We start from the raw sequence: 115,343 nt of genomic DNA on the forward strand, positions 1-115,343 counted from the left end.
ATTTGAAGGAAATCATAATCTGGCAAACTATCACGAAACGTACTCTCGATTTAATTGGGAAGATGCAAAACAGGGATTGAGCTTCAGCAAAACAGGTAAATGGAATGCAGCGTATGAATGCATCGACCGCCACATAGATGATGGCTATGGGGACCGAACAGCGCTTTATTATGTCAACGGTGAAGTCGACGAATCGCTTACTTTTAAAGAGGTGCAAGAGAAAGTAGATTTGTATGCCGGTATTTTAAAAAAGCACGGAGTCAAAAAGGGAGACCGCGTATTTGTCTTTCTCCCAAAGACACCAGAATGTTATATCGCAATTTTATCGGTGATTAAAATCGGAGCGATTGCCGGTCCTTTATTCGAGGCATTCATGGAGGATGCAGTAAAAGACCGAATCAATGATTGTGAAGGAACTGTGTTAATCACCGATAAAGAACTGCGAAAAAGAGTTCCAGAAAATGAAATCCCTTCGCTTTCAACGATATTGCTTGTGGAGGAAATGGAATCTGAGCCAGAACCTGTTTTGTCTTCAGAATTGACTGAATGGGTTGACCCGGAAGACGGCATGATCATTCATTATACAAGCGGTTCGACAGGCAAGCCAAAGGGAGTTCTCCATGCACACAGGACGGTAACCCACCATCTCGTTACAGGAAAATGGGTGCTGGACATAAAAGACACAGATGTTTATTGGTGTACTTCGCATCCGGGCTGGGTAACTGGCAGCGTCTATGGCCTGTTTGCCCCATGGTTAAACAGGGCGACGATTGTTATTCACGGCGGCCGATTCAAGGCAGAGGAGTGGTACCAGATCATCCAGGATAAGCGGGTTAGTATCTGGTACAGCGCACCGACAGCATTCCGCATGCTTATGTCTAACTCTGATATCGCCCAGGATTATGACTTAACGTCTCTCAGACATGTTCTAAGTGTTGGAGAACCGCTGAATCCAGAGGTTATCCACTGGGCTTTCGAACGATTTAATCTGCGAATCCACGATACTTGGTGGATGACGGAAACTGGGGGACACCTTATCGTAAACCTTCCGTCAGCAAAAATTAAACCAGGCTCAATGGGCAGGCCGTTCCCGGGAATTGAAGCGGGAATTCTTGACGAAGAAGGTAACGAGCTTCCGAGGGGAACAGTGGGACAGCTGGCTGTCAGGGCACCGTGGCCGGGACTTATGAAGGAAATCTGGGGGAATAAAGATAAGTTTGATGCTTATTTCAAATATAAAGGCTGGTACGTTTCTGGAGATCTTGCCCTAATGGATGAGGAGGGCTATATCTTCTTCCAGGGCAGAGATGATGACATGATCAAGTCTTCTGGAGAGCGGATCGGCCCGTTTGAAGTAGAAAGCAAGCTGATCGAGCACCCTGCTGTTTCCGAGGCAGGCGTAATCGGCAAACCGGACCCCGTTCGCGGAGAAATCGTTAAAGCGTTCATCACATTGCGGAACGGTTATGAAGAGAGCACAGCACTTGTGGATGACATCAGAAGCTTTGTGAAACTAAAGCTAGCTGCCCACGCTGCCCCAAGAGAGATCGAGGTTGTAGGGGAACTGCCAAAAACAAAAATCAGCGGAAAGATTTTGAGGAGAAAGCTCAAAGAATGGGAGTTGCAAAAACAAAATAAGGCTAACGAACAGGAGGGGAAATATGTCAAAGCTTAAAGTTGCACTTCTTGGTTTCGGTACGGTCGGAAGCGGCGTCTATGAGGCGGTCAAGACCCACCAGCAACGCCTGGAAACTCTTCTTGGCAAGCCTGTCGAAGTTGCCGCTGTTTTAATAAAAGATGAACAGAAGAAAAGAAACGTTGATTCTAATGTACTGTTTACTTCAAATATCGAAAAAGTCCTGGAAACTCCAGGGCTTAATGTTGTGATGGAAGCAATTGTAGGTGTAGAACCAGGTTACACCTACCTCTCAAAGGCAATGGAAAAGGGATGCCATATTGTGACAGCAAACAAGGAATTGTTCGCCCACAAAGGAATCGAACTGAAGAAAAAAGCCAGGGAAAACAATGTGAATATCTTATTTGAAGCTGCAGTTGCTGGCGGTATCCCGATTATAGGAACATTAAGGAAGTTGCTTCAGGTGAATGATGTTTCAAAGGTAACGGGTATTTTAAACGGAACATCGAACTATATTTTATCAGATATCAGGACGAGGCAAATTCCTTTTTCCAGGGCACTTGAAGCTGCCCAGCAAAAAGGCTATGCCGAAGCGGACCCTGTAAACGATGTGGAAGGATGGGATGCCTTTTACAAACTGATGATTCTTTCAGAACTGTTATACGGCGTTCAGCCAGAATGGACAGAAACAACTAGAAAAGGAATACGAGATGTATCGTTCGGTGACATCTGTATAGCAGAAGCGTTTGGGCTCAGGATTAAGCACATTGCAACGGTGGAAAGAAGTCTGGAAGGTTTGAAAGCACGTGTAGAACCTGTGATGATGGCTCCGTCGCATCCGCTTTATTCCATAGAAGGCGTAGACAACGCTGTTACAGTAACCGGTGATCTTGTAGGCGAAGTGACATTAACGGGTCCGGGGGCCGGGGCGAAGCCGACAGCAAGTGCCATGGTGGAAGATCTTCTTCATGTTCAAGACTCAAACCATCCTTTCGTACATGAGAAAATAAAGGGGGAAAATCAGGAGAGCACCTTAAAAGATGATAACAGATTACAAGATTGGCTCCTTGTCGTCCCTTCTATTAATCTGCCAGATGATGTCGTTGTCCATGAAGCGAAGACACTCACAGTAAACGGAAAATCTGTCACAGGATATTACGTCAGCGGATCAGTGGCAACGGTCAACCGCCTTTTAAAACAATATTCTACCCTTGTTGTTTATCCCGTGGAAGGGGAAGGATTACGCTTTGAGTCTAAAGAATTAGTTATAGTGAACACAAGATAAAAATATAGGTTAGTTGTTTGACTCCGGTTTTAAAAAATCGGGGTTGTTTTTTTGGGATTTTTTTATAGTCAATAAACGTCAATAGTGCGAAACGACGGTGAATACCGGTTCATTAAAATTTTTTTGAAAAAATCTAGTAAATCAAAATCCGCACCATTTAGCGAATGAAAGCGATTACAACAAATCAGATAAATTTGAATTATCTAAAAATTTTTAAATAGGGTGTTGACCTTACTGGAAAACGGGCGTATTATTGTCCTCAATCAAAGAAAAATTATCAAATAATTTCACCAATTGAACAGGAGGACAGTGTTTATCACTGGGCCTTTAGAATTTAATTATTAACTTTAATGCGTCTATGTATTAAAACGAAAGGAGTGAACAAGGTGAGTGAACAGTGGATCTACCTAAACGGCGAATTTGTTAAGAAGGAAGATGCTGTAGTATCCGTGTATGATCATGGATTCTTATATGGAGATGGGGTGTTTGAAGGCATTCGCATGTATGATGGCAATGTGTTTAGATTAAGCGAACATCTCCAGCGGCTTTATGATTCTGCCCATTCAATCATGCTTGAAATACCTTACACGATGGAGGAACTGACAGAAATTATTACCGAAACTCTTAGAAAGAACAAACTGACGGATGCTTATATTCGCGTGGTAGTTTCTAGAGGAGTTGGGAATCTTGGACTTGATCCTTTTACTTGCAAAAGGCCTCAGCTCATTGTCATCGCAGAAGCGCTGGCCTTGTTCCCGAAACATTTATATGAGTCAGGAATTGAAATTGCGACAGTGGCAAGCAGAAGAAACCGCTCAGATGTATTGAGCCCTAAAGTTAAATCTCTTAACTATTTAAATAATATTTTAGTGAAAATAGAAGCCAATCTGGCAGGTGTGAGCGAGGCACTGATGTTAAATGACCAGGGATATGTTGCAGAAGGATCAGCTGACAATGTATTCATCGTCAAAGGAAATGTCATTAAGACTCCTCCTGGTTATGTAGGAGCACTTGAAGGAATCACCAGGAACGCGATCATGGAACTTGCCAAAAAAGAAGGCTATGAAATGAGAGAGGAAACATTCACTAGACACGACGTTTACGTTGCAGATGAGGTGTTCTTGACAGGAACCGCTGCCGAAGTCATCGCTGTTGTCAAAGTGGATGGCAGGAAAATCGGAGACGGCAAGCCAGGAGCAACAACCAATAAACTTCTTAAAGCGTTTCGGGACATTGTAACGGTGGATGGAGAAAAGGTTTACCCTTCTAAAAGGGATGCCCAAGTAGGATAGGTCAGGAGAGATAACATGCGAAGCGATATGATCAAAAAAGGAATTGACAGAGCACCGCATCGTAGTCTGTTACATGCTGCGGGAGTGAAAACAGAGGATATTGGAAAGCCTTTTATCGGTGTCTGTAACTCCTATGTCGATATTATTCCGGGTCATATGCACCTGAATAAATTTGCAGAAGTGGTAAAGGAAGAGATTAGAAAAGCAGGAGGCATCCCGTTCGAATTCAACACGATCGGGGTTGATGACGGAATTGCGATGGGGCATATCGGAATGAGATATTCCCTTCCGAGCAGAGAGATCATTGCTGATTCAGCTGAGACAGTGATCAATGCGCACTGGTTCGATGGAGTCTTTTATATTCCGAACTGTGACAAAATCACTCCTGGGATGCTGATGGCAGCGGCAAGAACGAACGTCCCTTCCGTGTTTGTATCAGGCGGCCCGATGGAAGCGGGAAGATCAAGCTCTGGTGAATCGTTATCACTAGTGTCTGTGTTTGAAGGAGTCGGAGCCCACCAGTCTGGAAAAATGTCTACGCAGGAATTACTGGAGCTCGAACAAAGTGCATGCCCGACATGCGGTTCTTGTTCAGGAATGTTTACTGCGAACAGCATGAATTCCATGATGGAGATGCTCGGCATGGCGCTTCCGGGTAACGGTACCATTGTTGCCACCTCAGAAGAACGGCATCAGCTGATCAAGGATGCTGCACGCCATTTAATAAACCTGGTGGAAAAGGATATTCGGCCAAGGGACATCATCACAAAAGAAGCGATCGACGATTCGTTTGCACTCGATATGGCGATGGGCGGTTCGACGAACACGGTACTCCATGCCCTCGCGATTGCTAATGAGGCAGAGGTAGAATACGACTTGAAAAGGATTAATGAGGTTGCGGAACGAGTCCCGTACCTTTCAAAAATAAGCCCTGCTTCTGATTATTCCATGCAGGATGTACATGATGCAGGAGGAGTAAGTGCAATCATCAAAGAGCTCTGTCAGATAGAAGGAGCAGTTCATCGAGACCGGATCACGATTACCGGAAAATCAATATATGAAAACGTAAAAGACGCTGAAATCACAAACGATAAGGTGATTCACCGAAAAGATAATCCTTACAGTCCTGTCGGAGGGCTTTCGATCTTGCACGGCAATATCGCTCCTGACGGCGGGGTAATCAAAGTTGGGGCGGTTGATCCATCGATCAAAACGTTTGTCGGAGAAGCGATCGTCTTCGAGTCACAGGAAGATGCCCAGAAAGGAATCGATGACGGAACAGTAAAAGAAGGCCACGTTGTCGTAATCCGTTATGAAGGGCCAAAAGGCGGCCCGGGGATGCCTGAGATGCTTGCTCCTACTTCCGCAATCGCTGGAAGAGGGCTCGACAAAAAAGTTGCATTGATAACAGATGGAAGGTTTTCAGGCGCTTCGAGGGGAATTTCCATCGGACATATTTCTCCTGAAGCGGCAGAAGGCGGACCGATCGGGCTTATCCAGAACGGCGACCAGATAATTATCGACTTGCCGAACAGATCGATCAATGTTCTCCTAACAGATGAAGAGCTAAAAGAAAGAAGAAACGGCTGGACACAGCCTGAACCAAAAATTAAGCGTGGTTATCTTGCCCGCTATGCCAAACTGGTTACATCAGCAAGTACCGGCGGCATAATGAAAATATAAATCGATGAAGAGGTAAAAGTTGAAGGAACGGGTATTCACAGAGAGCCGGTAATGCTGGAAACCGGTAATGCTCCCTTCAGCGACATCCCCTCTGAGTGCTTATCTGAAAGATTACAGTAGGATGAGCCGGGTGCCGTGCACTCGTTATTAAAAGGACAATGATTATTGTCCATGAGGCTGCATTTGTAAAAATGCAGAAAAGTAGGGTGGTACCGTGAAATAGTCTTTTCACCCCTGCGTAGTGGTAAACACATGCGTAGGAGTGGAAAGGCTTTTTTTATACCTTTTATCAAAATAATCTGGAGCCTGACTACCGGCGGCAAAGAAAAATGAATTGGAGGGAGAAAGATTATGAGGGCAAAGGTAAGGGCAGAAGCAGAGCCCTTGAGGGAAACGATGAGCGGAGCTGATGTGCTTATTCAAGCTTTAAAGGAAGAAAATGTAGAGGTGTTGTTTGGTTATCCTGGAGGCGCAGTACTGCCGATCTATGATTCTCTTTACAAAAACCCGATCAAACATATTTTGACGAAGCATGAACAGGGTGCGATCCATGCGGCAGAAGGATATGCAAGAGTTTCGGGAAAGCCGGGGGTTGTCATTGCCACCTCAGGTCCAGGCGCTACCAATCTTGTAACAGGGATTGCAGACGCCATGATGGATTCCCTACCACTCGTTATTTTCACAGGGCAGGTTGCAACGAACGTGATCGGAACAGACGCTTTTCAGGAATCAGATGTGATGGGGATTACAACGCCGATCACAAAGCATAATTACCAGGTAAGAGATGCAGGAGACCTGCCCCGCATAGTAAAAGAAGCGTTCCATATTGCTACAACGGGAAGACCGGGACCGGTAGTAGTCGACATCCCAAAAGATATTTCAAACAGTTTCACTGATCCAAAGTTTGATGAGGAGGTTAACCTTCCTGGTTATCAGCCGACGACACAGCCGAACATTCTGCAAATCAAAAAGCTGAAAGAAGCGATATCAGAATCCAAAAAGCCAGTGATTCTTGCAGGAGCGGGTGTGTTGCACGGAAATGCATCACATGATCTCCTCACCTTTGCCGAAGAAATGAAAATACCGGTTACAAACACATTGCTCGGTCTTGGCAGCTTTCCAGGTGATCATCCGTTGTTTCTAGGAATGGCAGGGATGCATGGGACTTACGCTGCGAACATGGCTCTATATGAATGTGATTTATTGATAAGCATCGGAGCCCGGTTCGATGACAGGCTTACTGGAAACCTTAAGCACTTCGCACCGGAAGCTACCGTCGCGCATATCGATATCGACCCTGCGGAGATCGGAAAAAATGTGAAGACAGAAATACCGATCGTCTCTGATGCCGGTGAAGCAATCCGCAAACTTAGTGAACAAAACGGCACACCAGCAGAGTCGGAACAATGGAGAGCGCATCTATCTGGTTATAAAAAGGATTATCCTCTCTGGTACAAAGAAGAAAAAGAAAAACTGCTGCCACAGCGTCTTGTTGAATTGATTCATGAACATACAGAGGGAGAGGCAATCGTAACGACAGATGTTGGCCAGCATCAAATGTGGGCGGCACAGTATTATCAATTTAAAAATCCGAACCGGTGGGTGACATCAGGCGGACTTGGGACGATGGGCTTTGGGTTTCCGGCTGCTATCGGAGCGCAGCTGGCATTCCCAGATAAAACGGTAGTTGGTTTGGTTGGCGATGGAGGCTTCCAGATGACACTTCAAGAGCTTTCTGTTCTGCAAGAACTAAACCTTCCTGTAAAAGTGGTTATTTTAAACAATCAATCATTGGGAATGGTGAGGCAGTGGCAGGAGACCTTTTATGAAGAACGATACTCTCATTCGTTGATTCCGGTTCAGCCCGATTTTGTGAGATTAGCGGAAGCCTATGGCATAAAAGGCTATAAGGTTAGCTCGGAAAAGGAAGCTGCTGAGGTTTTCAAGGAAACAATGAACAACGAAGAGCCGGTCGTGATCGATTGCCGGGTATGCGGATTAGAGAACGTATTTCCGATGATAGCACCAGGAAAAGGACTCCATGAGATGATCGGGGTGAAACCATGAGAAGGATCGTTACAGCGACTGTAAATAACCAGAGTGGAGTGCTTAATAGGGTGACTGGCCTGTTGAGTAAGAGGCAGTTCAATATTGAGAGCATCACGGTAGGTTATACGGAAAAAGAAGGCATTTCGAAGATGACTTTTGTTGTTAATGTGGATGATGACCAGAAGATTGAACAGCTTATTAAGCAGTTGAATAAGCAGATTGATGTGTTGAAGGTTTCGGATATTACGGATCAGGCGATTGTCGCGAGGGAGCTTGCGTTGATTAAGGTGTTGAGTAATGGGCAGGTTCGAAATGAGATCGGTGGAATTGTGGAGCCTTTCCGGGCGTCGATTATAGACGTTAGCCGTGATAGTGTGACGGTCCAGGTGACAGGGGATTCAGCGAAGATCGAAGCGATTATTGATCTGCTTCGTCCATATGGGATCAAGGAGCTGGCGAGGACGGGTATTACGGCGTTCACGAGAGGATCGCAGAAGTCTGTGACGGAGCTGAAGCAGTATTCGTTGTTGAAATAAAGGGTGGAGAAGAGAGCAGTTTTGCTCCCCGGCGTCTCTTAGGGGTTTTGAGTTTCTTACAAGTGAGCTTGGCGACATCCTTAAACCCAACGAGACTTGTCGCTTATGCTCTTATAAAAAGATAGTTACTTAAGGGGATTGAAACCAGCTTAAAGAGATTTGCAATTTAGAGAATCCATGAGCGCCTGGAAAGCCAGGCTTGGGAATTATAGGACATTGAATCCTCTATTTGTGTAAAAACACAACTTTTAAAAAGAAATGAGGACATACGTTCCGCTATTTGCTCATAATCGGATTTAAACAGGCGTTTTCCAAATAAATAACGGAATAAATGTCCTATAACCTTTTAAAAAAGCCCCTTTTGTCACAAATAAAGGACCAGATGTCCTCAAATAAAGAAAAAGAATCAAGATATGTAGTGCTGAGGAGGCTCACCGCCCGCCCGCAGAAAGCGAGCAACCTGAAGTGGAAATCAACGACACCCTGACTAAAAGTAGTGAAAGTTTGCGTTAAATTTTCTCAAAAAATAAAAAATTATAAAAGAGAGGAAGATTTTAGATGGCGAAGGTTTATTATAACGGGGATATCAATGAAGAGGTTTTGAAAGGAAAGAAGGTTGCGGTTGTTGGTTATGGTTCACAGGGGCATGCTCACGCTAAGAATTTGAGGGACAGCGGTTATGATGTGGTAGTTGGGCTCCGTCCGGGGAATTCCTGGGACCGTGCGGAAGAAGATGGTTTTTCGGTTAAATCGGTAGCTGATGCGACTGCTGAAGCGGATGTCGTGATGGTTCTTCTTCCTGATGAAAGACAGCCTGAAGTGTACGAACAAGAAATTAAACCTAACTTACAGATGGGAAATGCGCTTGTATTCGCACACGGATTCAACGTTCATTTCAACCAGGTAGTTCCGCCGAAGGATGTTGACGTTTTCCTTGTCGCTCCAAAGGGACCCGGGCATCTTGTCCGCAGAACGTTTGAAGAAGATGCCGGCGTTCCAGCGCTGATCGGAGTTTACCAGGATGTAACAGGAAAAGCGAAGGAGACGGCGCTCGCGTATGCAAAAGGAATCGGTGGAGCAAGAGCTGGCGTACTGGAAACAACCTTTAAAGAAGAAACAGAAACAGACTTGTTTGGAGAACAGGCGGTTCTTTGCGGGGGTGTTACCTCTTTAGTAAAGGCAGGTTTTGAAACATTAACAGAAGCAGGCTACCAGCCAGAAGTTGCCTACTTTGAATGTTTGCACGAGATGAAGCTGATCGTTGACCTGATGTACGAGGAAGGACTTGCAGGAATGCGTTATTCCATTTCAGATACAGCCCAGTGGGGAGACTTTGTTTCAGGGCCAAGAGTAGTGAACGAAGATACGAAGCAACGCATGAAAGACATCCTGGATGATATCCAGACAGGTAAATTTGCGAAAGGATGGATCCTGGAAAATAAATTGAACCGTCCGGAATTCAGTGCGATCAACGAACGTGAGAAGCATCACCCGATTGAGGTAGTCGGTAAAGAGCTAAGAGCAATGATGCCATTTGTAAAAAGACAACCGAAAAAGGAAGTGGTCACAAGTGCGAAAAATTGATGTCTTTGATACTACCCTTCGAGACGGAGAGCAGACACCGGGAGTCAATTTAAATTCGATTGAAAAACTTGAAATAGCCAAACAACTGGAAAGACTCGGTGTCGATATCATGGAAGCAGGGTTTCCTGCTTCCTCAAAAGGAGATTTTGAAGCGGTAAAGAAGATTGCTCAAACGGTCAAAGGTTGTTCAGTAACCGGCCTGGCAAGAGCAAACGAAAAGGACATCGATTGGGCATGGGAAGCATTAAAAGATTCTGCAGAACCAAGGATTCATGTATTCCTGGCAACTTCACCGATCCATATGACATATAAGCTCAAAAAAACTCCTGATCAAGTAGTGGAAACAGCTGTAAATGCAGTAAAGTATGCGAAGCAACGGTTTCCTCAGGTGCAATGGTCAGCAGAGGATGCATGCCGCTCGGACAGAAAGTTTTTAGTTGAGATTGTAACTAAAGTGATCGATGCCGGGGCGACCGTTATCAATTTGCCTGATACGGTTGGCTATCGCAGTCCCGAGGAGATCGGCCACCTGTTCCGCTATATGATGGAAAATGTCCCGAACATCGACAAGGTTAAACTATCTACTCACTGCCATGATGATCTTGGCATGGCGGTTTCAAATTCACTGGCTGCAATCGAAAATGGCGCCTTGCAGATTGAAGGAACGATCAACGGAATCGGGGAAAGAGCGGGAAACGCCTCGATCGAAGAAGTTGCTGTGGCTCTAAAAATTCGGAATGACCATTACAAGGCTGAGACGGGTTTGAAGCTTGATGAAATAAAAAGAACCAGCAATCTTGTAAGCAAGCTTTCTGGTATGGCGGTACCGGCAAACAAAGCCGTTGTTGGCGCAAATGCATTTGCCCATGAATCAGGCATCCATCAGGATGGTGTGTTAAAGGAAAAAACCACTTACGAGATCATCACACCTGAACTGATCGGTGTCTACTCTAACAGACTTGTTTTAGGCAAGCTTTCCGGAAGGCATGCGTTTAAGCAAAAAGTTCAGGAGCTTGGATTCGATTTGTCGGACACAAAGTTAAACGAGGCCTTTCAATCGTTCAAAGATCTCGCTGACAAAAAGAAAGAAGTTACGGATGAGGACTTGTTTGTAATGTTAACAGATAAGCAGACAGAATCGGCTGAGGCAGAGAAATATGAACTGAAAAGCATTCAGGTTCAATACGGAACAGAAAATATTCCAACAGCAACAATCGTCGCTACTTCTCCAGACGGCTCTCGAATCCAGGAGGCTGCAACAGGATCAGGAAGCGTCGAAGCGATTTACAACACGCTTGAAAGAATGGTGGACGGCGATCTTCAGTTGCAAGATTACCGTTTAAGTTCAGTGGGGCGCGGACGTGACGCACTTGCTGAGGTGTTTGTGAAGGTAACGTATGAAGGTGTTGAGTCAAGCGGAAGAGGAACTGCCCAGGATGTTCTGGAGGCTTCTGCAAGAGCATACTTAAACGCGGTTAATCGCGTTTATATAAACGGATTCCAGAAAAAATTCAAAAGGACAGCTAACGTATAAAAAGGAGGAGAACATCATGAAAAAAAGAATCGCTGTTTTACCTGGAGACGGAATTGGAACTGAGGTTGCCGAAGGCGCGATGAAAGTGCTGGAAACAGTGGCATCAAGGTTTGGCCATCAATTTGAGTTTGCTTTTGGAAAGATCGGGGGTCAGGCGATCGACTCAAAAGGAACTCCGCTGCCAGACGAAACTATCAACCTCTGTAAAGAGAGCGATGCTGTTCTACTCGGAGCAGTAGGAGGGCCAAAATGGGATAAGATGCCTCCAGAACTTCGCCCGGAAAAAGGATTGCTTGGCATTCGAAAAGAGCTCGGATTGTTTGCAAACCTGAGACCGGTAACGGCTTTCGATAGTCTTATTTCTTCTTCGCCATTGAAAAAGGAGGTTGTCCAGGATGTCGACCTCTTGATCGTGAGGGAGCTTACAGGAGGAATATATTTCGGTAAGCCGAGCGGAAGAAAAGGCGAAAACAGGGAAACAGCGGTTGATACTCTTCAATACGAGAGGCACGAGATCGAACGTATCGTAGAGAAGGCTTTCACATTTGCGCGAATGAGAAACAAAAAGCTGACATCAGTAGATAAAGCTAATGTGCTTGAATCGAGCAGAATGTGGAGAGAAGTAGTGGATGAAGCGGCAGCTAAGAACCCGGATATCGAAGTGGAGCATATGCTTGTTGATGCTGCTGCCATGAAATTGATCAGCAATCCAAAAGCTTTCGATGTTATCGTGACGGAAAATATGTTTGGAGATATCTTGAGCGATGAAGCGTCGATGATCACCGGATCGCTTGGGATGCTGCCATCTGCCAGCATGAGAAGTGATGGGTATGGATTATATGAACCAGTTCACGGATCTGCTCCGGACATTGCGGGTAAAAACATGGCAAATCCGCTTGCAATGATTTTGTCTTCAGCCATGATGCTTAAATACTCATTCGGCATGAAAGAAGAGGCGGAAGCAGTGGAGAAAGCTGTAACAGAGGTTCTGGATGCAGGTTATAGGACAATGGATCTTGGTTCAAATAGTTCATGCACGTTATCAACAGAGAAGATGATCAAGCAAGTCGTTTATCAATTAGAAGAAGACGATGCTACAGCGGGCATTCTTGCAGCATACGCATAAGTCTTTGATAGGAAGAAAGGAGGATGAACGTGGCGCCTAAAACAATTATCGATAAGATATGGGAACAGCATAAAGTTCATGGAGAGGAAGGGAAACCTGACCTGATCTATATCGATCTGCACCTTATCCATGAAGTGACTTCTCCCCAGGCTTTCGAAGGCCTGCGGTTAAACGGCCGAAAGGTTCGCAGGCCGGACTTAACTTACGCAACAATGGATCATAACGTACCGACTGCAGATAAAAATAAAATCAACGATAAGATCGCTCATAAGCAAATGGCTACCCTGGAGAAAAACTGCCAGGAGTTTGGGATTGAACTTGCGGATATCCATCATCCAGACCAGGGTATCGTCCATGTGATCGGCCCGGAGCTTGGATTGACACAGCCTGGTAAAACTATTGTCTGTGGTGACAGCCATACATCTACACATGGTGCCTTCGGAGCGCTCGCTTTTGGAATCGGTACGAGTGAGGTGGAACATGTTCTTGCAACCCAAACGTTATGGCAAAGCAAGCCTAAGACAATGGAAGTGAAAGTGAACGGCAAGCTTGCTCCTGGTGTTGCAGCAAAAGACTTGATTCTGGCAGTGATCGAAAAGTTTGGGATCGGCGTTGGAACGGGATATGTGATGGAGTATACGGGCGAAGCGATCCGGTCCCTATCCATGGAAGAAAGAATGACGGTTTGCAATATGTCGATCGAAGCTGGTGCGAAGGCGGGATTGATTAGCCCGGATGACGTAACTATCTCTTACTTAAAAGGGAGAAGACATGTACCTTCAGGAGAAGCATTCGACCAGGTTGCCGCTCGCTGGCAAAGCCTTGCCTCAGATGAAGGAGCGAGTTATGACAAAACGATAGAAATCGATGCATCGGAAATCGAGCCGCAAGTAACATGGGGAACAAACCCTTCGATGGGAAGTTCGATCAATGGTAACGTGCCTTATCCAGATCAATTCGAATCGCAATCAGAACGCGAATCGATCCAGCGGGCACTTGATTATATGGGACTTGAGCCTGGAACTCCGATCAATGAAATTGAGGTTGATTATGTCTTTATAGGTTCGTGTACAAATTCACGCCTTTCTGATCTTCGGGCCGCTGCAGAAATTGTGAAAGGGAAAACAGTCCACTCTGGGGTTACTGCGATTGTCGTGCCGGGATCCCAGACGGTTAAGCTGCTTGCGGAACAAGAAGGTCTTAACACAATCTTTATAAATGCAGGTTTTGAGTGGCGGGAATCGGGCTGCAGCATGTGCCTTGCGATGAATGAAGATATCGTTCCTCCTGGAAAGCGATGTGCTTCCACTTCTAACCGGAACTTTGAAGGAAGACAGGGGAACGGTTCACGAACCCATCTTGTCAGTCCAGCGATGGCAGCTGGTGCTGCGATAGAAGGTAAATTTACCGATGTCCGAAACTTTCAGGCTGCTTTAGCATAAGGAGTGAAAAAACTTGGAACCAATTAAGCAATTTTCGGGTACGGTTTGTCCTCTTGATCGTTCAAACGTTGATACAGACCAGATCATCCCGAAACAGTTTCTAAAAAGAATAGAACGGACCGGCTTCGGGCAATTTCTTTTTTACCACTGGAGACTTGATGAGGAAGGAAAAGAAAATGAAGCTTTTGTTCTGAATAAAAAGCAATACAAGGATGCATCGATTCTGGTCGCAGGAAATAACTTTGGCTGTGGCTCTTCTCGGGAGCATGCTCCGTGGGCTCTTCTCGATTATGGGTTCCGGGTGGTCATTGCCCCGAGCTTTGCAGATATTTTTTATAACAACTGTTTAAAAAATGGAATTTTACCTATATCTCTAAGCGAGGAACAGGTTGGGGAACTGTTGCATACTGCAGAAGGAAAACAAACGGAACTTTTTGTTGACTTAGAACAACAGAAGGTTACAAACAATAATGGATTTTCGGCTGAATTTCAGATTGATCCATATTGGAAGCAGATGCTGTTAAATGGATGGGATGAAATTTCACTAACGCTCACACTGGATGAGCAAATTACAAAGTTTGAAAAATCAGCAATGGTGAAAGGGTGATTTGCTTTGGGAATTTTGGTGAACAGTTTAACATAATCGAAGCGATGGAAAGCTTGACTGGTGTTGTCCATAGGACTCCGTTAAAGCAATCGAGCACGCTTAACTCCTTAACTGGAGCTAAGGTGTATATGAAAATGGAAAACTTGCAACGGACAGGGTCGTTTAAGCTTCGGGGAGCTTATAACAAGATAGCATCGTTAAATGATCTTGAAGCCAAAAAAGGAATTGTTGCAGCTTCAGCTGGAAATCATGCGCAGGGCGTTGCATTTGCTGCCTCAAACAGAGGGATCCGCTCAAAAATCTTTATGCCGGAGCAAACGCCATTCAGCAAAATTGAAGCAACAAAAAGTTACGGTGCTGAAATCGTTCTCCATGGCGAATCTTATCAGGAGGCCTTTTTAGCAGCAAGGAAAGAACAGGAAAGAAACGGCTCTACTTTCGTTCATGCGTTTGATGACCCGCATGTGATCGCAGGACAGGGAACCGTGGCCCTGGAAATGCTTCAACAAAGTTCTGATCTTGAAGAAATTATTGTTCCGGTCGGAGGCGGCGGGCTGATTTCAGGTGTTGCGCTTGCGATCAAATCTTTCTATCCCGGTGTAAAGGTAACAGGAGTCCAGTCTGCCGGTGCAGCTGCTACCTATAACAGGTTTAACGGAAGTGGAGAGGACTCTCTTCGTACTGTCCGTTCCATTGCAGATGGAATAGCAGTAAAGGAACCGGGTAAAGTTACATTTCCTTTGATACACCAGCTTGTTGATGATATCGTCACCGTAACCGATGAAGAGATTGCATATAGCATTGTGTTTATGCTAGAAAGAGAAAAGACACTCGTTGAAGGAGCAGGCGCGGCGGCTCTTGCTGCGTTGTTTAGTAAAAAACAGCGCTACGAACAGAAACGAGTTGGTATCATTGTGAGCGGCGGTAATACAGACCTTGATAAATTAGCATTTTACAAAGAACTTTCCAAGAAAGTAAATCCTTTAAAAAAGATTAGCTGATGTTTGAAAATTAGGACTTTAATAAAACGATTGACACTTTTGCGAGTACCATGCTAGAATTCACATCAGCACTTAAACTTATTAAAGCGAAAAAAGGATATTTTCTCTTATCGAGAGAGGTGGAGGGACTGGCCCGACGAAGCCCGGCAACCGTCAAACAATCATGTTTGAAATGGTGCCAATTCCTGCGAAGCGTTTTGCTTTGGCAGATGAGAGAAAGGTGACTATAAACTTAACAGTGCCTTTCTGCTCATGCGGAAAGGTATTTTTTATAGCAATAAGCCATTCGTTCGCTTTTTAATAAAGGATGTGAAATCTTGATTACGTTAAAAGGCCTTCATAAAACATTTAATGCTAAATCCGGAGTGGTAAAGGCAGTAGATGATGTCAACATTGAGATCGAAAAAGGAGAAATATTTGGCATAATCGGCTATAGTGGCGCCGGAAAAAGCACATTGATCCGCATGTTGAACCTGCTTGAACGTCCAACTGATGGAACTGTTTCGATCGATGGTATGGACTTATCACGCCTCAAGGGGAAAGAGCTAAGGAAGGCAAGACAGGAAATCAGCATGGTTTTCCAGCACTTTAATCTACTCTGGTCCAGAACGGTTAAGGAAAACATTGCATTTCCGCTTGAAATCGCCGGAGTAAGCAGTACTGAACGGAAAAAGCGCGTTGATGAACTGGTTAAGCTTGTTGGTCTTGAGGGAAGGGAAAATGCTTATCCGTCTCAACTAAGCGGTGGGCAGAAACAGCGTGTAGGTATTGCAAGGGCACTAGCGAACAACCCGAAGGTATTGCTCTGTGATGAGGCAACTTCAGCGCTTGACCCGAAGACAACAGATTCAATTTTAGATTTGTTGGTAGATATCAATAAACAGTTAGGATTGACCATTGTGCTGATCACCCATGAGATGCACGTTATCCGTAAGATTTGCCATCGGGTTGCGGTGATGGAAAACGGACGGATCGTTGAGCAAGGCCATGTATTAGAAGTATTCCAGAATCCAAAAGAGGATATTACCAGGGACTTTGTTAATCAGCTTGCTGATCCAGGAGACATTCATAAAACGCTGGATCATTTGGCTGAAGAATATCCTGAAGGGAAAGTAGTTAACCTGACATTTGTCCAGGAAAGTGCAGAAAAACCGTTGATTTCTGATGTGTTGCGCAAATTCGCAGTAGACATCAATATTCTTCAGGGAAAAATTTCCCAAACTCAAGAAGGGGCATACGGTAAGCTATCCGTTCTCCTGCAGGGTGAGGAAAAAGACATCCAGGAAGCTATAGCATATATGGAATCTCATCATGTTGGAGTGGAGGTGATTCAAAATGCTTGAGCAGTGGTTCCCGAATGTTGATTGGGAAAAGATGTGGGAGGCAACCGTTCAAACGCTGTACATGACAGCTATATCCGTCGTAGCCACCTTTATCTTAGGCATCATTCTCGGATTGCTTTTGTTTTTAACAGCACCGGGAAATCGATGGGAAAACAAAGTGATCAATTTTATTATTGCATCATTCGTAAACGTCTTCCGGTCGATTCCGTTCATCATTTTAATCATTTTATTGATTCCTTTTACCGTTTGGCTGATGAAGTCAATGCTTGGTGCGAATGCAGCATTGCCTGCACTTATCGTTGGAGCGGCTCCATTCTATGCGAGGATGGTAGAGATCGCACTGCGTGAGGTGGACAAGGGAGTTATAGAGGCTTCACAATCAATGGGAGCAAACGATTGGGAAATCATATATAAAGTATTATTGCCTGAATCGATGCCAGCACTCGTCTCAGGTATTACCGTCACTGCTATTGCACTTGTCAGTTACACGGCGATGGCTGGAGTAGTTGGTGCCGGAGGGCTCGGTAACCTTGCTTACCTTGAAGGGTACCAGCGAAGCAATCCAGATGTAACACTGGTTGCAACAGTTATTATTCTGCTTATCGTGTTTATCCTTCAAATTATTGGCGATGTTATAACTCGCTCATTAGATAAAAGATAAATTAGAAATAAAGAGGAGAGAAAACCATGAAGAAAGTATTTCTTATTTTTGCAGTATTAACAATAGGACTTCTTGCTGCCTGCGGCGGTAACGAAGGAAACAATGAAGCCGGCGGAACAGACGCTGAGAAGAAAGAAGACAATAAGCTTGTTGTCGGTGCATCCAACGTACCTCATGCTGAAATTTTAGAAGAAGCAAAGCCGATGCTTGAAGAAAAAGGAATCGAGCTTGAAATCAAAACGTTCCAGGATTATGTTCTTCCTAACAAAACCCTTGCAAGCGGAGAGCTAGATGCAAACTACTTCCAGCATATCCCTTACATGAAGTCACAAATGGAAGAAAACGAAGATTATGATTTTGCAAACGCTGGCGGTATTCACATTGAGCCGATCGGTGTATATTCCCAAGATTACAAGAGCCTCGATGAGCTTCCTGAAGGTGCTTTGATCATCATGAGTAATTCCGTTGCAGACCACGGCCGTATGCTTTCTCTTTTAGAAGAAGAAGGATTGATCACGCTTAAAGAAGGCGTAGAAAAAACCGAAGCGACTGTAGATGACATCGCAGAAAACCCTAAAAACCTTGAGTTTAAAACAGACGTTGAAGCATCACTTCTTCCGCAGGTTTATAAGCAGGGTGAAGGAGATGCAGTACTAATCAACACAAACTATGCAATCGATGCTGGACTTAACCCTCAAGAAGACGCAATCGCGCTTGAAGGTGCAAACTCTCCGTATGTTAACATTATCGCTGTAAACAAAGGGGACGAGGACAAAGAAAGCATCAAGACATTAGTAGAAGTTCTACGTTCTAAAGAAATCCAGGACTTCATCCTAGAGAAATACAAAGGTGCGGTTGTACCAGTAAGTGAATAAATCTATTTATATTTAATATAATAAGGAAGAAACTCGGTTCAGCAGGTTGATGCTGGACCGTTTTTTTATACCTTTAAAAGGCATATTTTCTCTCCACCAGCTTTATTTTATGGTTAATTTTTATAAGTCATAGGATCTTTTATTTTGGCTGTTCAGAGTTTGGTCATCCCACCTTTCTTCAGATAAAGGAACTGCTATCCTTAGCTCTTAAACAATAGCTGCTTTGATTCTAATAGCGGAATGAAAGTCCTATAATTGTTGGATATATTCTTCTTAATTCAGTCATACTAACGGTGATTATATTGATAAGGAGTGGATTGCCGTGAACCATGACAACGAGATGAGTGGCTTTGCAGAAGCAGCGTTACAGGATTACAAAGAAGGCTTAGGAGCTTTTACTCAAAAAATGCCTGATATTGCTGAGGCATACAACCATTTTACAGAAGCTTGCTTTAAAGAAGGAAATCTCTCACAAAAGGAAAAACAACTGATCGCACTTGGAATCAGCATTTATTCCCAGGATGAGTACTGCATCATTTATCATACCAAGGGATGTATTGACCAGGGATGTTCAGAGGAAGAAATACTTGAGGCGGTAGGAGTAACTGCTGCATTTGGCGGTGGGGCGGCAATGAGCCAGGCGGTAACACTTGTCCAGGACTCTATCACGGAATTAAATCAATTGAAGCATTAAGATATTAGGTTGACTAGATTAGGAATAATATGCCGGTGATCTGAATTTGCTAAATTGCTTTTTCGGAAAAGCGGGCCGAATTCCTTTCAGTCAACCTTTTTCATTGGTCGATTATCCTGTTTATTTATCTAAGAAAAAAGAACAAGTGAATGCGCTCGGAAATGAAAGCGTTGCCATTCATGGACAAGGTTAAATATGGGGCAAAAAGGTAGCATTTGTAAGTAAATGATTTACTGAACTAGACTAAAGAGACCTCTAAACTGAAAATTAAGTGACAATGGAGATTACCGCGTTTGTTTAAAAGTTTTCTGAATGTTAAAGTAATTATTGTATTCAAAAAAGAAATTTGAAAGGATTGATTTATTATTAACCCCATACGCTTGAACCACACTGCTGAGATGGAAAAGGCCATGTATCAGTCTCACGGCATCGGATATGCCGAGTACGGGCAAAGCTTTGCAAAACGGATGGAAATTGAACAAGAAAGGGAAGCTGACCACCAAAAAAGCCTGAGTGTGGTAAATGAGCATGAGCGGAAGTTAAGCACGTAAATCGTTTCTGATATTAATTTTTACTAACAGGATATCAAACAATATAAGCAGGGGGAAAACCAGTGGAGCATCACTGGTTTTTTCTTTTTTTAGGTAGAAGGCAATAAACCTACCGCTTGGAAACTGGAGTTTGAGTTATAGGTCATTTATTCCTCTATTTAGGGAAAAAACATGACTTTCTAGATGAATGAGGCCATATGTTCCGCTATTTGCTCAAAATCTGATTAAAATAATCGCTTGCCCGGTGAATAGCGGAACAAATGACCTATAATTTTTAAATAATAGGTATTTGTCACAAATAAGGGATTAGATGACCTCAAAGAATGAGCTTTGGAGCTCACTGATCCACCTTGAAGTCTAACCGCCCTCCCGCCAAACCCAAAAGCAACCAGGGCAAAAATTAACCACTCCCTGGCAAACAAAATGAAGCTAGAAGCTGGCCTGTTGAAGGTAATCAATTAAAGTGATATGGTATACAAAGCAATGGTTATACTATTCCTCGATTTTCTCCATTAGAGTGGCATACTCTCATTACGTTCTTATCCATAAAACAGGCAGATATTGGACACGCTAAGTACAGGCTATGGCATCCTTTCCTTTTCTTGATAATAATTTTAATTTGTTATAAGATGATAATGAGAATAAATTGAGAATGAGAAATTCTATGTCCAAATTATGCCCTGTAAAAAGGGTTGGAATATAGAAAAAGTATAAAGGTTATTGGAGGTAACACTATGTCAGCATCTAATTTAAAGATCGAAAATCTTCATGTTTCTATTGAAGGAAAAGAAATTATCAAAGGGTTAGACCTGGAGATCAATGGCGGGGAAATACACGCTGTAATGGGTCCGAACGGAACAGGTAAGTCTACGCTTGCTTCTGCGATCATGGGTCACCCAAAATATGAGATTACTGAAGGCACAGTAACGATCGACGGAAAAGATCTTTTAGAGATGGAAGTCGATGAGCGTGCAAAAGCTGGTCTTTTCCTTGCGATGCAATACCCAAGTGAAGTGAGCGGTGTAACAAACGCTGATTTCTTGCGTACATCCATCAATGCTCGCCGTGAAGAAGGCGATGAAATTTCCCTTATGAAATTCATCAAGAAAATGGATGAAAAAATGGCTGCATTAGGTATGGGTGAGGAATTTTCACAGCGTTACTTAAATGAAGGTTTCTCCGGCGGGGAGAAAAAGCGTAACGAAATCCTTCAACTGATGATGCTTGAACCAAAGATCGCAATTCTTGATGAGATCGACTCTGGACTTGATATCGATGCATTAAAAGTTGTATCCCAGGGTGTTAACTCCATGCGTTCACCAGAGTTTGGCTGCTTGATCATCACACACTATCAGCGTCTTCTAAACTACATCACACCTGATAAAGTCCACGTAATTATGCAAGGGCGAATTGTAAAATCAGGTGGTGCAGAACTTGCACAGCGCCTTGAAGCAGAAGGTTATGACTGGATTAAAGAAGAGCTGGGAATCGAAGACGAAACAGTAGGTCAAGAAGCATAAGCAGTTAGGAGGATAAGTTATGTCTGTAGAAACGAAACTTGAATTTGATCAAGAGTACGTGCGTAAGTTTTCTCAGGATCGCCAGGAACCAGAGTGGCTGTTGAACCTTCGTTTAAAAGCTCTTGATGCGGCTTCTGAGTTACCGATGCCAAAACCGGAAAAAACAAAAATAGACAAATGGAATTTTAATTCATATAAACATGACGTTTCCGCGCAGGAAATCAAGTCTCTCGATGAGCTCCCTGAAGATATTAAAAGCCTGGTCGGAAAAGATGAACAGGCCGGAAACCTTGTTGTTCATCGCAATACTACATTAGCTTTTAAACAATTATCCGATGATTTAAGAGAAAAGGGAGTTATTTTCACCGATATTTTGACTGCTTCTAAAGAGTACAGTGACCTGTTGGAAAAATACTTCATGACAGAAGGAGTTAAAATCGACGAGCATCGTTTGACTGCACTGCATGCAGCATTGATGAACGGTGGAACATTCCTTTATGTTCCTAAAAATGTAGATGTTGAAGTTCCTTTACAAGCTTTATACTGGCAGGAAGATGCAGAAGCTGGCCTCTTTAACCATGTTATTATCGTGGCGGAAGATAACAGCCGGGTAACATATGTGGAGAACTATTTTTCTACTGGTGATGATAAAGAATCAGTAGCAAACATCATTGCTGAGGTGTTTGTCGGCCAAAATGCCAAAGTATCCTATGGTTCTGTTGATAACTTTGCTAAGGGTGTAACAACATTCATCAGCCGAAGAAGCCGTGTATCCAGAGATGGAAGAATCGAATGGTCTCTTGGGCAGATGAACGACGGCAACACGATTTCTGATAATATTACCCATTTAGACGGCAATGGCTCCACTGCTGAAACAAAAACAGTAACAGTAGGAAGAGGAGACCAGAAACAAAACTTTGTTAACCGCGTATTCCATCATGGCCAGAATTCTGAAAGTAACCTGTTAGTTCATGGCGTTATGAAAGATAGTGCAAGCTCAATCTTTAACGGGATTACGAAAATTGAACACGGTGCTAAGAAAGCCTTCGGTGACCAAACACAGCGTGTATTAATGATGAGCGAAAAAGCACGCGGAGATGCCAACCCTATTCTTCTGATCGATGAAGATGATGTAATGGCTGGCCACGCAGCTTCAGTAGGCAAGGTTGACCAGTTGCAATTGTTCTATATGATGAGCCGCGGTATTTCGAGAGCAGAAGCGGAACGCCTTATCATTCACGGGTTCCTTGCACCGGTTGTTAATGATCTTCCTATCGAGGGCGTACAAAAGCGTGCGACGGAAGTAATCGAAAGGAAAGTTCGATAATGAATGTCAATGAGATCCGCAAGATGTTTCCCATTCTTCATCAAGAGGTAAATGGGAATCCTCTTGTTTATCTAGATAGTGCCGCTACTTCTCAGAAACCGACACCGGTCATCGAAGCACTTGACAATTATTATCGCGAAATCAATTCCAACGTCCACCGCGGAGTCCACACTCTTGGAACAAAAGCGACCGATGCGTATGAAGGCACGCGTGAAAAGGTGAGAAGCTTCATTAATGCTCGTTCTACTGAAGAAATTATCTTTACAAGGGGAACGACGACTTCTATAAATACAGTTGCCTACAGCTATGCGAGGGCAAATCTTAAAGAAGGCGATGAAATCGTTATTACTCCAATGGAGCATCACAGCAATATTATCCCCTGGCAACAGGCTGCAAAAGCAACAGGTGCTACTTTAAAATACATTCCTCTTCAAGATGATGGTTCCATTTCACTTGAAGATGTAAAAAGCACTATAACCGAGAATACTAAGCTTGTAGCTGTTATGCAGGTTTCAAATGTACTTGGAACGATTAATCCGATTAAAGAAATTACTGCAATTGCCCATCAGCATGGTGCCGTTATGGTAGTTGATGGAGCCCAGAGCACACCGCATATGAAAGTAGACGTTCAAGATCTTGACTGTGATTTCTTTGCTTTTTCAGGGCACAAAATGTGTGGACCCACCGGAATAGGGGTACTGTATGGCAAGAAAGAACATCTTGAAAAAATGGACCCAGTTGAATTTGGCGGAGAAATGATTGACTTTGTTGGATTGCAAGACTCTACATGGAAAGAGCTTCCGTGGAAGTTTGAAGGCGGAACGCCTATTATAGGCGGAGCGATCGGCCTTGGTGCTGCAATTGACTTTCTAAATGAAGTGGGTCTCGATAACATCCATCAACATGAAGAAGAGCTTGCCCGGTATACGATTGAACGCCTGAAGGATGTCGACGGCGTTAAAGTATACGGTCCGGAAGAGCGTGCGGGTATTGTAACGTTTAACTGTGATGACGTTCATCCTCATGATGTGGCGACGGTCCTGGACTCAGAAGGAATAGCGGTTCGAGCAGGACACCATTGTGCCCAGCCGTTGATGAAGTGGCTTGATGTAACAGCGACAGCACGAGCAAGCTTCTACCTCTATAATACGAAAGAAGATGTAGATGCTTTTGTAGCTGGATTACAAAAAGCAAAGGAGTATTTCGGCGATGTCTTTTAATAACTTAGATCAGCTATACAGGCAGGTAATTATGGATCACTATAAAAATCCGCGAAACCGCGGAGAGCTTGCCGATGGCGACTTAACTGTTGATATGAACAATCCGACCTGCGGCGATTCCATCCAGCTTCAAATGAAGGTGGAAGACGGAAAGATTGCAGATGCAAAATTTATTGGCGAAGGCTGCTCGATCAGTATGGCGTCTGCATCGATGATGACCCAGGCTGTTAAGGGGCTGGAAGTAGAAAAAGCGATAGAGCTTTCAAAGCTGTTCTCTGATATGATGCAGGGAAAAGAGATTGATGAAGGTGACTTTGACCTTGGCGACATCGAAGCGCTTCAAGGGGTTTCCAAGTTCCCGGCACGTATCAAATGTGCTACCCTTTCCTGGAAAGCAATGGAAAAAGGGTTCAAAGAACAGCAGGATAAATAATCGGGGATTGTGTTTTCGCTAGCTGGCTCCGTTGTCAAATGACAGGATTCATACTACAATGGTAAAAAAGCGAGACCAATTCGGATGACATGAAAAATGTCTCTAGGAGGGATTCACACGATGGCTAAAAAAATGCCTGAGATCGGTGATTATAAATATGGATTTTCGGATAAAGACGTTTCGATATTTCGTTCAGGCCGCGGCTTAACAGAAGATATCGTTAGACAGATTTCCAAAATGAAGGAAGAGCCTCAATGGATGCTCGACTTCCGTCTAAAATCACTTGAGCAATTTTACAAAATGCCTATGCCTCAGTGGGGCGGCGACTTAAACGATCTTAACTTTGACGAGATCACATACTATGTAAAACCATCAGAAAAGTCAGAGCGTTCATGGGATGAAGTTCCTGAAGAAATCAAAACGACATTTGATAAGCTTGGAATTCCTGAAGCTGAGCAAAAATACCTTGCCGGTGTTTCTGCACAGTATGAATCTGAGGTTGTTTATCACAATATGCAGGAAGACCTTGAAAAGATGGGAATCATCTTTAAAGACACTGACACTGCGATAAAAGAAGACGAGGAAATTTTCAAAGAGCACTTTGGAAAAGTTATTCCTCCTTCTGACAACAAGTTTGCAGCATTGAACTCTGCAGTATGGTCAGGCGGATCTTTCATCTATGTTCCTAAAGGGATAAAAGTTGACACTCCACTTCAAGCGTATTTCCGTATTAACTCTGAAAATATGGGTCAGTTCGAACGTACGCTTATCATTGCGGATGAAGGCTCCCACGTACACTATGTTGAGGGTTGTACAGCACCTGTTTATACAACAAACTCCCTGCACAGTGCGGTAGTAGAGATCTATGTTAAAAAGGATGCTTATTGCCGTTATACGACGATTCAGAACTGGGCGAACAACGTTTATAACCTTGTTACAAAACGTGCCGTAGCAGATGAAAATGCAACGATGGAATGGATCGACGGAAACATCGGTTCTAAGCTGACAATGAAGTACCCAGCGATCATCCTTAAAGGACAGGGAGCGAGAGGTAACACACTGTCGATCGCCCTTGCCGGTAAAGGCCAGCACCAGGATGCAGGTGCAAAAATGATCCACCTTGCTCCTAACACATCTTCCACAATCGTTTCGAAATCTATTTCGAAGCAGGGCGGAAATGTTACGTACCGCGGAATCGTCCAATTCGGACGTAAAGCGGACGGAGCGCGTGCGAATGTTGAGTGTGATACACTGATCATGGATAACGAATCTAAATCAGATACGATCCCATACAACGAGATCATGAACGACAACATTTCTTTAGAGCACGAAGCAAAAGTATCTAAAGTCTCTGAAGAACAGCTTTTCTATCTGATGAGCCGTGGAGTCTCAGAAGAAGAAGCAACAGAAATGATCGTAATGGGCTTCATCGAGCCATTTACGAAAGAACTTCCAATGGAATATGCCGTAGAAATGAACCGTCTTATCAAGTTCGAGATGGAAGGTTCAATCGGTTAATATACTTTGTTGAAAGAGCGAATCCTTATGGTTTCGCTCTTTTTTTGTTGGAGTATGTCAGGTGGCCGGACGATTGAGATGCCTAGTTGAAAATAAAAATCAAAAAGTTGAAAGTAAAGGCCTGAATTCCCTTCCGATTAGCTTCAGCTCTCAAAAGGCCGCTCGAGTCCCAATAAAACCGCCATTCTTTTCAATTTTTCAAAAATAAAGATAGACTTTGGTAATAAATCCCCATACAATCAATCTTGGAGGTGTTTGGAATGTTAAAAATTCAAAACGGAACTACCACAACGATTAAAGTGAGAAAAAATAAGCGTTAGGCAGTATTCATCGCCCGGCAGGTTAATCATAAAAACTTGAATGGGATGTTGGGTCTGCCTGAAAGGTGGATCTTCGTTTGAAAAAGTTAACTGCGTCCCAGGTTTATCTGGTAATCGCCTGTTTGTCATCACTGGCAAATACCATCATGTTCACGACATATGCTGTTTACTATGTAATGGAATTAGGGCTAAACCCGTTTCAATTGGTGCTTGTTGGTACGATACTGGAAGTGACCATTCTTTTGCTTGAAAATGTGACCGGCGTCGTTGCGGATACCTATAGCCGCCGTTTATCCGTGATCATCGGAATGTTCGTTCTTGGCACTGCTTATCTGTTAGAAGGATCTATTCCGTTTGTATCGGAAACGCTACTAAGCAACGCGGTTCCCCTTGTTGCTGCGGTGATTCTTTCTGAAATGGTACGAGGGGTTGGGGAAACCTTTTTAAGCGGTGCTGAACAAGCCTGGATCACTGACGAAATAGGTGACAAAAGGGTCGGAAGTTTATTCATAAGAGCGAACCAGCTACGTCAGGCAAGCATGGTAGTTGGGGTCATCATCAGTGTTGGACTTGCAAGCATCTCTTTAAACCTGCCCTACCTTGCAGGAGGGATACTATTTCTCTTCTTAGGCATTTTTCTTGTGATCGCAATGCCGGAGACCGGTTTTAAACCGGAAAGTCCAGAAGGAAACTCAAATGCCCTTCAATCAATGTTTTTTACTTTTAAAAACGGCATAAATTCGGTTCGTGGCAGACCAATTCTAATGCTCGTCATCCTGGTGACAATCTTTTCAGGAGCGGCGTTTGAAGGCTTTGCACGTCTATGGGAAGCTCATTTTTTAAACACGTTTACCCTTCCAGAGCTCGGAGCGCTTGAACCGGTTGTTTGGTTTGGTATCATTAACATTGTTGCTAACCTATTAAGCATCGTTGCTGCAGAAATATTTAATCGGAAACTTGATACAAATAACAGCAGTGTCATCATACGCAGTTTATTGATTCTTACATGCCTGCAAGTAATAGGATTGGCAGTTTTCGGCCTTGCAGGAAACTTTGCGGTTGGCTTAATCAGCTATTGGGTTTTGGTCGTTATTGGCACATTAAGCGGCCCTATGTATCAGGCCTGGTTAAATCAGAACATCGACAGCCGGACAAGGGCAACAGTTCTTTCATTCATGAGCCAGTCGGATGCATTTGGCCAGAGTGCTGGGGGACCGGTAGTTGGTGCTGTGGGAACCCGTTTCTCTTTAAGGGCAGCCATGGTATTCTCGGCAATCCTGTTGATGCCGGCTGTAGTTGTATATATGCGGATATTAACACAAACAAAAACAAGTACAGTATCAGATGACAACGAAGAAGCTCTTAAACGATAAACAAACAATAAATTTCATCAAAAATAAAGGGAGAAGGGTCAGGCCGATCGGCTTGACCCTTCTCCTTTTAGTGGAGGAACTGAAGAGAAGATTTTATTTAAGGTTATGAATTTCCTGCTGTACTATTAATCATTTTGTTTGTTAAAGGTATTAATAGCCTTTTTTACAATCATTAGTTGTTCTTCCGATTCTTTAATTTTTCTTTCTTTGGATTTTAGTTCCCGTTCTTTTTCTTGAAGCTGTTTTTCGAGCTGGCGGATTCGTTCTTTGTTAGAACGGTGTCTTTTTTCATCCATTTGAATTCCTCCCTGCTACTTCTATGGTGGCATTACTCTTAAGAGAATGTACAAACATTATGCTTGTAAGAGATTGAAAACTCAACAAAACACCTTCCATATCACTTGCTATTTCCTTTATAAAATCTCACAATTAAAAGAAGAGAGTCTTAAAAAGAAAGGGAAAACTTATGATATATATAGGACTAACTGGCTGGGGAGATCATGACGATCTTTATCCTGACAAAATCAATAGCCGAGATAAGTTAAAAGCATATGCATCGCATTTTCCGATCGTGGAAATCGATTCATCTTTTTATGCGGTTCAGCCTGAAAAGAATTATCAAAAGTGGGCAAGTGAGACGCCAGAAGGTTTTCGTTTTATCGTAAAAGCATATCAGGGGATGACAGGGCACCAAAGAGGAGAAAATCCTTTTGATTCCAGGGAGGAAATGTTCGGGGCTTTTAAAAAATCACTAACCCCTATAAGGGAGGCAAACAAGCTGCAAATGGTCTTGTTTCAATTCCCGCCGTGGTTTGATTGCAAAAAAGAACATGTTGATATTCTAAGATATTGCAAAGAACATATGGAGGATATCCCGGTTGCCCTGGAGTTTAGGAATCAGACCTGGTATTTGCCGCAGTATTATGATAAAACCCTGGATTTTATGAGAAACGAAGGATGGATTCATACGGTTTGTGACGAACCCCAGGCTGGTATTGGCTCAGTTCCAATCGTAATGGAGGCGACTGATCCAGAAACAACTTTTGTTCGCCTGCATGGCAGAAATACGCAGGGATGGCTAAATCCCGGGGATAATAAAAAGTGGAGGGAAGTCAGATATCTCTATCATTACAATAAGCAAGAGCTGCAGGAATGGAAGGAACGGTTAAAAAGGCTTGAACAGATGTCTAAAAATATTTTTCTGGTCTTTAATAACAATTCCGGGGGAGACGCAGCTGAGAACGCAAAGGAATTGATAGAGATGCTCGAGATTGAGTATACAAAGCTGAATCCAAGGCAAATGGACTTATTCGAATAACTTTTATTGTAGTACTGGAGGAACTTATGGATTGGCTCATACTTATTTTTTTAGGATTAACAGCTGGAACAGTCGGGAGCCTTGTGGGTCTTGGGGGAGGAATTATCATTGTTCCGGGTTTGTTGATCTTCGGGAACTATACAAACTTACTACCGGCTTATTCGCCGCAAACCATTGTTGGGAGCTCGATCGTGATCCTTGTGGTTATCGGCCTTTCATCAACATTATCGTATATGAAGGAAAAAAGAGTTGATTATAAAAGTGGAGTTCTCTTTTTTGCCGGAAGCGGCCCGGGGGCTATAGCTGGTGCATGGCTTAACAAACTTGTATCAACCGATGGATTCTCGCTTTATTTTGGAATCTTCATGGTGATGATTTCTTTTTTATTGATGGTAAGAGACAGGATTAAACCGATAAAAACGATAAAAGGAATCGAGAGATCTTTTACGTATGAAACAGGAGAAATAGTAACATACCGTTATTCCCCTCTGATCGCCCTTTTGATTTCGTTTTTTGTTGGAGTTCTATCAGGTTTATTTGGTATTGGGGGAGGATCGTTAATGGTTCCGGCAATGATCATTTTGTTCGGCTTTCCTGCTCCCGTTGCGATTGCAACTTCTATGTTTATGATCTTTTTATCAAGTGTTACCGGAGCAGCTGCTCACTTGATCCTTGGAAATATTGAACTGTTTCTTATACTTGCTTTAATTCCGGGGGCCTGGATCGGGGCAAAGCTTGGTTCATATATAAATAAGAGATTAAAAGACCGGACCGTTATTACTCTATTGCGCTGGATGCTTGTTATTGTTGGAATAAGGTTAGTCTGGCAGGGAATGTTTGGCTAGGGAGGAAGATTGGAATGTCGATTAAAACACTTCATGTATACAGTACAAATGATTTGCACAGCCATTTTTCGAGCTGGCCTAAAGTTGCCTCTTTTTTGAAAAACGAACGCAAATTTCATGAACTTCAGGGTGACAGCGTCTTACTTTTTGATATTGGTGACCATGCCGATCGTGTCCACCCTATGACAGAAGGCACCGGAGGTAAAGGAAACGTTGTTTTGTTAAATGAATTAAACTACGATGACGTCACGATCGGCAACAACGAAGGCATTACTTTTTCAAAAGAAGAACTGGATCAAATGTATCAGGATGCCACGTTTTCTGTACTTGTTTCTAACCTTTACGATGAAAGTGGCAAACGGCCAGATTGGGTGAAACCATATAGGATCCATGAAATGAAAAACGGATTATCAGTTGGTGTCATCGGCATCACGGTACCTTATCATCTTTTTTATCAATTATTGGGCTGGAAGATCGTTGATCCGCTCAGTATTTTGCAAGATATCGTGAATGAAGTAAAAGAGAAGGCTGACATCGTGATCCTTCTTTCGCATATGGGGCTATTCAATGATGAAGAAATCGCTGATCAAGTCGAAGGAATCGATCTTATTCTGGGAGCTCATACCCATCACTTAATCCACCAGGGGAAAAATGTAAAAGGAACATTGATAGCCCAATCGGGAAAAGATTGTCAGTACGTAGGGCAGGTTAAAATCGCTTACGATTCAACTTCTGGAGAGGTTGTGGAGAAAGAAGCGTATAGCGTTTCTGTTGAGCGAATGAAACCGGATAGCCGTACAGTGCAGCTCATCAATGAACTGGAGACGAATGCGGCGAGCAATCTGGGAGAAGTGATCACAGAGCTTAAGGAAACTATGAAGATATCCTGGGACCAACCATCTCCGTTTTCCAAAGAACTGGCTTCTGCTTTAAAAGAATGGTGCAACGCTGAAATCGGAATGGTAAATGCAGGGTTGCTTTTAGAGGACCTACAAGCAGGAGAGGTGACAAGGCTTGACCTGCATCGTGTCTGTCCGCATCCGATTAATCCGTGCATGGTAAAGTTGAAAGGAAGAGAAATTAAGGAGATTGCCGCCCAGGCTGTTACAAGCAAGATGGTAAACCTTGAATTTAAAGGCCTGGGTTTTCGGGGGAAAGTAATGGGAGTAATGGTCTATGATGGGCTTGAAGTCGAAACAAGGGTTCTTGATGACGGGTTGATCCATGTGAAGGCGATCACAAGGAATGGCGAGCCTCTCGAGATGGACCGGGAATACACCGTAGCAACGGTAGATATGTTTACTTTCGGGCAATTTTATCCGGAGATAAAGCATGCACAGAAGGATTATTATTTGCCGGAAATGTTAAGGGATGTGCTCGCCTGGCATCTTAGACAGGAGTCCCTACTAAACAGAGATACCAACAACAAATAGTTGTTATTGCCTTGCTCCCGACATATAGATAGAGTGAGCCACAATTTGGATGATATCACTATAGGGAGCGTGAGCGGTGTGATAACGATGAAACCAATCTTAATAGAAGGCCATCCGTTTACTGCAATAAGTGTACAGCTTCCAAAGACAAACTTTCTCGCGGTAACTGGCGAGAATGGATATATTATGTGCGGTGCTCTTGATGTAGCCCTTTTGAACGAGAAGCTGAAAGACAGAAGAATACTTGCCGGCAGGGCGGTTGGAGTAAGGACAATCGAGCAATTGCTGGAGGCTCCGCTGGAATCGGTTACGTTAGAAGCTGAATCCAGAGGAATAGTTGCGGGTACGGTCGGAAAAGACGCACTGCTGAAAATGATGTAAGGTTAATTAAATAAGACGGGCAGAAAATTGTCCATAGTTCCCTCCTTTTTGCATATACATTAGCAAGAAGGGGGGTTTTTCCTTGTTAAACAAGCGAAGGAAGGTACGCGGAAGTGGTCCGCTTCCTTTTCGATATGTGTTTCTGATCTCTTTCATCATTTTTATCGTGTTAACAGTACAGGGTCTGTGGATTGTGGAAAAAGGATTAAAACCAACCTTAATGGAATATGCCAAAATAGAAACACAAAGGATCGCAACACTCGCAATTAATGATGCATTAACCCAGAAGATGACAGAGGAGTTTACGGAAGAAGAATTAGTAAAGCGAGTCACGAACCAGAATGGAGACGTGGCAAGTATAGAAGTTAACCAGGAGGCGGTACTTCGAATGCTTGCCGAGTCAACTATACGAGTTCAAAATTTCTTGAAAAGCGTAGAAGAAGGAACACTCGATTATTGGGCACAGCAAAATGATGTTGATCTAAAATTGCGTGACGGAGCAGGACAAAACGGGATTATTCACTACATTCCAATTGGGCAAGCATTTAACAATTCCCTCCTTGCTAACCTTGGACCGCAAATTCCAGTCCGGTTCACAGCGATCGGCGAAGTAAACACAGATATTGTCCGAACGGTGGAGAAGGTTGGAATCAACAGTTATTTACTCGATATAAGTGTTCAGGTTGTGGTCGATGTAAGAGTGGTTATCCCTTTTGCGACAGAAACAGAAAAGGTTAAAACAAGTATCCCGGTAGTCACAACAATCATAAATGGCGAGGTACCTAACTTTTATAATAACGGAGGAGGCAATCTTCCTAACCCATCAATAGATGTAGAAGATCTGGAAAATTAAACCGTTGCAGAGGCGAAACATTCGTATTATAATGGTCAGGACAACGATATAAACCTTATCGACACGATGAGGTAGAGGTGCATTGCTTATCAGTAAATGTTGTGAGGATGACAACTGTGATCAACATCGAAAGGGAGCTTTGCCGAAACAAAAATAAAGGTCAACTTTACTTTTGTTGGGGTGGCATTGAACAAGTGCCGCACTGTCATTATAAGAGATTTCTTATGATGGAGAACTACTGATCGGGACGGATACCGTTACATTGTTTAATGTTAAAAGCAATGATAGGTTGATGCCTATCATTGCTTTTTTATATGTCCCAATCAAAAAATTAAAGGAGGTTACTCATGGAAAACTCATTTCTTTCGGTTGTCCCGCCACTGGTTGCTCTGCTGATGGTGGTTATTACAAGAAGGGTCCTGGTGTCACTTGGCGTTGGGATTTTCTTAGGTTCGTTAATGGTAAACAGCTGGAACATAAAAGCTGCATTTATACAAATCTATGATATTGTTAAAGGCTTGATCGTGGATGTGGAAAACGGCGGCCTTAATACCTGGAATATGTACATCATTTTCTTTCTTTTCCTTCTGGGCATTATGACAGCATTCGTCTCTATTTCAGGGGGAAGCCGTGCGTTCGGTGAATGGGCGATGAAACGGGTCAAGTCTAGAGTCGGAGCACAGATTCTTACAGGTGTCTTTGGAATCATTATTTTTATTGATGACTATTTTAACAGTCTTGCAGTAGGGAATGTTTCCCGTCCAATCACAGACCGACAGAAGGTTTCAAGAGCAAAGCTGGCTTATATTATTGATTCCACTGCTGCTCCAATGTGTATTATTTCACCGATCTCCAGCTGGGGAGCATATATCATTTCCATTATCGGAGGTATTCTTGTTACTCATCAAGTAACAGATATCGGTGCGCTTGAAGCGTTTATGAAAATCATTCCGATGAATCTATATGCAATCTTTGCGCTCATCATGGTTTTTGTCGTAGCTTATTTCAATCTTGATTTTGGCGCGATGAAGGAACATGAAGAAAGAGCGATGAATACTGGAGAGGTTCTTGATCCGAAGCGAGGAGCCGTTCCGGGTGAAACAACTGGACTTCCAGAAAGCGATAAAGGAAAAGTGTGGGACCTTGCGCTTCCGATTATTTTGTTGATCGCCGGTACTGTTGCAGCGATGATCTATACTGGAATCGAGGCTGTTCAGGATGCTGGCGGTACAGTAACAGCACTTTCTGTATTTGAAAATACCGACGTTGCGACATCCCTTGTCTATGGTGCGATTGTTGGTGTCATCGCATCCCTTGTATCCTTCTTTTCGAAAAATATGGGTCTTAGCATATTCGGAAAGGGAGTACTCAGCGGTATCAAATCGATGCTTCCTGCGGTTTACATCCTGTTCGTTGCATGGACGTTGATAGAAATCATTTCTGCACTCGGCACAGGAAAGTATCTAGCGAGCCTTGTAGATGGCAATATTGCTGTGGGCTTGTTGCCGGCAATTTTGTTCATCCTTGCCGGAATAATGGCATTTGCAACCGGAACGTCGTGGGGAACGTTTGGAATCATGCTCCCGATCGCAGGTGAGATTGCTGCTGCTACAGACATTTCGCTAATTCTTCCGATGCTTGCAGCTGTTCTTGCAGGTTCTGTATTTGGAGACCATTGTTCACCGATTTCCGATACAACTATTCTTTCTTCTACAGGAGCTGGAAGCCATCATATTGACCATGTTATGACTCAGCTTCCTTACGCCCTGTTTGTAGCAGGAGTATCCTTAGTAGGATTTATAGTGCTTGGATTTACAAACAGCTTGCTGTTCGGTTTGGGCGTTACATTAATTGTGTTTGTCGCTGCAGTTTATTTCGCAAAGCCGAAACAAACTTATAAAAACGAAGAAGTTGTTAACTAGAAGAGAAGCAGAGGCACAGCCTCTGCTTCTCTTCTTTATAAGTTTATTTACCTTTAGACTAATACAGTTTTATTTTCCGTGAGAAAAAGGTCCTACTTTGGGAAATGATTCAGGATTTGGAAATAAATTTAGTCAAAAAGCAACAAAAAAATTTAAGAATGCTTTGACAGGCATCAGCGTACTAGATATACTATAAGCAGAATTATCTGAAAAGAAAAAAGATTTAAACCTTTATTTGGAAGGAGGACTACTGAAAAAAGGTTTAAACAAATAAGGGGGTAAAAACAATGGAAAATCGTGCGCAGTGGGGAACAAGGGCAGGCTTTATCTTAGCTGCTGTTGGTTCTGCAATCGGGCTTGGGAATATCTGGAGATTCCCGTATATCGCCTATGAAAATGGAGGAGGAGCATTCTTCCTGCCTTACCTGTTTGCACTTTTAACAGCGGGTATACCGATATTGATTTTAGAATTTACTCTGGGGCATAAGTTTCGCGGTTCAGCGCCGTTATCGCTATCACGCTTGAATAAAAAAGCAGAATGGCTTGGATGGTGGCAGGTCTTTATATCATTTGTTATTTCAACTTATTATGCGGTTATTATCGCATGGGCAATGTCTTATGCAGTCTTTTCTTTCAAGCTTTCATGGGGAGATGACACGGAAGGATTCCTTTTTGGAGATTATCTGAAAGTAGCGGATCCAGGACAGGTAGGTAGTCTTGTGCCGGGTGTTTTAATCCCATTAGTGTTAGTTTGGGTCATCACCCTTGGAATTTTATTTAAAGGTATCAAAAAGGGTATTGAAGTTGCCAACAAAATTTTTATTCCTGCACTTGTAGTATTATTCTTGATCATTGTTATCCGTGCTTTAACATTAGAAGGTGCTGCAACAGGCCTTGACGCCCTGTTTGCTCCAAACTGGAACCGTATTATGGATGGAGAAGTTTGGGTAGCGGCTTATAGCCAGATTTTCTTTAGTTTATCGATCGCTTTTGCTATTATGATCACTTATTCTAGCTACCTTCCAAAAAAATCTGATATTACGAACAATGCATTTATCACAGGGTTCAGTAACTCTGGATTCGAGCTTTTAGCAGGTATCGGGGTATTTAGTGCATTAGGTTTCATGGCTGCACAACAAGGTGTAGATGTTAGTGAAGTTGCCGGTGCTGGTATCGGTCTCGCTTTCGCAGTGTTCCCGGCCATTATCAACCAGATGCCGGTGATGAGTGAACTGTTTGGATTCTTGTTCTTTACATCACTTGTGTTAGCTGGTCTATCTTCACTAATTTCTATTTGTGAGACTTATATAGCTGGATTCCAGGAGAAATTTAATATTTCCAGAAACAAAGCAGTTCTATATGGAGGCGGATTGTCCGCGATTATCTCTTTATTGTTTGCGACTAGAGGCGGTATTAACTTCCTTGATGTTGTAGACCATTTTGTACTATCGATGGGTGTGGGTCTTTCTGGTCTTGTAGAAGTAATTCTTATTGCATGGGTGTTCAGAAAGCTTGGTGCAATGAAGGGCCATGCCAACGAGATTTCCGATATTAGACTTGGTTCATGGTGGACGATTTGCCTTGGAGTAGTCACGCCGATAATCCTTGGTTACATGATGATCCAGTCAATCTGGGTAGATATTAAAGAACCATATGGCGGCTATCCGGGTGACTTCTTGATTTACTCCGGCTGGTTGATCCTTGCACTGACACTTGTAGCTGGATTCCTGTTCTCTGCAAAGAAATGGGATAGCAAAGTTGAAGTTAATGACAGCAAGGAGGTAAGCTAATATGTCTGCTTCTGCAATCATTATGATGTTAATCGGTATGGGCGTTATCTGGGGAGGCCTTGCAGCAAGCATCATTCATGCTGTTAGAGTTTCTAAATAATAAGGAAAAGAACTGAGTCCAGCACTCAGTTCTTTTTTCTTATGCAACAAACACTTTCTACGATCAGCGGTTTTTCCTTAGTTCGATTCGTTCCTGCCTTTCCCATAAACGAAGGGAATAATAGGGATCGTAAGACCATTCCGTTACACCGTTATCTTTGTACATGCCATAATGGAGATGGGGTGGAAACTTACCTGAAGTTCCTTTTGGGCCATATCCAGAGCTGCCTACATATCCGATCACATCGCCAGGCTTCACTACGTCACCCAGCTTAATGTTTTTTTCAAACCCGTTTAAATGGGCATAATAATGGTAAGTTCCGTTTAGATCACGAAGTCCTATTCTCCAACCTCCATAACGGTTCCAGCCTTTTGTCTCGATTGTTCCATAAGAAGTGGCTCTTACAGGAACACCGTAATCGGCAAAAATATCCGTACCTTCATGCATCCTTAAACCTCCCCACCCGCGCCGATCGCCCCAGGTGCTTCGATAACTGTAATTTGACCGAAGAGGAACAGGGAAAGCGTGTTTATCCAACTTTAAGGTTCCGAATGTTTTATAAAGCTTTATATTACTTGTGATGATTCTTACAGCTTGATCTCTTTGATAATAGTCCCATAATCCAATTTTTATATCGTCTAAGTGAGATCCGTATTTTTGAAGGTGATTCGCAAACGTAAACAGAAGGTCCTCATCATTATTGATATCTGCTTTTCCATCGTTATTTCCATCAAGTCCGACGCCTCCGAACAATGAAACAGTTATCGGATTAGTGTCGGCTGGATTCGGATTCAAAGGCCCGGCCCATTTTTCAGGAGTAAAATAAATACCGATTGAACCCTTTGAATCAGGCCGGTCTTTTCTTGCGTTCCGGACCTGGTGTTCATATTGGTCGACTGCTGCATAAACATACCATGGAATTTGTGTCATCGTTTCCATTTTTACATATAAGCTTAAACGCTCATTTAAAGGGTGAGACTTTTGTTCGCCAGCTAACGTAATATCCGGTCTATAACAAACTAGAATCGTTAAAAATAATAAAATAACTTTTTTCATGGCAGTTCCTCCTTTCTATGGCCGTTTCTAAATATAGTATGGTTTGTTATTCTATAAACATAAGGAAAAAATGTTGGAAATCAATATAAAATGAATGTAATAGTTGGATTTATCACTGATTTTCTTATAGTATTAAAATGAAGTCTTTGTTACCCTGTTAATAGGCTAAAGTTATACTTTTAAAACTGGAGTGAGTAATTCATGGCAAAAAAGGAAGAACACCTTAGAAAGCCCGAATGGTTAAAAATAAAACTTAATACGAACAGTAATTATACTGGCCTGAAGAAAATGATGAGGGAGAAAAAGCTTCATACTGTATGTGAAGAAGCAAGATGTCCCAACATTCATGAATGCTGGGCTGAACGTAAAACGGCTACATTTATGATTCTTGGTGACATTTGTACTCGCGCTTGCCGTTTCTGTGCGGTTAAGACCGGTCTTCCAACCGAGCTAGATTGGCAAGAGCCTGAAAGGGTAGCTGAATCGGTAGAACAAATGGGACTAAAGCATGTCGTTATCACTGCTGTAGCGCGTGATGACTTAAAAGATGGCGGAGCTGCCGTTTTTGCGGAAACAGTACGAGCTATACGCCGGAAGAACCCATTCTGTTCAGTAGAGGTTTTACCGTCAGATATGGGAGGGAATTATGAGGCCCTTAAAACATTAATGGATGCAAAGCCTGATATTATGAACCATAATATCGAGACAGTAAAACGTTTGTCTCCAAGAGTTCGGGCAAGAGCTACATATGACCGTACAATGGAGTTTCTCCGCAGAGCAAAAGAAATGAATCCTGACATTCCAACGAAATCAAGTATCATGATCGGGCTTGGAGAAACAAAAGAAGAAATCATCGAAACGATGGATGATCTTCGGGCAAACAATGTTGACATCATGACGATCGGACAATATTTACAGCCAACGAAAAAACATTTAAAAGTCCAAAAATATTGGACACCGCAAGAATTCTTTGAGTTAAAGCAAATTGCGCTTGAAAAAGGCTTTAGCCACTGTGAGTCTGGCCCTATGGTTCGCTCCTCTTACCATGCTGATGAGCAAGTGAATGCTGCAAAAACAAATGCTTAATATAAAACCGAGTTTCAGGTTATGCCTGCAACTCGGTTTATTTGTTTCTTAATCACGAATATCGTTCTCGTCTTTTGGAGTGCCTTTACGGCTCTCATTGATCTCCTGGTCCATTTTGTCTTTGGAACCCTTCATTTCGTCATTCATCGTTTCACCATTGTACCACTTTTCGTCGCCTTTCATTTCGCCGTTTTCATTTTCTCCATTACTAATTTTTCTACCCTGAGGAGACTTTTTCATTGTTTTGATCAGTGCGTTTATTTGTTCGTCGATTCCATCCTGGACAGTACTTGCCTTTGAATAGCGTTCGATTTGGGGAATGATATCATTCTCGTCAGACACATACACATGATAATATCGCGGAACGACGGAAAGAGCGGATTTCTTTACCTGATCTGCCGTTTCGTTACGGTTATCCGAATTATGCTTATAACCAATCAGCACTTCTTCATCTGTGACCAGCACAGCAGAGTCATTTACATGTGGATTCATTAAAGAAAGCTTACTGATCATATCCGCCATCCGATCACGGTTCAAGTATGCAACATCCATTTTTGGAACAGGTGTATTGTCATTGTTTGTATTCCTGACGCTTCGAACGTAACCGAAGTCCCCATGCAATTCTTTTTCAAGCGCATCATTATTATTTATACCATATTCGTTTGGTTCGCTGTTGATCGGGTGCATGTCTGTGTGGTCCATCGGATGGTCCGCATTGTCACCCTGCCAGCAACCGGCAAGTCCCAGGAACATCGACATCCCAAGTAATACAGGTGTTTTTTTCATTATTTCACCTCCGTATAAGTATAGAATCTCCGCTTTAAGCTTCATTTTTACTAGCAAAAGTTGGACAATTTACAGATTCGATGTATCATTAAGGAAAGAGATATTTTAGAGGAGAGCGGACAGAAAATGATTAGTATAAATAACCAGAATTTCCAACTTCTAAAAGAAGAAAATGATGGTTGGAATGAAGAGGAGTTTAAATCCCGTTACAGTGAAGTTCTTGATAAATACGATTATATTTTAGGGGACTGGGGATATGGTCAATTGCGCTTGAAAGGTTTTTTTGAGGATAAGAACCAGAAAGCAACCTTCGACACAAAAATAAGCACCATTACGGAATATATTTTTGAATATTGCAATTTTGGCTGTCCTTATTTCGTATTGAAAAAGGAAAAGAAAGCAGATAAAGAAAAAAACTGACCCCTTGAAATACAGGGCCAGTCTTGGAAGATTATTGAGGGACATCGTGATACGGTGTCTCTTGTTCTGTTCGGGAATCATCATGGGTCGGATGTGATCCGGGATCCTGTCGAGGTAGATCTTGATGCAGGGTTTTATTTTCATAATTAAATGCACTATAGTTGCGCTGGTCTTCATCCCATGGAGTTGATTTGCCTAGCTTTCGATTAATTGGTGAACCATAAGGTCCCTCGGGTAAATCCTCAGGCAGCACATATTTGTGCATCGTTTCAACATTGGCAAAATCAGTATATTGATCCTGTGTAGAACCATATTTATTTCTCTCCATAAAAAAACCCCTTTCTGAGGAAAGCCTTACTGTTAGGCTTACCAGGTGCAAAGGGTTTTATAGGTAGGACTGTTTCCCATGTCATCCATTACTTAGGATAGCTTTGTAAAAGGAATATTAAGTTATGACTTCCTGTAAAAATGACCTTAGTTCTTCAGCATCTTCTTCATTAAGTTTGTATGCATGCTCCAGGTAACCAGGTTCGTTAAGGTCGTCATTTCCGATTATAGCAAACCTCCCTCCCTGTATATCAAAAACAAGGTATTTCCCATAATAGCGGTCCGTTTTTAAAATACCCAGGTCAAAACGATGGTTGCTTCCCATAAAACAGACGAAACGGGTTTCAGTCGATTCTTTATCGTCATATAAATAAATTCGTTCTTCACTCATTCACTTACCTCCTATTTCCTGTCCTTTGTACTAATATCATAACAAAAACATTACTAATCGAAAATTTTGTTTTTAAAGAAAAGCTCTTTTCACGTACTTCGTTGCTTAATACGATTCACATAGTCGACTGCTCTCCGCCCAAATCAATTGACGTTTTTCAAAGATGTGGAACGTCAAAGCACTGCGCATACCCGTGGAAAGCGTAGTGTATTTCCATAGCGACCAGTCATTTGCTAGGTCGCAGTTTATCGCTTTTGTGCAAAAGCAACAATCTTTTAGAAAAGCTCCTAAAGAAATTACTGAAAATTGGTAAATTGTGCTACACTATCCATATGATACACAGGCGAAAGGTCAGGAGTGAACTTATGAATCCGATAGTACCTGAATTTATAACGGATTATGTATTAAATTGGAGCAAGTTATTTTATCCAAGTCGGCATTTGAGGTTTTTTCCTCCTCAATTTATTATTAGAAATCCGATGGCAGAGTCGGTGAGCCGCTCTTTAAAGAGGGGAGAGCAAGTAGCTGTCATCGTTTTCGACTTGAACAGTTTGTCGAAATCAGAACCGATAAAAGAAAAAGAAATGAATATCATAAAAGAGACGTTTGAAAATGTAATTCGTCAAACCGTTGAGGATCGAAAAATTTTAACGCTTCAACAGTTTTATGGCAGGGATATGGCACTGTTTTTAAGAGTTGAACAATATCATCATGAACTTGCAGAGGTTGAACATTATATGTATCACCTGCAAGAAACAATTCAGTGCAAGCTCTCTGGTTATTTTATGGAACAGGTGGAGTTTAATACAGGCTATATGTTTATAGAAAAGAACGATTACTCCATCAACGAAGCGATTTATCTTGCTTATCAGCAGGCGCTGGCAATGGCTCAAAAACGGGTTGATTCTGAATTTAACTGTTTAAAGTATGAGGTAGGCCGAATAATTGACGAACAACAGATTTCTTTACTTTCACAACCGATCATCAATGTGTCAACAAAAAAGGTCGAAGCGTGGGAAATCTTAACGAGGGGACCGAAACGGACAAGTTATGAGAGCCCGCTCGCTTTGTTTGCAGTCGCCAGGCAAATAAATAAACTATATAAGCTAGAACTTCTCGTCCTGGAAAAAGCGCTGCAACTTGTCACGGAGAAACGGTGCAAGGATAAAATTTTTATTAATGTAACACCGATGACGCTTGGAAATGAGAACTTTGTAAACGATACAAAGTCGATTTTCTCAAAGTTTGCAGATATCGATGCAAAGCAGATTGTTTTTGAAATTACAGAAAGAGAATCGATAGAAAAATTCCAACACTTGCGTGGCAATCTTAAATCCTTAAGAAAAGAAGGCTGTATGATTGCTGTGGATGATACAGGGGCAGGCTATGCAAACTTACAAATGATTTCTGAAGTCATGCCTGATATTATTAAAATCGACAGGTCACTAATTGAAAAAATTGATCAAAATAAAGTGAAAGAAACGATGTTAAAAGGCCTTCTCTTAATCGCCAGGGAAACAGGCTCCCTTGTAGTGGCTGAAGGTATTGAAACAGAGGAAGAGGCAACAGTGCTTGCCCGGAACCAGGTTGATTTTGCTCAGGGGTATTTTTATTCAAAGCCCCGGATTATGCCCGTAATGAAACCATTTATGGTAAACTGATTGCAGAACCAAATGGCAGGTGATTTGTTATATGTATTTTGTAGACAGAAAGAAAATAGAAGAAGCTCTGGCTTATATGGAAAAGTGTTTAACCTTATTTGAGGAGCGAGACAGCTGGAGCCAGAGTATAGAAAGACTGGCTCTTGAACGAATATCACAAACAGTAATTGAATCGATCATCGATGTTGGAAACAATATGATAGACGGATTTATTATGCGGGACCCGGGGAGCTATGAGGATATTATTGACATTCTTGATGATGAAAAAGTGATAAAGCCAGAGCATAAGGATCCGTTAAAAGAAATTATAAGGCTTCGTAAAGTGCTTGTTCAGCAATATTCTTCTATTGACCATGAAAATTTGCATAGGACACTGCAAGGAAATCTGGACGTTTTAAAACAGTTTCCTCCAGAAGTAAGAAGCTATTTAACAAAAGAGCTTGGACCTGTTTCAGCTTTTTTGCCCGAAGATGACAAACATTAACGTTTACTCTGTTGCTGTGATAAACTAAAATAGATATCGGAATAAGCTCGGCGATGTGCCGGGTTTTATTTTTTCGTTAAGAAACACTAAACAGAGCTTTTGTGTAGGAGGAAAATGTAATGGCAAAAAAATATAAAGGATATTTGATCGATCTTGATGGAACGATGTACCGGGGAAAAGAAAGTATCCAGGCTGCTGTTGAATTCGTCAAGAAGCTCGAGCAGAAGCAGCTGCCATACTTATTTGTGACAAATAATTCGTCTAAACGCAAAGAGCAGGTTGCAGAAACACTGAGGAATTTTGGCGTTCCTGCGACAGCCGATCACGTTTATACCACAAGTATGGCAACTGCGAGTTATATCGCTGAACAAAAGGCAGGAGCTTCTGTTTATGTTATTGGTGAAGAAGGAATCAAAAGTGCCGTTGTGGAAATGGGATTAACGCTGCAGGATGAGAATCCGGATTATGTTGTCGTTGGAATCGACCGTGGGATCAATTATGAAAAGCTTGCAAAGGCATGTCTGGCAGTCAGAGCTGGAGCTACTTTTATATCAACGAACGGTGACATCGCACTTCCGACAGAAAGAGGGTTTTTGCCCGGTAACGGTGCTTTGACGTCAGTTATTACAGTTTCAACCGAGACCCGGCCAATTTTTATCGGCAAGCCAGAACCGATCATTATGGAACAGGCGCTTGAAAAACTGGGGACAAGCAAGGAAGACACGCTTATGATCGGAGATAACTTTGCAACGGATATTATGGCGGGGGTTAATGCCGGGATAGACACTCTTCTGGTTCATACAGGAGTAACGACGAAAGAACATCTGGAATTAGTGGAGAACCTTCCGACTTATACTGTGGACTCTTTAGAAGAATGGGATATTTAATAATGGTATCAGTGTCCTATAAAGTTTGAAATCCATATGAAAACAGGCGTGCATAACTGCACGCCTGTTTTTTTACTAGAAATATTATTCAGCGTTCGCAGCACGGTGTGCGAGGCGGCTTGATGCAGCAGCTGCGATAGCTCCAACAATGTCATCTAGATAAGTATGGCATTCTCCGGTCGACTTATCATTTAATTTTTCAAGAATGCCGGGTTTTTGTTTATCGATATATCCATAGTTTGTGAAACCGATCGAACCGTAAACATTTACGATTGATAGGGCAATGATTTCATCAACACCATAAAGGCCTTCATCTTTTAGGATGATTTCCTCCAACGGAGGCTCTAGATGCCCTTTTTCAGCGAGGCGGTCAAGCTGTATCCCTGTCAAAATCGCATTTTGCACTTCCCGCTTAGAAAGGACTCGATCTACGTTTTCGAGGCAAAGGTCAATGGAGAGGTCAGGGTGATACTTCACTTGTAGAAAGTATACGAGATCTGCGATATCTTGAACAGTCACTCCCCGTTCGGTCAACCATTTTCTTGCTGCCTTTTCTACTTCGGACATTTTTTTGTTTTCTGCCATTCTTGTCCCACCTAACTTTGACTTATTTTAACTTGGATTATGATGGTTTTTATAGTATATGATTCATTAATTGAAATATGAAGACACCTTTAGTATCTTCTCCATCTTTTTAAGTATTATATTCCTCGATGCCGACCTTTGCCTTACCCAATAATTGATGCCCGTCATAGAAAGTTTTTAAACACGAAAGCGAAGTTGGGTCATAAACTAAATAGAAATGACAGAAAAAGTACGGGGTGAATCGAATGTTTGAAAGAGAGATTTACCATCTGTATCAGCTGTACTGTGAACAGCGTTTCCGGCTGGGAGGATATGAAGCGTTCACTTCTCAGGGTTCCGTTTATCTTATCGAACCGTCAACCCCTGACAAAAAGGCGGTTGACTGGGTTAACTCAGTTGGCCACTTTCTTGAAAAAGAAGGAGAAAATGTCGCCAGGTTAGTGCCTACCGCAACAAACCGATGGGATGGAAATATTGAAGGGAATGCAATCTTGCTTTATAAGCTACAAAGTAAGAGGATAAAACGGAAAAACCGGAAAAACCGGCCGATTGGACGCAGGTTAGCAAGAATCCATTCTAAAGGATACCGTTTTTTACAGCAATACAACTCTTCGATGGTAATCGAACCATGGAATATACGGTGGGAGAAAAGGCTCGATCAACTGGAGCAATGGTATTTTGAAGTTATAAAGAAAAAAAAGAAGGACCGGTTTGATGAAATGTTTGTGCGCTCTTTTCCTTACTATCTGGGATTAGGGGAAAATGCAATTCAATATATTGTCGATGCTGAAATAGATACACAGGAAAATTTCTTTCAAAATGTTTCCTTAACGCATAATCGATTTACAAACGAGAGCTGGATTTCTTTCCGTGATGAAACTTTTATAGTGCCTTCCAGGCTGTTAGTCGACCATCCGATGCGGGATATTGCAGAATGGATAAGACAGGAAACCGAAATGAAGCAAGACAGTTATTCAAGGGTATCCAGCTTTATAAGCGAGTATAATGAACGGAAAAGAATGACATACAATGACTGGCGTTTATTATTTGCCCGGTTGCTTTTTCCGATAAATTACATTGAAGCAGTTGAAGAATATTACAGCAATCCAAATATTCAGGTTAAAAATCGAATGGAGGCAAGGTTAGAAAAACTGCTTCGCATAGAAGGAGAGAGAGAACGGTTTTTAGCAGAGTTTCTGCCTAATTTATTGGGAGTGGACAGCCAGAATTTACGATCTGTCGATTGGCTGAGCTTATAACCGTTGTTTGAGGGCCTTCCCTGTGAGAAGATAAATGTAAATCTGTCCATCTACAGGGAGGCACTTATGAAACCGAATCTATTTATCACAAGAAAGTTGCCGGAAAAAGTGTTACAGCCTTTAAAAGACATTGCGGTCATCGAAATGTGGCCGAAAGAAGAAGAACCTGTTCCAAATGAGTTACTTGAGGAAAAAGTGAAAACCTGTGATGGGATATTGACGATGCTGACTGACACGATTGATGAAAAGATGTTGAATGATGCATCAAAGTTGAAGGTTATTGCAAATATGGCTGTTGGTTATGACAATATAGACATTAGTGCTGCAAAACATAAGAACATTATAGTCACCAACACGCCTGATGTCCTGACAAATTCAACGGCAGACCTTACGTTTGGCCTGTTAATGGCTGTTTCAAGAAGAATGTTAGAGGCATCGGATATGTTGCGGGAGGGAAAATGGAATAATTGGTCGCCTTTTCAAATGGCGGGCACAGATATTTACGGCAAAACAATCGGTATCGTTGGGATGGGCCGCATTGGCAAAGCCGTTGCAAAGCGCGCGACAGGCTTTGATATGAAGATCCTGTATCATAATCGGTCTCGCAACCAGGACGCAGAAAATAAGCTTGATGCCAGTTACTGTTCCTTCGATGAACTGCTGGAACGTTCTGACTTCGTTGTTTGTTTGACCCCCTTAACGGAACAAACGAAAGATATGTTCAATAAGACGGCATTTAAGAAGATGAAACCCTCTGCATTTTTTATTAACACGTCACGGGGTGGAGTGGTAGATGAAAGGGCTTTAAAAGAAGCTCTGGATCAAGGGGAAATTGCCGGAGCGGGTTTAGATGTTTATAAGAATGAGCCTATCGGAAAAGAGCATCCATTGCTTCGTTCATCACGGGTCGTTGCACTTCCCCATATTGGAAGCGCTTCTTATGAAACGAGAATGAAGATGGCCGAATTAGCAAGAGATAATATTATAAAGGTAATAAACGGGCAATCTCCCATCACACCCGTTTAAATTGATCAACCGCCAGTTTAGGCGGTTTTTTGTTTTGGTATACCAGGGATTATAGCAGAAAAATACGATTTCTTATAAAAATTTATAAAATTTATAAAATAGGCTTGTTACTTTCTCCTTTTCGCTTTATAATGTCCTTTATACAAATACAATTGTTCATTTGAAGAGGACAAAGGAGTGGGGAAAATGGGTGAAACAGTTTCTGTTGGATTATTAGGGCTTGGTACGGTTGGAAGTGGTGTTGTTCAAATGATTACAGATCATCAGAAAGAGCTCCAACAACGTATCGGCTGTCCTGTAGAAGTTCGAAAAATCCTTGTACAGGACATGGAGAAAGAAAGAGATGTCCAGGTGGATAGCAGTTTGTTAACAAAGGATGCAGACGATATAATTTTTGATTCAGATATCGATGTGGTTATTGAAGCGATCGGAGGCATTGAGAAGGCGCAGTCCCTCATTCTGAAGGCGTTGAACAACAAAAAGCACGTTGTTACTGCAAACAAAGACTTGATGGCATTAAACGGCGGTGAATTGCTTTCAGCGGCAAGGGAAAATGATTGCGACTTGTTTTATGAAGCGAGTGTTGCGGGAGGGATCCCGATTTTAAGAAGCCTGGTAGAAGGGCTTTCATCCGATAGAATCACGAAAATGATGGGAATTGTGAACGGGACAACTAACTATATTCTAACGAAAATGAGCAAAAACAAACTGTCTTTTGAAGACGTTTTGAAAAAAGCGCAAGAGCTGGGATTCGCTGAAGCTGATCCTACTTCAGACATTGAAGGGCTCGATGCTGCAAGAAAGATGGTTATCCTTAGCACTCTTGGCTACTCAATGAAATTCGGGCTTGAAGATGTTGATGTAGAAGGAATAACAAGAGTTAGCGAAGAGGATATCGCTTATAGCAAAAGGCTTGGATATACGATGAAACTAATCGGTCTGGCAAAGGCAGATAACGGTTCTGTCGAAATAAGCGTGCAGCCTACCCTGCTTCCAAACGAACATCCACTTTCTTCAGTAAACGATGAATATAACGCAGTGTATGTCTATGGAGAGGCAGTCGGCGAAACGATGTTTTACGGACCGGGGGCAGGGCAGCTTCCAACCGCTACTGCAGTTGTTGCAGACCTGGTCGCTGTCATTAAAAACATGAGGCTTGGCGTTAACGGTAAAAGCGTTATTCTCCCACAGAATGAAAAGAAGCTTAAAACCGCTGAAGATATTGACAGTAAATACTTTTTACGCATGATTGTAAAGGACGAAGCAGGTGCATTTTCTGTTATTACAAACCTGTTTAAGGAACAGGGGATCAGCCTTGAAAAACTTATCCAGGAGCCGCTGGTCAATCAAAAACAGGCGGAAGTGGTCATTGTGACACATAAAACGAACCAGAAAGCTTATGAAGAAACATACAACCGATTGAGAGACCTCGATGTGGTAGTAGAAGTAAAAAGCCGCTATCGGGTAGAAGAGGTGTAAAACAATGAAATGGAGAGGACTTTTACAAGAATACAAACACTATTTGCCTGTAAATGAGAAGACGCCGCGCTTAACATTGATGGAAGGCAATACTCCTTTAATCCCGTTACCTACCATTTCGGATCTATGGGGCATCAACCTTTATGCAAAAGTGGAAGGAGCAAATCCAACGGGATCTTTCAAGGACCGTGGTATGGTAATGGCAGTTTCGAAGGCGATCGAAGAAGGAAGTGAGGCTGTCATTTGCGCATCTACAGGTAATACATCTGCTTCCGCTGCTGCTTATGCAGCTCGTGCTGGTTTACGTTGCATCATTGTTATCCCTAAAGGGAAAATTGCCATGGGAAAGCTCTCCCAGGCGATGATGTACGGAGCTGAAATATACGAGATCGAAGGCAATTTTGATAATGCCCTGGAAATGGTGAAGAGCATTTCAGAGAGTGAGCCGATAACACTGGTTAATTCAGTGAATCCTTATCGTCTTGAGGGTCAAAAAACTGCTGCTTTTGAAATATGTGAACAGCTTGGAGAAGCGCCGGATTACCTCGCTATCCCGGTCGGAAATGCCGGAAACATCTCAGCCTACTGGAAAGGATTTAAGGAATACGCAAATCATAACGGAACAAAACTTCCTAAAATGGCAGGGTTTCAGGCATCTGGAGCAGCGCCGATCGTGGAAGAAAGGGTATTTGAAAATCCAGAAACAATTGCTACAGCTATCCGAATCGGTAATCCTGCAAGCTGGAGTCTTGCTGTGAATGCGGTAAATGACTCAGCCGGCATGATCGATTCCGTTACTGACGAAGAAATCTTAGAAGCGTATAAAATGGTTGCCAAAAAGGAAGGAATCTTTGCCGAGCCAGCTTCCTGTGCACCTCTAGCTGGGATAAGGAAGCAGCTTGATAAGGGAAAGATCCAGAAAGGGGCTACAGTTGTAGCGGTATTGACTGGTAATGGCCTGAAAGATCCTTCCACAGCCATCGATTCTATAAACCAGAGGCCAAAAGTTATCCCAGCCGACAGCAAAACATTACTGGAAAACTTGAAAGGATGTGTTTCCAGCTGATGGATAAAAATCATTTCTTTGTAACGGTTCCTGGCAGCACATCTAATCTGGGGCCAGGATTTGATTCGATAGGGCTTGCGGTCAACTGTTATTTAAAGTTGGAAGCGAAACGTGCGGGTGAGTGGTCCTTTAAATATGAATCTGTGCAGAAGGGTTTGCCGGAAGGAAAGGAAAACTTAATTTACAAGGTAATAAGTTATGTTTCCGGAAAATTTGGACTTGTAACAGAGCCTTATGAAATGAAAATGGATAGTACCATTCCCCTGGAGAGGGGACTGGGAAGCAGTGGTGCGGCGATTGCAGCCGGTATTGAGATGGCAGATTTCATCCATAATCTGGGTCTGAGTAAGAAAGATAAAGTGAGCTTCGCTTCTGAAATCGAAGGGCATGCTGACAATGTAGCGGCTTCGATTTATGGAGGTTTAGTAATTACAGCCGAAACAGGAAACGGTATAGAGGTCATGGAAGCAGGCGATCCGTCGATCGATATCGTTGCTGTGATTCCTCATACCACCCTTAATACAAAAGAATCGAGGAACCTTCTTCCTGAAATGGTCGATTATAAAACAGCAGTTAAGGCAAGCAGTATTGCGAATATGTTTGTAGCTGCAGTTTTAAAGAAAGATTGGAAAACGGCAGGTTATTTTATGGAAGAGGATTTATTTCACCAGCCATACCGAAAAGAATTAGTACCCCACTTAGAAACGGTCCAGAAGGCAGGCAGGGAGAATGGAGCCTTCGGGACAGCCCTTAGCGGTGCCGGTCCTACAGTGATATGCATTACTCGAAAGGGTACGGGAGATGCATTAAGGAAGAATCTAAAAGCAAGGATTCCAGAATGTCATTCAGTTTTATTACAACCAGAACATGAGGGTGTGCAAATACAGTCGAGGCAAAACAAAGCATGTGTTTAAAAACGCTGAGGTAAAGGGTGATTCCATAGTTTTTAAGGATTGAATGGCTATTGCAGATCCAGGTGACTGGATATCAGTGGTCGGGTAGTGAGATTCCCAATGAAAGCATTTTGGAGCTGGCCTGTGGCAGCTCCTTACTTTCATTATTTGAGGTCATCAGATCCGTTATTTGTGACAAATGGTTGATTTTGAAAAATTATAGGTCATTGGTGCCGCTATTTACCGAGAAAACGTTGATTTTGATCTGGTTTTAAGCAAATAGCGGAACATATGACCTTATTTTTTTGTAAAGTTGTATTTTTACCCAAATAAAGGATTCAATGACCTATAATTCTAAAATCCGGATTTCCAGACATCTATGTATTGCCCAAGTTGGCTTGTTTGAAGTTAATTAAGCAACAAGGTATGCGGAAATCCCCTTTAGAAAAGAGCAAAAAATAAAAAAAGCCCCGTTTAAATCCGTAGATTAAACGGGGCTTGAATTAAATTAAAATACTTGCTCTAGTTCTTTAACTCCTGGAACCTCTTCCAAAAGTGCTCTTTCAATTCCTGCTTTTAGTGTGATTGTTGAACTCGGGCAGCTACCGCAAGCTCCCATAAGACGAACTCTTACGATACCATCTTCTATATCTACAAGCTCCACGTCTCCTCCATCACGAAGTAAAAACGGGCGCAACTTATTCAATACCTCTTGTACTTGTTCTTGCATGTAAATCGCTCCCTTCATACTACTATTATAATCATTTTGGAATAAAAAATCTATTGATTTAGAACAATATCTGTTAATTAATTGAAAAGGATTATCACTAATAAAAATAACATGAAACACAAAGGCAGGCAACATCCTTTTAAATAATTTATTTCTCGCTTATTTTTATATACTTATTTCATTATATGCAAACCCACCCGGAAATGATTGGGGCTTTCATATGGAACGACTTTTTTGTAAAATAAAAGTAAGTAGGTTTGTAAACGCTTTTTCATCCGATAACGGAGGGGAATAATATGAAAGAAATATTGGTATACGGCGCCAAAGAACGTTGTGCTGCTTGCGTCAATCTTCCATCTTCATTCGAAACGGCAGAATGGCTATCTGCTGCGTTAAATAGAAAATATCCTGAGAAAGAAATACATGTTCGTTATGTAGATATTTTTAATCCTGAAGGGGACGAAGAGAGCATCTTTTCAGAGAGAGTCATCGAGGAAGACCTGTTTTATCCTGTGATCGTTATGAATGACGAGATCATCTCTGAAGGGAATCCGAGATTAAAAGATATTTATAAAGCAATTGAAGAAGGTCCTGTCTCTGCATAGCTGCAGGTTGGCTCATTTGATGCCAGCCTGTTTTTTTTGGTTTCAAATTCAAATATAGTAATTCATCTTGATGCTATGGTCAGGTATGTTAACGTGAAAAAATAGGACTTATGCCATGATTGCTTATTGAATAGCTTTTTTAGAAATTTCCTGTTTCAAAAGTGGTTTATTCTTGTTCTTCTTATGGGTAAAAGTCCAATTAGAAACGTACCTAAAAGGAGGGCGCTTTTATGAAAACTTTGCTTTCTACTCTGGCAGCCGTTTTGTTAGCAGCGATTCCTTCCACAGCCTCATTGGAAACCCATACAATGGCAGACAATACATATAATGGAGCGGCCAAGAGCACGAAAGTAAGCAGTCATTACAAACAGGATATGGAAAAAGGTGTTTTTAAATCGGATGGGAACCTTTTTATGGAAAGTGAAAGGTTAACCGCTAGCTTTAGCTTTGTTGCCTCCGATCCATCCATCTCATATGAAAATGTCGAGTTTAAAATCCTTCTTCCTGAGAACGTTTCCTTTAAAAAGGTGAAGACAGGCATACCTGAAAGCATATCTGCACACCAAAGACTGGAAAAGGATTCAATTTCGATAACCATTCCTTCGATGAACAAAAACACACAGATCAACTTAAAATCAATGGTAGACCTGGATTTGATAAAAGATGATATGATAATATTTCCAGTTGAGGTAAAAATTAATGGAAAAGTAATGGAGAAACATTATATTTCTACTGTTATGCCACTAGATGATATGATTGCGAATTAGAATGAAAAAATGACGGGAAGGAGCCCGTCATTTTTTTCTTACCTTGTAGTTAGTAAAGTCTAAGCATAAAGATATGCGAAACAACGCCTCCGTCTTCCTCTAAAGGCATGTCGATCGGGGTGTTTTTTTAACCGTTATGGTTTTTATACATCCACAAAATACCCGACTTTAAAAGCCTTGGAACACGGCCAGTAATTGGACGGTTTGCCATAAGGCCAAAACCTTCCTTTTTGCCGAGTGAACCGAGTGTTCCTTTTAGCTTGATTCTTGGAAGGTCTGTCAATTCTTCATTCTTCCACATTTTTTGTAACACTGTCACGATCTGCTCACCTTGCTCTTCTGCCAGCTGGGCACTCGGAGCATGTGGAAGGCTTGCACAGTCACCGACGACAAACACAGTATTATCATCCGGAAGATGATGATGCGGGGTTAATACGATTCGGCTTTGCGTGTCTTTCTCTACCTCAAGATTCCTTACAATCTCATTAGGCTGTATGCCTGCTGTCCATACGATGGCATCGGAGTGCACAGGCTTATCGTGGTTGTACAATATGTTTGGTTCGACCTTTGTGATATTGGATTCGTTTATTAGTTCGATATCATGCTCTATAAACCACTTTTCTACATAGCTGCTAAGGCGCTTTGGAAAAGCTGATAGGATTGTTGGGCCCCTGTCGAACAACTTAATCTTAAGATCGGGCCTGCTTTCATGAAGTTCGCTGGCAAGCTCGATTCCGCTTAAGCCGCCGCCAACAATACTAACAATAGAGCCAGCTCCCAAATTATTTAACACACCATATGCTTTTCGGGATTGGTCAATGGATTGAATGCTCAAAGTATGTTCCGATGCTCCAGGAACACCATGATATTTATCTTCACACCCAAGACCGATTATTAGATATTCATAAGGGATAGACGCTTCATCCTTGAGCGCAACCTTTTTGTTTTCTAAATCAATCTCTGTAACTTCTCCATATGTAATCTCGAGTCGAGGATCCGATGGAAATTTTACCCGGATGTGTTGATCGCTTGTCGTTCCGGCTGCCAATGCATAATACTCTGTTTTTAAGCAGTGATATGGATGCCGGTCAACAAGTGTGATTTGGATATCTTGAGGCAAATCACCTGATAATAACTTCTGCAGAATACGCAAACCACCATAACCGCCACCAAGTATCAAAAGCCTTCTCATAACTATTTCCCCTTTGTTTGTAATCTCTCTAGCAGAAAAATTTTAATGTAAGAAATAAGGAACGGTTGAACGTAGATAAAAACGAAATATATCGGAATGAAATGCAAAATATTTTTAGAAAAGTGTTACAACCTTCATTATACAAGTGTTTAAGACAGTTAAAAGTATAGCGAAAGTGTAGATATTACACAATATGTTGGTGAAATATAACAGAAAAAAATCAATACTGTTACAAGAAAAAAAGGATAGACGGCATTTAGGTTTAAGCTGGAAGGACAACCGCTTTCCTGATAAATATGGAAGAAAATTAAGCCTTTCGAATGAAAAATGGATCACTTCTTTTAAAGAAAAGATAAAACATGTTATACTTTTGACGTTTTTTCCAGGAGACAAAAAGAAGGTAAGACACCCGAATTATGTAAAAGTGTTTTCTACATAATTAAATATGCTTTTACCTGATTCGATTGGTTGAACTGTAAGTTGAAAAGCCAAACAAAACAACGAAGAGGTGTAAGTAAATGCAGATTCTATGGGGAATAGCCGGAATAGCGATACTTGTTGCTATCGCGGTAATCTTTTCTATCAATAGAAAAGCAATAAACTTCAGAACTGTCCTCGGAGCTTTTGGACTTCAATTCGTATTTGCGCTTGTTGTCCTTAAATGGGAAGCCGGAAAGGCAGCGTTGAACGGGCTATCAAAGATCGTTCAGAACATAATTAACTATGCGAACGAAGGGGTCGATTTTCTTTTCGGAGGGTTGTTCCAGGCCGAAAACATCGGCTTTGTTTTTGCATTTCAAGTATTAACCATCATCATTTTCTTTTCTTCTTTAATTTCTGTGTTATATTATCTGGGAATTATGCAATGGATCATTCGGATAATAGGTGGCGGGATTTCGTGGCTTCTTGGGACAAGTAAAGCCGAGTCGATGTCAGCAACAGCCAATATCTTTGTGGGGCAGACAGAGGCTCCACTTGTAGTTAAGCCATACATTGATAAGATGACAAAATCAGAGTTGTTTGCAGTTATGACAGGCGGTCTTGCTTCGGTGGCAGGCTCTGTACTCGCCGGATACGCTTTGCTTGGTGTTCCGCTCGAGTATTTGCTTGCGGCAAGTTTCATGGCTGCACCATCAGGATTGTTAATGGCAAAGCTCATCATGCCTGAAACAGAAGAAAGCGAGACAAAAGAAAAAATCGTGATGGAACGGAATCAAGACCATGCCAATGTGATAGACGCCGCTGCCCATGGTGCTTCAGACGGGTTAAGGCTTGCGTTGAATGTAGGAGCGATGCTTCTTTCGTTCATTGCGTTGATCGCACTCGCTAATGGTTTACTGGGCTGGATTGGCGGCTGGTTTGGCGCTGGAGGGATAACGCTTCAAACGATCTTTGGATATGTATTCTCCCCGTTGGCTTTTATCATTGGTGTTCCGTGGGAAGATGCGATCATGGCAGGTAACTTTATCGGCCAAAAGTTAATTCTTAATGAATTTGTCGCATTTTCAGCGTTCGGTCCTGAGATCGGAACAGGTGCTTTAACCGATAAGTCGATTGCGATTATAAGCTTTGCGCTCTGCGGTTTTGCAAACTTTTCTTCCCTTGCGATTTTACTCGGGGGACTTGGGGGTATCTCCCCAAAAAGACGCCCTGAAATCGCTCGTTTTGGAGTGAGAGCAATTTTAGCAGGCACACTTGCAAACTTGCTTAACGCTGCTATTGCAGGTATGTTAATTTAATGCATTTAAAAGATTGTTGTTTTTGCATATCGTCAAAAACTCTGATACTGAAGCAACATTGAAGTCCATAACGGCTAGCAACATAGCTTGAAAATCAGTCTTTTAAAAATTAGGCTGTTTTCTAAAGGGTTTTGGTTATTGCACAAGAGCGATAAACTGTGACGCAATTGCAGCCTTGATTTCCACTCGGGCAGTTCGCTTTCCGCGGGCAACGCTTCAGCTGTTGTTTTTCCCGTAGGACCAGGGAAGCTTCGGCAGCGTTACATCCCACGATGGACATTTTCGAGGAATCGACGAGTCGACTGCCTTCCGCTCCAATCAATTGACGTTTTTCAAAGATGTAGAGCGTCAAAGCACAGCTCAGCGAAGGAAATACACATAGACTCCTGCGAGCCCGCGGAAAGCGTAGTGTATTTCCGCAGCGGTCATCCATCCGTTATGTCGCAGTTCCTCTCTAATGTGAAGCTTATAAAGCAACAATGTATGTGAAAAGGGCAAAAAGTTATAAAGAACCTTCGTGATAATGCGGGGGTTCTTTGTTGTAATCTTCCCTCTTTCTTTAAAACGAGCGAACAATCCCTGTATGTTGTAATATGATAAGAATCGTATATACTTGTGGGAAAAGAAGCTTTTGAAGACAGGAGAGGAAAAACATGCTATCTTTTGAACATACATGGCCATATGAAAAAATGATGGATGATATTTATATACAGGAATGCCCTTTCTGCAAAGAAGAAAACGTTCTGACTCCCATGACTAAAAGGGAATTTAGCGAAGCTTCTGAAGGGATAAAGACAAGGCTGATCATGCCGTGCTGCCACGGAAAAATGACGATTCTAAACGCGGATAGCGATTATTTTTGGACGGAAGAACCCCTAAGAAAACAACAAAAGAGATAATGAGGGAAAGCAATGAAAAAAATTCATTTTACTAAAATGCATGGACTCGGTAACAACTATTTATATATCAATATGTTTGAAGAAAAGCTTGAGGAAGACCGTCTAAGTAACTATGCCGTAGAAATGTCAAACGTTCATACGGGCGTTGGGTCTGATGGAATCATCTTGATTTGCCCTTCTGAAAAAGCGCCTGTCAAAATGCGTATCTTTAACAACGATGGTTCTGAAGCCAAAAACTGTGGCAATGGCCTGAGATGTGTGGCAAAATATGCTTTTGAAAATGGACTCGTATCTGAAGAAAGTTTCAAAATCGAAACACTCGCCGGGATTGTTCAGGCGTCAGTGTTCCAAAATGATGGGATTGTGCATAGCGTGACCGTCGATATGGGAGAACCAGGGGTGTTGCGCAGAGACTTGCCTATGGCAGGAGAACAGGAAAGCAGGGTGGTGAACGAAGAGATTACCGTTCTTGGTAAAACTTATTCGTTTACCGCAGTATCAATGGGGAACCCGCATGGCGTATTCTTTGTAGATGATATTGGAACAGCACCGCTAAAAGAACTTGGTCCGGCGTTAAACAACGATGAAAGATTCCCTGAAGGATTGAACGTTGAATTTGTTGAAAAGGTAAGCAGACAGGAATTCCATTTTCGCGTGTGGGAAAGAGGAACCGGGATCACCCAGGCCTGTGGAACCGGTGCCTGTGCTGCGGTTGTTGCTGCTGCTTTAAATAATTTAGCTGACCGAAATGAAGAAGTAACAGTTCATCTAGCCGGTGGAGACCTGATTATAAATTGGACCAATGAAGGAAAAGTATTAATGACTGGGCCGGCAGAAGTAATTTGTAATGGTGTCTATTTTGTAAAATAAAAGGAAAAAATGGCGAAATGTGTTAAAAATCCAGATATTGTGTTTGTAAATAAAAGGATATTTCGGTAAAATAAAGGGTGATTCATTTAAAAAGGAGGGGGACATTATAAACGCCGTGCACAATGAGAAGATAGAACAGTATAACAAGGATATTGAACATTACCGCTTAAAGATGATGAGTGCGGCAAGTGACCTCGGAATGAATCATCCGCAAGTACTCGAGTACAGTCAAAAGCTTGATGAAATGCATAATTTAATATTAAAGTTAAAATACAATAGAAAAGTTACTGCTGATTGATGAAAGTTGCTTTTCTTGAGGAGAAATCCAAACCTCTGTATAATTTACAGTAAGGAATAATAGAACGGAGGGATGATATGATCAATTTATCTGAAGCTGCTGTTTCCCAGATCAAAGAGATGATGGCTGCAGAAGAAGGGGATAACCTTTATCTTCGAGTTGGCGTTAAGGGCGGAGGCTGTACCGGCCTTAGCTATGGAATGGGTTTTGACAGCGAAGTAAAGGAAGACGATAACACATTTGAAATCGAAGGTCTGAATGTTGTTATCGACAAGGAGAGCGCTCCGATCTTAGAAGGACTGAAAATTGACTATAAACAAAACATGATGGGCGGCGGGTTCACGCTCGATAACCCGAATGCCATAGCAAACTGCGGTTGCGGCGCATCGTTCCGTACTGCGACGAATACAGGAACTCCTGAGAATTGCTAAAGAGAATAAGGAAAAGATAGAAAACCATCCTGACATTAACTGTTAAGGTGGTTTTCTTTTGTTTTGTACTCGTTTTATACGTTAGTCTTTAGGGTAAAACAAGCAATAAAGAAGCAGTTTAGGGAGGAAGCTTTTAAAGAGAGGGAGGGGCCAATGAAAGCTTTAATTTTGCTAAATGCAATTTTGGGAGGGATTTTTGGAACGGCCGGCGGCCTTATCCAAATTGCACTTGAAGGCGGCGTAGAAAGGGCGGATATATCAGGATCTGGAGCCCTGGTGATTCTGATTTCTGTTTTATCTATTTATCTTGGCTACACTGCAAAGAAACATGCAGATCTATCAGGTTACGGACTCCTGGGAATTGCATTTATCGGGGTTTTATTTACTGGATTCCTGTATATCATTGCTTTTGCATTTCATACTGCAGCAGGAGGCCTTGCGTTAAGTTTGGCGAGAAAAGAATACTATCGCTAAATTACATACTAAATGAATAGATGGACATTGTTAAAAAGTGTAAAAATATAGATGAAGGAACTACGCCTCTGTCCTCCCTTAACGGCTTGCCTGTTGGCGAGTTTTTTTTTAGGTTCCCAGACAGACAGTACAATATTATATACCAATAAACTTAAAAATCAACTATTATTCAGAAAAATAAAAATATACTCAAAAATTTATAAAATGGGGTTGTTATCCCCGATGTTATTGCTTATGATGATTGTAATCGGTTTCATGAAATCGATTTCAAAATTGAAACTTCCAGAAGGGAGGGGCAATTAGTAACAAGAGAGGGTTGGTTGGCTATGACCACAATAGCTGATGTTGCAAAATATACGGGATTGTCTAGAGCAACTGTTTCCAGAGTCATCAACAATTATCCGCATGTGTCTGAGCAAAAACGGGAGCTTGTACGGCAAGCGATGATGGAGTTGGGTTACTATCCAAACTCTGCTGCACAAAGTCTGCGAAATCAGAAGACTGGGATTGTAGCTGTATTGGTTCCAAGACTAACAAATCCTTTTTTTACTTCAATCATTGAGGGGTTAGAAGTCATTGCAGAAAAGAATAATTTACAATTGCTGATCTGCCAGACGAAAGCGAGTAAACAAAAAGAGTTAAGTTTTTTGAAATTGTTGAAAACCAAGCAAGTAGATGGTTTGATCTTTACTGCTATTGAAAATGAATGGAGTAAGATCGAACCGTATGTGGATTGTGGACCAATTATATTGTGCAATGAATATCAGGATGACGCCACTGTACCTATGATTAAGCTCGATCAATACAATGGCAGCTATATGGGAACGAAGCACTTGATTGAAAGAGGATATAAGAAAATTGCATTTTGCGGCGGAGGTTCAGAAAGCGGCTTATCATTAGACCGCAAAAAGGGGTTCTTAGCTGCTCTTTCAGAAGCCGGAATAAAAGGCGAGGATAAATGGATGTTCCCATTCGTGTACAATATTGGTGATGGAAAGAAAGTAATGAAGGAAATCCTGGCAATGGATGACCGACCAACGGCAGTTTTTACTAGTAGTGATGAAGTGGCAGCTGGAATTATAAAAGAAGCAAAAGACAATAACCTGACTGTTCCGGAAGATATTGCTGTTATTGGATTTGATGATCAAGCGATAGCACAGATAATTGAACCAGAAATGACGACTATCTATCAACCGAGTGAAGAAATCGGCCGGGTAACAATGGAAGTAATGATTGAGTTATTAAACAATAAAGCACAATCTAAGATGAAAATGATTTATGAACTGCCTATTAATTTAGTTATCAGGAAATCAACCTAGGATTTAACCGGTTTACATTAAATGTAAGCGTTTGCAAAAGAATCCAGAGGAATTACTTGTTCTGGAAGGTTGTTCAAAAACATATTGAAATCGATTTCAAAAAACAAAGGGGGAAGTTTGACGTGAAAAGTCTGAAAAAAAGCAAGTTTCTGATTATTTTGATGGCGTTATTCCTTGTTCTTTCTGCTTGTAGTTCAAATAATGCTTCAACATCAAACAGCGATAGTGGCAAAAAGGATGAAGAAGCAAAAGACGATTCAAAAGAAGAAAAGGTGACAATTGTTTATGCCCGAGGAAAAGATGCAACAGGTGCAACAGATAAAATAGTAGAGGCGTTTGAAGCCAAACATCCGAACATCGATGTGGAATTCCGTGAAATGCCAACTGATACAGGTCAACAGCACGATGCATATGTAACAATGCTTAATGCGGAGTCATCCGAGATCGATGTAATGGATCTTGATGTTATCTGGCCAGCAGAATTTGCTCAGGCAAACTACCTCCTTCCACTGGACCGTTTTGTACAAAAGGATGGAATCAACATGGACGACTATAACCCTGGCCCAGTTACTGCAGCAACTTATAACGGTAAGCAGTGGGCGATGCCGAAGTTTATCGATGCTGGTATGCTTTTCTATCGCACTGATATCGTAAGTGAAGTGCCTAAAACATGGGATGACTTAATTGCTGAATCAAAAGAGTTAAAAGGAAAAGAAGGAACTCAGTTTGGTTATTTGATGCAAGCGAAACAGTATGAAGGGTTAGTATGTAATGCAGTAGAATTCGTAGCTTCATACGGCGGGGCGTTTATTGATGATAACGGAGAAGTTGTAATCAATAGCCCTGAAGCGATCAAAGGATTGAACAAGCTTGTTGAAGTTGTAAACTCTGACTTTGTCCCGGATAACGTTACAACGTTTACTGAAGTAGAATCTCATACTGCTTTTATTGAAGGGCAAGCACCGTTTATTCGTAACTGGCCATACCAATACTCTTTAGCTAATAATAAAGAGCAATCAAAAATCGTTGGAAATGTTGCTGTTGCTCCCCTTCCTGAAGGTGACGCTGGTTCTGCTGCAGCTCTAGGTGGATGGATGGCTGGAATTAACAAATATTCAGAGCATCCTCAAGAAGCATGGGAATTTTTGAAGTTTATGACTGGACCAGAAGGGCAAAAGCTTGACGCTATTCATGGTTCACATGCACCGACTATCCCTGCCCTTTTTGAAGATGAAGAAATCATCGCTAAAAATCCATTCTTTGGAGAAGAAGGCTTTGTAAATGCATTGAATGCTGCAGTGTCCCGTCCAGTAGCGCCTAACTATCCTGAAATTTCAGAGATTATCCAAATCAATGTTTCGAAAGCCATCGCGGGTCAACAAACTGTTGAAGAAGCAGTGGCCAACATGGAAACTGACATGAAAGCAAAGCTTCCAAAATAATAATGCAGGATTCATTAGCCTTCATCTGAAGGCTAATGATTTTTTCCCTCAGGAGAGGAGAATAACGGAAAATGAAAACAAACATTAATCCAAATAAACCGGTGAAAATTTCCGACAAGCCTAAGAAGAAAAGAACGGATTCTCTTGCGGGCTACCTATTAGTAGCTCCGGCATTAATTTTAATTTTTGCGATCGCCATTTGGCCTGTATTCCAGTCGTTTTACTTCAGTTTGTTCGATTTGCGTTTGAATGATCCTACAAAGTCAGAGGTGCATTTAAATTACCAGATTGACCTTGAAAGATATTTGCAAAACTATCCGTTTTTAATAGGTACTATCGATAGTGAGATCAACAAAGGCAACTCTGTTGATGAGTTAGAAAGCATCAAGGATAAGCTGCAAACCGTCGATTCCAGGTTGCAGGAAAATCCTGTTGCAGCTGAACGCTATGAATTAATAAATTCTAAGCTCGACAACTTTGAAAAGGTTGATGAGGACCTGAAAGTTATCGAAATTGAAAAGGACGTTGCTGAAACGTATTTAAGCAACGTGAAAGAAATAAAAAATGAAATTAGTGCGCTTACGAAAGATGGCGATCTTGAACAAGGAGACAAGATTCTAGGGCTATCAAAAGCGCTTGATGATACGATTGCAAAACCTAACTTTATAGGTTTTAAGCATTATAAAGATAACTTTACAGACAAGAGAATGTGGAGTGCATTATGGAACACAACAATGTTCACGGTAATTTCTGTTTTTGTGGAACTATTGCTCGGGCTTGCGATCGCACTGTTAATTAACAAAGCGTTTATAGGAAGAGGGCTTATCCGTGCCAGTATCCTGATTCCATGGGCAATTCCGACGGCAGTTTCTGCTTTAATGTGGAAGTTTCTATACGATGGACAGAATGGAGTAGTCGCAAAAATATTTGAAGAGGTTGGACTGGTAGATTCGATGTCTAATCTGCTGACGACGGACGCTGGTGCGATGTTCTCCGTTATCTTCGCGGATGTATGGAAAACGACACCCTATATGTCTTTGCTTTTACTTGCTGGCTTGCAAACGATTCCGGCATCACTTTACGAGGCTGCATCGATTGATGGGGCAAGCAAGTGGAAACAGTTTATTACGGTTACGCTCCCTCTCCTAAAATCCAGCATACTTGTGGCACTTTTATTCCGTACACTTGATGCGTTCCGGGTTTTTGATTTGATCTATGTATTAACCGGCGGAGGACCTGCGAATTCAACAGAAACAATTTCGATCTTAGCCTATAAAGTGATGTTCTCCCAGACCAACTTCGGGGAAGGCTCTGCACTTGCTGTCATTGTGTTTATCTGTGTAGCGATAATTTCGACGATATACATCAAGTTCCTTGGTTCAGATCTTCTAAATGACAGTTCATCAAAATAAGAAATCAATGAAAAAGGAGGCCTTCTCATGCAGAAAAAAGCTGGACCCTGGTTTTATGTATTTTTAGTAGGGTTCGTGTTTGTAGTGATGTTTCCGTTCCTCTGGATGTTAGCCAGCTCTATTAAACCGATGACAGAGCTTTTTGGAGGCAGGGCATTCACTCCGTATACAACGAATCCAACCTTTAAAAACTATGTTTCTGTTTTCTTTGATTATCCATTTTTGCGATATTTATGGAACAGTACAGTGATTGCGACTATCACAACGATCTACACAATTTTAGTCGCTTCGTTTGCTGCATATGCAATCGCAAGGCTGAATTTTAAAGGGAAAGCAATCATCCTGGGCATCGTACTATCTGTTTCGATGTTCCCGCAGATCGCAACGATTTCACCGATTTATATCATTCTTAAAAATCTTGGCTTAACGAATAGTTATTTAGGCTTAATCATTCCGTATACAACGATAACGTTGCCGCTTTCGATTTGGATTCTGGTTACTTTCTTTAGGAAAATTCCGTTTGATCTTGAAGAAGCGGCTAAGATTGATGGGGCTTCCTTAATGCAAACCTATTGGAAGGTTATACTCCCTCTAGCGGTACCAGGGATTTTTACAACAGCAATCCTTGTCTTCATTGCAGCCTGGAACGAATTCTTGTTTGCATTAACAATTAACACCTCAAATGCTTATAAAACGGTCCCGGTTGGTATCGCGCTTTTCCAGGGGCAATTTACGATTCCGTGGGGCGAAATATCAGCGGCCACCGTTGTCGTTACCGTACCATTAGTGATTATGGTTCTAATTTTCCAGCGCCGGATCGTATCAGGACTAACATCCGGATCAGTAAAAGAATAGTAGATAGGAGTCGATGTTATGATAAAGGTTACAATTTGGAACGAAAATCGCCATGAACAGAAGAGTCAAGAAGTCAGGGATGTCTATCCACAAGGAATTCATGGCGCAATTGCTTCCTTTCTCAAAGAGGAAGAGTTTCAAGTTAAAATAGCAACACTTGATGAAGAAGCAAATGGATTAACTGACGAGGTGCTGAACAACACGGATGTATTGCTATGGTGGGGGCATATCGCACATGAAGAAGTTAGCGATGAGATTGTTGATAAAGTACAACAGCGAGTGCTAGAAGGAATGGGACTTATCGTACTTCATTCGGGCCACTTTTCAAAGATTTTCAAAAAGTTGATGGGAACATCATGTGATTTAAAATGGCGTGAAGCTAATGAAAAAGAACGCCTCTGGATTGTAGATCCTGCCCATCCTATCGCAGAAGGTCTGGGGGAGTATATCGAAATCGAGAGGGAAGAAATGTATGGTGAGCACTTTGATATTCCGGCACCCGACGAACTGGTTATGGTGAGCTGGTTTGAGGGTGGAGAGGTTTTTCGAAGCGGTTGCACGTATCACAGAGGCAACGGGAAAATCTTTTATTTCCGCCCTGGACATGAAACATATCCAACCTATTATCATCAAGGTGTACAACAGGTTATTAAAAACGCAATAAACTGGGCAAAGCCTACTAATCTGCCAAGACCGATCTATGGGAATGCGAAACCGCTTGAAAAAATAAGCGTAAAAAATTAATCTACAGAAATGGGGAAATGCGATGAATAAAGTAAAAGTCGGAGTAATTGGCTGTGGCAGCATTGCGAAACATCGCCACCTTCCTGAATATGCAGCGAATGCACAGGTAGAAATAGTTGCGGTGTGTGACATTGTTCAGGCTCGAGCGGATGAAGCTGCACAAAAATATGGGTCAGAATCCTATTCAAGTTATGAAGAGTTACTGGCTAAAAGTGAAGTGGAGGCATTGAGTGTTTGTACGCCAAACTATCTTCATGCACCTATTTCAATCGCGGCGTTAAATGCAGGTAAGCATGTTCTATGTGAAAAACCGATGGCCACCTCAAAAGAAGAGGCAGAATCGATGATCAAAGCTGCAAAAGAAGCTGGGAAAAAGCTTATGATCGCACATAATCAAAGGTTTGTTCCTGCTCATAAAAAGGCGAAGGAACTGATTGAAAGCGGTGAGGTTGGGAAAATATACAGCTTTAGAACGGCGTTTGGACATCCCGGTCCTGAAGCCTGGAGTGCTGACGGAAAAGACAGCTGGTTTTTTCAAAAGGACAAGGCGTTTATTGGCGCGATGGGAGATCTCGGCGTCCATAAAACGGATTTGATCCGCTTCTTGCTTGGCGAAGATATAGTAGAAGTTGTAGGATTTGTGGAAACGAGTGCAAAACAAAACACAGATGTAGATGATAACGCAGTATGCATTTTAAAATCGGAGAGCGGTGTTATCGGAACCCTGGCGGCAAGCTGGTCTTATGTTTCAAAAGAGGATAACTCTACGATTATTTACGGAGAAAATGCGATACTTCGCCTTGAAGAAGACCCTGTTCATTCTTTGATTGTTCAATATAAGAACGGTGAAACGGTTAAGTATGAGCTTGGAGGGATTCAAACTAACGAATCAGGTGGCCAGACGAATACACAGGTAATCGATCATTTTATCGGATCAATTGTAAATAATACGGAACCGCCTGTTACAGGAGAAGAGGGAATGAAATCTCTTCAAGTTGTTTTAGCTGCTCTTGAATCAAATGAAAGTAAAAAAATCAGTCGTGTTTAATTAGAGGTGTTTAGATTATGGACAAGCTTCGTATGGGGATCATTGGTGCAGGCGGAATCGCCCAATCGCGCCATATTCCCGCATACCAACAGTTAAAAGACAGGGTTGAAATAACGGCTGTCAGTGATACGAACCAGGAAAAAGCCCAACAGGTAGCTGAATTAAACAACATAAAGCATGTCGTAGAAGATTACAAAGATATGTTTGAGCTTGTAGATGCGGTAACGATTTGCACACCGAACAAGTTCCATGCTGAGATCACCGTTGATGCCCTTAATGCAGGCGTGCATGTTCTGTGTGAAAAACCGATGGCCATGACGGTAGCTGAGTGTGAAGCGATGCTGGACGCATCGAAAAAATCAGGAAAGCTCTTATCTATCGCTTACCATTATCGGTTTATGAAAGAATCGCAGGCTGCAAAAAAAGTCATTTTGCAAGATGAGATAGGGATGCCTATTGTAGCAAGAGTTCAGGCGTTAAGGCGGAGAAAAGTACCCGGCTGGGGGGTCTTCACGAACAAAGAACTTCAAGGTGGAGGAAGCCTCATTGACTATGGCTGCCATTTTATCGACCTCGCCCTGTGGCTAATGGGAAACTTGAAGCCGATAGAAGTTACGGGTTCCGCTTACAACCATTTAAGTAAAAGCACCGAACAGGTTAATCAATGGGGGTCTTTTGAACCTTCTACCTTTGAAGTGGATGACCATGTTACTGCGTATATCAAGTTTGAAAACGGTGCTTCCATGCTTTTTGAAACATCATGGGCTGCTAATATAAAAGAGGACGTTGAATCCTTAAGTATTTCAGGGATGAACGGTGGATTGGATGTATTCCCTTTTCAGCTCAATCAAGCAAAACACGGCATGCTTCTTAATAGTAGTGCCGCATGGATACCTGGAGAGGAGAACCCGGGTTTGCCCCAGGCTGCCAATTTTGTGAACAGTTGTCTTGGGATAGAAGAACTGGTCGTGAAGCCGGAGCAAGCGATGGAAGTATCCAAAGTAATTGAAGCGATATACGAAAGCAGTAACACAGGTCAAAGCGTTCGGTTAGATTGAAATCACACGGAAGGAGCAGGCTAATGAAATTAGGAGTTTTCACAGTATTATTCTCAGAAAAGTCTTTTGAAGAAATGCTTGATTATGTAAAAGATTCCGGCCTTACAGCTGTAGAGATCGGAACAGGTAACTATCCTGGCAACGCTCATTGTGACCTTGATGCATTGTTGGAAAGTGAGGAAAAAAGGGAAGAATACATGGCTAAGGTTCAATCAAGGGGACTAATGATCAGTGCTTTCAGCTGTCACGGGAATCCGATTTCTCCGGATAGGGAGTTTGCTGCAACATCACACGATACTTTCGTTAAAACAGTAAAACTTGCTTCCCTAATGAATGTTCCTGTCGTTAATTGCTTCTCTGGAACTGCCGGAGACCATGAAGGAGCGAAGTACCCAAACTGGCCGGTAAGCCCGTGGCCAAATGAGTATGCTGAAGTGCTTAAGTGGCAATGGGAAGAAAAATTAATACCTTATTGGAAAGAATGGGGACAATTTGCAAAAGAACATAATGTGAAAATTGGTTTGGAGCTTCATGGAGGCTTTCTCGTTCACACGCCTTATACTATGCTAAAACTAAGGGAAGAAACCTGTGACGCAATTGGCGCTAACCTGGACCCAAGCCATCTATGGTGGCAGGGAATCGATCCGGTAGCAGCAATCAAAATTCTTGGAAAAGAAGATGCGATCCATCATTTTCACGCAAAGGATACCTATATTGACCAGGATAACGTTAACATGTATGGACTGACTGATATGCAGCCATACGGTAACCTTCAAACACGGGCATGGACATTCCGCTCAGTCGGATGTGGCCATGGAGCACAAGAATGGTCGGACATGATGAGTGCTTTAAGAACTTATGGGTATGACTATGTTGTCAGTATTGAGCATGAAGATCCTCTCATGTCTATAGAAGAAGGGTTCCAGCGTGCAGTGACAACGCTTCAAAGTGTATTGATCAACGAGCAGCCGGCCGAAATGTGGTGGGTATAGCTTAAAATAAATCAAATATCATAACCGTTCTCTGACGAATAAGAGAGCGGTTTTCGTTTGGAAATAAAAGGGTTTTTAGTCATATATTAAACATTCAAATGGCGATGTTATGGATGATACAATTGGATTACAGTAGACAAAAGGGGAGATAATTTCAATGTATCAACTAAGCATCCAGAATGATGCCGGTGAACAGGTTAAAAGCGAGTCATTTGAAATTCAGTATGACGCTAAAGTAGGCTTTAAAAGATCTGTGATGGCTTTTTCTAGAAAATCAGGAAGATTTGAAATCGTGCTCGAGTCACCTGAAGGGAAAAAACTGTATTCTCAAAAAGCAGGCCTCGACTGGTAAAATACATACTGCGCAAGTCCTTTAGCATTTTTGTTAAGGGGCTTTTTTTCTTTTCTCTTAAAAGAAGTGGATGTTTGAGCATCAACGGCTAACGGGAAATGCATAAGTAAACGAAAAAAAAGGAGTGAGCACATGCTTAATTATATTCTGGCAGTCTTGTTGCCGCCGCTTGCTGTTGCCATGACTGGAAAAACAGGGCAAACGCTCATTAACATCGTATTAACCATTATAGGATGGTTCCCTGGTGCCATTCACGCGGCTTACATGGTTCATAAGAGCAGAAAAGAAGCTACCGTATAATTTATCAATTCATAGAGAAAAGCTGTCGGTTTCAATTGCCGACAGCTTTTTTGGTAAAAGAATGTTGTTCCGTTATAAGCCAGTGGTGCCGTTAAATTAAGAAATATTTTCAAGTGTTTCAAGTTCTAATTAAAACTTGAAACACCCTATTTTAAAAAACATTTTTCAGAACGTTCTTCCAATCTGGCTTAGGTGTGTTTTTAAAACCTTGATACAAAGCGAAAATTAATCCTGCACTCATGATCAGAACAAACAGGATCATATCCATTGGAATACATCCTTTCTTTCAACATTGTTTAACCGAAAAGGCTTGTGCTGTGCATCGGCTGGACTCTGGCTTTTGGATCAAGAAATGCTTTTGCATTATTGACTGCAGTAGGTGCTTCGCCAAATCCAACGGCAATGAGTTTTGTTTTTCCTTCATAAGTGGCAACGTCTCCAACAGCATAGATTCCTGGGATATTCGTTTCCATCTTAGAATTGACAACGATGGAGTTTTTCTGGATGTTTAATCCCCATTCTTTAATTGGGCCAAGTGAAGAGACAAAGCCATAATTAACGATCAAAGCATCGATATCGAGTGTTTCCTTGTTGTCTTCTTCTTTAACTTTCTCAAGAACTATTTGACGGATTTTCTCGCCGTCTCCAATTAATTCAGTAGGATTAAACGGAGTTTTGATCTCAACCTTTGAATTCATTAATTGCTCCACACTGTGTTCATGGGCGCGGAACTTATCTCTTCTATGAACAAGTGTTACTTTATTGGCGATCGGTTCCAACATGTTTGCCCAGTCTACTGCTGAGTCCCCACCACCGCAGATAAGTACATTTTGCCCTGAAAACTTGTTAAGGTCATCGATAAAGTAGTGCAAATTCTTTCCTTCGTATTCCTCTGCCTTTTCAACATTAAGGCGACGGGGTTGAAATGCACCGACACCAGCAGTGATGATTACTGTTTTAGAATAATGCTTTTCACCAGTATCAGATGTTAAAACAAATGTTTTATCTTCCTGTTTTTCAACCTTATCTACCGATTGCTCAAGAACAACGGTTGGATGGAATTGAAACGCCTGTTCTTTTAGATTATCAACTAACTCCTGTGCACGGACTTTGGGAAACCCGGCCACGTCATATATGTACTTTTCAGGATATAATGCGGAAAGCTGCCCGCCAAGCTGTGGCATACTCTCAATTATTTTAACTTTCATTTGTCGCATACCGCCATAAAAAGCAGTGAACAAACCAGCAGGGCCACCGCCTATAATGGTAATATCATAAAGTTCATTTTGTTCAGCCATATTAAAATCCTCCCAGTAGAATTTATTACCCCATCAACTAATTATAATATTATAAAAATTAGAATAAAAGGCTAATCGACCAACTGTCCTTGAAATATTTATTATAAGGGTTGAAAAAGTAAAAGAAAAAGAATAAGATTGGAATTGGGCATTATTTTGAAGATTTTATGACATATTTTTCTGCAATGTTTGACATTATTTTTATTTTTTTACTCTACTACGTGAAATACTTAACAATGTTTTTATTTGGCATATTGAGGAATAATACTCGTAGCCATAAAACATTCAAAAAGTAATGTTCCCTTTTTCGGAACCATTAACACGGTTAAGTCAAAAAAACAGTAAAAGGTGGATGTGATATAAGTGAGTAGGCCAAAAATTGCTATTCTAGGAGCCGGTTATGGCGGAATTATGACAGCGGTCCGTTTACAAAAAGAAATGGGCGCAAATGAAGCAGAAGTAACACTCGTAAACAAACATAATTACCACTACCAGACAACATGGTTACATGAACCAGCAGCAGGAACAATGCATCATGACAAAACAAGAATCATGATCGATGAGGTAATCGACAACAACAAAATCAACTTTGTGCAGGATACAGTTGTAGAAATTAAGCCTGAGGAAAAGCGTGTAATCCTTGAAAACGGCGAATTGACATATGACTATCTTGTTATCGGGCTTGGTTTTGAGCCAGCTACATTCGGAATCAAAGGACTTAAGGAGAATGCGTTCAGCATCCGCAGTGTAAACTCTGTCCGTAAAATCAAAGAGCATATCGAATACCAATTTGCAAGCTACAACAACGAGCCGGAAGAGCGTAACGACCTGATCACGATCATCGTTGGCGGTGCCGGATTTACCGGAATCGAATTCGTTGGCGAACTAGCTGAACGTGTTCCTGAGCTATGCGAAGAGTTCGATATCGATCGCAGTAAAGTTCGCATCATCAATATCGAAGCTTCTCCAACATTGCTTCCAGGGTTCGATGAAGAGCTTGTTGAGTACGCTCAAAACCTTTTAGAAAGAAAAGGCGTCGAATTCAAAACAAGCACCATGATCAAAGAAGTAACAGAAGATGGCGTTATCATTGGTGAAGGAGAAGAAATCAAAGCTGCAACTGTTGTCTGGACAGGTGGAGTTCAGGGTAACTCTATCGTCGCGAATTCTGGTTTTGAAACGAACAGAGGCCGTGTTCCTGTACGTGACGACCAGCGTACTCCTGACTATGACAATGTTTTTGTTGTAGGAGATTGTGCTCTTCTTATCAATAAAGAGATCGATCGTCCGTACCCACCGACAGCGCAAATCGCGATTCAGGCAGCACATGTTGTTTCAAAGAACGTTTTAGCTATGATCCGCGGCAAAGAGCTCGAAAGCTTTACACCTGATATTAAAGGTACTGTCGCTTCCCTTGGAAGAGGAGAAGCAATCGGTAAAGTATATAATAAGAAATTATATGGAGCTACAGCTTCTGCTATGAAGAAGATTATCGATAACCGTTACCTGTTAATGCTTGGTGGACCAGGGCTTGTTTGGAAAAAAGGTAAGTTAAAATTATTTTAAGAATATTTTTCAAGGCAAAGGCTTTTTAGTCTTTGCCTTTTTTAGTTTTTCGCTCAACTTTCTTTAAGAAAGGCTCTTAGCGGATATTCTCTTTCGTTCGGCGTTGTTTCTTATCTCCATGCGGTTCAGTCCAATCCATACGTCTCTTGGCGTTCACCTCCACCTTTCAAAACTGCGGGATCTTCAGCTGTTGCTTTTCCCGCTGGAGTCGACTGCCCTCTGCTCCAATCAACTGAAGTGTTTCCTAGTTAATCCTTGAATGAAAACTACAAAGCAAATCTTAGCGAAGGAAATACACGTAGACTCCTGCGGGACAGCGAAGACGTTGAGACCCCGCAAGGAGCGTTTTGTGCGAGTGAGGAGGCTCAGCGCGAGCCCGCGGAAAGCGTAGTGTATTTCCGCAGCGGTCATCCATCCGTTATGTCGCAGTATATCTCTAATGTGCAAAAAACACACACCGTTTTAGACTAAAGAAAAAGAAATCCCTCCAAATAACAATTATTTAAAAAATATGTCGTTTTAAAGCAGGAAAACAGACGAATTATCAGAATAATAATTAAATAAACATCGTTTGGAGGGATACCTATTGGAAGATATGTTATCAAGTATCAGTAGTTTTGTATGGGGTTGGCCATTGCTGATCCTTTTAGTAGGAACAGGGGTTTACTTAACAATTCGCCTTGGTTTTTTGCAGCTAAGATTGCTGCCGTATTCCTTAAAGCTTGCGTTTACTAAAAACCAGGATAAGAAGTCAGAAGGGGATATATCCCACTTCCAGGCACTTATGACAGCGCTGGCTGCAACGATTGGAACAGGTAATATCGCCGGTGTTGCAACAGCAGTTGTTGCCGGTGGGCCGGGTGCGGTATTCTGGATGTGGCTGACAGCACTGTTTGGAATGGCTACTAAATACGCAGAAGCGATCCTGGCAGTAAAATACCGTGAAAAAAATGATTACGGTGAAATGTCAGGCGGACCGATGTACTACCTTGAAAAAGGTCTAAAGCAAAAATGGCTGGGTGTGCTGTTTGCCTTCTTTGGAGCGTTTGCTGCTTTTGGGATCGGAAACATGGTTCAGTCTAATTCCGTTGCACAGGCGGTTGACCAGACGTTCAATATTTCTCCATGGATCACAGGACTGGTTTTAACTATTTTTACTGGATTGGTTATTCTTGGGGGAATCAAGAGTATCGGAAGAGTAACGGCTTTCTTTGTTCCGGTCATGGCTGTCTTTTATGTTCTTGGCGGACTTATTATGATTATTATGAACTTCGAGCTTGTACCTGATGCTGTTGGATTAATTTTAAGCGATGCGTTCACAGGTGAAGCAGTTGCCGGTGGTGCTCTGGGTGCCGTTATCAGGTACGGGGTAGCAAGAGGTGTGTTCTCCAATGAAGCTGGTCTGGGTTCAGCCCCGATTGCTGCAGCAGCTGCAAAGACAGACTATCCTGCGCGTCAGGCTCTTGTATCGATGACCCAGGTATTTATCGATACAATAATCGTTTGTTCTATCACTGGTATTTCTATTGTTATGGGTGGATTATACAAAGGAAACGATATTAACAGCGCTGCGCTGACTTCAGAAACATTTGAGAAGTTTTTAGGCGGAACAGGCTCTTTGATTGTAACAATTGGACTGATATTATTTGCTTATTCTACAGTTCTTGGTTGGTCCTACTATGGGGAGAAATGTTTCTCTTATCTTTTCGGGGAAAAAACGATTTTCATTTACAGGGCAATTTTCGTCCTTGCAGTTTTCGTTGGAACAACATTGAAAATTACCGTTGTATGGCAGCTTGCTGACATCTTCAACGGTTTGATGGCAGTTCCTAACTTGATCGGATTGCTTGGCCTTGCCGGGGTCGTAGTTGCCGAGACAAAACGGTTCATGGAAACGAAACGGAACGAAGAAGAACAGGCCAGAAACCAATCTATATCTTGATAAATTTGATATAATAAGAAATCGAATATGGAAAGGAAAGCCGCCTCTTATAGGCGGCTTTTGATTCGTAAGCAGCAGGAGGGGAGTTAGTTGAAACGGAAAATAGAAAAAAGAGGGAAAGTATGGCTCGCTGCAGCAGGTATGGTTCATAAGGAAAATAAATGGCTGGTTGTAAAAAAGAAATACGGAGGATTAAAAGACCTGTGGTCATTTCCAGCAGGGTTCGTTGATCCAGGTGAAACCGTTGATGAAGCAGCACTCCGTGAAGTGAAAGAAGAGACGGGCGTCCAAGCAGCCATAACCGGTATTGCAGGATTGCGCACAGGGGTCATTAACGACCTTGTAAGCGACAATATGATCGTTTTTTATATGGAGCATACATCAGGGGTCTTAAAGCCTGCTGAAGCAGAAATAATCGAAGTTGCTTATATGACGAAGGAAGAACTGGTAAACGATCCCAAAACTTCATCGATGATTCATTTTTTCTTTTCGCCTAAGGTTGAAAAAGGGCTAACGATTACGGAAACTGATCCTGGCCGCCACTTTGGCTATACTAGTTACAAGCTTTTTGATAATCGCTGAAAATGTCTGAATAATCATAAAAATTAAAGCAAACTTTCATTGTATTCGCTTACATCGGCCGATGTGACCTTTTTTAAGGCTTTCCTTTTTTCTGTCAACTTGGTATATTATCAGAAAATTAAGAAAAGGGAGTGGATACCATGAACAAACATCGCGGGGCTGTAAAGCCTAACGACTGCCCTTATTGTAACGGTAAAGGATATTTCCAACTATTACTAGGCGGGTCAGAAACTTGCGAAAGCTGTGAAGGAAGCGGCTCAAAATCGGAATAATGCTTTCCGGGTATACCTGAAAAAGGTATACCCTTTTTTAATTCGAGCGGAGAGTGGCGATCCAGTTATTTGAACAAAATGAGAACTTTTTAATATTTGCTCGTTCCCTTATTTTGAGCCGATTGACGAAAATAGGACAATCCAGTAAACTAACATTGATATGGGGGTGAGCAAATGGCCATACCACAATTGATTATCTCAATGATGCTATTTATTGTTCTCTTTTTTGGTATCGGATTTTTGTTGAATATGCTGTTGCGCGCAACATGGATCATGGCGATATTTTATCCAATTATTGTTGTAATGATTATAGATAAAGTGAAATTTTATAAGTATTTTACAGATGCGGGTTCTTCGTTCAGTTCGCTTGGACATGATATTTCGTCTCTAGCTATGGCTGATACGTTGATTCTCCTCTCCGGATTGCTCGGGGCAATATTGTCTGGTGTCGCGATCAGGATGCTTAGAGTTCGCGGTTATCAAATGTTTTAGTTACTGAAAAGGCTTTCTAGTGAAAGTCTTTTTTTTATTTAAGGTATCAATCGGAATTGCAGAACTATTTTTTGGAGTTTCAGCAAGTCATGGAGTTTTTTTCTCAAGTATCTATTTCTCTTCTCTAACTGGTCAAACTTTCCATTTGATTTTTGAATATTTGGTTTTCTTATTGGGAAGGAATAGACTTGAGAGGAGTGGAAAATTTGCAGATCATCAAATCATCTTTTCGCAGGCTGATGATGGCGGTGTTATTTTTTGCAGCGTTGTTTGCGACGTATGAAACGATTTCCGGAGTCTCAGCGTCAGACCTGTCAAAATGGATGTATAACGATCAACCACTATATAAACATTTACTGGATGCCAGAGATAATGTTTTTAAAAAAACAAGCCTCATGTTCAAGTCGCTTCCTAAGGTAGACAACAGGGAGGCAGTACTTTCATCGACAACCGAAAAACAGGGATTAACACTGCATGAATCAAGAGACTGGAGCCAGTTTCCGGTACATACCGTGGTGGCGACCGGTTACACTGCCGGAGTTGAATCGACCGGAAAAGACGAAGGCCATCCTGCCTATGGCATTACCTATTCAGGCGTTAAAGTAAAACGAGATTTATATTCAACAATTGCAGCAGACACATCGATCTTTCCTATTGGTACTATCCTTTATATACCTGATTATGGCTATGGTGTTGTCGCTGATACCGGCTCTGCCATCACTGGAAATAAGATTGACCTTTATTTTGAAACGGTTAAAGATGTTTATGCCAATTGGGGCAAGAAAAAAATCAATGTGTATGTTATAGAAAAAGGAAACGGAAGCCTTACTGAAAATCGATTGAAAGCACTAAATGAAGAAAAATCAATGCAAGTTTTTCGCCAGCAGCTTTTTGATGAAAAGAAATAAGGCAAGAGACTGATCACTTTAAAAAATGTGGTCAGTCTCTTGCCGTTAGTAATGCATCCTGATCTTGGCTATAAGCAGGATAATGCTGCGGGTGAATAATAGCTGCCAGCTTTTGCAGGCCTGTAAGCAGTCGGGGAGAAGGACGGCAATAAAGCGGTTCTTCTAAAACATGAATGGGACATTTCTTTTCTTCATAGAGTGTATCCCATCCTTCACGCTTTTTAACGAGTGCAGGTTTTACTTTGTCCTGCTTAACGCCAACCCATGCAAGGCAAATATGGTCCGGTTTCCGATTTACAACATCCTGCCAGTCTGTTTGCACGCTCGCCAGCTCTACATCATCATAGAGGTTAGTTGCTCCTGCTAATTCACTGATTTTTGTCAACCAGTTAATTTTACCGGGGGTGAAAACGGGTTTAGGCCACCACTCCCAATAAAGAGATGGTTTTTTTGTAATGTTCTTGGAGATTTCTTTGTAGCCATCGATTAATTTATTGTATTTTTGAACAATGCTAGTTGCCTCGGCCACTTTTCCAGTAAGCCTTCCGAGGGTCATAAGGTCCTCAGCAATTTCTTCAAGAGAATTTGGGTTAAACACGACATGGGGAATAGAGCGATCTTTTAATGCATCCACATTTTTTTCCATCCCAGGAACACTTAGAGAAGCAAGAACAAGGTCTGGCTTTAAAGCTTCTACTTTATCCATATCGATCGAAAGGTCTGGTCCCAATTTTGGCAACGATAATACTGCTTCAGGCCAGTCAGAGTAATCATCAACTCCAACCAGGTTTTCTGTCAGCCCCAGGTAAGCACATAGTTCGGTATTGCTCGGGCATATAGATACAATCCTCATTCAATCATCCTAACGTTTTTTAAAATAAGGTTTACAACTCGAGTAAATAGTAAAGGAGAAGCGTGGCGATGATTCCTAATAGTCCACCTACGAAAACTTCTATCGGCTTGTGGCCAAGGAGCTCTTTTAACTCATCCTGTTTTTGGCGTCCGTGTTTATGCTGCCACGATTTTGCTTCTTCCAAGAATCTATTGAAGTCCGTCATTAAGCGATTAAGGACTATAGCCTGTTCTCCAGTTTGCCTTCGTACGCCTGTTGAATCGAACATTACGATAATACTGAACATGGCGGCTACTGCAAAAACAGGAGAACCAAGACCTGCTTCTAGAGCTACACCCGTTGCGAGCGACGTAACCGCAGCTGAGTGTGAACTTGGCATACCTCCAGTGGAAGTCAGCAGTGACCAGTCTATTTTTTTTGTTGCAATAAAAGTAATCGGCACTTTTAAGAACTGGGCAAAAAAGACACCGAAAAGTGAAGCCCACAATGGAAAATTGGTTAGTAGGTCCATATAATGATAGAACTTCCTTTCTGCTCAAAAGTTGGTATTAGTCCTTACCCCGTGAAGACTGGATTCAATCACAGCGTGCTATGATAGAGAGGGAAGGGGGATTGTTGTGTATAATCAATGCTATCCATTGGAGTATTATGACTTTTTTATTAAGTTTAATGAAGGAGATTACTACTCCTGCCATGACTTGCTTGAGGAAATCTGGATGACTGACAAAAGCAATCTTTATGTAAAAGGGCTTCTTCATCTATGTGTGGCACTTTATCATTACAGCTATGGGAATGTGGCAGGTACGAGAACAATGTTAGTAACTGCTGAAAAGTACCTTTATCCGTACAAGCCGTTCTACTGGGGAGTAGATCTCGATGCTGTGATGAAATATATCCATAACTGTCAGTCTATTATACCACAGGACATAGATCGTATCCCCTTTTCTAAGCGCTCATCGCTTCCGCCCCTCCCCGAGTTAGTTTTATATCTAAAAGAATAATATTTAGGGACTCGTAACAGTTCTGATAATTCGGTATACTAATAATATAATGAAAAAGGGGTGTCCACATGTTTAACGTAAGTAAAAAAGTCGAACTTAGTGCTTCTTCTCAGGCACTTGTTATCGGTTTATTCGAGGGAAATAAGTTAGATGGCATTCAGAAAGAAGTCGATGATGCGTTGGAAGGCCAGCTAACACTATTGCTAGAAGAGGGAGATGTTTCTGGAAGTTTTAAAAAAGTCTCTAAGCTATACAGCATGGGGAAAACCGGAGTGAAACGTTTCTACTTTATCGGGCTCGGTAAACAAGAGAATTTTACATATCGCAAAGCGTTAAGCGCTTTTGGAAAAGCTGTTAAATCATTAAACGGTGATAAGCTGGATGAAGCTTCTTTCGCCCTTGATACATTTTCAAGCCATCATCTGCACGGGCAATCCCTTGCACAGTCGCTTGGGGAAGCTGTCATTATGGCAGGATATCGCTTTGAAGACTATAAGAAAAGAAAGGAAGCGTTACATAAAGGCCTTTCATCTGTTACGGTTTACACGGAAGAAGACGAAACTGACTGTAAAGCCGCTCTTAAAACAGGGGAGGCTTATGGCCATGGCACAAACAGGGCACGTACGCTTGTTAATATGCCAGGAAACAAACTAACCCCGACCAATCTAGCGCAACAAGCAGCAGATATTGCTAAAGAATACGATATGGACATAGAGATTCTCGAGAAAGAAGATATGGAACGGCTTGGAATGGGTGCGCTGCTTGCAGTAAACCAGGGGTCAGACCAACCGCCTAAAATGATCGTCATGAAGTATCAGGGGCGGGAAAAATGGGATAATGTATTAAGTTTTGTCGGTAAAGGGCTTACTTTCGACGCGGGTGGTATCTCCCTGAAACCTGCGAAAGGCATGGAAGCAATGAAGTCTGATATGGGAGGATCTGCTGCGGTGCTTGGAGCAATGGAAGCGATCGCCAGAACAAAGCCGAAGGTAAATGTTCTTGCAGTTATTCCATCCACTGAAAACTTGATCAACGGTTCTGCGATGAAGCCGGGAGATGTGATCACGTCTTTAAGCGGCAAAACAATCGAAGTGAACAATACAGATGCAGAAGGGAGACTGATTCTTGCTGACGGAATCACTTATGCTAAGCAGCTTGGGGCGGATTACCTCGTAGATCTCGCAACACTAACAGGAGCTGTACTCGTAGCACTCGGCCAAACGACAACAGGAGCTGTTTCGAATAACGATGAATTTTATGCGAAACTAGAAACAGCTTCTGAAAAATCCGGTGAATACGTGTGGCGTTTCCCGCATCATCAGGAGTACAAAGACATGGTGCGCACAAGCGATGTAGCAGATCTGAACAACGCGCCAGGGCGAAATGCAGGAAGCATTACAGCAGGCTTATTCCTCGGGGAGTTTGCAGGTGACACGCCATGGATACACCTTGATATTGCAGGAACTGCTTTCTTGCAAAAGGAAACCGAAGTAGGGCCTAAAGGCGGTACTGGAGTAATGGTCCGTACACTCGCTAATCTGGCATCTAACTTTAAGGCATAAAAGAAGAATAAATAGACTGACTCTCACAGGGCCCTCTCGCTTACTAAAGGTATGCGGAAAAAGTGTCCTTTGGGGTCAGTCTTTTTTATTTAAAGTAGAATCTGGCAATTTTACTTTTTTTATTGACACTCTTCATTTTATCGTGTTAACTTATTATTTGTTTAATAAACTAAAGGATATAGAGAAGGGTTGTTTCAAATGAATGCAGTGGTACTAGCTGTTCTTATAATGCTAGTTTTAAGTCTATTTCGAATACATGTTGTCGTTGCCCTCATTTTAGGTGCACTTGCAGGTGGGCTTGCCGGGGGCCTTGGGTTATCAAATACAATCGAAGTGTTCACTGGGGGTCTTGGAGGAAGTGCAGAAGTAGCGCTTAGCTATGCCTTGCTGGGAAGTTTTGCAGTAGGCATTTCCAGAACAGGGCTTCCGGAATTGCTAGTTAACTATGCTCTTAAACTAGTAAAAAAAGAAGAAGATGGAAACCGGAAAGCACTAACTAAAGTGTTGATCTTATTCCTTATTTTAATCATTTCATGTTTTTCACAAAACGTTATTCCGGTCCATATCGCTTTTATCCCGATTTTAATTCCGCCGTTATTACACGTTTTAAATGAGTTGAAGGTGGACCGCCGTGCAGTGGCTTCCGTTATTACATTTGGATTAACGGCTCCTTATATCTTGCTGCCGGCTGGTTTTGGGCAAATCTTCCATGATATCTTACAAACGAACATGGCGGAGAGCGGATTAACTGTTGATGCGTCAATTATTCCCTCCGCAATGCTTTTGCCGACTGCAGGACTTGTGGTAGGTCTGTTGATCGCAGTATTTTTCAGTTACCGAAAAGGAAGAAACTATCGAGAAATCAAGCTTTCTGAAAAAAAAGAAGTGGAAGGTCCGGGGTATACAGGGCCATCTATTTTCTTCGCAGTTCTTTCTATCCTGGCAACGCTGACGGTGCAACTTCAGACTGAATCAATGATTTTTGGGGCGTTAGCTGGAATCATCGTTCTCTATTTAAGCAGATCGATGAAAATCCAGGAATCTGAAGTTCTATTGACAGAAGGAATGAAAATGATGGCTTTCATTGGGTTTGTAATGCTTGCTGCAAGCGGGTTTGCTGAAGTGATGCGAGAGACTGGAGATGTGGAAGCACTTGTAGAACAAGCATCTGGCATGATCGGGGGAAGCAAAGCGCTGGCTGCAGCACTGATGCTTGTCGTAGGACTGTTGATCACGATGGGAATCGGTTCATCATTTTCCACGATTCCAATAATCGCGACGATTTTTGTTCCACTTGCCATTGAAGTAGGCTTTAGTCCACTCGCTACGGTTGCACTTGTAGGAACGGCCGCTGCGCTGGGGGATGCTGGTTCACCAGCATCAGACAGTACACTTGGACCTACAGCGGGATTGAACGTCGACGGACAACATAATCATATCTGGGATACTGTTGTACCAACCTTTATTCATTATAACCTGCCGCTTATGGCGTTTGGTTGGATAGCAGCAATGTTTTTATAACCGGCAGAAGACAGGGGTGAGGCCCTGTCTTTTTTCCGTTTAATTTACTATTATTGGATTAGAGAATGATAAAAAGGATGAGAATCTATGACGAAAACGAAAAAACATTGGTATGGTATTTTCGGATCTCTGGCACTGTTTGCTTTTGGTCTTTATCGGGTGTTCGTAATGGGAAGAGAGCTGGAGACAGTTCCGTATGTGATTGCATTTATTTTTGCGATTACAGGATTCATAGGCGCACTAGTTAACGGCTTGCTGTTATTTAAGCATATCAGCAGGGAACACACACAATAAACTGTTTCATTTACTTACGAGGCAGAAGGGAGATCAATCCATGTTCTTTGGTCGAAAAAGAGAGGTTGTTGCAGGAAGAGTCCCTCCCAACCAAAGGGTAACAACCGGTTGGCCTGTTTTGCATACAGGCGGCATTCCTGCTTACACTAAGGATCTGTCTAACTGGGATTTAAGAATATACGGACAGGTTGAGGAGGAAATGTATCTTTCTTTTGAAGAGTTGCTAAACCTTCCACAGTACATAGCCGGTAATGATATTCATTGTGTAACAGGCTGGTCTAAGCTGGATAATGAATGGAAAGGAATTCAAACATTACAGATAGCAAAACTGGCAGGCGTTAAACCGGAAGCACAGTTCGTTATCCTGCATGCGGAAGAAGGGTGGTCAACCAACCTCCCGCTCGCAGACTTTTTGCGTGACACAAGCCTTCTAGCTCATTCCCATAACGGAGATTGGCTGACTCCTGAGCATGGTTACCCGCTCAGGGCAGTCATTCCTCATCTTTATTTCTGGAAAAGCGCAAAATGGGTACGTGCGATTGAATTTACAGTCCAAAACAAGCCTGGCTTCTGGGAACGTAATGGTTATCATATGTATGGTCGTCCATGGAAAGAAGAGCGGTTTAGTTGGGATTAGTTTACAGTTAAAATGACAGTAAACCACAAAATCGGGGGGATTCTATTGAATATCATCGTTCGTTCAGAAACTATCGATGACTATCATCAAATTGCTCAAATCCATGCGATGGCCTTTTCTAACAGCAGTGGAATGGAGGAGGCGGCTTTAGTTTCTTTGCACCGAAATAGACGGCAGCATGATCCGGACTTATCACTTGTTGCAGTGCATGAAAATCAGATTATTGGACATGTTCTGTTTCATCCTCGAAAAGTAATGGTTGGAGGCCATGGACACAAAGCGGTTATCCTTGCTCCGATTGCAGTTCAACCAGAATATCAAAACAGCGGAATAGGAAGAAAGTTAATAGAAGAGGGCCTAGAAAGAGCTGAAATGAAAGGGTATGCCTTTTCAATCCTGCTTGGACATCCATCGTATTATCCGAGATTCGGCTATCAAACCAACATGTTCGGAATTTGCGGAATCAAGATAATGCTTAATGAATCTAAAGAGGCAGCCAACATTGTTGAAAGAAAGGCGACCTGCAATGATCTGGGGAAATTATCAGATCTCTGGGATCAGTGGTTTGATGATGTTGACCTTGCAATGTACCCGGGGGATGATCTTACTGACTGGCTAAGCCCGGACAAGAAAATCAACTGTTCTGTATTTGAAATTAACAATAAGTTTGCAGGCTATGTTCGATATGAGAAAGACCAGCCAGAAAACGTTAAGATGTTCTTAGCGACGGACAAACATGCGGCGCAGGAAATTCTCAAAACGCTTAGCATGCAGATCGATAATCAAAACGCTATCTTCTTACCGGTTCATCCTGAGTCAAACAAGACAATCGAAGTCTTTCAAAATGAAGGGCAGACTGATTGTAAAACATGGGAAGCAGCCATGATTCGGGTATTGGATAAAGAAAACAAACAAATAGCGGACTATTGCAACGAAGTTAAAAACCATCAGCGCTTACCGGGACTTTTGTCCTGGCCAGTCGAGTTCGATGTATGTTGAGGCCAGCAGTTAAGGTGGCCTTTTTTTGCTGCATAGGAACGCAGGACTTTTTTGTTAGATGAGAATGCTCGACATCTTTGCAACGATTATAAAAGAATAGTATTTAAATTGTGTTAAAGAATAGGAATAGGACATTCGAGGGAGTTTTAAATCTTGCCGTTTTTATTTTACCTCCAGGGGTATGGTGTTATTAGAAGGAAAAAAGGAGGTTATAAGATGGCGTTGACTCCACTAACAGCTGGAGAACTGGCAAAGAAGATTGTTGATCGAGAAGATTTGTTTTTGCTGGATGTTAGACCTGAAGAAGCATTTAATGACTGGTCGATAGAAGGCCATAATGTCGAAAAGATGAATATTCCTCTTTCAGATCTTGAAAAAGATGTAGAAAATGTGAAGGAAGAACTTCCGAAAAATAAGAACGTTTATGTGGTTTGTGCAAAAGGAATTTCCGCTCAAAAAGCTGTAGATTCTCTAAAAAAGGCAGGAGTAGAGAACGTGACATATCTCGAAGGAGGTATGACAGCCTGGAGTGAACATCTTGAGCCTGTTAAAATCGGGGAAACCGATAATGGAGCTACCATCTACCAATTCGTCCGCCTGGGGAAAGGATGCCTGTCTTATTTCATTATGGCAGAGGAAGAAGCGGCAGTCGTCGATGCAAACCGAATGATCGATGTTTATAAAAATTTTGCAACCAGGAATAATGTTCAGATTAAAGCTGTCATTGACACGCATTTACATGCAGATCATATTTCCGGGGGCAAGAAGCTGGCAGACCAGGAAGGTGCACAATACTGGATTCCTCCGAAAGATGCTGAAGAAGTGACATACGATTTTCAGCCGCTGGAAGACGGAAAAGACATCTGTTTAGGGAAAGGCGAGCAGGTGAAAATCCATCCGATTTATTCTCCAGGACATACAATCGGCAGCACTTCTCTCATTGTGGATGGAAGCTATTTATTAACCGGTGATATCCTGTTTGTTGATTCGATCGGCAGACCGGACCTCGCAGGAAAAGCGGAAGACTGGGTAAGCGATTTAAGAGCAACATTATATGACCGTTATCGTGAACTTCCTGATGATTTACTCGTACTGCCTGCTCATTTTGGACAAATCGATGAATTGAATAAGGATGGAAGTGTTGCTGCAAAGCTGAATATCCTTTACAAAGAAAATGAAGGTCTACAGGTTGAAAGCAACGAACAGTTTCGCCATATGGTGACGGATAATCTTCCCCCTCAGCCGAACTCCTACAAGGAAATACGTCTTACAAACATGGGAAAAGAAAATCCTGGAGAAGATAAGAAACAGGAAATGGAAACAGGACCTAATCGTTGTGCAGTAAGTTAACCTATAAAAAAAGGAGCTAGATAATATGAATTTTCACTATACGGTAGACAGTTCAAAAGGAATGGAAGAAACCGTTTCTTCATTGGAGCAAAATTTGAAGGAAGAAAAGTTTGGGATATTGTGGGACTTCGATCTTACCGGTAAACTGCAGGAAAAGGGAATGGATTTTAACACCCCATATCGGGTGCTTGAGGTTTGTAATCCTGCAGAAGCTAACCGCGTAATAAGCAAGAATAAATTGGTTGGATACTTTTTGCCTTGTAAGATTGCGGTGTACGAAGATAATGGACAGACGAAGATCGGTATGCCGCTCCCGACAACACTGATCGAGCTTGCTGATGACCCAGAACTAACTAACATCGCGAAAGACATAGAAGAACGCCTTATTGGATGCATTGATAAAAGTAAATAAAAGATAGGATTCCTCCATATTTTGTTATGGAGGAATTTTCTTGTTCCGTAGAAGAACTTTAAACTTTTTAGCAAAGCAGAGCACTTGGCTTAGTTGGGAAGAAAATTTAGGGAAGCAGCTAAGACAAATATGCTTCGTCATCCCCTGCCGCTTGATCAGCGAGTTTTCTTTAGCTCTTTTTTTAAAAGAAACTATTGTTTTTTCTCCTTTTTTTACTATAGTTAGGATAGAGGAGATGAAATGATGGATATTTTTAAATTTATTCTTTTAATCGGACTTATTTTATTGATCATAAATATAATTAAACCTGTTACTGCGGGCTTAAACCGCAAAAGGGCGCTTTATGGAGCTGCTGTTTGTTTTCTTGCTTACTACTATTTTATAGGCTTTGATCCGGCTGCTAAGGAAACGGTTATACAGGATAGTTCTATCTCAGCAAAGGAAGAGAAAAAGGATAAACCAGGGCAAAAGGAAAGTAATAAACAAAAAGATAATGATAAGAGCGATGAACCAGCAAAAGTGGAGCTTGAAGGCCTGGAGGATATTGAGATCGTGATGGATATTCCTTCTATGATGGGATTAACAATAGAAGAATTTATCAAAAAAGCAGGAAAACCCCCAAAAGAAAATCCTGAGAATTCAGAAGTGCTTACATATGACAATTTTTCTGTAAAAACAAAAGATAATATCGTCTATGAACTCACATATTATCCAGAAGGTTTAACATATAGTGAGGACAATGCGCTGCTCTTAGCAATGCTGGGATTTCCGCTTGCCGAACTTACAAAAGCATCGAATCCGCTTGGAGTTCCGAGGAGTTTTTACTTAATGGGAGGATACAGTGATATTAATGTGATCGGGAAGTGGGATAAACCTTTAGAAGAATACGAGGGAGAAGAAATTCCGATCGATTATATCTATGTTAAAAAGGAGATTTACCAGAAACAAGAAGAAGTTGCTGAAGAATAAGAGGATTTTTGCAAGATAGAACACAGAGGACAGCAATAATTTAATGCTCCGTCTTTAACTCTCCAGTCGGGGAGTTTTTTACTTGAAAAGGAAATAGCGCCTTTTAAATAGAAAGAATAAATCGATGATAAACTTTGCGTATTATCTTTAGTCAGGAAGGTGAATAACATGGCCCATAAAATAGGTTCTTCTGGTAGTGTAATACTGTCAGATTCAGCAAAATTTGACGAGTTGTTCTGGGAAAACTGCAATCATATAGAAATCGGAGAATTTGCAAATCGTGAGGACTTTTTAAAGTTCATGGAGAAAAACAAAGAAAAGGGATATTCCCTTGGCATCCATTTGCCATTATACCGAGACAACAGCAAATATGACTTGATCCAGGAGGTAAGCTTTACAACGGAAGAGGCTTGGGCACAGTTAGACGCAGAAACAAAGTTTTTATCGGGAATCGGGGTTGAGTATGTTCTTGTCCATTTCCCGTATTTTACAGAAAGAGTACCAGGAGACCCTTCGGAGATTATTGAAAAAGGCTTAAGAAAAATAAGCGATATACAAAAGAAACATGGGATTCCTATCGTGTGTGAGCCAAAACTTGGACCGGCAAAATCACCGGTTGGAATTGATTATCTTGATAGATTTCCAGTAGAAGTCTGGGATAAGTATGGGATAAAGCTTTGTATCGATATTGGTGATTATTTAATGGCAGCAGGAAACAAGGTGATGGAATATCTAGAAAAGTGGAAACCGTACATAAAAGTAGTTCACCTTCACAATGTTGAGTACCATGGTGATAAGTATATCTGGGTCCCTGTCCATCCAGGACATGAGGCTGATGGGAGTCATTTTAACGTCCAGAAGGTCATTGAATTTCTTGGAGGATGTAAGGAAGTCTATTTCATTTTTGAGCATACACCCCACTCCAAACCAAGCCAACAGTTTGTTTATGAAGGAGTAGAATGGGTGAAAAAGCTTATTTTGATAAATGAATAAAGAAGCGCAGTCCACTTTCGGCTCCTGTTCAATAATTAAAGTAAACAGAGCTTTAAAAGAGTGGGACTGCACTTTTTGATTGTTAATCTATTTTATCAGGTAAGTGCTCATTAGCATTAGAAATGATATACCTACTGTCATTAGGACCCAGAGCCATGCAAGCTCCATATTTCCAGCATCGATCGCAATATAGATAGCTGTTGGAATCGTCTGGGTCTTTCCCGGAATATTCCCTGCGAACATTAATGTAGCTCCGAACTCGCCGAGGGCCCTAGTAAAGCTGAGAATAAAGCCGGCAATAATTGCTTTATATGCAAGAGGGATACTGATAAACCAGAATACCTTTAACTCTCCGGCACCATCGATTCGCGATGCATCTTCAATTTGTTTGTCGACCGCTTCAAAACCAGACTTGGCAGATTGGTACATTAACGGAAAGGAAACGATACTTGCAGCGATAACTGCGGCCCACCAGGTGAAAATAACCGATTGTCCAAAAGTCCATTCGATCGCTTTTCCAACCGGGCTATTGTTGCCAAAAACTACGATTAGGATAAAACCGACTACGGATGGCGGAAGAACAAGGGGGAGCAATAATAGCGTTTCGATAAGCGCTTTTGCTTTAAATTGTTTACGAGCCATTACACGACTTAACGTTAAACCGGTGATTATAACAAGTATGCTTGAAACACATGCTACTTCAATTGATAGTTGTACTGGTTCCCAGAATCCTGTAAACATTCTAACCCTCATTTTTGCATTTCTATTAGTATAACCAGATCATACTTAGTCAAGTTAATTATATAGGTAAATGATTCTATTGGAAATAGTTCCGTCTCGACGTGCAAGGTGGTGAAAGCTTATACGAATATCTTGGGAAAAAGAAGATTGGATTCTCTTAAATTTCCCTCTTAAGTAAAAGAATTAACCAAAAAATTAACTTTATTGGCTAAGTAGCTTAACAAAACGGCTGAATAGTAGACAGAATTTTTACAATTTTCCCAATACACAACCAGGCAATTAAAGGTTACACTAGAAGAAAGAGGTTGAAAAGGGTGAATGAACAGTGCAAAAAGGGACGACTGTTACTTATAATGATGAGGAATACGTAGTGCTCTGGATTTATAATAACGGCTATTGTGAGATTCAAAAGGACCTTTTTACAGTTGAACTTGTTAAGTTAAGTGAAATTGACAACATCCAGGAAACGCTTAATGGCTAAAGGGCTTTACTTATGACCTTTTGCGCAAAGTTTAATTTCAAACCTTTTATTTGTAAAAATTCACTATTGTCTATTGTTCTGTCAGATTAAAGGAGAGGTAAAGGATGAAACCAAGAGAATTAGTCCAGATGTCAGAACTCTACAAGGGATATAAAGAGTTGCCCCTTGGCACCCATTTTAGACTTGTAATAGAAGAGCATTCAGGCGAACCAGTATTAGATATTAGGATAACGACTGAAGCAGTAAATAATGAAACGTGTGGGATCGAGTTAGACAGCAATTATACATGGCTCTGGGAAAGAGGATTAGAGTTTCTCTCAAACTATAATTACGATTTCTTCCCAATCTTGCTAATTCAAAGTATAGATGTGGAAAATGGTTTTGTCACTTCTCAGTGGGACAGTCTAATTGTTTCAAAAGAAGAAAAATTCATCTAACAAACAAGCAAGTCTTCGTTTAGAAGAAACTGCTTTTTGTAAGCCTTATGAACGGTTCGTAAATGATTCAGTATAAACAAGTATAGAATGTTACTTTTTCAGAAGCCTCTTTTACACAATTTGAGGTCATCAGATCACTTATTTGTGACAAAAGGTCATTTTAAAAAAATTATAGGTCACTGGTGCGGTTATTTACCTGGAAAACGCCTATTTTAATTCGATATTGAGCAAATAGCGGAACATATGACCTTATTTTTTTCAAAAGCAGTGTTTTATAACAAATAGCGGAACATATGACCTATACATCCAAATCTCGGATTTCCAGGCATTAATGTATTGCCAGAGGTAACCTGGTTACTGATGCCTTCTTTCCCGCACCTTTCGCTCCAATCCACTTTTCACCGAATTTACTATAAACCACCTATAGTGATGAAGTGGCCTAAACCCTATCAATCTCTAAAATCAGGAAATGCCATGTTTGTTAGCATATACTGCTGCCTGGGTTCGATCAGAAACTTCTAGCTTTGCGAGTATATTGCTAACGTGTGTCTTTACTGTTTTTAATCCTATGTACAATTCATCAGCGATTTGCTGATTTGTTTTTCCTTGTCCAACCAAAACAAGCACCTCTCTCTCTCTTCTAGTCAAATCATCATGTAAGGAACGCTGAGGTTTGCGGAATTGTGTCATCATTTTCTGGGCAACCTTTGGTTCAATTACAGACTCATCTGAAAGTGCTTTTTTGACTGTTTGTATAATTTCATCAGCTGAAGCAGTCTTTAACAGATAGCTGAATGCTCCGGCCTCGATTGCAGGAAAGACCTGTTCATCATCATAAAAGCTCGTAATAATAATAATTTTTATGTCGGGCTGGTCCTGCAATATGCTTTTAGTAGCTTCTATGCCATTAACATCGGGCATGATTAAGTCCATTAAGATAATCTCTGGTTTTAAATCTTTTGCGAGTTTAATGGCCTCTTTCCCATCCGAAGCTTCCCCGACCAATTCAAAATCAGGTTCTGTTAAGATATATGCCTTTAGTCCTTTGCGTACCATGTCATGGTCATCGACGATCATGATCTTTGTTTTATCCCTCATAAAACATAACCTCCAGTTATTTAATAGGTATTCTAATATCCAGGAATGTTCCTTCGTTTTCTTTGGAAGTAATCGTCATTTCTCCTCCAACTTCATTACAGCGTTCTTGCATGGTTCCCAATCCATAAGAGCCTTTCTTTTCATTGCTTATGTCAAAGCCTTTTCCATTGTCTCTAATTTGCAAATGTACCCTGTCGTTTTTTTCATAAAGGGCTATCTTGATTGTGGTGGCATCAGCATGCCTTAACGCATTTCCGATCCCTTCCTGGATAACCCGGAAAAGGTTTTCTTCGATACCTTTTGAAAGACCGGGTATTTCTTCAAGCTCGTTTATGAACGTAACGCCAGACTTTTTTGCTAGTTCTTCTGCCAACTTGGTCACTCCTGAACAGAGTGTATCATCAGAAAGATGGATCGGCCGTAAGTGAAGAAGAAGAGCTCTCATTTCTGCCTGTGCCTTTGATGCTATTTCAGCGACTTCTTTGATTTGTTCCTTTGCTGTTTCCACATCTCGATCAACAAGGCGAATAGCAGCGGATGACAACATATTAAGAGCGAATAACTGTTGGCTGACAGCATCGTGCAAATCCCTTGCCAATCGCTGTCTTTCTGCTATAATGGCAGCTCCCCGGGCTTTTTCTGCCAGTTGGGCTTTTTGATCGGCAAGTGTTTGCAAAGAAGAAACTTGCTTCTTGATTTTTTCGGCTAGTTGGTTTAGATCTTTCATAATGTTTCCGAGTTCATCTTCCTCGTTAATTTCAATCCGTTCCGATAGCTTGCCGCGGGATAGAACTTTGATATAAGTTGAAATATCTTCGAGCCGGTCTTTGATGGATTGAGTATCCTTATAGCCGAAATATCCTCCAGTAATAATGACAAAAAAAGCGGTGAGAAGAGGAACGAGAATACTTATGGAAAGTTCTGAACTTCCCGGGTTAAATACATACCATGCCTGTAAGCAAAGAAAAACCAGGATGGAGGAAAAAAGGCCTGAATAAATATAGGATTTGAGAAGTTTCCAGCGGAGTGTATTCAGTTTCACTTGATATCCCCCTTACACCCGGTCAACTCTTAAATCAAGTACTGAAAAATCTAATAGAAAGGTGATTTTCCGTGTTGCCGAGTCATACTCCTTCGTTTTGTAAAAAATTTCATTTCCGACTCCATCATCAGAGTAACCTCCGATTTTTAATGACGTGACTTTTGCTCGTCCTTTTATCATAAATGGAACTTCTTCCGGAATGATCACTTTGATGTCCCCAACCCAACCAGACAGTTTGATCTCTGTTTCTTTATCAGGAATAAAAGCTTTGGTGAAATCAAAATCATAATCAGCAACCGCCTTCCAGTCATCAAAAGGTTCTACTGACCAGTTCGGATCCTCGAATTTTTTATCGGCAACCATGCTGAATCCTTTATTTTTTCTAATCCTAAAAAGCATTTTAAGTCCAAAATAGATGATAACAAGCGGCCACAATTTCCAGACCATCCCAAATGTAAAGGTGATCACATCAAAACGGTCTGCTACCAGGAGCCCTCCTAATGTAACGAAGAAAAGCCCCCAGAACCAATTCCTTTTCCAAATTGATGGAATAATCGCCTCGATCAGCCACTTTAAACCGACTAATAAGATGATAAATGGATAAAAGAAGACAAAAGCTTCGGTAATTTCCATGGAAATAATCCCAATATTGACAAGAAGCAATAATATTCCGATTCCTACAAAGATAATAGCGGCCAAAAATCGACCAAATGGTATGTGTTTCATGCGAATCCCTCATTTGTCATGTCAAATATGCCTATATACATATTTGACATTAAGTTGGATAATCCTTCACTACAATAAACCTTTACACTGGTTAATAGCTCATCTGGCGTATCTCTTTCATTAGAAAAATGCTGATGGAGAAGATAACCATAATGCTGCCGGCGAATAAAAGAATAGATGTGATGGACAGCCCAACAGCGATCAAATAAGAGGTAACCATGTACGAGACCGGGATCATTCCCTGAGATGCAGTCATTAGCAAACTCATGATTCTTCCAAGCATTTTCTTTTCGGTCTTAGCTTGTAAGATCGTCATAATCGGAATATTAACCCCCTGCATCAGCAATCCGAATATAAAAAGGATACCCGCAGCAAAGTAATGGGACGGCATTAATCCGATTACCGCAAGTAAAACCGATTGCGCGATAAGACCGCCGATCGCAAGAAGCCCGGGGCGCTCAATGCTTTTTAAGACTGTAAGCAATACAGCACCGGTTAGTAATCCGATACCTAATGATGCTTCAAGTGTTGTAAGACCGAGTGCATTCTCCTTGAAAACATCTTTGACCAATAAAGGGATACCCATAGTTAATGGCCCCACTACAACAAAATTAAGAAGCAATGAAACGAACATTACGGTACGCAACAATTTGTTTTGTAATCCATATTTCAATCCTTCTTTAAAATCCTCCAAAACATTTTTGGGAAGATCAGATGGTGTTTCTTCCTTTTGTAACTTAATCCGGTAAACAGTCCAGGCTGCAAGCATCAGGCTGATCGCGGAGAGAGTAAACACTCCTTTAAAGCCAAGCGTGACAATTAAAGTTCCGCCGGCAACAGGACCGATGATAGGACTGATAGATTGCATTACTTGAAGTACACTGTTGCCCTGTTGTAAATGGCTGTCAGGCAATATTTCAGCTACAAGAGAATTCATGGCAGGATGTGAAAAAGCATCAGATATTCCAAAGAAAACAGCAAGTGTAATTAAATGCCAGACTTCAACGGAATCCATCCATATCAGTGCAACGAGAAAGGAAACCAAAAGGCCACTTGTTAAGTCAGAAATAAATAATATCGTTCTTTTATTCATTCTGTCAGCAATAATTCCGCCAAAAATCATGAACAATAACCGTGGTATCGATGCAGCGATAAATAACATGCCGAGGTATGCCCGGTTCTCGCTTATATGAAGCATCAGCCATTCTGATCCTAGAAGGTAGGCATAATACCCCGGGGATGATAGAAAGGCACCGATAACTAAGTATAAGAAATTTTTAATTTGAAAAAGCTCTTTTACAGATGTTTTATCTTTTTGCTCCATCGTTTGGTTAACACTCGTTTGAACGCTCATTTTATTCAACCCTTCATTTTGGATTTTTTTCCTTATTTTAATTTTAGAAGGAAGAAGGGGAACTCAAAACAAGCTCGGGAATGAATTTTTCTCCGTCTAGAGGCGGAGTATGCTATATTCCAAATGAAGGTTGAGAAGGCTATAATGAAGTAAGAAAGAGGAGCGCGAGTGAAACTTTTTGAATTGTTGAAGAGGAATTGAGGAATGGTGAATAAAAGGACGGACGACCTGAAAATTCGATAAGGGTTATATAAAATATGCATGAAAGCAACGTTTGTTCAATAAACTGAATATGTTAGCACTATATTTTTGAATAGATTCGGATGTGAAGAAATATTACTATGAAAGAAGGAAGATAATTCCTTGAGACGAATATTATAATAAAAGCATGTATAACAGCATGGGAGAGGTAGAAATGAAAAGAGCTTTATGTTTTGCGTTATGTGGATTTATCTTAAGTGTGGCAGCGGCAGTTTTACCGCTTCTTGATATTGTTTCTTTTTATAACCTTAGAGAAGTTTCTACGTTTACCGCATTGATGTTTCCTGCTTTAGCCGGTATTGGATGCTATCTGTTAAAGCAACGTCCGATTATCGCAGGTTTCTTATTGATCATTTCGGCAGTAGGAGGCATAATTTTTTTGTCGATTTTTTATATAATCCCTTCTTTGTTTCTAATCACATCTGGCTTTATGGGAATTGTTCTAAAAGAAGAGAGCGAGCAATGTTCTCACCCTTAAAGAAAACTTGCCGATTATATGAGCCGAAATAACTTCTTGTTCCAAGGTTTGGTGTTCATTCGCTTATAAAACGTTTCATTGCTTCAAAAACCTCATCGGGTTTTTCCTCTGGCACTAGATGGCCGGTTTTTTCAAGGACGATAAGCTTTGAATCAAGCAAATCCCTGGCCATTCGCTTTCCAACCCTCAGCGGCACAAGATGATCTTCCTTTCCCCAGATTAAAAGAGCCGGAATGTTAATTTTATTTAGTTCAACCGTAGAAAGATCACCTTCCCTTTGCCTCGCAAGACGAATCAGGCATTGGTAGAAGGCTCTTTCTTTGAATTGAGATGAATAGCCGTCGATTAATTCTTGATCGACAAGAGAATGATCATAAACAACTCGCGCTATATTTTTTTTGATATCCTTTTTCTTGATCCACTTTTCCATTAGTAAATGAAAAAAAGGAAGGTAGGTACAAAAGATAAGCGCTTTGTTTGATGGTTTAATATAACCTGAGCTACAGATTAGAACAAGTTTACTCACAAGTTCAGGCCTCTTTCTTGCAGTATGAAGAACAACCTGGCCTCCCATTGAGTGGCCGGTCAGAATGATTTTTGAGAGGTGTAGTTTTTCCAGCAAAAGTATCAATAGCTGTCCGTAGTTTTCTAAAGAATAATAAAAGTTCACTGCCTTTTCACTTTTCCCAAACCCAGGAAGGTCGACAGCCACAACATGGTATTGCTTTACGAGTAAAGGGATAAGCCGCCTGAAACTAAAGCAAGAGGATAAAAAGCCATGAACAAGAACAACGGTTTCCGCTTTTTCCTCAGACAAGGATTGATACCTTTCATAATACACTTTTGTATCCATTAAGATGATTTCTTTTGTATCCATGGTAATACTGTCCGTGCGATTGGGCATCTGCAGTCACTCCATATAAAAGTCTTCTAAATAGTATTTCCTTGCACGATGGAAAATAAAGCAAAAAAAATGACAAAACCCGGATAAGGCTTTGCCACTAAAAAGGGGGAATATAGAAAGCTTTGTAGTATATTTATTCCCAATAAAGCATTATATAAACCTATTTTTTGAAAAACTTTTTTAACTTGTCGTAAAACTATCATAAGCCTTTCAGTTTCTTGCTTATCTGGAAAATATGTTACACTGATTTTATGACAAATAATATTCGTGAGAGAAAATTAACATAACGGAGGAGAGAATGGATGACTCAGATAAAAGGATTAGGAGAAGCAATCATTGAAAAAAGATATGAACTCTCCAAAATCTCTGCCCGGTTGCGTGAAAGTGAAGAGGGAAGCCAGAAACAAGACCGCCAATTAAGAACCATCTCAGAAGAAGAGGGAAAGGAACTCCAGGCACAGTTTATATCCTTGTTGGGACAAGCATTGGTCGACGGTAAGGATTCAGTATTTGATGATGTAACAGAATGGGGACGTAAAGCGGGGCAGATTGCCGTGAATGAAGGTATTCCCCTTGAGGAGTCACTTAACGGAATAAGGCATTTTAGGCGTGCTGTATGGAAAGTAGTGGAAGAAGAAGTGGGGACGCAAAATGTTCCTTCGTCTGAAGTCGTCAGGATCGGTTATGTATTGGATCCTCTGTTGGATCGCTGTGTTTATGCTTATAGCCTTGCTTACGTTGAATCACATAAAGAGCAGCTTGATAACGCACAGCAAGCTTTCCAGGAGTTATCTGTACCTGTCGTTCCGTTAACAGATGATGTTGCTGTGCTGCCTTTGATCGGGGACATCGACACATACCGTGCCCACTTTATTATGGAAAAAGCACTAAAAAGAAGCACTGAACTTAAATTAAGCAGGTTGCTGATCGATTTATCTGGTGTACTGGTGATCGATACGATGGTAGCCCAGAGCTTATTCGAAGTGATTCAGGCACTGGAACTACTGGGCGTTAAAACGATATTGACCGGAATACGGCCTGAGCTTGCGCAAACTGCTATTCAATTAGGAATTGATTTCACAAATATTAATACAACTGCAACAATGAAACAAGCACTCCAGAATATTGGTTTTGTTACAGCGAAAAACTAAACAATATAAAAGGACACCCCTATCCTTGCAGCGGATAGGGGTGTCTTATGGTTAAACCTTTATAATCCCTAGAATATAGAGAAAGACGATAATAATAGCGATCGGAACGATGAAACGGATCAAAAAGTACCATAGGGGGAACAATGCTGCCCCTGTTGGAGAAGAAATGGAAACCTCTTTCTGTAGCACTGTTTTTGAAATTTTAACTGATACAAAAAGAGCAATTAGGAATGATCCGACTGGTAAAAGCAGGTTGCTGACAAGAAAATCAGTAGCAACAAAGAGTGTTTTACCAAAGATGGTCAGATCACCAAGCAAGCCAAACGAGAGCGTCAATGGAATTCCGAACAAGAAAACAAGTCCTCCTGACAGCCATGAAACCTTTTTGCGATTGCTTGTTTCATCTTTCGTGATCGAGGCGACAATGATCTCTAGCATTGAAAACGCGGAAGTAAGTGTCGCGAATAGTAATAGTGCAAGAAAAATAGTGAAAAACAAACTACCGAATGCCATTTTGCTGAATACCGCAGGCAAGACGGTGAATATCAAGCCGGGGTCACCAGAAGGTTCAAATCCAAACGCAAATACGGCGGGGAAAATCGCAAGTCCTGCTAAAAGCGAGATGAAGATGTTCATGCCAACGATTGAGAATACAGATCCAGGAAGATTATCCTCTTTGGAAAGATAGGAACTATACGTCACCATGATCGAGACGCCTACGCTTAAAGCGAAGAAGGATTGTCCAAGTGCATCAAGTATTGCACCCGGGGTTAACGCGTGAATATTAGGTTTTAGGAAAAAAACAACCCCTTCCCAGGCTCCTTCTAATGTCAAGGACCGAATGACTAGAATAATAAAAAGAATAAAAAGGGCGGGCATCATATACTTGCTGGCAGTTTCAATTCCGCGATGGACCCCGAATTGAACTATCGCGATAGTTAAGATTAAAAATCCTGCCTGAGCGAGGGTTGCTTCAATCGGATTTCCGATAACGGACACAAACAACTCGCCATACGCCTCGTTGCTTAAACCAGTAAGTCCTCCACTAAGGCTTCGGATGAAGTAGGTGAGGACCCAGCCTCCAATGACACTATAAAAAGATAACAGTAAAAATGAAGTGACAACTCCTAAATAGCCGATTCCTTGCCAGGCTTTTTTTGGAGCTATTACTTTATAAGCGCTTATAGCATCTTTTTGTGTATGGCGGCCGATTATGAATTCGGCAAGTAGCATCGGTGCTCCGATCAACAACGTGAATAACAGAAAGACGATCAGAAAGATGCCTCCGCCGTTAGTTCCTGTCATGTAAGGGAATTTCCATAGGGCCCCAAGGCCGATAGCTGATCCTGCTGCAGCAAGAATGAATCCAAGCCTTGACCCCCATTGTTCATGCTGTTTCATATTGTCACTCCTTATCTGTTATAAATCAGGTTTGACTGGTTAATGTTAATTTGGTCAAAACCAATTCTTTTTAAAAAAGAAAAAGGAGCTGACTCAAAATCAAAGTATCTGGCCCCTCCAACACATTTATCTGGATAAACTTGGCCAATGTTTATCCAGATATTGTGCTAAACGGAGAGAGCCAGACGCTTGGGAGTCAGCCCCGGGTATGTATAGTCCTCCCCGGATTCCTTAAAACTATAGTACGCAGGAGGATGTTTGTCAATATTACATATTTTCTGATTTTATACGGGGTACGTGTTTCCTGTTTCGATACATTGCTTAAGGTTTTGGATGTTTCTCAATAAAGATCTTTTGGTAAACCATTTCATCGAATAGCCAACGAATTTTGTTAGTTCATCGGAAAATTCAATATCGATTTCCGTATGGACCATCGTCGTTTGTTCAGATAAAGGTTCAAACTGATAATACATATCCATTACCTTTTTTGAATCAGACAATCTGAAAGCAATTAAACTGTATTTTTCGATTGAAAGGTATTTTCCGGTATATTCCTGAATAGTGCGGCCTTCCTTGACTTTATAGATAAAATGTTGTTCTTGCAAACTACCATTGGTTCCATTGTATGTGATGTCCACTAGCCCTTCCATCCACAGTTTCTTCAATCTGTCATTACTTACCCAATCAAAAGTGTTTTCTACAGCCGCATTAATAGGTGTGGAAGTAGTAAATCTCAACCGTTCAATCCCCCGTTCGCTAAAGGATTTAAGATATTAACCTATTCGACAGTATCAATCTGCTTCCTTCTAAAAATAAAAATTTCCCCGGATAAAAAATGCCTTAATTTGGAATTTGTCTCACAAAATTAAAAAGTTTAAAAATGTGAGAAAAGGAAATAGGGAAATAGAAGGAAAAATAAGGAATTTTCTCCGCTTTTGTTCACGAAAAATCCAACCAATATCATTTGAGCCCCTCGATTCCATACTATTATAATAAATCGTACTATTTAAAAGTATCTTCGATGTACTACATACTGATATAAATCACCTATTATATGGTCATGATAGTAAAGATATTCATTTATTTTTTGAAACCCCATTACCTGATGTTACGTCATAATCAGTAGTTAAATGGATGTTTGGTTTCCTAAGGAGAAGAAGGGCAGGTGACCGCTCGATGTGCGGTTTTGTAGGATATATGTATAACACTGCTTTAAACATTGATGAGGAGGAAGAAAAGCAATTAAGAGGAATGTCTGAACTGATTACCCACCGGGGCCCGGATGATGAGGGGTTTTTTGTTGATCAGTTTGTTCGGTTCGGTTTTCGGAGGCTCAGTATTATAGATCTCGAGCATGGACGCCAACCATTGTCTTATGAAAATGACCGCTACTGGATTATTTTTAACGGTGAGATCTATAATTATTTAGAACTTCGTGAAGAACTTCTAGAAAAAGGTTTAAAATTTGAAACCAATTCTGATACGGAAGTAATTTTAGCTTTATATAGCGATATAAAGGAAGAGGCAGTTAAGAAACTTCGTGGGATGTTTGGCTTTTTAATTTGGGACAAACAAGAAGAAAGATTATTCGGAGCACGCGACCCATTTGGAATAAAGCCTTTTTATTACATGGAAGATGATAACGGATTATATTGCGCTTCCGAAAAGAAAAGCATTCTCTGGCTTCAGAAAAAGGACAGAGTAAATATGCAAGCATTGCAGCACTACATGACATATCAATACCCGCCGGAGCCGGCAACGATCTCTGAAGATATTTTCAAACTTGAGCCGGGTCATTACTTTACGAAAAAGCCGGGCCAGCCGATGAACATTAGAGCTTATTGGAAGCCTTCCTTTCAGCCATCTAACCATAACACGGATGAATACATTAAAAAAATTCGCGATACACTAAGGGATTCCGTAAACATTCATATGCGAAGTGACGTGCCGGTGGGAGCTTTCTTATCCAGTGGTGTTGACTCAAGCTCGATCGTTGCACTGGCAAAGGAATTTCATCCTTCTATTAAAACATTCACAGTTGGATTCGAACGAGAAGGGTTCAGTGAAATAGATATCGCTAAGGATACTGCAGCAAAGCTGGGAGTAGAAAATATACATTACGTTATTCGTCCCGAGGAGTTTATAAAGGAACTGCCAAGAATTGTCTGGCATATGGATGATCCTGTAGCAGACCCTGCGGCGATACCGCTTTATTTTGTGGCAAGAGAAGCCAGTAAGCATGTGACGGTCGTACTTTCCGGAGAAGGTGCAGATGAATTGTTCGGCGGGTATAACATATACAGGGAACCGGGTTCTTTGAAGATGTTCCAGCGGATGCCAGGAGCAGCAAGAGGGGCACTTCGCTCTTTATCAAAATGGATGCCTGTAGGAATGAAAGGAAAAAGTTTTCTGGAGAGAGGCACAACGCCGATCGAAGAACGCTTCATAGGAAATGCTAAAATTTTTACAGAAGAAGAAAAACAAAAACTGCTTGTTCATTATGATAGTTCTGCTCCTTATACGAAGATTACAAGGGACATGTATGAAAGGGTTGCCCATTATAACGATGTTCACAAAATGCAGTACGTCGATATGCATACCTGGCTTCGGGGTGACATTCTTGTGAAAGCTGACCGAATGACGATGGCCCATTCGCTTGAATTACGTGTACCGTTCCTTGACAAAGAAGTCTTTCATGTTGCCAGCCAGCTCGATCCGAGTGAAACGATTGCTAATAATACAACTAAATACGCACTTCGTGAGGCGATGAGGGGGGTCGTTCCTGATTCCGTCTTATATAATAAGAAGTTAGGATTCCCTGTACCGATTCGCCACTGGCTGAAAAATGAGTTGTATGACTGGGCAAAGAATCTTATCAATAAAAGCCCTACGGATCACTTAATAAACAAGCAGTTTATACTAAAAAAACTTGACGAGCATGCGCAGGGGAAATTCGATCATTCCAGAAAAATATGGACAGTGCTCGTATTCCTGATCTGGCACCAGTTATATGTAGAGCAAAACCATGTAAGACAGGAAAACCTTTCTTCCTTAGAAGAGAATCAATCGGATTACATGTACGCGAAACGATAAACGAGGGATTTATAGAGAGAAATAAGGGATTTCTGGACGAGAAAAGCTGAGAGGGGGGAAATTCCCCTCATTTTTTTGTGGAAAAAGTAATTTTATGATATACTAATACAGTTGAAAAAATAGTTAGGAGTGTTTTCATGGCAGAACAATATAATGTCGGTGATATCGTTGAAGGGAAAGTAACTGGAATTAAACCTTTCGGTGCGTTCGTTGCGTTAGACGAAAACAACCAGGGATTAGTTCACATTTCCGAAATTTCGCATGGATTTGTGAAAAATATTGAAGATACACTTTCAGTGGGAGACGAAGTAAAAGTTAAAATTCTTTCCATTGACGAAGAGTCTGGAAAAATCTCACTTTCAATCCGTGCTACTCAACCTAAGCCGGAAAGAACTGAAAGACCAAAACCAGCTGGCAAGCCTGCAGGCGGCGGAAACCGTGGCGGTAATAACAACAAAAAAGGAGCTTCAACTCCTCCAGGATTCAATACGCTTGAAGACAAGCTAAAAGACTGGTTAAAAGAGTCCAACGAACGCCAGGCCCAATTAAATAAACGCATGAAAAAGTAGTATAAAAAAGGAGGCAAGCTATCGCAGCTTGTCTCCTTTTCTTTTTTATGGTGTTTCTCCTTCAGGTTCAGTTGTCAGTTCTTCTGATGGTTTAAACAGAAGCGTCAGGCAGTAAAGGCCGCTTAAACCAACAAGTCCGTAGACAATGCGAGAGAGTGCTGCGTTTTGCCCACCGAATATTGCTGCCACAAGATCAAACTGGAAGAAACCGATAAGTCCCCAGTTGATTGCTCCGATAATTACTAATATTAATGCAATACGTTGTAGTGTACTCATGATTCAACCTCCTTTAGGTATAAAGAATCTAATTCAGTTATAGAATGACAAACTAAAGACAAATTTATGCACTCCAATATAAAAAATATTTTTCCTCCCAATCAGATTTCTTTATTTTATATGGAATATCAGACATAATATAACTAACTCAGAAGAAGGAGTTGAAGATATTGGATAATTTTACTTACCAGAACCCGACTAAATTGATTTTCGGGAAAGGCCAGATGGAAGAACTGAAAAATGAAATCCCTCAATATGGAACAAAAGTGCTTGTTGTTTACGGTGGGGGAAGCATAAAGAAGAACAATATATATGATAAAGTGATGGGCTACTTAAAAGAAATGAATGCTGAAGTCCATGAGCTCAGCGGTGTTGAACCGAATCCTCGTTTATCTACCGTACATAAAGGTGTCGATATATGTAGGAACGAAGGAATTGAGTTTATCCTGGCTGTAGGCGGCGGAAGCGTAATTGATTGCACAAAGGCCATTTCTGCAGGGGCGAAGTATGAAGGGGACGTGTGGGATTTTGTAACACGAAAAGAAGTTCCAAAAGACGCACTGCCGTTTGGAACTGTACTAACACTTGCTGCAACCGGATCAGAAATGAATGCGGGATCAGTGATCACGAACTGGGAAACACACGAGAAGTACGGATGGGGCAGTCCGTTCGGTTTCCCGAAATTCTCGATTCTCGATCCGGAAAATACGTTCACAGTACCGAAGAATCAGACTGTGTACGGCATGGTAGATATGATGTCACATTTATTTGAGCAATATTTCCATCCACAAACAAATACACCATTAATGCTGAACATGCAAGAAGGTGTATTAAAAACAGTAATCGAAACAGCACCTAAGCTAGTGGAAGACCTGGAGAATTACGAATACCGTGAAACGATCCTGTTGAGCGGAACGATTGCTTTGAACAATTCCCTCCAGATGGGAATCACAGGAGACTGGGCTTCCCACAATATAGAGCATGCTGTATCTGCTGTGTATGACATTCCTCACGCAGGCGGCCTTGCGATTTTATTCCCAAACTGGATGAAGCATGTTCTTGATGTGAATGTCGACCGATTCGTTCGGATGGCAGTCAACGTATTCAATGTAGATCCAGAAGGAAAATCAGACCGTGAAGTGGCGCTTGCTGGAATTGAAAAACTGCGTGAGTTCTGGAGCAGCATCGGAGCTCCTTCCCGCCTTGCTGACTATGACATCGACGATTCTAAAATCGACGAAGTGGCAGACAAAGCAATGGCGCGCGGCGAATTCGGCAACTTTAAAAAATTAAACCGCGAAGATGTAGTGGAAATCCTTCGCAACTCGCTATAAAAACAAAAAAATCTGGGAGCTCCGGCTCCCAGGTTTTTTTAATCTTCTTAAAAGCTGATTTTATGTTATCAATGTTATTAACAGTTATTGAGGGGTCTGACCCCCAAGAAATTGTGGATAAACTTAATTAGACTTTTGTACGGTGCCGTAATTGATTTTAAGGACCAGTTCTGTTAATAGCTGTGAAAAGGTACTGAGATGGTTTTCCATCCTTCCGGGAAATTCGGTTTGGATGAATTCCAGTGTATCCTTTCCTGGTTCGTGCCAGATTTCTCCGTGTTTAACTGTCTGGGTATATCCATCGAGTGCTCCGATCTCCCAATTTGTGGCCTCGAAGTAAGCATATGGTATTCCCGCGTTTTTAAATGGGGCATGATCACTCCAGTCTCCGGTTGTGCCAGCCGGATAATCTTCATTTATTCCCGGGTTAGTGTTCACATCGAGCTTGCGCTTTTCAGCGATATCAAGGGCGAGATCCCGAACCCAGCCTTTTTCACCAGCTCCTCCGTAAACATACATATGATCACCGGCAGCAAGGCTGTCCAGGTTGATCATCGCCACCGTGTTATCGGCTTCTTCCTGGCTCATCCGGGAAACATAGTATTTGGAACCCTGCAACCCTCTTTCTTCTGCACCGAATGCAACGAATTTTATCGTATAGTGGGGTTTTGCTTTTTGTAATCGTTCTGCCACCTCAAGCATCACGGCTACGCCTGAACCGTTATCATCGACACCCTGTACATCGTTAACAGTGTCGTAATGCGCACCTATGATAATTTCCTGTTCAAACTTTCCTTTTTTTACTGCGATAACATTTGAAGAGTCAATTTCCTGGTCGTTCCTTTCAAAGGAAAACTCTTGAATAGAAGGGTTATAGCCTAACTGGTCGAAAATAGAAGTAATATACTTCTGGGTGTTCTGCTCATCTGCCGTGCCTGCCTGCCGGTCGCCGAAATCATCCGCGAGAACAGTAACATGGTTATACGCAATTGAACCAGGGGCTTCTTTCTTCGTAAGCGGTTTCGCAAGTGCTAATGAAGAATACATTGTGAATACTAATGCCAGAGCAAACAATACCAGTAAAGCCTTTCTTTGCTTCATGCTTGATTCCCCTTCCTATTAACCGTATGGAACTTTGACTCTATTCTAAAGAAAAAAAGAGAGAATTGCGCTGAAAATTCTCACATTTTAAAAAATGAGCGAAAAGGAGCTGTCCAATACTCCCAGGAAAATGAAATGTTTTCCAGTGTTCAGCAAAATACCAGGAAACTTGCATCATTTAATAAGAGGAAAAAGAGGGATTAACGATGGAAAAGAGGTTTTCACGTATTGGAGGAATCCTTGGCCAGCTGGCATCGGAGTTATCGAACCGATCAAAAACTTCAAAAGGAGGCTAAACTGCAAGGAGGAAAAGGCATGCTTATTCATGCGGACAGCCTATTGTATCAACTATAGTACCCAATCCTGATTCATTCCGCTATGGCGTGAAGATGTTTCGTAACATGGAGATAACGGGCCGGAACAAAAATCTGATCAGCCGGAATAAACCGGAAAAATGATTTCTCCAGCAAGTTCACTTAAGAACCAATTAGAAAAAAAAGCTTTTGAATTGCGAAGAAAATAAAAAATCCACAATGGATGCGTTTACATTTAGTAGCCTGCTTGATTTACAAAAAGCTATTCGATAAAGTGGAAAGGAGAGTTATTAGATTCCTAAATCTTATATAAATGGAGGAACAGGAATGACTGTAAATAAAGTAACATTTGATTATTCAAAAGCTTTGTCTTTTATCGGAGAACATGAAGTTTCTTACATGAGCGAACTTGTGAAAGCAGCACATAACATGATACATAATAAAACAGGGGCAGGAAACGATTACCTGGGCTGGCTCGACCTGCCGAATGAATATGATAAAGAGGAATTTGCACGCATCGAGAAAGCTGCTGAAAAAATTAAAAGCGACTCTGATGTGTTGCTTGTAATCGGTATCGGCGGATCGTACCTTGGCGCACGTGCAGCGATCGAAATGCTTAATCATTCATTCTACAATCTCCTTGAAAAAGAAGAGAGAAAAACGCCACAGATCATCTTTGTTGGTAACCATATCAGTTCCACTTATACAAAAGAATTACTAAACTATATTGAAGGAAAAGATGTTTCGATCAATGTGATTTCAAAGTCAGGAACAACAACAGAACCAGCACTTGCATTCCGTATCTTTAAAAAGTTCCTTGAGGAGAAATACGGTGTAGACGAAGCTAGAAACCGTATTTATGCGACAACAGATAAGGAAAAAGGAGCTTTAAAAACCCTTGCGAACGAAGAAGGATATGAAACGTTCGTCATTCCTGACGATGTTGGCGGGCGCTATTCCGTTCTTACTGCTGTCGGTTTGCTTCCGATTTCTGTGAGCGGAGTGAGCATCGAAGACATGATGAAAGGTGCACAGGCTGCAGTTGAAGACTTAAGCACAGCTGAGCTTTCTGATAATGCCGCTTACCAGTATGCGGTTGTAAGAAATGCGCTGTATAACAAAGGCAAGACGATCGAGCTTCTGGTCAACTATGAACCATCGTTGCATTACTTTTCTGAATGGTGGAAGCAGCTGTTTGGAGAAAGTGAAGGAAAAGACAACAAAGGAATATACCCTGCGTCTGCAGATTTCTCTACAGACCTTCACTCCCTTGGACAATACGTTCAGGAAGGCCGCCGCGACCTTTTCGAGACTGTGCTTAACGTAGAGAACATACGAGAAGAAATCATTATTGAAGAAGACGACAAGAATCTGGATAAGCTTAACTACCTTGCAGGACAGACGATGGACTTTGTAAACAAGAAGGCATTCCAGGGAACGATGCTTGCACATACAGACGGAGGGGTTCCTAACTTAATCGTCAACATTCCTGAGTTGAACGCATACCACTTTGGCTATCTTGTTTATTTCTTTGAAAAAGCATGTGCGTTAAGTGGCTACTTGCTTGGAGTAAATCCCTTCGACCAACCAGGAGTAGAAGCATATAAGAAGAACATGTTTGCGCTTCTTGGAAAACCAGGATTTGAAAAAGAAAAAGAAGAGCTAGAAAAACGCCTTAATGATTAACTGTAAAAGGAGTGCCCCGTGCACTCCTTTTTTATGTAATCATTTAATTTGTAGACGATGCAGTTCTTTTGTTTTCTAAAAATTGTTCGATTTGCTTTTCATGATGCTTGTCATGCTCACCGAATTCCTGAAGTAAATACAATATCGAATAAGGCTCGCCTGTATGGGGGCAATGAGTTATCGAGTTTACTGTAATATGCTGTTTCAGTGTTTCTTCGGAAAGGTTATTAACAAGCTTCATTAATTTTTTTCTTGATTCAACTGCTTCATCGATCAGTTCTTTTTGCGTAGTTCTAGATTTAGCGTATTCACTGGCTTTTTCATTAAATGAATCGTGGTCTGGGAAGGTGATCTGCTTTTGGTCGGTTATGGCTGGAATCTGTTCGATTAAATAGCCGTCCCATTTTAGAAGATGGGCGACTATCTCATTTACCGACCACTTCCCGTCTTTAATCGGTTGGTTCCAGTTCTCTGGAGCAAGCTCTTCAAGTTGGCTTACCCATTTGATATAAGCATCAGAATGATTAAGAATATCGTTTTTCATTTTATCTCCTCCTATCGCATAAAAAAACTTCGCTTCCGTATAGGTAAAATCCTTTTGGTAATTTGGCTGAAAATTGGACACGATAACGTTAGAAATAGTGAAGGAGGAATGTAACGATGATTCCGTTAGAGTCAACTGTGGAAGGAAAGCAGCTTGAGCTTAGTGTAATGGAAGAAGAACTGAGAAATCTTGGATTCAGCTACGGGGGCAATTGGGAATGGGACCATGGCTATTTTGATTATAAAATTGATGATGAAGATGGATACTTATTCCTGCGAGTGCCGATTGAAGCGGTTAAAATGCAGTTGGACCAGGATGGAGCTGTTGTAAAAATCGGCCAGCCGTTTTTACTTGCCCATATTTATCAGGAAGGTTTAGACGACCATGTTCATACCTGGCAGTGGACAGGATCGATCGACCAGTTTTCAGAACCGGTGGACAAAGACGCAGATATTGATGACAAATGGTTAGATGTTGGAGAAAAGCATCTAAAAAGGATGGAAGATGCTTTATCTCCTTACTTTTGAATAATTAAGAGGCGGTCGCCTTCTTTTATCGGAAAAGGAGGGGCCGGATTTAACTTTAATTCCTCATCACGTTTGATTCCGATCAATAGAGCGTCTTTATCAATCAGCTTTTTTGAAACATCACAAAATTCTTTCCCGGCAAATTCCCCGGATACTGTTTCATATGTAATTTTGTTAGGGTTTATATTTGTTAAAATATCAAGAAAAATTGGCGAGATACCTGGATGAAAAAGACTATTGATCATCATAGTGCTCGAGATGTTCGCGCTCTGGATTACTTCATCTGCTCCCGCTCTTTGTGCGTTCACGATTTGTTCAGGAGAAAGTATTTCAACGATACTGTAGATGGAAGGGTTGAGCCCTTCAACTGTGAGTAGCGTTAAGATCGATTGCATATCCATTTCGTTTTCATTCTTATATTGATCCGCTGTAATTAGGATTGTTTCGGCTTTTTCTGCGTTAGCCTTTTTTAGTGTTCTATCCTCACATGGATTCCCTTTTATAAAATGGATTCCTTCTTTTTCAAGAGGGTTTTCCATTAATGAATTGTCTATTAAAACAATAGAAAGTCCGGGACGAGCCTTTAAAAGATAATCAATCGTACTTCTGCTCCGCTCATTCCAGCCGACGATGATTAGGTGGTGTTCTCTGCGAAATTCACGTTCCCCTTTTCTTAATGCAGTTTGCCCCATAAGCGAAGAGGAAGCGAGTTTAGCCATATAAAAAGTGACGAACCCGGCTCCGGAAAGAATGAGAAACATACCGATCAACCTGCCTAACGTGCTTTTAGGGACAAAATCACCATATCCGACCGTAGCAGCGGTAACCAGCGCCCACCAAACGCCGTCAAAGATAGTAGGAAAACTCTTGGGTTCCACAAAATGAATGGTGATGCCAATCGCAAAGATAACTAAAAGTATTATGGAAATTAACTGTAATAAAATATGGGTACGAAAAAATGTAGTAAACATTCTTAAACGCATTGTCTAACCACCTCCGAACTCATTATGCCCAGTTATTACCACTAAAAAACTATCATCCTTTAGTTTTCGGAAAAAAATAAAAGGGAAGAAAAAAGCAAGGAGTGATCAACATGGAGCCAAGAAAAAGCAGACAGCGCTCATTTATCATACCTTTAATCAATACGATCGTTGGAATTGTCGAAGCGATCATCGGCATTCGAATCATTTTAAAGCTTTTTGGAGCCAATCCTAACGCCCCGTTTGTGCAGTGGTTGTATGCAACATCAGGACCGCTCCTGGCTCCATTTCAGGGAATCTTTCCATCCCCTGAGCTAGACGGAAGGTTTGTGATTGAGTTTTCCGCACTGTTTGCACTTATTATCTATAGCATCATCGGGTCGTTGTTAATAAAGGTTGTTCACTTGATTAGAGGAGATTAAAAAAATACTTCCCTTTATTAATTAGAAGAGGGAAGTATTTTCATTTCCTATCTTGCAAATAATATTTGTACTGTGCTAAAATTATTTTTGTCGATATTGTGATTTTATATTGCGGGGCTTTAGCTCAGCTGGGAGAGCGCTACGCTGGCAGCGTAGAGGTCAGGGGTTCGAGCCCCCTAAGCTCCATACTTTAACATGAAGTCTTTCACTAAACACTCTTTTTATTTCTGTTACTACAGAAAGGAAAGGGTGTTTTTTATTTGTGTTTTCGTTTCCACCAGAGAAAACCAATTATCCAGTCATCGAAACTAATACACATTTTGTCTTTTCTACCCGAACATTTCTTAACTTCGACAACAGCTTTCTCCATCAACTTTCTTATTGCGAAAGTATAATATTTCCATATTAACTAAGGAAATTAATTGGGGGAGAGAGAATGCTTCTTAGAAAAATCACTTTTGCAATTGGGATTGTGGGAATGAGTCTAAGCTTGATGGTTACGTCGGTAGAGGCCTCACAAGACGAAGCGATTATTATTAACAAAAGGACTAACCAGCTGGCTTTTTATGAAAAAAGTACCCTTCAGAAAGTTTTCCCCGTTGCAACAGGTAGAACGAAGAATTTAACGCCAGAAGGGAAGTTTACTCTCGTTAATAAGGTGAAAAACAGGCCCTGGTATACAGGTAATATTCCGGGTGGCGATGCCCGGAACCCATTGGGTGCAAGGTGGCTCGGGATTAAAGTCCCTGGGGATTGGGGACATGTTTCTGGAAATGTTTACGGAGTTCACGGAACGAACAATCCCTCCTCTATCGGAACCTATGCATCCAATGGATGCATCCGGATGTACAATAAAGATATCATCTGGTTGTTTGATCGAGCTGATATGAATATTCCGGTCTATATCACAAGTTCTTCTTCTTCTTTTGCCGCGTTAGCTCAAAAATACGGAGTTGGCAAAGCAAAGAAAGTAGTAGCTGGATATGAAACCTTCAATGTAACCTTAAAATACGGTAGCAAAGGGGAAGCGGTTAAAATCCTTCAGCGAAAACTAAACATTACAGCTGATGGATCTTTTGGCCCACAGACTTTGAGTGCTGTAAAGAAGTTTCAAAAATCGAAAGGGTTAGTGGCCGATGGTATTGTAGGCGCAAAGACAAGGGCAGCATTATTCAATAAATAATAAAAAAGAATAAAAAGCAAAACCAGCCATAGAAAAGCTCTTTCCGTAGGCTGGTTTTCTTATGGGTGTAAACCTGCTTTGCTTTCTGAGTATAACTATCTTGTAAAACAATGGAAGGAAGGTAGCATCGGTGTGTAAATAAAAATGAGGCATTGATCGGAAAGTGAACTATACTAGCACCGATAAGACTGTATGGGAATGGAGTTTCTGGTACCAACACGACCGAAGAAGGACGCCATGGTATATTTTTTACTGGAAAAGTCATAGAAGATACTTGAACTGCCATGGAAACAGGATCATCTGCATAGACCCTCGTCGTATCAACAGTATTAAACACATTAAATCACCTCGCTTTTTAGGCTTCGTTTACAGGGAAGATTGCAAAGATGCTCACTTATTCCGTAAATGAACCATGCGATCGAAGGCAATTTTTATAAAAACTTTCTACTAAGATTGTTATTAATCTGTAGTTAGTTTATGAAAATATAATTTGCTGAATAAGATATGTATTCTCCATATTTTCTGCACAATTTAAGGGTAAGACTTGTGTATAAGGTTAATTGTTAAGGGGGTATCACCAATGGATCACAGCAATCATCATGAAAATCATAGCAATTCTCATCATAATCACGGCCACCAAAATGACCACCTACACGGGAAACAGGAAGACCATGCTTCACATCACGCACACATGGTAGATGATTTTAAAAGAAGATTCTACATTTCGCTATTGGTCACGATTCCAATCTTATTCTTATCTCCAATGATTCAGGATTTCCTTGGTTACGAATTTCGTTTTACCGGAGATATGTACCTTTTATTTGGACTTTCCACTTTTGTATTCTTTTATGGAGGATGGCCGTTTCTTCAAGGTTCCTGGGATGAGTTAAAGAAAAAGGAACCCGGGATGATGACGCTCATTGCCCTGGCAATCACTGTCGCCTACGGATACAGTTCACTTACCGTATTCGGCCTTTCAGGAAAGAACTTTTTCTGGGAGCTTGCAACGCTGATCGATATCATGCTGCTCGGGCACTGGATCGAGATGAAATCTGTCATGGGAGCTTCACGTGCTCTGGAAGAACTGGTTAAACTGATGCCTTCTGAAGCCCATTTGATCGATGAAGAGGGCAACGTGAAGGATGTTCCAACATCCGAATTAAAACAGGGAGATAAAGTGTTGATCAAACCAGGAGAAAAAGTCCCTGTTGACGGAACGATTCTAAAAGGGGAATCTTCACTTGATGAATCAATGTTGACCGGAGAATCCGTTCCAGTAGAAAAGTTCAAAGATGATGAAGTTATCGGAGGCTCGATCAACGGAGAAGGGTCATTAACGGTAACAGTTGAAAAGACCGGTGAAGATAGTTATCTATCCCAGGTTGTCACGATGGTAAAAGAGGCACAGGAATCTAAATCACGGACACAGGATTTATCGAATCGGGCAGCTCGGTGGTTGTTTTATCTTGCACTGCTGGCCGGAATCCTTACGTTAGTAATCTGGATGCTTACTGGAGCTAGCTTTGTGTATGCACTGGAACGAATGGTCACTGTAATGGTTATCGCCTGTCCACACGCACTAGGGTTGGCAGCGCCTCTGGTTGTTGCAAGGTCCACAGCTCTGGCAGCTAAAAAAGGGCTGTTAATCCGTAATCGAGCAAGTTTTGAGGGAGCAAGAAACCTGGATGCGATCGTCTTCGATAAAACCGGTACCTTGACAGAAGGCAAGTTTGGTATAACTGACATTAAAGTTTCTGACGGATTTGAAGAGGATGAAGTAGTTATGCTTGCTGCTTCTCTTGAGGCTCAATCTGAACATCCGATCGCAAGAGGAATCTTTGAAGAAGCTGAAAATCGTTCTATAAAATTAGTCGAACCAGATGAGTTTCAATCTATTACCGGTAAAGGACTTCAGGGAAGGGTCGATGAAATAAGAGTAATGGTGGTCAGTCCAGGTTACATGGCTGATGAGAATATTAAATATGATACTGAAACCTTTAAGCAATTATCTGGAGAAGGTAAAACTGTAGTCTTTGTGTTGATAGAAAACAAGCTAGCTGCCATGTTCGCATTAGCCGACAAAGTGAGAGACAGTTCGAAAGATGCTATGCAGCGCTTAAAAGTACTGAAGATAAGAGCGATGATGTTAACGGGGGACAACAAGCAGGTTGCAAATTGGGTAGCCGACCAATTGGATCTCGATGAAGTGTATGCAGAAGTTCTCCCTCACGAAAAGGCTGATAAAATCAAACAAGTAAAACAAGAAGGACTAAAAGTCGCGATGACAGGCGATGGTGTAAATGATGCTCCTGCCCTTGCGAATGCAGATCTTGGCGTTGCTGTAGGCGCAGGAACAGATGTCGCAATGGAGACAGCGGACGTTATCCTTGTAAAAAGCAATCCAAAAGATGTAGTTTCCATTATAGACCTGTCAAAAGCCACTTATAAAAAAATGATCCAAAACCTGTGGTGGGCTGCTGGTTATAACATTATCGCCATTCCGCTTGCAGCGGGAATCTTATATAACGCTGGCATTGTGTTAAGTCCAGCAGTAGGAGCGGTATTAATGTCACTAAGTACGGTTATCGTAGCGGTTAATGCTCGTTTGTTGAAAGTATAATTGTGAAAAAAACTAGAACAGGAGTGAGCTAGATATGATGAATGGTGGTAATATGATGGGAGGAGGATTCGGGATGTTTGGCTGGTTCATTCCAGTCATTATCATAGCTATTATTCTCTTCCTTGTCGTTTACTTTGTCCGGAATATCCAAAACAAAAATCAAAGTAGCACATCATCTAATGCGCGTGCCATTTTAGAAGAGCGTTATGTAAAAGGAGAAATTTCAGAAGAGGAATATCACAGAAAATTGAACAACTTACAAAAGTAATTCAATAGTTAAAGCATTATGGATAAGATTCCCTTGCTCTTTAATAGTGAACAGCAACATAGCCGGCAAAAAAATGAGGAGGTTTTTTACTATGAAAACAACTACTTTAAACGTTCAAGGAATGACTTGTGGCCACTGCAAAAAGGCAGTGGATGGAGCGCTTACTGATTTAGAAGGCGTAACAGATGTGAACGTTAACCTAGAAGCAGGTAAAGTTGATGTCACATATGATGAGGCAAAAACAAACCTGGATAGCATGAAAGAAGCCATAGAAGAACAAAGTTATGATGTAGCGTAATGTTGAGAAATCAAAGTCAGAATGTCCAAATTAATTGTGGCATTCTGATTTTTTGAAAGCAAATTGTTTCCACTGTTCATCGTAATCTTGTCAAAGTTTTGTCCTCCATCTCTACAAGATATGCACGATTTCTTTGTATCCTAAAAAGGGAAATAAGGATGAAAAATGAATAAAAACAGTAAAAGAGGGGACAGGGATGAAAGATTTAAATAAAGTGATCAGTGAGCGATACAATCGTGTTTCAGGAGTCTACGATTTTATGGATACCATGATTAAACACCAATGGCGAAAGGAGTTATTAAAGCATGTCAGCGGTGAAGTTTTAGAAGCTGGAGTAGGAACGGGTGCAAATTTACCCTTTTATCCTGAACAGGTTAAGGTAGCAGGTATCGATATTAGTGAGGGCATGCTTAAGCAGGCTCGCAAAAAAGTCGCCAGTAACCATCTCCAAGATAAAGTTACATTGAGGAAAATGGATATACAGGATCTTGAATTTCCTGATAATTCTTTTGACTATGTTATTTCAACATGTGTTTTTTGCTCAGTCCCAGATCCTGTAAAAGGGTTAGAAGAATTAAAAAGGGTGTGCAAACCAAACGGCCGGATTTTCATGCTTGAACACATGAGGAGTGAAAATGTAGTATTAGGGCCGATTATGGATGTGATAAATCCTTTTGTCGTTAGATTATGGGGGGCCAATATAAACCGTAGAACGATAGAGAATATAAAAGCAGCAGGGCTAAGCATTGAAAAAAATGAAAAGTTGTTCGGTTCTGTTATGAGAAAGTTGACCTTAACAGTTATATGAGAAATCGTTTGAATTCATCTGTCTATACTTTTTAATAACTTAGTGAACCATAGTAAGTTAAATATTTTTATAATTCATAAAAAATGCAAATTTCATGGTTAGATAGTAGGTAGAGTTATAAAATAAGGGAGTGATTTTGTGGGAGACTTAACGAGAAGGGGTTTCCTAAAAGGGTCTGCAAAAACCATTATGGGAGTAGCTCTTGCTACAAGCTGGCTTCCTCTTGTCACTGCGGGTTGTAGCTCTAAAAGTTCAGTACCAGGTTCTTTAGTAAATCTGGGACCGATCGATGAAGTTACAAAGGGACCTTTTCCTAAAAAGATAAATTATAAGACTACTATTGAAGATGGATGGACAGACCGTGATATAGAAGGGTTTGTTTATGTAACGAAAGGGATCAAAAGGGATATAATCGTCATGTCCCCTGTTTGCACGCATCTTGGTTGTACCGTTCCACTTGCAGATGAGTCGAAGAGAAGTGAAGAAGTTACTTTTTTATGTCCCTGTCATGGTGGGGAGTATAACCAGGCCGGCATCAACACTGGTGGACCTCCACCCAGACCGTTGGATCTTTTTGGAGTTGTTGAAAAAGAAGAAAATCTGTATGTTGATATTGTAAGCCCAATTAAAAGAGTAGAAAATTAACGTAACGAACCTTTTGATGAGGTGAATTTTATGTTTCTTCATTCAAGGAAAATTTTTGAGTTGAAGAGAAATAAGCGTTTTTATATTCCGGCGAAGTGGCGAGAGGAGTTTGATTTGCAACCAGGAAAAGATGCCTCGATTACACTTCATCAAGATGAGTTATGGATACAAGAGCCTGGAGAGGAAACAGATATTGTATGTACGATTGGCAGAGGTGGAAGTGTGTTGATTCCCACTGAAATTGTTCTTCTTGCTAACTTTAAGAACCTGCAGATGTTTTCAGTGTATGTTGACCGAGAGAAAAGAAGAGTGGTGTTAAAAGCCCTGTAATTTTACTAGCTTTGTTAGGTAGTTTAATCCTTTCTGCTAAAAATCCCTTCGTTACTAAAACAAAATCTGAAAGTGGCGTTTACTGATATAAACGCCCCTTTCAGACATCTTTTATCCAATTAGTTCCTTGAAATTTTTAACTATTTGAGATCTTTCTTCAGAAGAACTAGATGGCTGTACAGTCCACTTATTTTCTTTGATAATTTTTTCATACTCTTTAGCAATTTCTAATTGATCCATCGCCATTCTAACATGGGTTTCTTTAACACCCTTATTTTTCATTACCGTACTGTGGGAGTAGTTCTCTTTTGCTAAGGCATTAGCGGTGAACATTCCATCCAGTGCAATATGTCTGTCTCTATATACAGTACTGGCATGCTTGTCCGTGTTTGTGTTTTTATCATCGAAGTTAATTGATTCTTCCGCGCCTAGCATTTTACTCATTGTAACAGCGTGATCTTTTAAAATATCGATTTGTTTTGAAATGATCTCACGAAGTTTTTCATCCTGTACATGTAGTTTATTGTCCATTAGTCTGTGCATCACACCGTCATGAATTACTAAATGTTCGGCCATAAGACCGGTATCTGTCATTTTCAACATTAAAACCTCCTTGGAATATTATTTAGCTACAATTTGCTACATACCCAGATTTTTTGCAGAAAATGTGCATAAAAGCCTTTTTTAAAAAGTAGTTACGATCATTCTGTGTTCTTTATTTCTGAACTAATGCCCAAATTATTGGGTTCAGTTATAAGTATAATAAGAAAGAGAGTTGATCCTATGAAAAAGAACATGATTGGTAGCAACACTATTGTTTATGACGGGTCTAGGAAACGCAGCTCTATCATACGGTAATTCGGGAAACAATAACGTTAACTTTGGTCAAGCCAACAACCTATATTAAGAAATGCATCCTGAAATGAATAAAAGAAATGTATACTACCTTTCATGGGACAAATTTAGCGGCACTGTCAAAATGGCAATGAAAGAATAAAAAGAAACAAAAAGAGGCTGGGACAAAAGTATTTTAGCCAGAGAAAAATCCGAACTATAAATTCTGGTAGGAGCCTTTATCGAAAAGGTTAAAATTTTCTTTTTCCCTTTATCCATAGTCCGCTATAAGTTAGATTACTCCTCCTTTAGGGAAACGATTTATAGAGAATACCTGAAAAAGTGGAGGAATTGGATGAATGTATGGATTTGGGGTCTCGTTTTACTATTAGCTGTTAGTTCGGCAAAATGGGGCTCGGGCAAGCTGGCTAAACCTCTTAAAAAGCTTAGTAAGCAATGGGGATTTTCAAAGGTAGCAGCTGCCAGCTTACTTGCTTTAGTAACAGCGAGTCCCGAAGTAGGGATTAGTACAGTAAGTGCAATACGGAGCGTATCAGACATCGGACTTGGAAATATGTTAGGTTCCAATATCATCGCTCTGCCACTCATCATGACAACCGCATATATAGCTTCCAGGAAGTCTTTTAAAACAAACGGGAAAGAGCACCAACAACATTTAGAAAACAAGTTTTTTGCTTTGCCGAAAAGCTCTGTTTATGTGCTTACGGTTCCTTATCTTTTAATTGTCGGTCTTGTAGCAGTTTTAACGATACCCGAAGATTGGAGAGGGCTACAACCCGTAGATGGGTGGATCATACTAGCAGCTTTTTTTATCTATTTAGGCCAGGCATTGTGGAGAGGAAAAGGAAAAGGAGAAGAAGTAGATTGGAACAAAAAAGAGATTTTTCTGGCACTTTCTGGAGTTCTTGCTGTTGTATTTGGTGCTTATTTTACAGTAAGGGCTGCTGAGCATATTATCGATTATATAGGTATTTCCTTGGTAATCGGGGGCCTATTTATTACGAGTACCTTAAGCACGGTTCCAGAAGTTTTTAAAACATGGAAAGTGGTAAGCAGTGGCCAGCCTACAGCGGGGAGTACAAGTGTAATTGGAGATAAAGCGATTACTATGACACTGGGCTTCTTTCCACTGGCCATAGTTACGACTCCGATAAGCAATTTTCAAATATACTGGGTCAACATTGTTTTTGTTGCATTGATTCCTGCTGTTTTTTCATTATTAGTCATTTATAAGAAGGAAACAGGCTTAAAATTAAAAGATATTCTTATTTTGAATTCCCTTTACATTCTGTATTTGGTCATTATTTTAGGAGTAATTGGTGTTTATTAGTAATTAATCGTCCTTGCTATTTATACCATTACAAAATAAAATCCGGTTACCTTTCATAACCGGATTTTACAATTAAGATAGTTGTACTTCACCTTTTACTTCCTCGTTAGAAGAAGGGTCCCTTTTTTGTTTTCCCTGCCATAAGATGGTCAGACTGATTAAGGTAACAAGGATGGTAGCTCCCATATCTGCAAGAATCGCAATCCAGAGTGTTAGCCAACCAGGAATAGTTAATAACAGGGCAATTAATTTAAGTCCTAATGCTAACGAAAGGTTCAATCGAATCGTTCGGTTAACACGTTTGGCAATTGATATCGCGTCGGGCAGTTTACCTAAGTGATCCTGCATCAGTACGATGTCAGCTGTTTCGATCGCACTGTCAGTTCCTTTTCCCATGGCTATTCCTAAATCAGCTGTAGCAAGTGCTGGAGCATCATTAATGCCATCTCCTATCATCGCCACTTTTCCATTATTAGTTAATGATTTAACTTGTTGCACTTTTTCTTCAGGCAGTAAGTCCCCGAAATAACTCTTCACGCCTACCTGTTTGGCTACCTTTTCGGCTGTTTTTTCGTGGTCTCCTGTTAGCATCACAGTATTTTTTATACCAACCTGATGGAGTTTTGCAACGACAGACCGGCTTTCTTCCCGTATCTGATCGGAAATGCCGAAGATTCCAAGAATCTGGTCCTTATCGGCAACGATGACAAGGGTTAATCCATCGTTTTTCATTTCATTGATTTTTTTCTTTATGGGGTCAGGGATGACAAGGTGCTCGATATTTTTTTCATTACCAACCCAATATCTTTGTCCATCGACTTTTGCAACAATCCCCTGTCCTGAAACTGTTTCAATATCTTCCGCTTCTTTCGTAACGATTGAAAACTCCTCTATTTTTCTCATGACCGCTTTTGCTAACGGGTGAGAAGAGGACTTTTCAACAGCAGAAGCAACAGGGAAAAAGCGTTCCTGGTCAAAGACTTCGTATTTTTGTACAAACGGTTCTCCAATTGTTAATGTTCCAGTTTTGTCAAACGCGAGTGTATCGATTTTACCCAGTTGCTCAAGGAAAACCGATCCTTTTATGAGAATGCCGTTACGGGCGTTTCTCGTGATACCCGAAATATTTGCGATAGGAGATGATAGGATCAACGCACATGGGCAACCCACGATAAGAACTGCTAATCCCTGATAAAACCATTCTCCCCAGCTTCCTCCAAACAGTAGAGGAGGGAACACCATAACAATTG

118 protein-coding genes, 1 tRNA gene, 2 riboswitches and 1 other annotated feature (2 of these 122 only partly in view) are annotated in these 115,343 nt (G+C 41.4%); of the genes, 94 read left to right on the forward strand and 25 right to left on the reverse strand.

What is annotated here, in order from left to right; all coding sequences use genetic code 11:
* The 23 genes from acsA to FCL54_RS00420 all read left to right on the forward strand — a co-directional run.
* Positions 1 to 1,675: the 3' portion of an acetate--CoA ligase gene (acsA, locus tag FCL54_RS00315; protein ID WP_138122003.1), read on the forward strand. Its footprint begins 32 nt before the window's first position; only the last 1,675 of its 1,707 coding nucleotides appear in the window; the start codon falls outside the window, past its left edge; its stop codon occupies positions 1,673 to 1,675.
* Positions 1,662 to 2,921, forward strand: coding sequence for a homoserine dehydrogenase (locus FCL54_RS00320; protein ID WP_138122005.1), 1,260 nt, complete (start codon positions 1,662 to 1,664; stop codon positions 2,919 to 2,921). Before acsA ends, FCL54_RS00320 begins: the two co-directional genes overlap by 14 nt.
* 386 nt (positions 2,922 to 3,307) lie before the next feature.
* Positions 3,308 to 4,213, forward strand: a complete 906-nt coding sequence (ilvE, locus tag FCL54_RS00325) for a branched-chain-amino-acid transaminase (RefSeq protein ID WP_138122007.1) — start codon at positions 3,308 to 3,310, stop codon at positions 4,211 to 4,213.
* A gap of 15 nt (positions 4,214 to 4,228) precedes the next feature.
* Positions 4,229 to 5,896 (forward strand): dihydroxy-acid dehydratase, encoded by a 1,668-nt coding sequence (gene ilvD, locus FCL54_RS00330; protein WP_138122009.1) that lies wholly within the window; start codon positions 4,229 to 4,231, stop codon positions 5,894 to 5,896.
* Positions 5,892 to 6,135, forward strand: a binding site (T-box leader). Its footprint overlaps the gene before it by 5 nt.
* A 112-nt stretch (positions 6,136 to 6,247) precedes the next feature.
* Entirely contained in the window at positions 6,248 to 7,963 is a 1,716-nt protein-coding gene (gene ilvB / locus FCL54_RS00335; RefSeq protein WP_138122011.1) for an acetolactate synthase large subunit, read from the forward strand.
* Positions 7,960 to 8,481: an acetolactate synthase small subunit gene (gene ilvN, locus FCL54_RS00340; RefSeq protein WP_138122013.1), complete on the forward strand. Its 522-nt coding sequence runs from the start codon at positions 7,960 to 7,962 to the stop codon at positions 8,479 to 8,481. The genes ilvB and ilvN overlap by 4 nt, the downstream gene beginning before the upstream one ends.
* Before the next feature lie 558 nt (positions 8,482 to 9,039).
* A complete protein-coding gene (gene ilvC, locus FCL54_RS00345; RefSeq protein ID WP_138122015.1) occupies positions 9,040 to 10,065 on the forward strand; it encodes a ketol-acid reductoisomerase in 1,026 nt (341 codons plus the stop codon).
* Positions 10,052 to 11,599 (forward strand): 2-isopropylmalate synthase, encoded by a 1,548-nt coding sequence (locus FCL54_RS00350; protein WP_138122017.1) that lies wholly within the window; start codon positions 10,052 to 10,054, stop codon positions 11,597 to 11,599. Before ilvC ends, FCL54_RS00350 begins: the two co-directional genes overlap by 14 nt.
* Positions 11,600 to 11,615: 16 nt before the next feature.
* Complete coding sequence (leuB, locus tag FCL54_RS00355) at positions 11,616 to 12,725, forward strand: 3-isopropylmalate dehydrogenase (RefSeq protein WP_138122019.1); 1,110 nt, start codon at positions 11,616 to 11,618, stop codon at positions 12,723 to 12,725.
* A 29-nt stretch (positions 12,726 to 12,754) separates the two neighbouring features.
* Positions 12,755 to 14,167 (forward strand): 3-isopropylmalate dehydratase large subunit, encoded by a 1,413-nt coding sequence (leuC, locus tag FCL54_RS00360; RefSeq protein ID WP_171016608.1) that lies wholly within the window; start codon positions 12,755 to 12,757, stop codon positions 14,165 to 14,167.
* A gap of 13 nt (positions 14,168 to 14,180) precedes the next feature.
* Complete coding sequence (leuD, locus tag FCL54_RS00365) at positions 14,181 to 14,774, forward strand: 3-isopropylmalate dehydratase small subunit (RefSeq protein WP_138122023.1); 594 nt, start codon at positions 14,181 to 14,183, stop codon at positions 14,772 to 14,774.
* 44 nt (positions 14,775 to 14,818) lie between these two features.
* Positions 14,819 to 15,775, forward strand: a complete 957-nt coding sequence (gene ilvA / locus FCL54_RS00370) for a threonine ammonia-lyase (RefSeq protein ID WP_138123181.1) — start codon at positions 14,819 to 14,821, stop codon at positions 15,773 to 15,775.
* Positions 15,776 to 15,879: 104 nt separating this feature from the next.
* Positions 15,880 to 15,991, forward strand: a riboswitch (SAM riboswitch).
* A 101-nt stretch (positions 15,992 to 16,092) separates the two neighbouring features.
* Positions 16,093 to 17,118, forward strand: coding sequence for a methionine ABC transporter ATP-binding protein (locus FCL54_RS00375; RefSeq protein ID WP_138122025.1), 1,026 nt, complete (start codon positions 16,093 to 16,095; stop codon positions 17,116 to 17,118).
* A complete protein-coding gene (locus tag FCL54_RS00380; protein ID WP_138122027.1) occupies positions 17,111 to 17,779 on the forward strand; it encodes a methionine ABC transporter permease in 669 nt (222 codons plus the stop codon). The genes FCL54_RS00375 and FCL54_RS00380 overlap by 8 nt, the downstream gene beginning before the upstream one ends.
* Before the next feature lie 26 nt (positions 17,780 to 17,805).
* Entirely contained in the window at positions 17,806 to 18,654 is an 849-nt protein-coding gene (locus FCL54_RS00385) for a MetQ/NlpA family ABC transporter substrate-binding protein (RefSeq protein WP_138122029.1), read from the forward strand.
* A 340-nt stretch (positions 18,655 to 18,994) separates the two neighbouring features.
* Positions 18,995 to 19,348 carry a carboxymuconolactone decarboxylase family protein gene (locus tag FCL54_RS00390; RefSeq protein WP_138123183.1) on the forward strand — a complete coding sequence of 118 codons (354 nt, stop codon included), beginning with the start codon at positions 18,995 to 18,997 and terminating at the stop codon, positions 19,346 to 19,348.
* A gap of 410 nt (positions 19,349 to 19,758) precedes the next feature.
* Positions 19,759 to 19,899, forward strand: coding sequence for a YuzK family famiily protein (locus FCL54_RS23735; RefSeq protein ID WP_171016606.1), 141 nt, complete (start codon positions 19,759 to 19,761; stop codon positions 19,897 to 19,899).
* A 734-nt stretch (positions 19,900 to 20,633) separates the two neighbouring features.
* Positions 20,634 to 21,419 carry a Fe-S cluster assembly ATPase SufC gene (sufC, locus tag FCL54_RS00395; RefSeq protein WP_138122031.1) on the forward strand — a complete coding sequence of 262 codons (786 nt, stop codon included), beginning with the start codon at positions 20,634 to 20,636 and terminating at the stop codon, positions 21,417 to 21,419.
* 19 nt (positions 21,420 to 21,438) lie between these two features.
* Positions 21,439 to 22,746 (forward strand): Fe-S cluster assembly protein SufD, encoded by a 1,308-nt coding sequence (gene sufD, locus FCL54_RS00400; RefSeq protein ID WP_138122033.1) that lies wholly within the window; start codon positions 21,439 to 21,441, stop codon positions 22,744 to 22,746.
* A complete protein-coding gene (locus FCL54_RS00405; protein ID WP_138122035.1) occupies positions 22,746 to 23,966 on the forward strand; it encodes a cysteine desulfurase in 1,221 nt (406 codons plus the stop codon). Before sufD ends, FCL54_RS00405 begins: the two co-directional genes overlap by 1 nt.
* A complete protein-coding gene (gene sufU / locus FCL54_RS00410) occupies positions 23,956 to 24,399 on the forward strand; it encodes a Fe-S cluster assembly sulfur transfer protein SufU (protein WP_138122037.1) in 444 nt (147 codons plus the stop codon). The genes FCL54_RS00405 and sufU overlap by 11 nt, the downstream gene beginning before the upstream one ends.
* Before the next feature lie 120 nt (positions 24,400 to 24,519).
* Complete coding sequence (gene sufB, locus FCL54_RS00415) at positions 24,520 to 25,917, forward strand: Fe-S cluster assembly protein SufB (RefSeq protein WP_138122039.1); 1,398 nt, start codon at positions 24,520 to 24,522, stop codon at positions 25,915 to 25,917.
* 397 nt (positions 25,918 to 26,314) lie between these two features.
* The gene (locus FCL54_RS00420) at positions 26,315 to 27,610 is read left to right on the forward strand and encodes an MFS transporter (RefSeq protein WP_138122041.1); all 1,296 of its coding nucleotides are present in this window, start codon (positions 26,315 to 26,317) and stop codon (positions 27,608 to 27,610) included.
* Positions 27,611 to 27,735: 125 nt separating this feature from the next.
* On the opposite strand, the gene FCL54_RS23740 is transcribed toward FCL54_RS00420, so the two are convergent.
* On the reverse strand, positions 27,736 to 27,906 hold the full coding sequence (locus FCL54_RS23740; RefSeq protein ID WP_171016609.1) for a hypothetical protein: 171 nt from the start codon (positions 27,904 to 27,906) through the stop codon (positions 27,736 to 27,738).
* A 170-nt stretch (positions 27,907 to 28,076) separates the two neighbouring features.
* Between FCL54_RS23740 and FCL54_RS00425 the strand changes: the two genes are divergently transcribed.
* From FCL54_RS00425 to FCL54_RS00460, 8 genes are all read left to right on the forward strand, one after another.
* Positions 28,077 to 28,928: a DUF72 domain-containing protein gene (locus FCL54_RS00425; RefSeq protein WP_138122043.1), complete on the forward strand. Its 852-nt coding sequence runs from the start codon at positions 28,077 to 28,079 to the stop codon at positions 28,926 to 28,928.
* A gap of 26 nt (positions 28,929 to 28,954) precedes the next feature.
* A complete protein-coding gene (locus tag FCL54_RS00430; protein WP_138122045.1) occupies positions 28,955 to 29,773 on the forward strand; it encodes a sulfite exporter TauE/SafE family protein in 819 nt (272 codons plus the stop codon).
* A gap of 14 nt (positions 29,774 to 29,787) precedes the next feature.
* Positions 29,788 to 31,206 carry a bifunctional metallophosphatase/5'-nucleotidase gene (locus FCL54_RS00435; protein WP_138122047.1) on the forward strand — a complete coding sequence of 473 codons (1,419 nt, stop codon included), beginning with the start codon at positions 29,788 to 29,790 and terminating at the stop codon, positions 31,204 to 31,206.
* A gap of 78 nt (positions 31,207 to 31,284) precedes the next feature.
* Entirely contained in the window at positions 31,285 to 31,587 is a 303-nt protein-coding gene (locus tag FCL54_RS00440) for a YunC family protein (RefSeq protein WP_138122049.1), read from the forward strand.
* A gap of 82 nt (positions 31,588 to 31,669) precedes the next feature.
* On the forward strand, positions 31,670 to 32,440 hold the full coding sequence (gene yunB / locus FCL54_RS00445) for a sporulation protein YunB (RefSeq protein WP_138122051.1): 771 nt from the start codon (positions 31,670 to 31,672) through the stop codon (positions 32,438 to 32,440).
* A gap of 64 nt (positions 32,441 to 32,504) precedes the next feature.
* Positions 32,505 to 32,686: riboswitch (Lysine riboswitch) on the forward strand.
* Positions 32,687 to 32,787: 101 nt separating this feature from the next.
* Positions 32,788 to 34,362 (forward strand): Na+/H+ antiporter NhaC family protein, encoded by a 1,575-nt coding sequence (locus FCL54_RS00450; RefSeq protein WP_138122053.1) that lies wholly within the window; start codon positions 32,788 to 32,790, stop codon positions 34,360 to 34,362.
* A gap of 287 nt (positions 34,363 to 34,649) precedes the next feature.
* The gene (locus FCL54_RS00455) at positions 34,650 to 36,152 is read left to right on the forward strand and encodes a sodium-dependent transporter (RefSeq protein ID WP_138122055.1); all 1,503 of its coding nucleotides are present in this window, start codon (positions 34,650 to 34,652) and stop codon (positions 36,150 to 36,152) included.
* Position 36,153: 1 nt separating this feature from the next.
* Positions 36,154 to 36,252 (forward strand): methionine/alanine import family NSS transporter small subunit, encoded by a 99-nt coding sequence (locus tag FCL54_RS00460; RefSeq protein WP_138122057.1) that lies wholly within the window; start codon positions 36,154 to 36,156, stop codon positions 36,250 to 36,252.
* 63 nt (positions 36,253 to 36,315) lie between these two features.
* On the opposite strand, the gene FCL54_RS00465 is transcribed toward FCL54_RS00460, so the two are convergent.
* On the reverse strand, positions 36,316 to 37,308 hold the full coding sequence (locus FCL54_RS00465) for a M23 family metallopeptidase (RefSeq protein WP_138122059.1): 993 nt from the start codon (positions 37,306 to 37,308) through the stop codon (positions 36,316 to 36,318).
* Positions 37,309 to 37,509: 201 nt separating this feature from the next.
* Here FCL54_RS00465 and lipA point away from each other — a divergent pair, with 201 nt between their 5' ends.
* The gene (lipA, locus tag FCL54_RS00470; protein ID WP_138122061.1) at positions 37,510 to 38,394 is read left to right on the forward strand and encodes a lipoyl synthase; all 885 of its coding nucleotides are present in this window, start codon (positions 37,510 to 37,512) and stop codon (positions 38,392 to 38,394) included.
* Between the two features lie 48 nt (positions 38,395 to 38,442).
* On the opposite strand, the gene FCL54_RS00475 is transcribed toward lipA, so the two are convergent.
* On the reverse strand, positions 38,443 to 39,180 hold the full coding sequence (locus FCL54_RS00475) for a YhcN/YlaJ family sporulation lipoprotein (RefSeq protein ID WP_171016610.1): 738 nt from the start codon (positions 39,178 to 39,180) through the stop codon (positions 38,443 to 38,445).
* A gap of 126 nt (positions 39,181 to 39,306) precedes the next feature.
* Here FCL54_RS00475 and FCL54_RS00480 point away from each other — a divergent pair, with 126 nt between their 5' ends.
* Positions 39,307 to 39,600: a YutD family protein gene (locus tag FCL54_RS00480; RefSeq protein ID WP_138122063.1), complete on the forward strand. Its 294-nt coding sequence runs from the start codon at positions 39,307 to 39,309 to the stop codon at positions 39,598 to 39,600.
* 31 nt (positions 39,601 to 39,631) lie between these two features.
* Here the strand turns inward: FCL54_RS00480 and FCL54_RS00485 are convergent, their stop codons facing one another.
* Together FCL54_RS00485 and FCL54_RS00490 are read right to left on the reverse strand one after the other, a co-directional pair.
* Entirely contained in the window at positions 39,632 to 39,928 is a 297-nt protein-coding gene (locus tag FCL54_RS00485) for a hypothetical protein (RefSeq protein WP_138122064.1), read from the reverse strand.
* A gap of 117 nt (positions 39,929 to 40,045) precedes the next feature.
* The gene (locus FCL54_RS00490) at positions 40,046 to 40,318 is read right to left on the reverse strand and encodes a DUF3055 domain-containing protein (RefSeq protein ID WP_138122065.1); all 273 of its coding nucleotides are present in this window, start codon (positions 40,316 to 40,318) and stop codon (positions 40,046 to 40,048) included.
* Between the two features lie 365 nt (positions 40,319 to 40,683).
* On the opposite strand from FCL54_RS00490, the gene FCL54_RS00495 reads away from it, so the two are divergent.
* From FCL54_RS00495 to FCL54_RS00505, 3 genes are all read left to right on the forward strand, one after another.
* Positions 40,684 to 41,979: an EAL domain-containing protein gene (locus FCL54_RS00495; RefSeq protein WP_138122066.1), complete on the forward strand. Its 1,296-nt coding sequence runs from the start codon at positions 40,684 to 40,686 to the stop codon at positions 41,977 to 41,979.
* A 31-nt stretch (positions 41,980 to 42,010) separates the two neighbouring features.
* Positions 42,011 to 42,463: a type VII toxin-antitoxin system HepT family RNase toxin gene (gene hepT / locus FCL54_RS00500; RefSeq protein WP_138122067.1), complete on the forward strand. Its 453-nt coding sequence runs from the start codon at positions 42,011 to 42,013 to the stop codon at positions 42,461 to 42,463.
* Between the two features lie 119 nt (positions 42,464 to 42,582).
* On the forward strand, positions 42,583 to 43,350 hold the full coding sequence (locus FCL54_RS00505) for a TIGR01457 family HAD-type hydrolase (RefSeq protein WP_138122068.1): 768 nt from the start codon (positions 42,583 to 42,585) through the stop codon (positions 43,348 to 43,350).
* 84 nt (positions 43,351 to 43,434) lie between these two features.
* Here FCL54_RS00505 and FCL54_RS00510 read toward each other — a convergent pair whose 3' ends face one another.
* Entirely contained in the window at positions 43,435 to 43,935 is a 501-nt protein-coding gene (locus FCL54_RS00510; RefSeq protein ID WP_138122069.1) for a phosphatidylglycerophosphatase A family protein, read from the reverse strand.
* A 245-nt stretch (positions 43,936 to 44,180) separates the two neighbouring features.
* Here FCL54_RS00510 and yutH point away from each other — a divergent pair, with 245 nt between their 5' ends.
* The 5 genes from yutH (at position 44,181) to thrB (ending at position 49,679) form a co-directional block, all read left to right on the forward strand.
* Positions 44,181 to 45,194, forward strand: a complete 1,014-nt coding sequence (gene yutH / locus FCL54_RS00515) for a spore coat putative kinase YutH (protein WP_138122070.1) — start codon at positions 44,181 to 44,183, stop codon at positions 45,192 to 45,194.
* A gap of 66 nt (positions 45,195 to 45,260) precedes the next feature.
* On the forward strand, positions 45,261 to 46,220 hold the full coding sequence (locus FCL54_RS00520; RefSeq protein WP_138122072.1) for a 2-hydroxyacid dehydrogenase: 960 nt from the start codon (positions 45,261 to 45,263) through the stop codon (positions 46,218 to 46,220).
* A 186-nt stretch (positions 46,221 to 46,406) separates the two neighbouring features.
* Complete coding sequence (locus FCL54_RS00525; protein WP_138122074.1) at positions 46,407 to 47,699, forward strand: homoserine dehydrogenase; 1,293 nt, start codon at positions 46,407 to 46,409, stop codon at positions 47,697 to 47,699.
* A 4-nt stretch (positions 47,700 to 47,703) separates the two neighbouring features.
* A complete protein-coding gene (gene thrC, locus FCL54_RS00530) occupies positions 47,704 to 48,765 on the forward strand; it encodes a threonine synthase (protein ID WP_138122076.1) in 1,062 nt (353 codons plus the stop codon).
* Positions 48,765 to 49,679: a homoserine kinase gene (gene thrB / locus FCL54_RS00535; protein WP_171016611.1), complete on the forward strand. Its 915-nt coding sequence runs from the start codon at positions 48,765 to 48,767 to the stop codon at positions 49,677 to 49,679. Before thrC ends, thrB begins: the two co-directional genes overlap by 1 nt.
* Positions 49,680 to 50,166: 487 nt before the next feature.
* On the opposite strand, the gene FCL54_RS00540 is transcribed toward thrB, so the two are convergent.
* A complete protein-coding gene (locus FCL54_RS00540; protein ID WP_138122080.1) occupies positions 50,167 to 50,388 on the reverse strand; it encodes a NifU family protein in 222 nt (73 codons plus the stop codon).
* 296 nt (positions 50,389 to 50,684) lie between these two features.
* On the opposite strand from FCL54_RS00540, the gene FCL54_RS00545 reads away from it, so the two are divergent.
* Positions 50,685 to 50,993, forward strand: coding sequence for a DUF1462 family protein (locus FCL54_RS00545; RefSeq protein WP_138122082.1), 309 nt, complete (start codon positions 50,685 to 50,687; stop codon positions 50,991 to 50,993).
* 230 nt (positions 50,994 to 51,223) lie between these two features.
* On the forward strand, positions 51,224 to 51,760 hold the full coding sequence (locus FCL54_RS00550; RefSeq protein ID WP_138122084.1) for a hypothetical protein: 537 nt from the start codon (positions 51,224 to 51,226) through the stop codon (positions 51,758 to 51,760).
* A gap of 127 nt (positions 51,761 to 51,887) precedes the next feature.
* Here the strand turns inward: FCL54_RS00550 and FCL54_RS00555 are convergent, their stop codons facing one another.
* On the reverse strand, positions 51,888 to 52,952 hold the full coding sequence (locus FCL54_RS00555) for an NAD(P)/FAD-dependent oxidoreductase (protein ID WP_138122086.1): 1,065 nt from the start codon (positions 52,950 to 52,952) through the stop codon (positions 51,888 to 51,890).
* Positions 52,953 to 53,470: 518 nt separating this feature from the next.
* Between FCL54_RS00555 and FCL54_RS00560 the strand changes: the two genes are divergently transcribed.
* From FCL54_RS00560 to FCL54_RS00635, 16 genes are all read left to right on the forward strand, one after another.
* Complete coding sequence (locus FCL54_RS00560) at positions 53,471 to 54,691, forward strand: NupC/NupG family nucleoside CNT transporter (protein ID WP_138122088.1); 1,221 nt, start codon at positions 53,471 to 53,473, stop codon at positions 54,689 to 54,691.
* 653 nt (positions 54,692 to 55,344) lie between these two features.
* On the forward strand, positions 55,345 to 55,590 hold the full coding sequence (locus FCL54_RS00565; RefSeq protein WP_138122090.1) for a hypothetical protein: 246 nt from the start codon (positions 55,345 to 55,347) through the stop codon (positions 55,588 to 55,590).
* Between the two features lie 12 nt (positions 55,591 to 55,602).
* Positions 55,603 to 56,460 carry a diaminopimelate epimerase gene (gene dapF / locus FCL54_RS00570; RefSeq protein ID WP_138122092.1) on the forward strand — a complete coding sequence of 286 codons (858 nt, stop codon included), beginning with the start codon at positions 55,603 to 55,605 and terminating at the stop codon, positions 56,458 to 56,460.
* A 115-nt stretch (positions 56,461 to 56,575) separates the two neighbouring features.
* On the forward strand, positions 56,576 to 56,758 hold the full coding sequence (locus tag FCL54_RS00575) for an aspartyl-phosphate phosphatase Spo0E family protein (protein WP_246055093.1): 183 nt from the start codon (positions 56,576 to 56,578) through the stop codon (positions 56,756 to 56,758).
* 77 nt (positions 56,759 to 56,835) lie between these two features.
* Positions 56,836 to 57,189, forward strand: coding sequence for a HesB/IscA family protein (locus FCL54_RS00580; protein WP_138122094.1), 354 nt, complete (start codon positions 56,836 to 56,838; stop codon positions 57,187 to 57,189).
* A gap of 153 nt (positions 57,190 to 57,342) precedes the next feature.
* Positions 57,343 to 57,663: a hypothetical protein gene (locus FCL54_RS00585; protein ID WP_138122096.1), complete on the forward strand. Its 321-nt coding sequence runs from the start codon at positions 57,343 to 57,345 to the stop codon at positions 57,661 to 57,663.
* A 326-nt stretch (positions 57,664 to 57,989) separates the two neighbouring features.
* Positions 57,990 to 58,982: a LacI family DNA-binding transcriptional regulator gene (locus tag FCL54_RS00590; RefSeq protein WP_138123187.1), complete on the forward strand. Its 993-nt coding sequence runs from the start codon at positions 57,990 to 57,992 to the stop codon at positions 58,980 to 58,982.
* Between the two features lie 161 nt (positions 58,983 to 59,143).
* Positions 59,144 to 60,424 carry an ABC transporter substrate-binding protein gene (locus FCL54_RS00595; RefSeq protein WP_138123189.1) on the forward strand — a complete coding sequence of 427 codons (1,281 nt, stop codon included), beginning with the start codon at positions 59,144 to 59,146 and terminating at the stop codon, positions 60,422 to 60,424.
* Between the two features lie 71 nt (positions 60,425 to 60,495).
* Positions 60,496 to 61,836: a carbohydrate ABC transporter permease gene (locus FCL54_RS00600; RefSeq protein ID WP_138122098.1), complete on the forward strand. Its 1,341-nt coding sequence runs from the start codon at positions 60,496 to 60,498 to the stop codon at positions 61,834 to 61,836.
* A 27-nt stretch (positions 61,837 to 61,863) separates the two neighbouring features.
* Entirely contained in the window at positions 61,864 to 62,691 is an 828-nt protein-coding gene (locus FCL54_RS00605; RefSeq protein WP_138122100.1) for a carbohydrate ABC transporter permease, read from the forward strand.
* An 18-nt stretch (positions 62,692 to 62,709) separates the two neighbouring features.
* Complete coding sequence (locus tag FCL54_RS00610) at positions 62,710 to 63,435, forward strand: ThuA domain-containing protein (protein ID WP_138122102.1); 726 nt, start codon at positions 62,710 to 62,712, stop codon at positions 63,433 to 63,435.
* A gap of 22 nt (positions 63,436 to 63,457) precedes the next feature.
* Positions 63,458 to 64,483 carry a Gfo/Idh/MocA family protein gene (locus tag FCL54_RS00615; protein ID WP_138122104.1) on the forward strand — a complete coding sequence of 342 codons (1,026 nt, stop codon included), beginning with the start codon at positions 63,458 to 63,460 and terminating at the stop codon, positions 64,481 to 64,483.
* A 17-nt stretch (positions 64,484 to 64,500) separates the two neighbouring features.
* On the forward strand, positions 64,501 to 65,541 hold the full coding sequence (locus tag FCL54_RS00620; RefSeq protein ID WP_138122106.1) for a Gfo/Idh/MocA family protein: 1,041 nt from the start codon (positions 64,501 to 64,503) through the stop codon (positions 65,539 to 65,541).
* A gap of 23 nt (positions 65,542 to 65,564) precedes the next feature.
* Positions 65,565 to 66,533 carry a sugar phosphate isomerase/epimerase family protein gene (locus FCL54_RS00625; protein ID WP_138122108.1) on the forward strand — a complete coding sequence of 323 codons (969 nt, stop codon included), beginning with the start codon at positions 65,565 to 65,567 and terminating at the stop codon, positions 66,531 to 66,533.
* Between the two features lie 157 nt (positions 66,534 to 66,690).
* Complete coding sequence (locus tag FCL54_RS00630; protein WP_138122110.1) at positions 66,691 to 66,885, forward strand: hypothetical protein; 195 nt, start codon at positions 66,691 to 66,693, stop codon at positions 66,883 to 66,885.
* Between the two features lie 132 nt (positions 66,886 to 67,017).
* A complete protein-coding gene (locus tag FCL54_RS00635) occupies positions 67,018 to 67,185 on the forward strand; it encodes a YqaE/Pmp3 family membrane protein (RefSeq protein WP_138122112.1) in 168 nt (55 codons plus the stop codon).
* Between the two features lie 296 nt (positions 67,186 to 67,481).
* On the opposite strand, the gene FCL54_RS00640 is transcribed toward FCL54_RS00635, so the two are convergent.
* Positions 67,482 to 68,483: an NAD(P)/FAD-dependent oxidoreductase gene (locus FCL54_RS00640; RefSeq protein WP_138122114.1), complete on the reverse strand. Its 1,002-nt coding sequence runs from the start codon at positions 68,481 to 68,483 to the stop codon at positions 67,482 to 67,484.
* Between the two features lie 363 nt (positions 68,484 to 68,846).
* Here FCL54_RS00640 and FCL54_RS00645 point away from each other — a divergent pair, with 363 nt between their 5' ends.
* The 6 genes from FCL54_RS00645 to FCL54_RS00665 all read left to right on the forward strand — a co-directional run bounded on the left by FCL54_RS00645 (position 68,847) and on the right by FCL54_RS00665 (position 74,245).
* A complete protein-coding gene (locus FCL54_RS00645; protein ID WP_138122116.1) occupies positions 68,847 to 70,049 on the forward strand; it encodes an NAD(P)/FAD-dependent oxidoreductase in 1,203 nt (400 codons plus the stop codon).
* Between the two features lie 595 nt (positions 70,050 to 70,644).
* Positions 70,645 to 71,991 carry an alanine/glycine:cation symporter family protein gene (locus FCL54_RS00650; RefSeq protein WP_138123191.1) on the forward strand — a complete coding sequence of 449 codons (1,347 nt, stop codon included), beginning with the start codon at positions 70,645 to 70,647 and terminating at the stop codon, positions 71,989 to 71,991.
* Positions 71,992 to 72,093: 102 nt separating this feature from the next.
* Positions 72,094 to 72,573, forward strand: a complete 480-nt coding sequence (locus FCL54_RS00655; RefSeq protein WP_171016654.1) for an NUDIX domain-containing protein — start codon at positions 72,094 to 72,096, stop codon at positions 72,571 to 72,573.
* 140 nt (positions 72,574 to 72,713) lie between these two features.
* Positions 72,714 to 72,845: a YuiA family protein gene (locus FCL54_RS23745; protein ID WP_171016612.1), complete on the forward strand. Its 132-nt coding sequence runs from the start codon at positions 72,714 to 72,716 to the stop codon at positions 72,843 to 72,845.
* 174 nt (positions 72,846 to 73,019) lie between these two features.
* Positions 73,020 to 73,337 (forward strand): YuiB family protein, encoded by a 318-nt coding sequence (locus tag FCL54_RS00660; RefSeq protein WP_138122118.1) that lies wholly within the window; start codon positions 73,020 to 73,022, stop codon positions 73,335 to 73,337.
* A gap of 206 nt (positions 73,338 to 73,543) precedes the next feature.
* Complete coding sequence (locus tag FCL54_RS00665; protein ID WP_138122120.1) at positions 73,544 to 74,245, forward strand: 3D domain-containing protein; 702 nt, start codon at positions 73,544 to 73,546, stop codon at positions 74,243 to 74,245.
* A 31-nt stretch (positions 74,246 to 74,276) separates the two neighbouring features.
* Here FCL54_RS00665 and FCL54_RS00670 read toward each other — a convergent pair whose 3' ends face one another.
* Together FCL54_RS00670 and FCL54_RS00675 are read right to left on the reverse strand one after the other, a co-directional pair.
* Positions 74,277 to 75,098, reverse strand: coding sequence for a cobalamin-binding protein (locus FCL54_RS00670; RefSeq protein ID WP_138122122.1), 822 nt, complete (start codon positions 75,096 to 75,098; stop codon positions 74,277 to 74,279).
* 31 nt (positions 75,099 to 75,129) lie between these two features.
* Entirely contained in the window at positions 75,130 to 75,609 is a 480-nt protein-coding gene (locus FCL54_RS00675) for a divergent PAP2 family protein (RefSeq protein WP_138122124.1), read from the reverse strand.
* Between the two features lie 106 nt (positions 75,610 to 75,715).
* Here FCL54_RS00675 and FCL54_RS00680 point away from each other — a divergent pair, with 106 nt between their 5' ends.
* The 10 genes from FCL54_RS00680 to FCL54_RS00725 all read left to right on the forward strand — a co-directional run bounded on the left by FCL54_RS00680 (position 75,716) and on the right by FCL54_RS00725 (position 84,836).
* Positions 75,716 to 76,099 carry a DUF309 domain-containing protein gene (locus tag FCL54_RS00680; protein WP_138122126.1) on the forward strand — a complete coding sequence of 128 codons (384 nt, stop codon included), beginning with the start codon at positions 75,716 to 75,718 and terminating at the stop codon, positions 76,097 to 76,099.
* A gap of 68 nt (positions 76,100 to 76,167) precedes the next feature.
* A complete protein-coding gene (locus FCL54_RS00685) occupies positions 76,168 to 77,661 on the forward strand; it encodes a leucyl aminopeptidase (protein WP_138122128.1) in 1,494 nt (497 codons plus the stop codon).
* A 198-nt stretch (positions 77,662 to 77,859) separates the two neighbouring features.
* Positions 77,860 to 79,182, forward strand: a complete 1,323-nt coding sequence (locus FCL54_RS00690) for a Na+/H+ antiporter family protein (RefSeq protein WP_138122130.1) — start codon at positions 77,860 to 77,862, stop codon at positions 79,180 to 79,182.
* A gap of 87 nt (positions 79,183 to 79,269) precedes the next feature.
* Positions 79,270 to 79,476, forward strand: a complete 207-nt coding sequence (locus tag FCL54_RS00695) for a hypothetical protein (protein WP_138122132.1) — start codon at positions 79,270 to 79,272, stop codon at positions 79,474 to 79,476.
* Positions 79,477 to 79,516: 40 nt separating this feature from the next.
* Entirely contained in the window at positions 79,517 to 80,113 is a 597-nt protein-coding gene (locus FCL54_RS00700) for a sulfite oxidase-like oxidoreductase (protein WP_138122134.1), read from the forward strand.
* 45 nt (positions 80,114 to 80,158) lie between these two features.
* Positions 80,159 to 81,112, forward strand: coding sequence for a GNAT family N-acetyltransferase (locus FCL54_RS00705; protein ID WP_171016613.1), 954 nt, complete (start codon positions 80,159 to 80,161; stop codon positions 81,110 to 81,112).
* A gap of 216 nt (positions 81,113 to 81,328) precedes the next feature.
* Positions 81,329 to 82,462 carry an MBL fold metallo-hydrolase gene (locus FCL54_RS00710; RefSeq protein ID WP_138122138.1) on the forward strand — a complete coding sequence of 378 codons (1,134 nt, stop codon included), beginning with the start codon at positions 81,329 to 81,331 and terminating at the stop codon, positions 82,460 to 82,462.
* A gap of 25 nt (positions 82,463 to 82,487) precedes the next feature.
* Positions 82,488 to 82,874 carry a DUF302 domain-containing protein gene (locus FCL54_RS00715; RefSeq protein ID WP_138122140.1) on the forward strand — a complete coding sequence of 129 codons (387 nt, stop codon included), beginning with the start codon at positions 82,488 to 82,490 and terminating at the stop codon, positions 82,872 to 82,874.
* 243 nt (positions 82,875 to 83,117) lie between these two features.
* Positions 83,118 to 83,843 carry a hypothetical protein gene (locus FCL54_RS00720; protein ID WP_138122142.1) on the forward strand — a complete coding sequence of 242 codons (726 nt, stop codon included), beginning with the start codon at positions 83,118 to 83,120 and terminating at the stop codon, positions 83,841 to 83,843.
* Between the two features lie 168 nt (positions 83,844 to 84,011).
* Positions 84,012 to 84,836 carry a sugar phosphate isomerase/epimerase family protein gene (locus FCL54_RS00725; RefSeq protein WP_138122144.1) on the forward strand — a complete coding sequence of 275 codons (825 nt, stop codon included), beginning with the start codon at positions 84,012 to 84,014 and terminating at the stop codon, positions 84,834 to 84,836.
* Positions 84,837 to 84,923: 87 nt separating this feature from the next.
* On the opposite strand, the gene modB is transcribed toward FCL54_RS00725, so the two are convergent.
* A complete protein-coding gene (gene modB / locus FCL54_RS00730; protein ID WP_138122146.1) occupies positions 84,924 to 85,577 on the reverse strand; it encodes a molybdate ABC transporter permease subunit in 654 nt (217 codons plus the stop codon).
* 325 nt (positions 85,578 to 85,902) lie between these two features.
* Between modB and FCL54_RS23750 the strand changes: the two genes are divergently transcribed.
* Positions 85,903 to 86,058: a hypothetical protein gene (locus tag FCL54_RS23750; RefSeq protein WP_171016614.1), complete on the forward strand. Its 156-nt coding sequence runs from the start codon at positions 85,903 to 85,905 to the stop codon at positions 86,056 to 86,058.
* A gap of 104 nt (positions 86,059 to 86,162) precedes the next feature.
* Entirely contained in the window at positions 86,163 to 86,495 is a 333-nt protein-coding gene (locus tag FCL54_RS00735; protein WP_138122148.1) for a hypothetical protein, read from the forward strand.
* Between the two features lie 462 nt (positions 86,496 to 86,957).
* On the opposite strand, the gene FCL54_RS00740 is transcribed toward FCL54_RS00735, so the two are convergent.
* The 4 genes from FCL54_RS00740 to FCL54_RS00755 all read right to left on the reverse strand — a co-directional run bounded on the left by FCL54_RS00740 (position 86,958) and on the right by FCL54_RS00755 (position 90,715).
* Complete coding sequence (locus FCL54_RS00740) at positions 86,958 to 87,593, reverse strand: response regulator (protein ID WP_138122149.1); 636 nt, start codon at positions 87,591 to 87,593, stop codon at positions 86,958 to 86,960.
* 16 nt (positions 87,594 to 87,609) lie between these two features.
* Positions 87,610 to 88,635, reverse strand: coding sequence for a HAMP domain-containing sensor histidine kinase (locus FCL54_RS00745; protein ID WP_138122151.1), 1,026 nt, complete (start codon positions 88,633 to 88,635; stop codon positions 87,610 to 87,612).
* A gap of 12 nt (positions 88,636 to 88,647) precedes the next feature.
* Positions 88,648 to 89,361, reverse strand: coding sequence for a cell wall-active antibiotics response protein LiaF (gene liaF, locus FCL54_RS00750; protein ID WP_138122153.1), 714 nt, complete (start codon positions 89,359 to 89,361; stop codon positions 88,648 to 88,650).
* 91 nt (positions 89,362 to 89,452) lie between these two features.
* Complete coding sequence (locus FCL54_RS00755; protein ID WP_246055094.1) at positions 89,453 to 90,715, reverse strand: MFS transporter; 1,263 nt, start codon at positions 90,713 to 90,715, stop codon at positions 89,453 to 89,455.
* 415 nt (positions 90,716 to 91,130) lie between these two features.
* Between FCL54_RS00755 and FCL54_RS00760 the strand changes: the two genes are divergently transcribed.
* The gene (locus tag FCL54_RS00760) at positions 91,131 to 91,454 is read left to right on the forward strand and encodes a hypothetical protein (RefSeq protein WP_138122155.1); all 324 of its coding nucleotides are present in this window, start codon (positions 91,131 to 91,133) and stop codon (positions 91,452 to 91,454) included.
* A gap of 55 nt (positions 91,455 to 91,509) precedes the next feature.
* Here the strand turns inward: FCL54_RS00760 and FCL54_RS00765 are convergent, their stop codons facing one another.
* Positions 91,510 to 92,358, reverse strand: coding sequence for an alpha/beta fold hydrolase (locus FCL54_RS00765; RefSeq protein ID WP_246055095.1), 849 nt, complete (start codon positions 92,356 to 92,358; stop codon positions 91,510 to 91,512).
* A 302-nt stretch (positions 92,359 to 92,660) separates the two neighbouring features.
* Between FCL54_RS00765 and FCL54_RS00770 the strand changes: the two genes are divergently transcribed.
* Complete coding sequence (locus tag FCL54_RS00770; RefSeq protein ID WP_138122157.1) at positions 92,661 to 93,509, forward strand: STAS domain-containing protein; 849 nt, start codon at positions 92,661 to 92,663, stop codon at positions 93,507 to 93,509.
* Positions 93,510 to 93,560: 51 nt separating this feature from the next.
* Here FCL54_RS00770 and FCL54_RS00775 read toward each other — a convergent pair whose 3' ends face one another.
* Complete coding sequence (locus FCL54_RS00775; RefSeq protein WP_138122159.1) at positions 93,561 to 94,910, reverse strand: sodium-dependent transporter; 1,350 nt, start codon at positions 94,908 to 94,910, stop codon at positions 93,561 to 93,563.
* 284 nt (positions 94,911 to 95,194) lie between these two features.
* Positions 95,195 to 95,647, reverse strand: coding sequence for an SRPBCC family protein (locus FCL54_RS00780; protein WP_171016615.1), 453 nt, complete (start codon positions 95,645 to 95,647; stop codon positions 95,195 to 95,197).
* A gap of 439 nt (positions 95,648 to 96,086) precedes the next feature.
* Here FCL54_RS00780 and asnB point away from each other — a divergent pair, with 439 nt between their 5' ends.
* Entirely contained in the window at positions 96,087 to 98,003 is a 1,917-nt protein-coding gene (gene asnB / locus FCL54_RS00785; RefSeq protein WP_138122163.1) for an asparagine synthase (glutamine-hydrolyzing), read from the forward strand.
* A gap of 137 nt (positions 98,004 to 98,140) precedes the next feature.
* Positions 98,141 to 98,572, forward strand: coding sequence for a S1 domain-containing post-transcriptional regulator GSP13 (yugI, locus tag FCL54_RS00790; RefSeq protein ID WP_138122165.1), 432 nt, complete (start codon positions 98,141 to 98,143; stop codon positions 98,570 to 98,572).
* A 45-nt stretch (positions 98,573 to 98,617) separates the two neighbouring features.
* On the opposite strand, the gene FCL54_RS00795 is transcribed toward yugI, so the two are convergent.
* Positions 98,618 to 98,848, reverse strand: a complete 231-nt coding sequence (locus tag FCL54_RS00795; protein ID WP_138122167.1) for a DUF378 domain-containing protein — start codon at positions 98,846 to 98,848, stop codon at positions 98,618 to 98,620.
* A gap of 170 nt (positions 98,849 to 99,018) precedes the next feature.
* On the opposite strand from FCL54_RS00795, the gene FCL54_RS00800 reads away from it, so the two are divergent.
* A complete protein-coding gene (locus FCL54_RS00800) occupies positions 99,019 to 100,182 on the forward strand; it encodes an iron-containing alcohol dehydrogenase (RefSeq protein WP_138122169.1) in 1,164 nt (387 codons plus the stop codon).
* Between the two features lie 123 nt (positions 100,183 to 100,305).
* Here the strand turns inward: FCL54_RS00800 and FCL54_RS00805 are convergent, their stop codons facing one another.
* Positions 100,306 to 101,283 (reverse strand): M20/M25/M40 family metallo-hydrolase, encoded by a 978-nt coding sequence (locus tag FCL54_RS00805; RefSeq protein ID WP_138122171.1) that lies wholly within the window; start codon positions 101,281 to 101,283, stop codon positions 100,306 to 100,308.
* Positions 101,284 to 101,924: 641 nt separating this feature from the next.
* On the opposite strand from FCL54_RS00805, the gene FCL54_RS00810 reads away from it, so the two are divergent.
* Positions 101,925 to 103,283 (forward strand): glucose-6-phosphate isomerase, encoded by a 1,359-nt coding sequence (locus FCL54_RS00810; protein WP_138122173.1) that lies wholly within the window; start codon positions 101,925 to 101,927, stop codon positions 103,281 to 103,283.
* Positions 103,284 to 103,326: 43 nt separating this feature from the next.
* Here the strand turns inward: FCL54_RS00810 and FCL54_RS00815 are convergent, their stop codons facing one another.
* Positions 103,327 to 103,827, reverse strand: a complete 501-nt coding sequence (locus tag FCL54_RS00815) for a DinB family protein (protein WP_138122175.1) — start codon at positions 103,825 to 103,827, stop codon at positions 103,327 to 103,329.
* A 116-nt stretch (positions 103,828 to 103,943) separates the two neighbouring features.
* On the opposite strand from FCL54_RS00815, the gene FCL54_RS00820 reads away from it, so the two are divergent.
* Complete coding sequence (locus FCL54_RS00820; protein WP_138122176.1) at positions 103,944 to 104,354, forward strand: YugN-like family protein; 411 nt, start codon at positions 103,944 to 103,946, stop codon at positions 104,352 to 104,354.
* Here FCL54_RS00820 and FCL54_RS00825 read toward each other — a convergent pair.
* Positions 104,345 to 105,337 carry a potassium channel family protein gene (locus FCL54_RS00825; RefSeq protein ID WP_246055096.1) on the reverse strand — a complete coding sequence of 331 codons (993 nt, stop codon included), beginning with the start codon at positions 105,335 to 105,337 and terminating at the stop codon, positions 104,345 to 104,347. The two genes, FCL54_RS00820 and FCL54_RS00825, sit on opposite strands and share 10 nt — an antisense overlap.
* 110 nt (positions 105,338 to 105,447) lie before the next feature.
* Between FCL54_RS00825 and FCL54_RS00830 the strand changes: the two genes are divergently transcribed.
* The 9 genes from FCL54_RS00830 to FCL54_RS00870 all read left to right on the forward strand — a co-directional run bounded on the left by FCL54_RS00830 (position 105,448) and on the right by FCL54_RS00870 (position 111,908).
* On the forward strand, positions 105,448 to 105,756 hold the full coding sequence (locus FCL54_RS00830) for a YggT family protein (RefSeq protein WP_138122178.1): 309 nt from the start codon (positions 105,448 to 105,450) through the stop codon (positions 105,754 to 105,756).
* 113 nt (positions 105,757 to 105,869) lie between these two features.
* Positions 105,870 to 105,942: transfer RNA gene (locus FCL54_RS00835), tRNA-Ala, on the forward strand.
* A 250-nt stretch (positions 105,943 to 106,192) separates the two neighbouring features.
* The gene (locus FCL54_RS24535) at positions 106,193 to 106,939 is read left to right on the forward strand and encodes a L,D-transpeptidase family protein (RefSeq protein WP_171016616.1); all 747 of its coding nucleotides are present in this window, start codon (positions 106,193 to 106,195) and stop codon (positions 106,937 to 106,939) included.
* Positions 106,940 to 107,519: 580 nt separating this feature from the next.
* Positions 107,520 to 109,559 carry a heavy metal translocating P-type ATPase gene (locus FCL54_RS00845; RefSeq protein ID WP_138122180.1) on the forward strand — a complete coding sequence of 680 codons (2,040 nt, stop codon included), beginning with the start codon at positions 107,520 to 107,522 and terminating at the stop codon, positions 109,557 to 109,559.
* 34 nt (positions 109,560 to 109,593) lie between these two features.
* The gene (locus FCL54_RS00850; protein WP_138122182.1) at positions 109,594 to 109,827 is read left to right on the forward strand and encodes an SHOCT domain-containing protein; all 234 of its coding nucleotides are present in this window, start codon (positions 109,594 to 109,596) and stop codon (positions 109,825 to 109,827) included.
* A gap of 91 nt (positions 109,828 to 109,918) precedes the next feature.
* Positions 109,919 to 110,125 (forward strand): copper chaperone CopZ, encoded by a 207-nt coding sequence (gene copZ / locus FCL54_RS00855; protein WP_138122184.1) that lies wholly within the window; start codon positions 109,919 to 109,921, stop codon positions 110,123 to 110,125.
* Between the two features lie 196 nt (positions 110,126 to 110,321).
* The gene (locus tag FCL54_RS00860) at positions 110,322 to 110,933 is read left to right on the forward strand and encodes a class I SAM-dependent methyltransferase (RefSeq protein WP_138122186.1); all 612 of its coding nucleotides are present in this window, start codon (positions 110,322 to 110,324) and stop codon (positions 110,931 to 110,933) included.
* Positions 110,934 to 111,071: 138 nt separating this feature from the next.
* Complete coding sequence (locus tag FCL54_RS00865) at positions 111,072 to 111,578, forward strand: QcrA and Rieske domain-containing protein (protein WP_138122188.1); 507 nt, start codon at positions 111,072 to 111,074, stop codon at positions 111,576 to 111,578.
* 60 nt (positions 111,579 to 111,638) lie between these two features.
* Entirely contained in the window at positions 111,639 to 111,908 is a 270-nt protein-coding gene (locus FCL54_RS00870; RefSeq protein ID WP_138122190.1) for a hypothetical protein, read from the forward strand.
* Positions 111,909 to 112,019: 111 nt separating this feature from the next.
* Here the strand turns inward: FCL54_RS00870 and FCL54_RS00875 are convergent, their stop codons facing one another.
* The gene (locus FCL54_RS00875; RefSeq protein ID WP_138122192.1) at positions 112,020 to 112,508 is read right to left on the reverse strand and encodes a hypothetical protein; all 489 of its coding nucleotides are present in this window, start codon (positions 112,506 to 112,508) and stop codon (positions 112,020 to 112,022) included.
* 589 nt (positions 112,509 to 113,097) lie between these two features.
* Between FCL54_RS00875 and FCL54_RS00880 the strand changes: the two genes are divergently transcribed.
* Positions 113,098 to 114,093: a sodium:calcium antiporter gene (locus FCL54_RS00880; protein WP_138122194.1), complete on the forward strand. Its 996-nt coding sequence runs from the start codon at positions 113,098 to 113,100 to the stop codon at positions 114,091 to 114,093.
* 72 nt (positions 114,094 to 114,165) lie between these two features.
* On the opposite strand, the gene FCL54_RS00885 is transcribed toward FCL54_RS00880, so the two are convergent.
* Positions 114,166 to 115,343, reverse strand: the 3' portion of a protein-coding gene (locus tag FCL54_RS00885; RefSeq protein WP_138122196.1) for a heavy metal translocating P-type ATPase. The gene runs 964 nt beyond the window's last position; the window shows 1,178 of its 2,142 coding nt (coding positions 965-2,142); its start codon lies off the right edge, out of view; it ends in the stop codon at positions 114,166 to 114,168.

It is taken from the genome of Exobacillus caeni, from assembly GCF_005747095.1.
Lineage (GTDB): Bacteria > Bacillota > Bacilli > Bacillales > Guptibacillaceae > Exobacillus > Exobacillus caeni.

Bases quoted from the DNA above. Each gene is read 5' to 3' on its own strand.
- FCL54_RS00320 (WP_138122005.1), top strand. From the start codon at position 1,662: ATGTCAAAGCTTAAAGTTGCACTTCTTGGTTTCGGTACGGTCGGAAGC.
- ilvD (WP_138122009.1), top strand. From the start codon at position 4,229: ATGCGAAGCGATATGATCAAAAAAGGAATTGACAGAGCACCGCATCGT.
- ilvB (WP_138122011.1), top strand. From the start codon at position 6,248: ATGAGGGCAAAGGTAAGGGCAGAAGCAGAGCCCTTGAGGGAAACGATG.
- ilvN (WP_138122013.1), top strand. From the start codon at position 7,960: ATGAGAAGGATCGTTACAGCGACTGTAAATAACCAGAGTGGAGTGCTT.
- ilvC (WP_138122015.1), top strand. From the start codon at position 9,040: ATGGCGAAGGTTTATTATAACGGGGATATCAATGAAGAGGTTTTGAAA.
- leuB (WP_138122019.1), top strand. From the start codon at position 11,616: ATGAAAAAAAGAATCGCTGTTTTACCTGGAGACGGAATTGGAACTGAG.
- ilvA (WP_138123181.1), top strand. From the start codon at position 14,819: ATGGAAAGCTTGACTGGTGTTGTCCATAGGACTCCGTTAAAGCAATCG.
- FCL54_RS00380 (WP_138122027.1), top strand. From the start codon at position 17,111: ATGCTTGAGCAGTGGTTCCCGAATGTTGATTGGGAAAAGATGTGGGAG.
- FCL54_RS00385 (WP_138122029.1), top strand. From the start codon at position 17,806: ATGAAGAAAGTATTTCTTATTTTTGCAGTATTAACAATAGGACTTCTT.
- FCL54_RS00390 (WP_138123183.1), top strand. From the start codon at position 18,995: ATGAGTGGCTTTGCAGAAGCAGCGTTACAGGATTACAAAGAAGGCTTA.
- FCL54_RS23735 (WP_171016606.1), top strand. From the start codon at position 19,759: ATGTATCAGTCTCACGGCATCGGATATGCCGAGTACGGGCAAAGCTTT.
- sufC (WP_138122031.1), top strand. From the start codon at position 20,634: ATGTCAGCATCTAATTTAAAGATCGAAAATCTTCATGTTTCTATTGAA.
- sufD (WP_138122033.1), top strand. From the start codon at position 21,439: ATGTCTGTAGAAACGAAACTTGAATTTGATCAAGAGTACGTGCGTAAG.
- FCL54_RS00405 (WP_138122035.1), top strand. From the start codon at position 22,746: ATGAATGTCAATGAGATCCGCAAGATGTTTCCCATTCTTCATCAAGAG.
- sufU (WP_138122037.1), top strand. From the start codon at position 23,956: ATGTCTTTTAATAACTTAGATCAGCTATACAGGCAGGTAATTATGGAT.
- sufB (WP_138122039.1), top strand. From the start codon at position 24,520: ATGGCTAAAAAAATGCCTGAGATCGGTGATTATAAATATGGATTTTCG.
- FCL54_RS23740 (WP_171016609.1), bottom strand. From the start codon at position 27,906: ATGGATGAAAAAAGACACCGTTCTAACAAAGAACGAATCCGCCAGCTC.
- FCL54_RS00425 (WP_138122043.1), top strand. From the start codon at position 28,077: ATGATATATATAGGACTAACTGGCTGGGGAGATCATGACGATCTTTAT.
- FCL54_RS00430 (WP_138122045.1), top strand. From the start codon at position 28,955: ATGGATTGGCTCATACTTATTTTTTTAGGATTAACAGCTGGAACAGTC.
- FCL54_RS00435 (WP_138122047.1), top strand. From the start codon at position 29,788: ATGTCGATTAAAACACTTCATGTATACAGTACAAATGATTTGCACAGC.
- FCL54_RS00450 (WP_138122053.1), top strand. From the start codon at position 32,788: ATGGAAAACTCATTTCTTTCGGTTGTCCCGCCACTGGTTGCTCTGCTG.
- FCL54_RS00455 (WP_138122055.1), top strand. From the start codon at position 34,650: ATGGAAAATCGTGCGCAGTGGGGAACAAGGGCAGGCTTTATCTTAGCT.
- FCL54_RS00460 (WP_138122057.1), top strand. From the start codon at position 36,154: ATGTCTGCTTCTGCAATCATTATGATGTTAATCGGTATGGGCGTTATC.
- FCL54_RS00465 (WP_138122059.1), bottom strand. From the start codon at position 37,308: ATGAAAAAAGTTATTTTATTATTTTTAACGATTCTAGTTTGTTATAGA.
- lipA (WP_138122061.1), top strand. From the start codon at position 37,510: ATGGCAAAAAAGGAAGAACACCTTAGAAAGCCCGAATGGTTAAAAATA.
- FCL54_RS00475 (WP_171016610.1), bottom strand. From the start codon at position 39,180: ATGAAAAAAACACCTGTATTACTTGGGATGTCGATGTTCCTGGGACTT.
- FCL54_RS00480 (WP_138122063.1), top strand. From the start codon at position 39,307: ATGATTAGTATAAATAACCAGAATTTCCAACTTCTAAAAGAAGAAAAT.
- FCL54_RS00485 (WP_138122064.1), bottom strand. From the start codon at position 39,928: ATGGAGAGAAATAAATATGGTTCTACACAGGATCAATATACTGATTTT.
- FCL54_RS00490 (WP_138122065.1), bottom strand. From the start codon at position 40,318: ATGAGTGAAGAACGAATTTATTTATATGACGATAAAGAATCGACTGAA.
- FCL54_RS00495 (WP_138122066.1), top strand. From the start codon at position 40,684: ATGAATCCGATAGTACCTGAATTTATAACGGATTATGTATTAAATTGG.
- hepT (WP_138122067.1), top strand. From the start codon at position 42,011: ATGTATTTTGTAGACAGAAAGAAAATAGAAGAAGCTCTGGCTTATATG.
- FCL54_RS00505 (WP_138122068.1), top strand. From the start codon at position 42,583: ATGGCAAAAAAATATAAAGGATATTTGATCGATCTTGATGGAACGATG.
- FCL54_RS00510 (WP_138122069.1), bottom strand. From the start codon at position 43,935: ATGGCAGAAAACAAAAAAATGTCCGAAGTAGAAAAGGCAGCAAGAAAA.
- yutH (WP_138122070.1), top strand. From the start codon at position 44,181: ATGTTTGAAAGAGAGATTTACCATCTGTATCAGCTGTACTGTGAACAG.
- FCL54_RS00520 (WP_138122072.1), top strand. From the start codon at position 45,261: ATGAAACCGAATCTATTTATCACAAGAAAGTTGCCGGAAAAAGTGTTA.
- FCL54_RS00525 (WP_138122074.1), top strand. From the start codon at position 46,407: ATGGGTGAAACAGTTTCTGTTGGATTATTAGGGCTTGGTACGGTTGGA.
- thrC (WP_138122076.1), top strand. From the start codon at position 47,704: ATGAAATGGAGAGGACTTTTACAAGAATACAAACACTATTTGCCTGTA.
- thrB (WP_171016611.1), top strand. From the start codon at position 48,765: ATGGATAAAAATCATTTCTTTGTAACGGTTCCTGGCAGCACATCTAAT.
- FCL54_RS00540 (WP_138122080.1), bottom strand. From the start codon at position 50,388: ATGCAAGAACAAGTACAAGAGGTATTGAATAAGTTGCGCCCGTTTTTA.
- FCL54_RS00545 (WP_138122082.1), top strand. From the start codon at position 50,685: ATGAAAGAAATATTGGTATACGGCGCCAAAGAACGTTGTGCTGCTTGC.
- FCL54_RS00550 (WP_138122084.1), top strand. From the start codon at position 51,224: ATGAAAACTTTGCTTTCTACTCTGGCAGCCGTTTTGTTAGCAGCGATT.
- FCL54_RS00555 (WP_138122086.1), bottom strand. From the start codon at position 52,952: ATGAGAAGGCTTTTGATACTTGGTGGCGGTTATGGTGGTTTGCGTATT.
- FCL54_RS00560 (WP_138122088.1), top strand. From the start codon at position 53,471: ATGCAGATTCTATGGGGAATAGCCGGAATAGCGATACTTGTTGCTATC.
- FCL54_RS00565 (WP_138122090.1), top strand. From the start codon at position 55,345: ATGCTATCTTTTGAACATACATGGCCATATGAAAAAATGATGGATGAT.
- dapF (WP_138122092.1), top strand. From the start codon at position 55,603: ATGAAAAAAATTCATTTTACTAAAATGCATGGACTCGGTAACAACTAT.
- FCL54_RS00580 (WP_138122094.1), top strand. From the start codon at position 56,836: ATGATCAATTTATCTGAAGCTGCTGTTTCCCAGATCAAAGAGATGATG.
- FCL54_RS00585 (WP_138122096.1), top strand. From the start codon at position 57,343: ATGAAAGCTTTAATTTTGCTAAATGCAATTTTGGGAGGGATTTTTGGA.
- FCL54_RS00590 (WP_138123187.1), top strand. From the start codon at position 57,990: ATGACCACAATAGCTGATGTTGCAAAATATACGGGATTGTCTAGAGCA.
- FCL54_RS00595 (WP_138123189.1), top strand. From the start codon at position 59,144: ATGGCGTTATTCCTTGTTCTTTCTGCTTGTAGTTCAAATAATGCTTCA.
- FCL54_RS00600 (WP_138122098.1), top strand. From the start codon at position 60,496: ATGAAAACAAACATTAATCCAAATAAACCGGTGAAAATTTCCGACAAG.
- FCL54_RS00605 (WP_138122100.1), top strand. From the start codon at position 61,864: ATGCAGAAAAAAGCTGGACCCTGGTTTTATGTATTTTTAGTAGGGTTC.
- FCL54_RS00610 (WP_138122102.1), top strand. From the start codon at position 62,710: ATGATAAAGGTTACAATTTGGAACGAAAATCGCCATGAACAGAAGAGT.
- FCL54_RS00615 (WP_138122104.1), top strand. From the start codon at position 63,458: ATGAATAAAGTAAAAGTCGGAGTAATTGGCTGTGGCAGCATTGCGAAA.
- FCL54_RS00620 (WP_138122106.1), top strand. From the start codon at position 64,501: ATGGACAAGCTTCGTATGGGGATCATTGGTGCAGGCGGAATCGCCCAA.
- FCL54_RS00625 (WP_138122108.1), top strand. From the start codon at position 65,565: ATGAAATTAGGAGTTTTCACAGTATTATTCTCAGAAAAGTCTTTTGAA.
- FCL54_RS00630 (WP_138122110.1), top strand. From the start codon at position 66,691: ATGTATCAACTAAGCATCCAGAATGATGCCGGTGAACAGGTTAAAAGC.
- FCL54_RS00635 (WP_138122112.1), top strand. From the start codon at position 67,018: ATGCTTAATTATATTCTGGCAGTCTTGTTGCCGCCGCTTGCTGTTGCC.
- FCL54_RS00640 (WP_138122114.1), bottom strand. From the start codon at position 68,483: ATGGCTGAACAAAATGAACTTTATGATATTACCATTATAGGCGGTGGC.
- FCL54_RS00650 (WP_138123191.1), top strand. From the start codon at position 70,645: ATGTTATCAAGTATCAGTAGTTTTGTATGGGGTTGGCCATTGCTGATC.
- FCL54_RS23745 (WP_171016612.1), top strand. From the start codon at position 72,714: ATGAACAAACATCGCGGGGCTGTAAAGCCTAACGACTGCCCTTATTGT.
- FCL54_RS00660 (WP_138122118.1), top strand. From the start codon at position 73,020: ATGGCCATACCACAATTGATTATCTCAATGATGCTATTTATTGTTCTC.
- FCL54_RS00670 (WP_138122122.1), bottom strand. From the start codon at position 75,098: ATGAGGATTGTATCTATATGCCCGAGCAATACCGAACTATGTGCTTAC.
- FCL54_RS00675 (WP_138122124.1), bottom strand. From the start codon at position 75,609: ATGGACCTACTAACCAATTTTCCATTGTGGGCTTCACTTTTCGGTGTC.
- FCL54_RS00685 (WP_138122128.1), top strand. From the start codon at position 76,168: ATGTTTAACGTAAGTAAAAAAGTCGAACTTAGTGCTTCTTCTCAGGCA.
- FCL54_RS00690 (WP_138122130.1), top strand. From the start codon at position 77,860: ATGAATGCAGTGGTACTAGCTGTTCTTATAATGCTAGTTTTAAGTCTA.
- FCL54_RS00695 (WP_138122132.1), top strand. From the start codon at position 79,270: ATGACGAAAACGAAAAAACATTGGTATGGTATTTTCGGATCTCTGGCA.
- FCL54_RS00700 (WP_138122134.1), top strand. From the start codon at position 79,517: ATGTTCTTTGGTCGAAAAAGAGAGGTTGTTGCAGGAAGAGTCCCTCCC.
- FCL54_RS00710 (WP_138122138.1), top strand. From the start codon at position 81,329: ATGGCGTTGACTCCACTAACAGCTGGAGAACTGGCAAAGAAGATTGTT.
- FCL54_RS00715 (WP_138122140.1), top strand. From the start codon at position 82,488: ATGAATTTTCACTATACGGTAGACAGTTCAAAAGGAATGGAAGAAACC.
- FCL54_RS00720 (WP_138122142.1), top strand. From the start codon at position 83,118: ATGGATATTTTTAAATTTATTCTTTTAATCGGACTTATTTTATTGATC.
- FCL54_RS00725 (WP_138122144.1), top strand. From the start codon at position 84,012: ATGGCCCATAAAATAGGTTCTTCTGGTAGTGTAATACTGTCAGATTCA.
- modB (WP_138122146.1), bottom strand. From the start codon at position 85,577: ATGTTTACAGGATTCTGGGAACCAGTACAACTATCAATTGAAGTAGCA.
- FCL54_RS00735 (WP_138122148.1), top strand. From the start codon at position 86,163: ATGAAACCAAGAGAATTAGTCCAGATGTCAGAACTCTACAAGGGATAT.
- FCL54_RS00740 (WP_138122149.1), bottom strand. From the start codon at position 87,593: ATGAGGGATAAAACAAAGATCATGATCGTCGATGACCATGACATGGTA.
- liaF (WP_138122153.1), bottom strand. From the start codon at position 89,361: ATGAAACACATACCATTTGGTCGATTTTTGGCCGCTATTATCTTTGTA.
- FCL54_RS00755 (WP_246055094.1), bottom strand. From the start codon at position 90,715: ATGAGCGTTCAAACGAGTGTTAACCAAACGATGGAGCAAAAAGATAAA.
- FCL54_RS00760 (WP_138122155.1), top strand. From the start codon at position 91,131: ATGAAAAGAGCTTTATGTTTTGCGTTATGTGGATTTATCTTAAGTGTG.
- FCL54_RS00765 (WP_246055095.1), bottom strand. From the start codon at position 92,358: ATGCCCAATCGCACGGACAGTATTACCATGGATACAAAAGAAATCATC.
- FCL54_RS00770 (WP_138122157.1), top strand. From the start codon at position 92,661: ATGACTCAGATAAAAGGATTAGGAGAAGCAATCATTGAAAAAAGATAT.
- FCL54_RS00775 (WP_138122159.1), bottom strand. From the start codon at position 94,910: ATGAAACAGCATGAACAATGGGGGTCAAGGCTTGGATTCATTCTTGCT.
- asnB (WP_138122163.1), top strand. From the start codon at position 96,087: ATGTGCGGTTTTGTAGGATATATGTATAACACTGCTTTAAACATTGAT.
- yugI (WP_138122165.1), top strand. From the start codon at position 98,141: ATGGCAGAACAATATAATGTCGGTGATATCGTTGAAGGGAAAGTAACT.
- FCL54_RS00795 (WP_138122167.1), bottom strand. From the start codon at position 98,848: ATGAGTACACTACAACGTATTGCATTAATATTAGTAATTATCGGAGCA.
- FCL54_RS00805 (WP_138122171.1), bottom strand. From the start codon at position 101,283: ATGAAGCAAAGAAAGGCTTTACTGGTATTGTTTGCTCTGGCATTAGTA.
- FCL54_RS00810 (WP_138122173.1), top strand. From the start codon at position 101,925: ATGACTGTAAATAAAGTAACATTTGATTATTCAAAAGCTTTGTCTTTT.
- FCL54_RS00815 (WP_138122175.1), bottom strand. From the start codon at position 103,827: ATGAAAAACGATATTCTTAATCATTCTGATGCTTATATCAAATGGGTA.
- FCL54_RS00820 (WP_138122176.1), top strand. From the start codon at position 103,944: ATGATTCCGTTAGAGTCAACTGTGGAAGGAAAGCAGCTTGAGCTTAGT.
- FCL54_RS00825 (WP_246055096.1), bottom strand. From the start codon at position 105,337: ATGCGTTTAAGAATGTTTACTACATTTTTTCGTACCCATATTTTATTA.
- FCL54_RS00830 (WP_138122178.1), top strand. From the start codon at position 105,448: ATGGAGCCAAGAAAAAGCAGACAGCGCTCATTTATCATACCTTTAATC.
- FCL54_RS24535 (WP_171016616.1), top strand. From the start codon at position 106,193: ATGCTTCTTAGAAAAATCACTTTTGCAATTGGGATTGTGGGAATGAGT.
- FCL54_RS00845 (WP_138122180.1), top strand. From the start codon at position 107,520: ATGGATCACAGCAATCATCATGAAAATCATAGCAATTCTCATCATAAT.
- FCL54_RS00850 (WP_138122182.1), top strand. From the start codon at position 109,594: ATGATGAATGGTGGTAATATGATGGGAGGAGGATTCGGGATGTTTGGC.
- copZ (WP_138122184.1), top strand. From the start codon at position 109,919: ATGAAAACAACTACTTTAAACGTTCAAGGAATGACTTGTGGCCACTGC.
- FCL54_RS00860 (WP_138122186.1), top strand. From the start codon at position 110,322: ATGAAAGATTTAAATAAAGTGATCAGTGAGCGATACAATCGTGTTTCA.
- FCL54_RS00880 (WP_138122194.1), top strand. From the start codon at position 113,098: ATGAATGTATGGATTTGGGGTCTCGTTTTACTATTAGCTGTTAGTTCG.